Raw genomic sequence first — 111,285 nt, 5'->3', positions numbered from 1 at the left:
GTCAACATGATCAGCTACTCCAACAGCTCTTCGCGTCTAGAGCAGCTTCGCCCCAAAATTCTGCTCCGGGTCCATATCCGCGACCAGGCGCCCCGTCGGCTTCGCAGCCTCGCCGCCGCTGCGGGCGAGGAACTGGCCGGAGCCGGGCGCGGCCGACAGTCTGCCGTTGTCAATGATGACGCGGCCGCGCGACAGCACGGTCACCGGCCAGCCCTGCACGCTGCGCCCCGCAAACGGCGTGTAGCCGGCGAGGTCGTGCATGGCGGCATCGCTGATCGTGACGTGCTTGTCCGGATCCCACAGCGCGATGTCGGCATCGGCGCCGATCGCGATCGCGCCCTTCCTCGGATGCAGATTGTAGATCTTGGCCGGCGCCGTCGCCGTGAGCTCGACGAACTTGTTGAGGCCGAGCCGGCCCTTCGACACCATCGCATCGAACAGCAGCGGCAGCCGCAACTCCAGGCCCGGCAGGCCGTTGGCGATCTGCTTGAAGTTGGGGGTGGGGCCGGCGCGCAGCTTGCCGGTCTCGTCGAAGCGATACGGCGCGTGATCGGAGGAGATGGTCTGCAAATCGCCGAGCGACAGCGCCTGCCACAGCGCCTCCTGGTCGGGCGCGCGGCGCGGCGGCGGGCTGCACATCCACTTCGCGCCCTCGATGCCGGGCTTGTCGAGATCCTCGGCCGTCATGAACAGGTACTGCGGACAGGTCTCCGCGAACACCTTCAGCCCCTGCCCGCGCGCATCCCGGATCACTTTCGCACCTTCCGCGGTCGAGACGTGGAAGATCATGATCGGCTGATCGACGAGGGCGGCCATGCCGATCAGGCGGTTGAACGCCTCGGCCTCGGAGAAGCGCGCGTGGCTGATGGCGTGGTATTTCGGCGCGGTGTAGCCGCGCGACAGCAGCCGCTTCACCATCCAGGAGATGATGCCATGGTTCTCGGCGTGCGCGCACAGCATGGCGCCGCCCTCGCGCGCGGCGACGAGAATGTCGAGCAGCGGCTCGTCGTCGATCTTGAGCCGGTCGTAGGTCATGAAGATCTTGATCGAGCCGTGGCCCTGACGGATCAGCGCCGGCAGGTCGCGCTCCAGCGTCTCCCTGGTCGGATCGGCGACGATCATGTGGAACGCGTAGTCGATCACGGCCCCCTTGCGCGCCAGCGCGTGATAGTCCTCGACCACCTGGGGCAACTGCATGCCGACATGCTGGGCCGCGAAGGAGATCACGGACGTGGTGCCACCGAAGGCGGCCGACGTGGTGGCGCTCTCGAAGGTGTCGGCATTGACGATCCCTGCCGCCGAGAGCTGCTCGATATGGCAATGGCTGTCGACGCCGCCGGGCAGCACATATTTGCCGCGCGCGTCGATCTCGCGCTTCGCCGTTCCGAGCCCGCGGCCGATCGCCGCGATGGTCTCGCCTGTGATGGCGACATCAGCCTCGAACGTATCGGTGGTGGTGGCGACGCGCCCGCCTCGGATGATCAGGTCATAGGCCGGCTCGGTCATCGCGATCTCCTAGTTCTGCCAGATGGAACGCCGTGGACGCGAGGTGACCGCATCGGCCCCATTGCGTCAGCCGTGGCATAGTGGTTGCCTGTCACGCGCCGTCAACACTGAAGAAGCAGGTAGCTCCCATGTCCCGCCCGCGCATCACCGTGATCAATCCGAACTCCAACCAGGTGGTCACCGACGGCTTGGCGGCGGCGCTGCAGCCGCTGATGTTCGCCGACGGGCCGGAGATCGTCTGCGAGACCTTGAAGGAAGGTCCATACGGCATCGAGAGCCAGAAGGATGCCGACAGCGTCACCCTGCCGCTGCGGCGTTTCGTCGAGGGCGACAACGCATCCAGCGCGTTCGTGATCGCCTGCTACAGCGACCCTGGCCTGCATGTCTGCCGCGAGGCCACGGCACGGCCGGTGCTCGGCATCGCCGAATGCGGCGTGCTCACCGCGCTGACCCGCGCCGATACGTTCGGCGTGCTCGCCATCGCGCAGCGCTCGATCCGCCGCCACATCCGCTATCTCCGCCAGATGGGCTTGATGGATCGGTTGGCCGCGGAGCGCCCGCTGGACATGACCGTGGCGGAGACGGCGTCAGGTGAAGGCACTTTGGCGAAGATGATTGCGGTCGGCCGCGCGCTGAAGGAGGAGGACGGCGCCGGCGCCATCGTCATGGGCTGCGCCGGCATGGCACGGCATCGCAAGAACCTGGAGGACGCGCTGGGGATTCCGGTGATCGATCCGACACAGGCCGCGGTGACCATGGCGCTGGGCGCGGTCGCGTTCGCCGCGTGAGTGGCGCTGAGCCTTGCGCTCTGGATTGACTGATCTGCCCGACTGGTCGCCTCACACTCGGCTGTCGTCCGGGCCTTGAGCCGGGACCCATAACCACCGGCTGCAGTGAGGCAGGCAACTAACAGTCCCGTCCCTCGATGGCTTCCGCGGCATGGGTCCCGGCCGGGACGACACCGTCGTCGTCGCTGGAGTCGAGCACAACAACTGCGATCTGCTTAGCTCCGGTAGCCAAAAACTCTTTGTTCAGTCCGGCGGCACCGCGCCCGTGCGGCTGGTGATCAGCCCGTAATGCTCGATCCGCCGATGCCTTGCGAAATCGAAGATCGTCTGCTTGCCGAACCGCGTCGCATCGAGATCGCAGGGTGCGACCAGCACCTCGTCGCCTTCCGTCACCGCCTCCGCGACGATCTCGCCGTCGGGATTGACGATCAGGCTGCCGCCGATCAGGTGATGACCGTCCTCGACGCCGGCCTTCGCGACCGCGACGACCCAACACGAGTTGTGATAGGCGCCGGCCTGCGCGGAGAGCCGGTTGTGGAACAGGCGCTGCTGCAGTCCCTCGGCCGATTTCAATGAGTTCACCGACGGCGTGTTATAGCCGATCAGCACCAGCTCGACGTCCTGCAGCCCCATGACACGATAGGTCTCCGGCCAACGGCGATCGTTGCAGATCGCCATGCCGATAATGCCATCGAGACTGCGCCAGACGGGAAAGCCGAGATCGCCCGGCTCAAAATAGCGCTTCTCCAGATGCTGGTGGCTGCGCTCCGGCTCGAACTCCTCGTGGCCGGGCAGATGCACCTTGCGATACTTGCCGACGATGTTGCCGGCGCGGTCGGTGAGAACTGCCGTGTTGTAGTGGTGCCCGTCCGGTGTCAGCTCGGCATAGCCGAGATACATGGCCATCTGATGCTGCGCGGCGCGATCGAACAGCGGCTGCACGGCCGCATTGGGCATCTCGCTCTCGAACCAGCTGTCGACTTCGGCCTGATCCTCCATGTACCAGCGTGGAAAAAACGTGGTCAGCGCCAGCTCCGGATAGACGATCAGGTCGGCGTCCTTGCGCTTGGCCTCGTCCATCAGTGCGATCATGCGCGCGACGACCGCCTCGTGGCTGTCAGCGCGCTGAATCGGTCCCATCTGGGCGGCGGCGACGTTGATCACGCGCATTGCAGAACTCCTATCCGGACTCCGACGTCATTGCGAGCGAAGCGAAGCAATCCAGGGCTACACGAGGACGCTGGATTGCTTCGTCGCTTCGCTTCCCGCAATGACGAATGTGGCGACAGCGTCATGCAACACCCCTCATCGTTTCACCCCGGCCGGTGCAACACCGGCCGCATCCGCGAGAACGACGGCCGGCCGCGCTTGAGGCCCCAGAGCGGCTGCGCCAGGGTCGCCACGGCCTCGGTCGGCGTCGCCGCATCGATGCAGACGAGATCGGCCGGCGCGCCGACCTCGATGCCGTAGTCATCGAGCCGCATCAGCCGCGCCGCGTCGTGCGTGACCATGTCGAGACACCCCGCAAGATGATCCGGCCGCGAGACGTGGCAGACGTTGGCGTAGAGGTTCGCCATCCGGATCAGCGAGCCGTCGCCATAGGGCGTGAACGGGTTCAGCACGTTGTTGGTCGAGAGCGAGCAGGTCACCCCTCGCGCGCGCAGCGGCTCCAGCGGGACCACGCCGCGCGGGATCGCATGATCGTGCCGGCGCCCCATCAGATGCAGGTCGGTCGAGGGCAGCACGGTGACTGCGACGCCGGCATTAGCGAGCTGCGTTGCGATCGCGTCGAAACGCTCCGGCGGCAGCAGCGACAGCTGCGTGACGTGGCCGACCGCGACGCGTCCGCCCCAGCTGTATTCCTCCGTCTTGCGGCAGACATATTCGATCTGCATGTGATCGAGCGTCTCGGCAAGATCGAGATGCATGTCGATGTCGACGTCGTGGTCACGCGCGATCGCGAAGATGCGGTCGATCTGCGCCGGCGGGTCGGTGTCGAAATACGGGGCGGCGCCGATGGTGCGTGCGCCGCGGCGCAGGCCCTCGATCAAGAGCTCCTCGGTGCCCGGATAGTTGGTGAGCCCTTCCTGCGGAAACACGCAGATCTCGAGGTCGAGCGCCCAGGCATAGTCGCGCGCGAGCTGCTGGATCGCCTCGAAGCCGATGAAACCGATGCCGGGATCGAGCTCGACATGGGTGCGCATCCGCATCGTGCCGTGGCTGACGCAGCGTTCAACGGTCCGCTTCGCCCTGTCATAGACATCGTCGGCCGTGAAGTTGCGCTTGGCGGCCGCAGTCTCGCGCACCGCCTCTGCCACGGTCCCTTCCCTGATCGTGCAGCGGTCGAGGATGCAGGTCTTGTCGAGATGGATGTGCGTCTCGATGAAGCCGGGCACGACGAGACAGTTCTCGGCATCGCGCTGTTCGCCGTCGGCCTGCAATGACGGCGCGATCGCCACGATGGTGCCGTCGGAAATCCCGATATCGGCCCGGCGCAGCTCACTGTGCTGCGCCAGCACCGCATTGCGAATGATCAGGTCCATGCCGCCGTTGCCGTCGAGAATTCCAGATGCGCGCCAAGCTGGCGGCGTCGCCTGCAAAAGGCAAGCGCCATGCCAGGGCCCGACGCCGCGGGACCGCCGACCGGGATCCGAAACCATTCGTTTACAAATAACCGGCCACCCGGGACCACTTGTTTGGCGGGGAAAAACTGCTATATTGGTGCATGGAAAACGTGAACGCGTTCTGCTCAGGCCCGTCGTCAAGGCGGGCCGTTGCCGTTTTGGGGGTGGCTGTCCGATGACTCGCTCCAACCGTACGGATCACATCCGCCTGACCTCGCACCCAGTGCCAGGCGCCAAGCATAATTTCCCGCTCCACTGGGGCGCCGAAAGCGCACGCGAGCGCGGACCCGTGATCGGCACGGTATCACGTCCGCAGGACCGCAACGTGATCGGCAGCCATGGCGGTTCCTACACGGTCTACCGCGCGCTCGCGGTATCATCTGGTGCGCTCGACCCGATCCGCCGCCCCGATCTCACCAACACCCATCCCGCCGCCACGATCGGCCCGTTCGCGCAGTGGCGAGAGCCGGCGAAGATCGTCGCACTCGATCCCTGGGGTCATCTGGCGGCCGAAAATTTCGGCGGCGAGATCGCGGAAGGAATCGATATCCGGCCGACGATCGCCGTGACCAAGGCGCGGATCGAGCTTCCTGAGTTGCATGCGGCGCTCGCGGCCAAGCGCCTCGTTCATGACGGCGACGTCGTGCATGCCAATGGCAGCGTCTCCGTGGTGAAGATCGCGATCGACCCGGTGTGGTACCTGCCCGGCGTGGCCGCGCGCTTCGGCACCAGCGAGACCAGTCTGCGCCGCGGCCTGTTCGAGCAGACCGGCGGCATGTATCCGGAGCTGGTGACCCGGCCCGACCTGCAGGTATTCCTGCCGCCGATCGGCGGCACCACGGTCTATCTGTTCGGCGACGTCGACAAGCTCAATGACAGCCGGACGAAGATCACATGTCGCGTGCATGACGAGTGCAACGGCTCCGACGTGTTCGGCTCCGACATCTGCACCTGCCGCCCGTATCTGATCCACGGTATCGAAGAATGCGTTGCGGCCGGGCAGAACGGCGGCCTCGGCATCATCGTCTACAACCGCAAGGAAGGCCGCGCGCTCGGCGAGGTGACGAAGTTCCTGGTCTACAATGCGCGCAAGCGCCAGGAGGACGGCGACGCCGCGGCGGCCTATTTCGAGCGCACCGAATGCGTCGCCGGCGTGCAGGATGCGCGCTTCCAGCAGTTGATGCCCGACGTCATCCACTGGCTCGGCGTCAAACGCATCGACCGCTTCATCTCGATGAGCGACATGAAGCATGACGCGCTGGTGGGCCAGGGTGTCGACATCGTCGAGCGCGTGCCGATCCCCGACGAGCTGATCCCGGCGGATGCCCATGTCGAGATCGCGGCCAAGAAGGCGGCCGGCTATTTCTCGCTGGAGCCGCAGAAGCCCGAGGCGCTCGGCGACACCGTCGGCCGACCGCTCGAGAAGTACTGAGCGCAGCAGCCGATCATGACCGACGTTTCATATCTCCTGTCCGCCCGCGCCGTACGCGAGCGGGCGCATCAGCTGCTTGCGCTCGGTCTCGCCGACAAGCTGCCGCACTTCCGCATCGACCTCGCAAAGCTCGATGCGATTGCCGACCTCGTGCTCGACGTGACCCGCAGGGCCTATCCCGGTGGCGAGGTGCCGTTCCACTCGCGCTGGCGGCATTTCGTGGTCGGCGGTGTCGATCGCTGGGCCACGATTGCCGACAATGTGAATTGGCCGGATGCGGCTTCACGGGCGCGCGCCGAGTTCGATCTCGCCATCACCAGCGTGCTGCTCGACGCCGGCGCCGGCGCGGCGTGGCGCTATCAGGATGCCGTGACCGGCGCGCGCATCGGCCGCTCCGAAGGACTGGCACTGGCCAGCCTCGACATGTTCGCACGCGGTGCGTTTTCGGCCGATGCAAGCCATCCGCTGCGGGCCGACGCCGCGAAGCTGCAGCACATCATCGTCGCCGATCTCGAACGCGGCTTCCAGGTGAGCGCCGACAATCCGCTGGTCGGACTCGAAGGCCGCGTTGCGCTGCTGCGCCGGCTAGGCGAGGTCACGGCTGCAAAGCCGGTTATCTTCGGTCGGAAAGATACCCCACGTCCCGGCGGTCTGTTCGATCAGCTCGCCGCCGGGGCGACCGGCGGCCACCTCCAGGCCGCTGACATTCTGCAGCAGGTGCTGCTGCAGCTCGGCCCGATCTGGCCGTCGCGGCTGACGCTGCAAGGCATCGCGCTCGGCGACTGCTGGCGCCATGCTTCCCTGGTCACCGATGACGCGACCAGCGGTCTCGTCCCATTGCACAAGCTGTCGCAATGGCTGAGCTATTCGCTGATCGAACCGCTGCAGCGCGCCGGCCTCGTGGTCGAGAACATCGACGGCCTTACGGGACTCGCCGAATACCGCAATGGCGGCCTGTTCGTCGACGGCGGCGTGCTGGTGCTGCGCGATCTCGCCGATGCCGCGCGGGCGCATGCCGTTGATTCCCCGCTGGTGGTGGAATGGCGCGCGCTGACCGTCGCCCTGCTCGATCGCCTGGCGGCGCTGATCCGCCAGCGCACCGGCCAGACGGCGGAACAGCTGCCCTTGGCGCGCATCCTCGAAGGCGGCAGCTGGGCCGCCGGCCGCAAGCTCGCCTTCGAACGCCGTCCCGACGGCTCGCCGCCGCTGACCATCCTCAGCGACGGCACGGTGTTTTAAGAGGTGTTTGGTAGCCTTGCTTCATAACAGCCGACGTCATTGCGAGCGAAGCGACTTGTCCGCCATAGCCCGAAGGGCGACGGCGGAAGCAATCCAGAGCCCGGAAGAAAGTCTGGATTGCTTCGTCGCTTCGCTCCTCGCAATGACGCAATTCATAAGTTGCGCGTAGGGTGGGCAAAGCGCAGCGTGCCCACCATTCCAAGCTGAGCTAGTATCAGGTGGGCACGGCGCTTCGCGCCATTGCCCACCCTACGCTTCGGAGATGAAAGCCATGGAAGGCGTCACGGTCGTCGATCATCCGCTGGTGCAGCACAAGCTGACCTTGATCCGCGACAAGTCGATCTCGACCAAGTCGTTCCGCGAGCTCTTGAAGGAGATCGGCATGCTCCTGTGCTACGAGGTCACGCGCGACCTGCCGCTCACCGAGGTCGAGATCGAGACGCCGCTGGCGCGAATGCAGTCGGCCAAGATCGCCGGCAAGAAGCTGGTGTTCGTGCCGGTGCTGCGCGCCGGCGTCACCTTCGTCGACGGCATGCTCGATCTGGTGCCGACCGCGCGCGTCGCCCATATCGGCCTGTATCGCGAGCCGCAGACCTTCACCGCGGTCGAGTACTTCTTCAAGGCGCCGTCCGACCTGCAGGAGCGCCTGGCCGTCGTGGTCACGCCGGTGCTCGCGACCGGCAACAGCGCAGTCGCCGCGGTCGACAGGCTCAAGGAGCGCGGCGCCAAGGATATCCGCATGGTCTGCATGATCGCGGCGCCCGAGGGCGTCGAGCGCGTCCGCGGCCTGCATCCCGATGTCGCACTGTGGACCGCCGCGATCGACGACGGCCTCGACGACGACGCCTTCATCGTTCCCGGCCTCGGCGACGCCGGCGACCGCGCCTACGGCACGCGGTAGCAGCATTCAGCCGGCGAATGCGGCCTCCGCCTCCGGCAGCGCCCAGATCCTCTCGATCGCGGCAGTCCCTGCGGCGGTGATGGTAGCCTCGTCACCGTGGAGATAGCGGCCGTCGTGGATCAGCAGCCGGCCGTCGATCATCACCTGGTCGATGTTGGCGCGGTTCGCGAGCGCGATCAGGCCGCGGCGCGGGTCGTGTAGCGGCTGAAGATGTGGATGCGTCATGTCGACGACGGTGAGGTCGGCGGTCGCGCCCGGCGCGATGACGCCGAGATCGTCGCGCTTGATCATGGCGGCGGCCGTCGTGGTGACGGCGTCGATCAGTTCCGGCGCGCTCGCCGTCTCGGCGCTTCCCAGCGCGATCTTCGAGATCATCGACGCCGCGTTGAGCTCGCCGAGCAGATCCATGTTGTAGCCGTCGGTGCCGACCGCGGTGCGGACGCCATGCGCGGCGAAGCGGCCGAAGGCGGCGGTGACTCCGGCGCGCGCGAACACGCGCGGGCAGTTCAGCACGCCGGCACCACGCGCCGCCATCAGCGCAAGGTCCGCATCGGTCGACGCGTGGCAATGCGCCGCCAGCAGATCGGGTCCGAGCAGGCCGAGCCAGTCGAGATATTCGGCCGGGGTGCGGCCGCCATGGCGCTGCGCGATCGTCGCGACCTCGCCCGCGCTCTGCGCCATGTGCGTGGTGATGGGAACGCCGAGCTCGCGCGCCCGGCTGGCAGCCGCGCGCAACAGATCCGGTCCGCAGGTATCGGTCGCGTGCGGGCTCATCGCAAGACGAATGCGGCCGTCGCCCTGGCCGTGCCAGCGCTGATGGAGCGCATTCCAGACCGCCATGTCGGCCTCGCCGTCATCGCCGGCGTAAGTCACGACGCCGGAGGCATCCGCCTTGGCATCGCCGGTCGAGAACAGATAGGGCGCGCCATAGAAGCGCAGGCCCATCTCGAGAGCCGCATCGAACAGCTCCGGGATCGTGTTGCGGAACGGCTCCATCACCGTGGTGGCGCCGCCCTTCAGGAGCTGCAACACCCCCATGCGGCCGATCGCCAGCCGCTCCTCCACCGAAAGGATCTCGGCCCCGCGCTTGGACAGCGGCAGCAGCACGGTGTAGACGATGCTCTTGTTGTTGCGCCGGCCGTTGCCGTCCTCGGTGAGCGTGCGTGCGATCGCCTCGCTGAAGATGTGGTTGTGCAGGTTCAACAGGCCCGGCAGCACGAAGCGACCCGGACGATCGAACACCTCGTCCGCCGCCGGCCGATCACGCGTCACGGCCGCGATGCGCCTGCCCTCGACCAGCACCCAGTGATCGCGCAGGACGTCCTGCGCGCCGTCCTTGCGCGTCAGCACGTAGCTGCCGAAGATCGCCGTCGTACTCATGCGTCCTTCGCTTCCGCCGCCTCATGGCGCTGGTAGTTCGCCGCGATCTCGGCTCCGGTCGTGATCCACACGTCCCGGCACGATTTGGCGTAGGTCAGGAACTCGCGCAGCAGCCGGAAGCGCATCGGCCGGCCCGAGACCTGCGGATGCAGCACGGTCGTCACCATCGCGCCCCAATCGCGGACTTCGTCCAGCTCATCCTTCCACATCGACAGCACGTGCTCTTTCGGAAAGATCGAGCGCGGCGAGAACCGCGCCGACAGGCCGTGCATCCAGTCGTCATAGCTCGCGGTCACCGGGATTTCGATCGTGCCCGGCGAGCCGGAGGCCAAGCGATGGCGATAGGGCCTGACGTCATCGCGGAACGAGGAGGTGTAGACGATGCCCTGGCGCACCAGCGCTGTCAGCAGCTCCTCGCAGAACTCGCCGAACGGCGCGCGGTAGCCGATCGGCCGGATTCCGAGCCGGCGCTGGATCGCCTCGAAGCCGCGCTCGATCTCCTCGACGATGAAGGGATCGCCGGGATCCGGCAGCAGATGGTGATAGCCGTGATGGCCGATCTCGTGGCCCGCCTTCAGCACCGCTTCCGCCATCGCCGGATGCGCATCGACCGCCCATCCCGTGATGAAGAACGTCGCCTTGAGATCGAGCTCGGCGAGCAGCTCGAGAAGCTTCGGCGTGCCGACGCGCGCCTCGAAGCCGCCGAAGCTCATCGTGACCAGACGCGCCGCATGCGCGGGATCCTTCGAGGTCCAGGCGCTCTCGGCGTCGATGTCGAACGAAAGGAACATCGCCGCTCTGTGCGGCGCAGGCCATGGATAGTCCGGCGCCGGCGGCGCGGTGTTGGCGGGAACGACCGGGATTCCCGCGAGCGCCTTACTGTCCAGCATTGATCAGCACCTTCTCGATTCCATTGTCGCTCAGCTTCCACTTCGCCAGCAGCGCCTTGTAGCTGCCGTCGGCAATCAGGCCCTCCAGCGCGGCGCGCAGCGCCTCGCGCAGTTCGTCCGCCTTCACCGGCGTCGCCAGCCCCGTATATTGGTACGCGATGGGCGTGCCGACCGGCACGTAAGTGTTCGGCTCGAGATCCATGATGTAGGGCAAGGTCTCGTTGCCCTGCACGGCGGCGTCGATGCGGCCCTGCTTGAGCTGCGTGCGGGCGTCGGCCGAGCCCTCGGTGCCGACGAACTCGATTCCGCTCGCGCCGCAGTTCTTCTCGCTCCAGGCGGCGATGTCCTTCGGGAACATCGTGCGCCTGGAGGCGCCGACCCTCTTGCCGCACAGCGCCGTCGGCTCCTTGAACTCGCTGGCGCGCGAAGCCTGCACGAAGAATCGCGGACCGCTGCGCAGGTAGTCGATGAAGGTCGCGGTATCCTGCCGGCTCTTGTAGTCGGTCATGCCGGTCAGGATGATGTCGAAACGCTGCGTGGCGAGGCCCGGCATCAGCTGGTCGAAGCTGGTCTCCTGCCACACCGCCTTGACGCCGAGCTTCTTGGCCAGCGCCTCGCCGAGCTCGACGTCGAAGCCGGTCAGGGTCGCGGTGGCCGGATCCTTGAACTCCATCGGCGGATAGTTCGACACCACCGCGATGCGCAGGCCGTTCTGCTTGATCTCGGCCGGCAGCTCGGCGGCGAGAGCCGCGCCCGCCACGGCCGCGCTCATGAGCCCAGCCAACACGATCGACTTCAATTCCATCACCTCACCCCACTTCAGCTGCCAGAAATGCCTTGGTCCTCGCCTCGCGCGGCGCACGCAGCACCTCGCCGGCCGGACCACTCTCCACGATCACGCCCTGGTCCATATAGACAACCCGGTCGGCGACCTCGCGCGCGAAGCCGAGCTCATGCGTGACGACCAGCATGGTCATGCCGGACCTCGCCAGCTCCTTCATCACACCGAGCACCTCGCCGACCAGCTCCGGGTCGAGCGCCGAGGTCGGCTCGTCGAACAGCACCAGCCGCGGCTTCATTGCGAGCGCGCGTGCGATCGCCACGCGCTGCTGCTGACCGCCGGACAGTTGCGCCGGATAGGACTGCGCCTTGTCGGCAAGGCCGACCCGGCGCAGCAGCGACAAGGCCTCGTCCTTCGCCTCGGCAAGCCTGCGCCTCTGCACCTGCACCGGCCCCTCGATCACGTTCTCCAGCGCCGTCATGTGCGGGAACAGGTTGAAGCGCTGGAACACCATGCCGCAGGCGAGGCGTTGCCGCGCGATCTCGCGCTCCGACAGCCGATGCAGCCGACCGGCCGTCTCGCGGAAGCCGAGCAGCGCGCCGTCGAGCCAGATGCCGCCGCTGTCCGCCGTGGCCAGCTGGTTGACGCAACGGAGCAAGGTGGTCTTGCCGGAGCCGGATTGCCCGATCAGGCACACCACCTCGCCCTCGAAGACATCGAGCGAGACTTGCTTGAGCGCCTGGAATTCCCCGAAGCGCTTGCTGACCTGACGGATGGCGACGAGCGGCGTCATCAGCGCCCCCGCGCGATGCCACGGGCAAAACGGTGTTCGAGCAGCATCTGCAGCGGCGTCAGGACCGAGACCACGAGCAGATACCAGAGGCCGGCGACGATCAGGAGCTCGATGACGCGCGAATTGGCGTAGTAGATGTTCTCGGCCGAGTGCAACACCTCCGGATACTGGATCACGCTGGCGAGCGAGGTCGCCTTGACCAGGCCAATGAACTCGTTGCCGAGCGGCGGGATCACCACGCGCATCGCCTGCGGCAGGATGATCCGGCGCAGCGCCTGCAGCCGTCCCATGCCGATCGCCTGCGCCGCCTCGTATTGCCCGATGTCGACCGAGAGCAGCCCGGCCCGCATCACCTCCGAGGTGTAGGCGCCCTGGTTGATGCCGAGCCCGAGCAGCGCGGCCAGGAACGGCGTCATCACGTCGACGGCGCGCGCGCTCCACAGGCCGGGGATGCCGATGGTCGGAAACACCAGCGCGAGGTTGAACCACAACAACAACTGGAGGATCAGCGGCGTACCGCGAAACAGCCAGGTGTAGCCGGCGGCGACCGACCGCAGCACCGGATTGGGCGACAGCCGCATGATCGCGACGACCACGCCGAGCGCGATGCCCAGCGCCATCGCCGCGACCGCCATGACCATGGTGTTGACGATGCCGCGCAGGATCACCGGCGCGGTCACGAAGCGTTCGACGTAAGACCATTCGATCTGGCCTCTGGCGAAGGCGCGGCCGATCGCCAGCAGGATCACGACAATGACGGCAGCCGTAAGCCAGCGGCCCCAATGCGCCTTGCGCGCGATCCTGTGCGCCGACAGGTCGGGAAAGCCATCGGCCAGTACGTCGGCGCGGCTCATTGCGGCGCCGCGTTGAGCATCGGCTCGCGCACCGCATTGGCGCCGAGACCCCATTTGTCGAGAATGGCCTTGTAGCTGCCGTCGGCGATCATCGACTTGAGCTGTTCGGTCACGACCTCGCGAAAGCCTGCATCGTCCTTGCGGAACATGATGCCCTGGTAGCCGAAGGCGATGGGCTCACCGACGATGCGATACTTGCCGGCCTCCTGCGACTGCGCATAGGGCAAGGTCTCGCTGCCCTGCACGGCGGCATCGATGCGGCTCTGCTTGAGCTGATTGCGGACATCGATCGAGTTCTCCCCCGGCACATATTGCGCGGCAGGCTTGCCTGCGGCCTCGCAATTGGCCTTGCTCCATTTCTCGATCTCCTGCGGGAAGCTCGTCGAGCGCGTGGTGCCGATCTTCCGGCCGCACAGATCGGTCGCGACCTTGGCATCGCTCTCCGCCAGCACGAAGAACTGCGGGCCGGTGACGAGATAGTCGACGAAGTCGGCGGTCTCGCGCCGCGAGGCACGGTCGGAGATGCCCGAGATGATGAAGTCGGCGCGCCGGGTCTGCAGCGAGGGAATGAGTTCGGCGAACGCCGTCTCGCTCCACACGATCTTGACGCCGAGCCGCTTCGCCAGTTCGTTGGCGAGATCGATGTCGAGCCCCTTCAGCTCGTTGGTGGCAGGGTCGTGATATTCCATCGGCGCGTAGGTCGAGTTGACCGTGAGCTTGAGCACGCCGGCCTGCTTGATCTCAGCGGGCAGCTCCGCGGCCCCCGCCGGAGCAAGCGAGGCGAGGATGACGAAACCTGCGAACAACGAACGGCGCATCCTGTAACTCCCCACGTGAACGGCTAATCGACCACGACCGGCTCGACGGCGCCGGCGCGCTCGGTGATGAGCCTGTACTGATCCGGCCGGCGATGCGCCGCGAAGTTGAACATCTTGTCCTTGCCCTGGCGGCACAGATCGAGGTCGATGTCGGCGACGACGACCTCGTCGGCGAGCGTCTTCGCCCGCGCCACGATGCAGCCATTGGGATCGACGATGCAGGAGCCGCCGATCAGCCCGCTGCCGTCCTCGTCGCCCGCCTTTGCGACCGCGATCGCCCACGTCGCATTCATGTAGGCGTTGGCCTGCGCCACCAGGGTCGAATGGAAGGTGCGCAGCGAGGCATCCTCGGTGTTGCCGCCATTCGGATCGTAGGCTGCGGAATTGTAGCCGACGCAGACCAGCTCGACGCCCTGCAGCCCGAGCACCCGCCACGATTCCGGCCAGCGCCGGTCGTTGCAGATCATCATGCCCATGATGGCGCCGCCCCACTCGCGGCCGGCGCGCACGGCCGGAAAGCCGAGATCGCCATAGCCGAAATAGCGCTTCTCCAGCTGCTGATACTTGGCACTCGGGCGCGGCTCGACGGAGCCGGGCAGATGCACCTTGCGATATTTGCTGATGATCTCGCCGTCGGGATCGACAAGGATGGAGCTGTTGAAGCGGCGTCCGTCCGGTGTCAGCTCGGCATAGCCGACATAGAAGCCGACGCGAAGCGCCCGCGCCCGGTCGAACAGCGCGGCAACGGACGGGTTCGGCATCGCGCGCTCGAAATAGCTGTCGAGCTCATCGCCTTCGAGGATCCAACGCGGGAAGAAGGTCGTGAATGCGAGTTCCGGAAACACCACCAGCTTGGCGCCCTGGGCGGCCGCCTGTTCCAGGAGCCCGATCATGCGCGACAGCGTGTGCCCGCGGCTGTCGGCGCGCTGGGTCGGCCCCATCTGGGCGGCGGCCGCGCGGAAGATACGGCTCAAAACTCTGCCTCCGATCTGTGCGTCATGCCTTTCCAGCAGGCGGCATCACCGCCCTCTGCGACGCGCAAGAGAAGCATCAATGAAGCGAAACCGGCGCAGGAATTGCAACCAGTCGGGACGACCTCGGTCTATGATATTTTGGCCGAGACCATCACCCGGGCTAATAGGGCGACCATGCCATGAACCTGCGCCAGTTGGAGATCCTGCGGGCGGTCATCCGCCACCACACCACGGTCGCTGCCGCCGAGGAGCTCGCGCTGTCGCAGCCTGCGATCAGCAATGCGCTGAAGGCGATGGAGGCGCAGGCCGGCTTCACGCTGTTCGAGCGCGTCAACAACCGGCTGTTCCCGACACCCGAGGCGATGACGCTCTATGAGGAGAGCGAGGCGATCTTCACCCTGCACGCCCGGCTGGAAAACCGCGTGCGTGACCTGCGCGAGCAGAAGACGGGTCATCTGTCGATCGTCGCCACGCCGCCGCTCGCCTACAGCATCATCCCGCCGACCTTGTCAGGCTTCCTGCGGCGCCGGCCGCAGACGCGGATGTTCTTCGACGTGCGCCGCTACGAAGGCATCATCGAGGGCGTGCTCGGCAACGTCGCCGAGCTCGGCTTCGCGCTCGGACTGTCCGATCATCCCGGGATCGCCCATGAGGTCGTGCATACCGGGGAGATGGTGTGCGTGATGCCGGCCCGGCATCCGCTTGCCGAATGCGACGTGATTTCAGCGCGGGATCTCGCCGGCTTCCCGCTGATCGGCCTTGAACGCGGCACGCGCCTCGGCGAAGCGGTGCGCGAGAGCTTCCGGCAAGCCGATGCCGACTTCCAGCCGACCGTCGAAGTGCGTTACTGCAACACGGCCTGCGTGCTGGCTTCGACCGGCGTCGGCGTCGCCGTGGTCGATCCATTCTCGCCGCGCCAGGGCGGGCATGATCTCGTGGTACGGCCGTTCACGCCGAGCACCAAAGTCTCGGCCTATGTGCTGTGGTCGGAGGCACGGCCGCTGTCGAACCTGGCGAAGACGTTTCGCAGCGAGGTGCGAAACGCGAGCCGCAGTCTTGCGGACGGCCTCGACGCGATCGGAGCTCCGAGCCTCGCCGCTTCCGCGCAGCGCGGCTGAGCTTGCCGATCGGCATGCGTCCATCAACCCCGTGGACGTATCGTTTGCGGCCCATCATCCGAAACGCCCGCCTGCGACGGGCTTCTCGGGATGATGCTCCGCGTCACTGTCGTCTTGCGGCTGGCGGCGGAATTGGTGCAGTGGACCATGGCTCGCCCGCCCGCAATCGCGCCGCCAGCGCCGCCGCGCAGCCGGCGAGCAGCTTCTCGCCCTTTGCAGCAGATGCCTTGCGCGCATCGCCTGCGACGCCGGAGGTGGTGATGTCGGCGAACGATCTGAACATTTTCAGCGACGGGACCAGCGAGCCCATGATGTCGAAGCTCGGCCCAAAGGCAGCGTCGAGCCCCGCCGCGTCGACGAGGCCGGGATGAGCCGCCATCATCATCGAGGTCTCGGCTTCGCAGGCATGCATCACGCCCGCCTGATCCTCGAGGACCTTGGCCATGGTCTCCCGCCCTTCCATGAAATAGGTCGTCGTCGCGATCGGCGCGTTGAGCTCGCGCGTCAGTTCGCCGGTGAGGGTGGCCAGCGCCTGGATGTTGCCGCCATGGCCGTTGACGATCACGATGCGGCGGAAGCCGGCATTCAGAATCGAGCGGCACAGGTCTCTGAGCACGGCGTGGTAGGTGGAGAGACCGAGGGTGAAGGTGCCACCGAACGGAACGTGATGGTCGGCGAGCCCGCACCAAACGGTCGGCGCGACCACGATGGGATGGTCTGGAGTCAGCTCCAGCGCGGTGCGACGGCAGACCTCGCTGCACAGGAAGTCGTCAACTCCCGTCGGCAGATGCGGGCCGTGCTGCTCGGTCGAGGCCACCGGCAACAGCACGATCGCGTCTCGGGCCGCGAGCGCGCGAAGCGCTGCGGCGGAAAGTCTGTTCCAGGCGGTTTCGGTCATGATGGCTGCTCGCATGGTCGGAGATGAGGCAGATTGGCTCATATCACGCAGCCACCGCAACAGCCCATCCCGGCGTATCGGGCGCGCAGGCCGACAGTCGCCTGCGTGCACCTCAGACCGCACGCCCCTGCGCGATACTGCGCCCTCTCCCACAGGGGCGAGGACGCGGCGACCGACACCGCACCCTCGGCTACATCAGGAGCATGCTCTCCATGCACTCAAACATCGACAGCGATTGCGGGCTCGACAAGGTGCAACGGCCTTGCGTCCTCACAACACCACGGCCCGCGCGGCAGGCCGGTCTCACGCCCGCGTCAGTTCGATGTCGTGGGTCTGCTTCGTCTCCGCGTCGTACACCCTGATCTGCAACATCGGAAACCGGCGCTTGAGGTCATGCGCGCCGTTGTGTGCGCCATCCTTGGTCTTGAATTCGGTCTTGATCTGACCATCGACCACGACGGCATAGCCGGTCAGCGGAAGGTCGTTGCCGGATTTGTCTTGAGCAGGCTTGTTGTGAACAGACTTCTCTTGGGCAGACTTGAGCATTGCGAGCCGACGTCGATTCGTGAGTTGAAAGGGGTGTCGAGCGCGCGATCTCTCCGCCTCGGACGACTCCGATGTAAGGTGAGTCTGTCGCGACGAGCAAGCGAAGACGTGTTCTTCACAAGCAGGGCGATTACGGGTTCAACCTGACGGCGCAGCGCCGGCCCGCGATGATCTCGGGATGTTCGGCGCGAACGAGTCGCGCAAGTTCCGGACTTGCAACGCGAACGTTCCGGTCGCTCGCCATCATGCGCGCCACCGCGAACGAGGAGCGCCGTGGTCGCGCGTCTCTCAGCGCCCGCAGCGCCCACCTCGCGCCGCCCCCAAGGCAGCAGCCCGATTCCAACTCGAGATGCGCTCTCCGACTGAGCACGGGTAGACGCAAAATCCCGGGGCCATCGGACGAACGAATCAGCATGACCGCCATGCGCGAATTGCCCGTCGTGCCAGTCTGCCGCAGATAAACAGCTTGCACCGTCGGGCAAATCAGGACGACATTTCCGCGCATCCCGCCTCATGAAGAGGGGCGTGTCGCGAACGTCACGAGACGTGGAGTGCGGGATGCGATGGACGCGACGTGTCGCAGCGGGTGTCATGCCTGCGGACGAACGGCACGGCGCGGACGGCGAAGTCGCATGGTCCTGGCGCCGCGACGCTGGCGTCAAGCTCGTGACGAGGTTTCAGCCTCGCGCGGGTGACGGTGGCAAGACAGCCCGTTCACCGGGGAGAATGCGTATAAGCCGTAACACTATCGCGCAGGGAAGGCCGGGATGTCTCAGCCGAACCTGTGGTTCCTGCCCCGTGCATTCTTTCCGCACGGGGGCCATGGGGGCGGCGAGCTCCCGGCCTTCCCTGCGCCCTCTCACTTGAAGAGGGCTCCGTCAAGCAAGACTCGGGCGCGATAGGCGCCGCGAGATCGCGACGTGCTGATTTGTAGACATTCTGTCGATGGCTGTTTATCAGTGTGAACTGCTGACCACGTGCCGCGCACGGGACCACGACGATCCCCGTAAGATGACGGATGGGCTTGCCGACCGCTGGTGCCGCTGCGGCAGCGAGGGATCGTAAACGACTGCGCGGGACGTTGACCCGCCATTTACCTCACGGTCCAACCACGACATCGTGATTTGATGCAGGTCAACATGACCGGCCCGAACGCACCACCTACTGACAAGGCGTTCAAGCGAATCAGGCCTTGCCGTTACCTTGTTCGGCGTCCCTCGAACGGTCCTGTGCACTTGTCATCATGGAGAACCACATGAGCGAGACCGGCGTGACCGCCCTGGATCACACCGTCCAGGAAACCAACATCTGGCTGAAGGCCATCGAGCAACGCCTCGCGCTGGCGAGCCGGCAGCAGGCCTACAATGCACTGCGTGCCGTGCTGCATGTGCTGCGCGACCGTATGCCGATGGCCGTCGCCGTGAATTTCGGCGCCCAGTTGCCGATGCTCATTCGCGGGATCTACTACGAGGGCTGGCACCACGCGGCAACCCCGACCAAGGACCGCCATCTCGAATATTTCGTCGATGACATCTTCCGCCAACTGCCGCCGCAATTCCCGGTCGATCCGCTCACGGCTGCGCGCGGCATCTTCGAAATTCTCTGGGAGAAGCTCGATCCCGGCGAGTTCGACAAGCTGATGGGCCACCTGCCGGTGCCGCTGCGCAATCTGCGCGAGCCGGCGACCTGAGGGCCGGACCCCTTCGATCAGCTGGCCGGTATCGGTCGTCGGTACGGCGGCAGTGCGCCTCTCGCCTTCAATGCGCGAGCTGCCGGTACAGCGCCGGCAGCGCGGCGGGCAGTCGCCTGATGTTGCCGACGATGGCGTAGCCGCCGCGGCCGAACAGGGTGGGAAAATACGACTGCGCCGACGCATCGATGGTCACGCCGAACACCGCGACGCCGCCGCGCCGCGCTTCCTGCACCGCCTTGCGCGTGTCCTCGATCGCGAACCGTCCCTCATAGTGATCGACGTCGTTCGGCTTGCCGTCGGTCAGCACCAGCAGCAGGCGCTTGCGCTCGGATCGCTCGGCGAGCTGGCTGGCGGCATGACGCACCGCCGTGCCGATACGCGTATAGTAGCCGGGCCTGAGCGCGCCGATGCGGCGCTCGACCCGCCCGCTCATCGGCTCGTCGAATGCCTTCACGGTCTCCAGGCGGACCCATGAGTTGCGCCGCGAGGTGAAGGTGAGAATGCTGTGGCTGTCGCCGCAGGCCGACAGCCCATGCGCCAGCACCAGCAGCGCCTCCTTCTCGACGTCGAGAACGCGCACGCCGTCGATCCACGCATCGGTCGATAGGGACACGTCGACCAGGAGAGTCACCGCGAGATCATGCGCGAGCGGGCGCATCGCCAGATGCACGCGATCAAGTCCGCCATGGCCGGCATTGAGATCGCTGCGCGCGCGCACCAGCGCGTCGATGTCGAGGTCGTGGCCGTCGGCCTGCGCGCGCATCACCTCATGACGCGGCCGCAAGGTCTCGAACCTGCGCCACACGCTGCGGATCCGCCGGCGCATCGCATCGTCCGGAGACCACGCCTCGCCCGCCTCGGCGGCATCGCCGGTCACGACGCGACAATGGTCCGGCAGATAGGCGCCGCTGCGATAATTCCACTCGGGATACAGCCGGCCGCTGTCGAGCCGGGCCGTGTCCACCGCCTCGGGCGGCAGGTCGAGATCGAACTTCAGCTTGCTCGCCGGACGCCCCTTGCGCCTGGCGATCGCGAGCTCATCGAGATCGTCGGCAGCCTTGCGGGCGTCGTCATCGTCGGTATCGTCGGACGGACGATCGACATTGACCATCTCCGCCATCGCCAGGATCTTCTCGAAGCGGTTGAGGATGAATGGATCGCGCTTGGCCGTGTCGTCGCGCTCGCGCCGTGCGAAGCGCTTGCGGGTGTCGGGTGCCCCCTCCTGCTCTGCGGGCGTCTGCGTCTCGTCGTCCTCGCGCGCCGCGGCAACGGCATCGCGGCTCCAGCAATCGCCCCACAGCGGACACGGCAGCATCGGCCGATAGCCGGGCGGGGCGGCCTCCGGCAACGCGCCGCCAGCGATGACCGCATTCCACAGCGCGCCCTTGGGCGGCGCGCCGGCGCCGAGCAGGGCCATGACGATGTGCTCGACCTGCTGCTCGAGCCGAGGCAGCGGCCGCCGCGGCCGCGCCGCAGCCAGCGCTTCGGCGAGTTGCGCATGCGGACACGCCAGTCCAGGGAAGCGCGCCAGCACCAGCGAGGTCGTCTCACAGGCCCGGCGCAGCGCCAGCAGATCATGCCGCAGCGGATCGCGCTCCGTGATCGGCTCGACCGCCATGGTCGCGAACCACGCCGCGAGCCAGTGATAGAGCTGCGCATTGAGCGCGCGCCCCGGCAGCAGCGCGATGGTCTCCGGCAGGAACACGGTGGCGCCATCGCGCCCGGCCTGATCGAGGCATTCGTCGCCGAGGCCAATGCGCTGGCGCCAGCCGAGCCGATGGCCCGATTTGCGCGCCTTGGCTCCGGCGACCTGCACGCCGCTCTCGCCGCCCAGCGCGCGGAACATCACGGCGATGCGGCCGCTGATCTCGTTCAGGGCGACGGCCTGATCCGGATGGACCGGATAGCTCGAGGTCGTGCCGACCAGGCGATGCCAGGCGCGGCCGACGGTCTCCTCCAGTTCGAGGAAGTCGAGCATGGCTCACCCGATCACGGCATGCGCGACCTCGCGCAACGCGGCCTTGACGTCGGCGTCGTCGGTGAGCGGCTCGATCATCGCGGCGAGCACGGCGTCCGCGATGGATGCTCCGGCAGCGACGAGCGTCGCGCAATAGACCAGGAGCCGCGTCGAGACGCCCTCCTCCAAGTCATGGCCTTGCAGCGCGCGCAGCCGATGCGCGAGCGCCACCAGCGGCCGAACGCGCTCCGGCGCCAGCCCGCTCTCGGCGGCAACCACCGCGATCTCCTGCTCGGCGGGCAGGAAGCCGAATTCGATGGCGATGAAGCGCTGCCGTGTCGATGGCTTCAGCGCCTTGTGCAGCGACTGATAACCCGGATTGTAGGACACCACCAGCATGAAGCCGTCGGGCGCGAGCAGCTCCTCGCCGGTGCGCTCCAGCGGAAGAATGCGGCGGTCGTCGGTGAGAGGATGCAGCACGACGGTCACATCCTTCCGCGCCTCGACGACCTCGTCGAGATAGCAGATGCCGCCCTCGCGCACCGCGCGGGTCAGCGGGCCGTCGGTCCACACGGTGTCACCGCCCTTGAGCAGATATCGCCCGGTGAGGTCGGCGGCGGTGAGGTCGTCGTGACAGGCGACCGTGTGCAGCGGCAGGCCCAGTCGCGCCGCCATGTGCGCGACGAAGCGGGTCTTGCCGCAGCCGGTCGGCCCCTTCAGCAGCACCGGTAGGCGATGTCGGAACGCATGCTCAAACAGCGCGCATTCATTGCCGGTCGGCGTGTACGAGGGGAACGACAGGACGGTATCGATCGCGTGCAGCGCGGGCTTCATGATCACTCTCCGAATCGGGGGATGCAGGCGGCGGCATCGAAGCCGCCGCCTGCGGGGTTTTACTCCGCCGGCTGCAGGGCGCCGGGGATGATCGCCTGCTTGGCGCGGCCGGGCACCAGCACGGCCCAGACGAACATCAGCGCCGCGATCGCCACGAACACACCGGAGCCGAGCCGAACCCAGTAGAACATCGCGAGCTGGTCCTGCACGTCCATGTAGCTCTGGCCGAGCACGCGCTGCAGATGCACCTGGATGATGCCGGCGAAGGTCAGCGCAAAGGTCATCGTCATCATCGCCGTGCACATGATCCAGAAGCTCGCCATCGAGAGCCACTGATTATACGGCGCACGCTGGCGCAGCTGCGGCACCGCATAGGCCATGACCGCGAGGTTGAGCATCACATAGGCGCCGAAGAAGGCGAGATGGCCGTGCGCGGCGGTCACCTGGGTGCCGTGGGTGTAGTAGTTCACGCTGGACAGCGTGTGCAGGAAGCCCCACACGCCGGCGCCGAGGAACGCCATGACGGAGCAGCCGACCGACCACAGCAGCGCGGCGCGATTCGGATGCTTGCGTCCCGCCTTGAGCGTCATCTGCACCGTGAAGATCACCATGGTGAAGAACGGCGCGACCTCGAGCGTTGAGAACAGCGAGCCGATCCACTGCCAATAGCCGGGCGCGCCGATCCAGTAGAAATGATGGCCGGTGCCGAGGATGCCAGAGAACAGCGCCAGGCCAATGATGACGTAGAGCCACTTCTCCACCACCTCGCGGTCGATGCCGTTGAGCTTGATCATCAGGAAGGCCAGGATCGAGGCCATGATCAACTCCCAGACGCCCTCCACCCAGAGATGGACGATGTACCACCAGTACATCTTGTCGACGGCGAGATTTGCCGGATTGTAGAACGCGAACAGGAAGAAGATCGCGACGCCCCACAGACCGAACAGCAGGATGTTGGTCACCGTCGTCTTGCGACCCTTCAGGGCGGTCATCGTGACGTTGAACAGGAACATCAGGCAGACGACGACGATGCCGACCTTGATGATGAAGGGCTGCTCGAGGAACTCACGGCCCTCATGGTAGTGGAAGAGATAGCCGACGACGGCCGCACCCGCGGCGCCGAAGAACATCCAGAACTGGATCTTGGCGAGCAGCGGGCTGTAGAGCTCGGTCTCGGTCTCCTCGGGCAGCAGGAAGTAGGTGGCGCCCATGAAGCCGATCAGCGACCACACGATCAGCGCGTTGGTGTGGATCATGCGGACGATGTTGAAGGGAAGCAGGACCGACAGCGTGTTCGGCAGCACGTAGATGGTGCCGGCGAGCAGGCCGAAGATGACCTGGGCGAGGAAGAGCGTCAGCGCGCCGTAGAAATACAGCATCGCGACCTTCTGGGTCTCATATCTCATCGCGGATCTCTCTCATGACGGGGACGGGAGCCGGCTCAGCCGGCCTTGTTCGGCGGCCAGTCCTGGCGCTTGATCGTGTCGGTCCATTGCAGGAAGTCGGCGAGGTCGTTGAGCTCCTGGTCGGACAGATTGAACTGCGGCATCTGCCTGCGGCCGGGCGCACCGGAGGGTTGCGACTGCATCCAGGATTTCAGCATCTCGCGCGCGGCGGCCGGGTCCTGCCTCCCGCCCCAGCGGTCCCAGACATTGCCGACCTCTGGCGCGAAATAGGCGCCCTCGCCGAGCAGGGTATGGCAGTTGATGCAGGAGTTTCTCTCCCAGACGTGCTTGCCGCGAGCGACTCCGTCGGACAGCGTCGACGCATTGGTCGAGGTCGTGACCATGTAGTAGTGGCTGTGCGCTGTGAGCCCGAGGAAGATCGCAAAGAAGAAGGCCGAACCGCCGTAGAAGACGTTCCGTGCGGCCGACTTGGTCAGGCGTTCCGCCATGACACGTCCTTTCCGTTTTGGTGAAGGTCGATGGTGAAGGCAATCTACCGGCACTGCCGGGAGTCTCTTTGTCGCGGCGCAAGCAGCACGGCGATGGCCCGTCAGACCAGCGCGCGGAGCGCCACCGCGAGCCCGGCGAGCGCAACCAGGCCTAGGAGCCACGATGCGAGCAGGCCGCGCCACAGCGCGGGCGCATGGCGGAGGCCGAGAAAATCCAGCACGATCACCCTGCCCTTTGCCAATGCGAGCGCGAGCACGAGGGCATCGGCGAGCCAGCGATTCGGCAGCAGCAGCGAGGCCGCGAGCGTGGCGACGGCGAAGCTCAGCAATTGAAGCCAGGCGAGCGTGAGGCGATCGCGGACCATGACTCATCCCACCAGATAGAGGATCGGGAACATCACGATCCAGACCAGGTCGACCATGTGCCAGAACGCCGTCCCGGTCTCGACGCTGTTGGGCGCGGCATGACGACCGACGATTCCGAGGATGACCATCCCGAGTACGACGTGAAGCAGATGGAAGCCCGTGAGCAGAAAATAGAGCGTGAAGAACGGCGACGTCTCCAGGCCTGCGCCGGCGGCAATCTCCCTGCCATACTCGGTCAGCTTGACGGCAATGAAGGCCGCGCCGAGCAGGATCGCCAGCATGATCCAACGCCGTGCGGTGGCCGGCGATGCGCCTCTCGCCGCCGCCGCCCCGCGCGCCGCAGCCCACCCGCTCGTCACAAGCACGATCGTGTTCAATGCGGCGAGAGGTCCGTCCAGCATGGCCTGCCCGGCTGCGAACACGACTGGATTGACTGCGCGCGCCACGACGAAGGCGCCGAGCAGCAGGCCGAAAGCGACAAGCTCGCTGAGGATCAGGACCCACATCATGGGGTCGCCCGGCAACCCGTCGAGCACGCCCCAGCGCTCCGTTGGTTCCGGTTCGTATGTGAGTGCCGACACCGCCATCTCCGATCAGATGTCGCAAAGCTAATCGGGGCGGCAGACATGCTCTTTGTCGGCGCACAAACAGCACGGCGCCCGGATGCGCTACCGGATCGACATCAGGAGCATGTCCATGACCGAAGCGCAGCTCGGCCTCGTCACCGCCACCCCGATCATCATCGTGTTTGCAGCGGCGCTGCGGCGCATGGGCGTGCTGTCGACCACGGGGACCGTGTCCGCGATCGCGCTCTCCGTTGCGATTGCGGTTGTCCTGTTCACCACGCAATAACCTCGCCTGGAACCTTTGCCGTCCTCGGGCGTCAGATCGTCCGGAGGTGCCGCATGGACGACAACCGGTTCGCAGAGCTGCTCGGCAACGCCGCCATCGGCGTCTGGGGCGACATGCCGCGCGACATCCAGGAAGCGCTGTTCGAGACGGCGATGCGCGGTCACGACGATCTGAGGCACGAACTCGCCAAGCTGCTTCACGACCGGCATCCGCGGACACAGCATCCGCCGCATCCGGCTTGAGCGGTCTCAGTCGCGATGATCATCAGCTCCGAACTGTGATGGCTCGTCGTAGCCCTTGCGGCTGCTGTAGAACAACAGCACCATCAGCCCGATCCCCACGATGAGCGAAAACACCACGCCGAGCGTGAGCGCGATCCAGCCCTCGGTCGGCATCGGATCGCCGGGCAGGGTCATGCCCTGATAGGCGAAGACGACGGCGGCCGCGAGAATCAGCAGCAATGCGACGATGATGGTGATGGGTCCTGCACGCATGGCGGCGCACTCCTGACACGAGAACAGGACGCGACCACGATCGTTCCTGGACGGGTGCGGTAACGGCGCACGGCGGCAGTTCCGAAATTTGAGGACGGCGTCCCCACCCTTCTCGCTGCGCCGCCGAAAGCATCGCGCTGCATCCAATCGCGGCATCATCTGCTCAAAGGATGACGCGCGCTCCACCGCGCCTTGCCGCGCGCCGCATGGCTGCTCTCGCGGCGGATCGCTAGGCGTCTGGGAACTTAGCTGATAACCATACCGGCTCCCTATCGGCAGCAGAGGACAAGGACCGGAGATGGACAATCGCAGCGAGATCTGGCGCGGCGTCGACGCGATCAAGACCCGTTTCATCGAGCTCAGCGACCGGGTGTGGAGCACGCCCGAGGTCTGCTACACCGAGGCCCGCTCGTCCGCCGAACACCTCGCCGAGTTGAAGCACCAGGGTTTTCGGATCATCGAAAAGGTCGCGGGCATCCCGACCGCGCTGATGGGCGAATGGGGCGAAGGTGGTCCGGTCATCGCGTTCATGGGCGAATACGACGCCCTGCCCGGCCTCAGCCAGGAGGCCGGCGTCGCCGAACATCGTCCGATCGAGACCGGCGGCCATGGCCATGGCTGCGGCCACAATCTCCTGGGCTCGGCGGCGCTGCTCGCGGCAACCGCCGTGAAGGACTGGCTCGCCGCCAACAAGGTTCCGGGACGCGTGCGCTACTACGGCTGCCCTGCCGAGGAAGGCGGCGCCGCAAAGGCCTTCATGGTGCGCTCAGGCGCGTTCGAGGATGCCGACATCGCAATCACCTGGCATCCGTCGAGCTTCTGGGAAGTGGTGATGACGCCCTCTCTCGCCAACACGCGCGCGGACTTCATCTTCACCGGACGCACCTCGCATGCGGCCGCCTCGCCGCATCTCGGCCGCAGCGCGCTCGACGCGGTGGAGCTGATGAATGTCGGCGTCAACTACATGCGCGAGCACATGCCGAGCGACGCCCGCGTGCATTACGCGCTGCTCGACACCGGCGGCATTGCGCCCAACGTCGTGCAGGCGCATGCGCGCGTCCGCTACTCGATCCGCGCGCGCGACCTGCCCGGCATGAACGAGCTGGTCGGGCGCGTGCACAAGATCGCGCAAGGTGCCGCGATGATGACCGAGACCAGGGTCGAGATGAAGATCATCTCGGCGGTCTCCAACATCCTGCCCAACACGCCGCTCGAAGAGGCGCTGCACGGGATCATGGAGGAGCTCGGGCCGCCGCATTTCGACGCGAGCGACAAGGATTTCGCCGGTCAGATCCAGGCGACCCTGACCGACAAGGACATCGAATCCGTCTACTACAGCATCGGCATGGACCCGACCGACAAGCCGCTGGCCGACTTCCTGGTGCCGCTGAACGCCAAGCGCAATCCGCAGATCGGCTCGACCGATGTCGGCGACGTCAGCTGGGTGGTGCCAACGGTGCAGGTGCACGCGCCGACGGTGGCGATCGGCACGCCGTTCCACACCTGGCAGGTCGTTGCGCAAGGCAAGACGCCGGCCGCGCACAAGGCGATGGTGCAGGCCGCCAAGGCGATGGCCGGTCTCGGCATCAAGGCGCTCAATGAGCCGGCGCTGATCGCAGCCGCCAAGGCCGACCTGAAGAAGCGGACGCTGCGCACGCCCTATGTCAGCCCGCTGCCCGCCGAGGTCGAGCCGCCGCTGACCATGTCGGTCGTTTGAGAGATACACTGGGGGGGGGAACACGATGGCGAAAACAGCGACAAGGAAGAAGCCGGCGGCGAAGACCGCCAAGCCGGCTCAGAAGCGCGTGGCCGCGCGCGCCACGGCCAACCGGAAGCCCGCAAAGGCGAAGCCGCAGGCCAGACCACAGGCGAGGGCCACCGCGCCGAAGCCGCGGCTGCCGAGAGGACCGGTTTGGCAGTGGTCGGCGCTCGACACCGCCGCTGCGATCCGCTCGGGCGCGGTCTCCTCGGTCGAGGTGACCGAGGCGCACATCGCGCGCATGCATGAGGTCAATCCGAAGCTGAATGCGGTCGTCGTCGATCTGTCCGAAGAAGCATTGAAAGCTGCGCGCACCGCGGACAAGGCGCGCAACAAGGACGGCCTGCTGCATGGCGTGCCCGTCACCATCAAGGAGAACGTCGACTACCAGGGACGGCCAAACCCCAACGGCGTTCCGGCGCAGATGGGGATCATCGCGCCGTCGGACGCGCCCGTCGTGCGCAACCTCAAGAACGCGGGCGCGATCGTGCTCGGCCTCACCAACACGCCGGAATTCTCATTCCGCGGCTTCACCGACAACCCGCTGCACGGACTGACCTTGAACCCGTGGGATCCCGAGATCACCTGCGGCGGCTCGTCGGGCGGCGCTGGAGCTGCGGTCGCCGCCGGTATCGGCACCATCGCGCATGGCAACGACATCGGCGGCTCGCTGCGCTGGCCGGCGCATTGCAACGGCGTTGTCACGATCAAGCCGACGCAGGGGCGCATCCCGGCCTACAACGAAAGCGCCGCGGCCGAGCGGCCGATGCTGGCGCATCTGATGTCGTCGCAGGGCCCGCTGGCGCGTAGCGTCGCCGACGTCAGGCTGGCGCTGGAGGTGATGAGCCGGCGCGATCCGCGCGATCCCTGGTGGGTGCCGGCCCCGCTCGAGGGCGAGAAGCCCAAGCGGCCGATCAAGGTCGCGCTCGCCAATATCCCCGATGACATGGACGTCGATCCCTCGGTGCAGGCCGCGCTCCGGCAGGCCGCGGATCATCTGGAGCGCTCCGGCTACCGGGTCAGCGAGGTCGAGGTCCCCGACATCTCCGGCGTCTGGCAGACCTGGTGCGACGTCATCACCACCGAGGTCGTCGTGATGCAGGAGGCCAAGATGCTGGCCGTCACCTCGGAAGACTTCCACAAGGCGTGGGGCGGGATGCGGGCCAAGGCCGAGATCCTCGACCTCGCGGGCTGGATGAACGCGACGGCGCAGCGCTCCACCCATATCCGCGCCTGGCAGCTGTTCTTCGAGGATTATCCGGTGGTGCTGACGCCGACGACGGTCAAGCCGACGCCAGGCCCGCGCGAGGACACGGTAAGCCCGGAGCGCGTGCGCGAAATCTTCTTCAACGAGATCCGCTTCATCTCGGCCATCAACGTGCTCGGGCTGCCCGGCGCGGTGGTGCCGGTGGCGGTTCACAATGGCCAGCCGATCGGCGTGCAGCTGATCGCCGGCCGCTATCGCGAGGATCTCGCGCTCGATGCCGCCGCGGCGATCGAGAAGCGTGCGGGCATGCTGGTGCGGCAGCTCTGGGAGCGGATGGCTTAGTCTCGCGACGGCCCGAGAATCCCGGCTCTCGGGCCGTCATGTTTCCGACATCGCTTCAGCCTCGATTGTCGAAAGTCGAACACTGACGCCCATCGCGTTTGCCCGAGGAGCCCCTCGGGTTGACGGGACGTCGCCGACCTGTCTATTTTGATGTATACGAATGAATATAGCACGGCATCGGTACGGGCGCTGCGCCGGAACGGGACTTGCAATTCACCGAAGCGAACCCGTCTCTGCGATATGAACGAGGACAATTGTGATGAGATCGATGCGCTTCGTCGCCGCTGCTCTGTGCGCGGCTGCCGCTCTCCTGACTGGCGCAAATGCGCTCGCCGGGAGCGCCAACATCGCCGTGGCCGCCAACTTCACCGAGCCGGCCAAGGAGATCGCCGGTCTGTTCAAGGCCAAGACGGGACACGAATTGGTGCTGAGCTTCGGCGCGTCCGGACAGTTCTACACCCAGATCAAGGAGAACGCGCCGTTCGCGATCCTGCTCTCCGCCGACGACGAACGGCCGAAGAAGCTGGTCGACGAGGGCCTCGGCGTCGCCGGGAGCCGTTTCACCTACGCGATCGGCAAGCTCGTTCTGTGGAGCAAGGACCCGAACGCGGTGAGAGGCGAGGAAACGCTGAAGGCGAACGCGTTCAACAAGCTGTCGATCGCCAATCCCGCCGCCGCGCCCTATGGCGCGGCTGCAGTGGAGACGCTGAAGGCGCTCAATCTCTATGAGACGATCAAGCCCAAGATCGTGCAGGGCAACACGATCTCGCAGGCATTCCAGTTCGTCGATACCGGCAATGCCGAGGTCGGCTTCGTCGCACTGTCGCAGCTGATGCCGAATGCGGGCGGCTCGCGCTGGCTGGTGCCGCAGAACCTCTACAGCGAGATCCGTCAGGATGCCGTGCTGCTGAAGGCATCCGCCGGCAACGAGGCGGCGACCGCGTTCCTGACCTTCCTCAAGACTCCGGAAGCCCGTGCGGTCATCGAGAAGTTCGGCTATGCTCTGGACCCGAAGTCCGGCAGCTGAGCGCTCACGTCGATGAACTTCCAAGGATGAACTTGCACGTCTCGGCCGATATCTGGCAACCGGTCAGTCTGACCCTCGAATTGGCAGCGATCACGACCGTCATTCTGATGATCGTGGGAACACCGATCGCATGGTGGCTGGCGCGGTCGCAGGCGTGGTGGAAGGAGGCGGTCGCAGCCCTGGTGGCGATTCCGCTCGTGCTGCCGCCGACCGTGCTCGGCTTCTATCTGCTGGTCGCGCTCGGCCCGAGCGGTCCGGGCGGGGCGCTGGCGTCCTTGTGGGGCGCACGCACCCTCGCCTTCACTTTCCCAGGCCTCGTGATCGGCTCGGTGCTGTTCTCGATGCCGTTCGTGGTGCAGCCGATCCGCAACGCCTTCGAGGCCATGGGCGAGAAGCCCCTGGAAGCAGCCGCCACGCTGCGGGCCACGCCCTGGCGCGCGTTCTGGACGATCGCCGTGCCGCTGGCGAGCCCCGGCTTCCTCACCGGCGCGATCCTCGGCTTTGCCCACACCGTCGGCGAGTTCGGCGTCGTGCTGATGATCGGCGGCAACATTCCCGGCAGGACAAAGGTGCTGTCGGTCGCGATCTACGACTACGTCGAGACCTCGCAATGGACCGAAGCCTCCGTGCTGGCGCTCGGCATGGTCGTGTTCTCGTTCGGCGTCATTCTGACGATGATGCTGATCGAGAAGAAGATGACGCGACGCGCGTCATGAGCACCGTCAAGGTCGATTTCCGCGGTACGCTCGGGCGCTTCGAGCTGAACGCGCGGTTCGAGGTGCCGGCGCGCGGCGTCACCGCGATCTTCGGCCCGTCCGGCTGCGGCAAGACCGCCGTCATGCGCAGCATCGCCGGCCTCAACCGCCTGGACGGACGATGCTCCGTCGCCGGCGACGTCTGGCAGGACGAGAAGACCTTCCGCCCGGTGCACCGGCGCCCGATCGGCTACGTCTTTCAGGAAGCCAATCTGTTCCCGCACCTCTCCGTCCGCCGCAACCTGATGTACGGGCATCCCGGCCCGTCCGGCCCCACCGCCATCGGCTTCGATGAGGTCGTGTCGCTGCTCGGCATTGCCAAGCTGCTGGAGCGCTCGCCGCGCCATCTGTCCGGCGGCGAGCGGCAGCGCGTGGCGATCGGCCGCGCGCTGCTCAGCCAGCCGAAGCTGCTGCTGATGGACGAGCCGCTGTCGGCGCTCGACCAGATCACCAAGGACGAGATCCTGCCCTATCTGGAGCGGCTGCATGCCGCGCTCGACCTGCCGATCCTCTACATCAGCCACGATATCGCGGAGGTCGAGCGGCTCGCCGATCAGCTGGTGCTGATGCGCAATGGCAGCGTCCTGGCTTCAGGTCCGCTGTCCGTGCTCCAAGCCGACCTGACACTGCCGCTCGCGCTCTCCCGCGATGCAGCGGTCAGTCTCGACGCCACCGTTCTGAAGCACGACGCCGTCGACGGCATGGTGACGCTTGCGGTGCCGGGCGGGCATTTCGTGCTGCCGGCCGAGCCGCTTGCGTCGGGAACACGCCGCCGCCTGCGCGTGCTGGCCGATGACGTCAGCCTCGCCTTGGAAACGCCGAGCCGCAGCACCATCGTCAACGTGCTACGCGCGAAGATCCTGGAAATCCGCAGCCAATCGGACCACCGCGTCACCGCCCTGCTCGGCCTCGGCGAGGACGGCCAGGGTGCACGATTGCTGTCGCGGGTCACCCAACGCTCGTGGAACGAGCTCGGCCTGCAGGCAGGGCTTGCCGTCTACGCCCAGGTCAAGGGCGTCGCGCTGGTGCGCCGCGAAGAGCCCATCGCCTGATCGGCACGCGCCGACCTGCCCCACCATCACGACATGTTGTATAAGCGACAATATAGCATCCGATGTTATATCCCAAACAATACAGCTTTGCATCAGACGAACCGAGGCCGGCCTGCTTTTCCTCAATGCAATGAACATGTTGATCGGCGCGCAACGATCTGGCCCGCGGCTTGCTCATTCGATCTCGCAACACGAGGTCATCAGCATGAAAGCCGCCGCCGTCACTTGGCATCCGAACGCGCCCAAGCCGCTCGCGCTGGTGCTGGGCACCAACGAGATCGCCTCCGCGATCGCGGCCAAGCTCAACCATGAGCGCTTCGCGCTCGTCCTCTGTCACGACGCCTTTCCGCCGGTGATCCGACGCGGCATGGCCTTCCACGACGTCCTGTATGGCGAGGCCTGCGACATCGACGGCGTGGTCGGCTGCCGGGCCGAGGGCATCGCGGACGTCGTGCGCATTCATCGCGAGCCCAGCCAGGTCGCCGTCACCGGGATGCATCTCACCGACATCATCGCGTTCCGCTATCCCGCGGTCATCGTCGACGCACGGATGCAGAAGCATCTGGCCACGCCGGATCTGCGCGGCGTTGCCGGCATCGCCGTCGGCATCGGACCGCGCTTTGCGGTCGGGCACAATTGCGACATCGCGATCGAGACGCATCCTTGCGACACCGGCGCGATCGTGGCGCACGGCACCACGCGCGACGCGGACGGCAAGGCGCGTGCGCTCGGCGGCGCCGGCCGCGAGCGCTTCGTCTATTCCAATCAGGACGCCGTCTGGCATACGCCGCTCGACATCGGCACCCGCGTCTACAAGGGACTGCAGCTCGGCTCGCTCGGCGGCACACCTGTGCTGGCGCCGCTCGATGGCGCACTGCGCGGCATCGCCCGCGACGGATTGCGCGTGCCGGCCAACGTCAAGCTGCTGGAGATCGATCCGCGCGGCCGCCACGCGGCATGGACCGGCATGGACGACCGCGGGCGATCGATCGCCGCGAGCGTCGTCTCGGCGGTCCACGCGATCGTGCAAACCGGTCGGAAGGCGGGCCGCGTCTCCGCCAACGTGTGAGGAGGACTGCCATGGGTGTCGCGGAGGTCGGGACGTGTCAGATCGTGGCGCTGCAGGGCGCTGCGTCCACCGTCATCCAGGAGCTGCTCGATGAGCTCGCCACGCGGCTCGCAGGCATCGGGCTGCGCGTCTCCGGCGTGATCGAGAGCAGCGCCGACAAGACCAGGCCGTGCAAGGCCATGATGCTGCGCAGCCTCGACGACGACCGCGTGTTCTCGATCTCGCAGGATCTCGGCCCGGGATCGCAGGCCTGCAATCTCGATCCCGAAGGATTGGTGCTGGCCTGCGCCGCCGTGCAGCAGTCGATCGCGCGCGGCACGGATGTCGTGATCCTCAGCAAGTTCGGCAAGCAGGAGGCGGCGGGAGGAGGCCTCGCCGACGCCTTCGGCTCGGCGATGTCAGCCGGGCTTCCGATCATCACGGCGGTATCGCCCGCGATGATGGAGGCGTGGACGCGCTTCGCCGGCGTGTTCGCCGAATGCGTCCCGGTCGATGTCGCGCGCCGTCCCGGCTGGATCGAGGCGTGGTCCGGCCGCATGGTGACAGCGCGAAGCCCGCGTGACATGATCGGCTCACAACGCGAGCGGATCGGAATAGGATGAAGCGCGAAGCTCAGATCGCATTGACCATCACTTTCGGCAACGGCGGAAGTCTGTCGCCCGAAGATCTGCTGCTGATCGACTTCATCCGCCGGGAGCGCTCGATCCTCGGCGCCGCGCGCGCGAGCGGCATCTCCTACCGCAAATGCTGGCTGATGGTCGATGCGCTCAACCGCACCTTCGAGACGCCGGTGTTCGAGACTCATCCGGGGCGACGGGGCGGCGGCGCCGAGATCACGCCGTTCGGCGAGCGGCTGATCGCGCTGTATCGCTCGATGGAGCGGCGCACCCGCACGGCCACCGCCGCGGCGCTCGCTGAGCTGCAGAAGGCTACCGATCCCCGCTATCAGAAGCGGGCCAGCGGCGCGGCCGAGGCAGCTCCGAAGGCCGAACCGCGCCGGGTCCGATCGCGACGCTCTTGATCATCGCCCAGGCCGACAGATCCGGCTCCAACGCCAGCCGCTCGACGGACTCCAGCGTGACCAAGGCGTGCAGCTTCGTCGCACCGAGATCGAACGTCACGCGCACATAGGGCGGATCGAGCGGCAGGATCTCCTCGATCCGGCCGGGTAGCCGGTTGGTGATCGAAACATCCATCGGCCGCGACAGCGCGATCGACACGTCGCGGGCCTCGATGGTCACGGAGACGCCGGCGTCGATCGCGGCGTCGACCATCGGCACGCGCAACTCGCCGTCGGCGAAGAACAACGTCGACATGCCATATTGCGGATCATGGCGCAGCACGCGCGCCGGCACCGTCGTGCTGAGAACGACGGTCGAGGCTGAGGACGATGCAGACGAGCCGGTCATCGCGCGGCAGCCTCCACAGCCTCAGGGCCGGTCGTGATCGTACAGGACGCGAACGCGGATCGTGCCCTCCACCGCGCGCAGCTCCGACAGCAGCGCCTCGCCCTCACCGCCGACCACGTCGGTCTCGAGCACGACATAGCCGACCTCGGGATCGGTTTGCAGATATTGCGCGAGGATGTTGATGTTGTGCCGCGAGACCGCCTCGTTGACCTGGCGCAGCACGCCGGGCACGTTGCGATGAACGTGGATGAAGCGCGTGCCCGTCGGGCGCGCCGGCAGTTGCACCTGCGGGAAGTTCACGGCGCCGAAGGTCGAGCCGACATCGGAATAGTCGATCAGCTTGCGCGCGACCTCGCCACCAATTCGGTCCTGCGCCTCCTCGGTGGAGCCGCCGACATGCGGGGTCAGGATCACGTTGGGCAGGCCCTGCAGCGGCGAGACGAACGGATCGGCGTTCGATGCCGGTTCGACCGGAAACACGTCGACGGCAGCACCTGAGAGCTTGCCCTCGCGCAATGCGCTGGCCAGCGCCTCGATGTCGACCACCGTGCCGCGCGAATTGTTGATCAGATAGGCCCCATCCTTCATGTGACGGATCTGGCGCTCGCCGATCATGTTGGCGGTTGCCGGCGTCTCCGGGACATGCAGCGACACGACGTCGCTCATCGCCAGGAGCTCGTCGAGGCTCTCGACCGGCTCGGTGTTGCCGTGACGGAGCTTGTCGGTGAGATCGAAGAAGATCACCCGCATGCCCATGGCCTCGGCGAGGTTCGACAGCTGCGAGCCGATGTTGCCATAGCCGATGATGCCGAGCGTCTTGCCGCGCACCTCTCGGCTGCCATTGGCCGACTTGTCCCAGCCGCCGGCATGCGCCGACACCGAGCGCGGGAAGATGCGGCGCATCAGCATCACGACCTCGGCGATCGTCAGCTCGGCGACACTGCGGGTGTTCGAATAGGGCGCATTGAACACGGGGATGCCGAGCCGCTTCGCGGCATCGAGATCGACCTGGTTGGTGCCGACGGAGAAGCAGCCGACCACCATCAGCCGGTCGGCGGCCTGCAGCACATCGGCGGTGAGATGCGTCCGCGAGCGAATGCCAAGCATGTGCACGCCCGACAGCATACGCTTCAACTCCGCCGAACCGAGCGCCTTCGGCAACCGCTCGATTTCCGTATAGCCGTTGGCCTCGAACATGCGGACGGCCGAGTCGTTCACGCCCTCGAGGAGCAGAACGCGGATCTTTTGCTTGGGAAGCGATAACGGCATGGGCCTGGCCTGATCAGTCGTGGATGTGGCGTAGTGTAGCGGTTGTTACAGTCGCGATGCGTTGAAACTTGGTGAATGCGACGCGGCAGGGTCGCTTTCTGTCGCTTTCTCAGGGTCTTGTCCACTCCGTCGCGGCCTTTTGACCGGCGATGCAAAATCAGCGCCTGGCATACCGGCCGCACCGCACGGCCCGCACTGCAACAACCGCAGATCGCTGTTTTGGCTGCTGACAAACCATGCGAGCAGAGCTAGCCTTTCTTCCAATCACAAAATCATCGGGAGGTCAGCATGTCAGACGGGGTTGTCGAGACACGCGCGTCGGAGGTGTCGGGCGGTGAAACGCAGACGGTCGATGTCGCCGTCGTGGGTGCCGGATTTGCGGGACTTTACCTGCTGCACCGCCTGCGCAAGGCGGGCTTCTCGACCGTGGCTCTGGATACGGCCAACGATGTCGGCGGCACCTGGTACTGGAACCGCTATCCCGGCGCGCGCTGCGACATCCAGACCGTCGACTACAGCTACACCTTCGATCCCGAGCTCGAGAAGGCCTGGCAATGGTCGGAGAAATACGCCACCCAGCCGGAGATCCTGCGCTATCTCGGCTTTGTCGCCGATCGCTACGATCTGCGCCGCGACATCCGCTTCGGCACCCGCGTGCTCGGCGCCTCCTGGGATGACGCCAAGGAGCGCTGGCTGCTGACGACCGACAAGGGCCCCGCCGTCTCCTGCCGCCACTACATCATGGCGACCGGCTGCCTGTCGCAGCCGAAGCCGCCGGAGATCGACGGCGTGCACGACTTCAAGGGCGAGATCTACTTCACCAGCCGCTGGCCGCATGACGGTGTCGACCTCCGCGGCAAGCGCGTCGCGGTGATCGGCACCGGCTCGTCCGGCATCCAGTCGATCCCGATCATCGCCGAGCAGGCAGCACAGCTCACGGTTTTCCAGCGCACGCCGAACTTCGCACTGCCGGCGCATAACGGCCCGCTCCCGGCCGATCGCGCCGCGCAGCTCGCAGAAGATCGCAACGGGCTGCGCGAGCAGGCGCGCTGGTCGATGGCTGGCGTGCCGATCCCGCCGGCCACCGACTTCAGCTGGGCGTTGAGCGAGGCCGAGCGCCGCGAACGCTTCGAGAAGCTGTGGGCGTCGGGCGACCTCGTCGGCATGCTGACGCAGCTCTGGGCCGACCAGGGTGTCGACCCCGACGGCAATGCGCTGCTCGCCGACCTCATCCGCGAGAAGATTCACGAGATCGTCAAGGATCCCGAGACCGCCGCCGCGCTCACGCCTCACGACCATCCGTTCGGCGCCAAGCGCCCGTGCCTGGACACCAACTACTATCAGACGTTCAACCGCCCCAATGTCACGCTGGTCAATCTGCGCCAGGAGCCGATCACATCCATCACCGCTGATGGCATCAAGACCGACAGGCGCAGCTTCGACATCGACGTCATCGTGTTCGCGACCGGCTTCGATGCCATGACCGGTGCGATCCGCGCCGTGCATCCGATCACCGGGCGCGGCGGCAAATCGCTGGAGGATGTCTGGGCCAACGGACCGCAAACCTATCTCGGGCTCACGGTCGCAGACTTTCCCAATCTGTTCCTGATCACGGGTCCCGGCAGCCCATCGGTGCTGTCGAACATGGCGGTCTCGATCGAGCAGCATGTCGACTGGGTCGTCGATCGTCTCGTCGCCCTGCGCGAAGCCGGGTTCACGACCATCGAGGCCACGGAGACTGCGCAGGCCGGCTGGGCACGCCACATGGCGGACTGCGCGACCGTGACGCTGCATCGGCTCGCCAACACCTGGTACACTGGTGCCAACGTGCCGGGCAAGCCGCAGACCCTGATGCCCTATACTGGCGGCGTCGGCCCCTATCGCGGCATCTGCAACGAAATCGTCAGCCGCGGCATGCTCGGCTTCAAGCTGTCAGGTCCGAACGGCGCGTCCCAATGCAATGACGGCGAGATCGTGCGGCTGCAGCCGGATGTCAGGCTGGTGCTGAACATGCTGGCCGAGATGAACTTGCCGCCGATCGAATCGATGGGCGCCGCTGGCGCCCGCGAATTCGTTGCGCAGTTCAACGCGACGAGGCCGCCTGGACGTCCCGTTGGCGAAGTCAAGGATGGCACATTGCAGGGCGCCGACGGTCCCCTGCCCTATCGGCTTTATCGGCCGGCGACGCCCGGGCCGCATCCGATCGTCGTCTACTTCCATGGCGGCGGCTGGGTGCTCGGCGACGAGCAGTCGGACGATCCATTCTGCCGCGACATGTGCCGCCGCTCCAACATGATCTTCGTCAGCGTCGGCTATCGCCATGCGCCCGAGCACCGCTTCCCGGCGGCGGCCGAGGACGGCTATGCGGCGACGCGCTGGGTGGCCGAGCACGCCGCCGAGCTCGGCGGACGCGACGGACCGGTGCTGGTGGCCGGCTGGAGCGCCGGCGGAAACATCGCTGCGGTCACTTGCCAGCTCGCGCGGGATCGCGGCGGGCCTCTCGTCGGCGGACAGTTGCTGGTCTGCCCGGTGACCGATTGCAGCTTCGATCGGCCGTCCTACACCGACAACGCGGCCGGCTACTTCCTGACGCGCGGCCTGATGTACTGGTTCTGGGACATCTACTGCTCGCCGGCGGATCGCACCGATCCGCGCGCGTCGCCGTTGCGGGGCAAGCTGCAGGGCCTGCCGCCGGCCTACATCGTCACCTGCGAGTTCGATCCGCTGCGCGACGAGGGCGTCGCCTATGCGGAGGCGCTCGCCGCCAACGGCGTGCCGGTCGGGCAGCTCAAGGCCCACGGCCACTTCCACTCGTCGTTCACGATGGTCGACGTCGTCATCACCGGCGTCGGCGGCCGCATGCAGATGGCGGAGGCGCTGCAGGCATTCACGCAGTCTGCGGAAGAAGGCGAATCGCCGGAGATCAACGCCGCCGCCAGCTGACCAGCGGAGGCTGCGGCCGAGACGTATCGCGACGGCCCGCAACTTTGCGGGTCGTTGCCGCAACACGCAGCTTGCGCCGGATCGCCCACGCTGTCACCGAGACGACGAGCCACGCCGTCGTTGCGGCGACGAAGGCGGCCGCGACGCTTGACTGAACCAGCGTGGAGAATACGGCCGCGAACGCCAGCATGCCGAGACTGCCGAGCACTGCACCTGCGGTGTCGAGTGCAGCCGCTTCGCGTCCGCGCCGCTCGCCGGAGAGTCCCTGACGGCGCTTGCGCCTGATCTCGTGCGCCTCGATCAGGGTGACGCTGGCACAGAAGATCGCCGGCAATGCCAGGAAGAGGCCGCCGATCGCAGGACCGAAGGCTTTGGCAATGAGCCCGGTCGCGACTGTGGCGGCGCCGCCCAGCGCAAAGCGGATGACGTATTCGTGCCACTTGCCGTCCTTCAGCGCCGAGGGCGAGATGCAGATCAGCATCACGCCCCTCCGGAGAAGACCGCCTGCAGTCCCAGCGCTGCGACCAGCCACACGGCCGTTGCGAGCAGGCTCGCGCTCAATGCGCGCATATGCTGCCGCATCAGCAGCCGGCACACGGTCATGCTATAGAGACAGAGCGCGGCTGCGCCGAACATCATCGAATGGCTCTGGACCGCCGCATAAGCGGCATCATGCGTGACAACCGCAACGCCCAACGTCGCCAGCGCGACCGAGGGCGCGGCTCCGAACAGGCCGGCAAAGCTCTTCGGACGCAACACATCGCCAATGATCGCGAATGTCGAAACGATGACGCCGCCGATCAGGAAGCGGATGACGGATTCGGTCATGTCCGGCTTGCTCCCGGTTGTTCGTAGCCGGTCCATGCGCGCAAGCTGCGTTCAAGGGCCGCCCGTTCCGGAGGCGCGGACCAAGACTCTTGCGAGCACGAACAATTGGTTCCCTTCCAACGCCGAGCTCTGACGACAGTTTCAAGACAGCGTCACGAAGCCGTCATGGAGCGTGATCTGCTCAGCCCGTGGCTGCGATGGCATCGTCATAGGCACGCACGGAAGCGACCGCGGTGTCTCGCACATCGCTCGCGCTCATCCCCGGCTTGTACAGGCTGGAGCCGAGTCCGAAGGCTCGCACACCGGCTACGGCATAGGAGGCGAGATTCTTGTCCGACACACCGCCGACGGCACCGACCACGACGCCTTTCGGCAGGACGGCAAGTTGCGCTGCAATCCCCGACGGACCGAGCACCGACGCCGGAAAGTATTTCAGGGCCGAGGCGCCGCAACGCAAAGCAAGAAAGGCCTCCGTCGGCGTGAAGACCCCGGGCAAGGTGACCATGTCGTAGGCCTGCGCCGTCGCCAGCACTTCGACATCGACGTTGGGGCTGACCATCAGACGCCCGCCGGCCTCCGCGACACGCACGCAATCTGCGGCATTGACGACCGTCCCTGCACCGATCAGGCAGTCCTTGCCGAACCGGGCGGCGAGACGCTCGATCGAGACGAACGGTTCCGGCGAGTTGAGAGGAACCTCGATCAGCTCGAAACCGGCTTCGATCAGGACATCGACGATGGCCTCGGACTCGTCGGGTTTGATACCGCGCAGGATCGCAACCAGCGACCGCTTGACATGCGGCCAGGCAACGGACTTTGTCATGGTCGGAAACGCGCTCCCCAGATCTGCCGCGCGGCCTTGACCAGGCCGCGCCGGGACGCCTGCTCGGCATCACATTCGTTCACGTCGAAACCAGCAGCGGCCAGCGCCGCGCGATAGAGCCGGCCGAGCCGGCCCGCTCCGATCAACCGGAGTGGAAGCTCGGCGCGAAACCGCGCCCGAGCGTCGGCGATCTCACTGCCGATCAGAAGCCCGGAGAGCCTCGCAGCCCCATCGGACCGCTGCTCAAAACCGAGGAGCTGGGCTGCGCGCAGCCGGAACAGCGCATTGGTCAGTGCCGTCGGCGCGGCAAGCGACGCTGCGAAGCTCTCGCGGAACGCCGCGTCGTGCTCGACGGCCGAGGCCTCCGGTTCGACGGCGTGCATCAAAATGCTATGTTGAGAGACGACCGCGAACAGCTCGCCGGTCATGTAGGTGGCAAAGTCGATCACAGCGCCGGCATCGATCCGGATCCATTTGCTGTGGGTGCCCGGAATGCAGACGATCCCGGTGAAGTCCGGCTCGGTGACGCCGAGCAGCTGGGTTTCCTCGCCGCGCATCACGTCCGGCTGATCCGCCCGCGCCTGCGCCAGTCCCGGCAGAATCCTGACGTCGCCATCCGTGTCGACGCCAATCGCGCCGGCATGCAGCGCCTCCAGCCGGGTGGGCGTGTGCAGATAAGGCGCCTCGACCCAGCCTTGCCGCGCGCCGGCCATGCCGCAGATCAGCACCGGAACATCGGCCGGCGCGCCGAGCTTCGCCAGATGGTCGCGCAGCACCGGCGCGAAGCCAGATGTCGCGCAATGCAGCATGCCCTCGCTACCGCGGCTCCCGGCCAGCTCCGTCCCGTCTCCAGCCATCAGCCAGGCGCGGAAGCTGGATGTCCCCCAGTCGACGGCGACAAGGGCCGGCGTTGCTGACGAATAGACGGCGGTCACACCTTGCTCCCGATCACTTCGACATCTGGCAATGCCATGCCGCGCGGGCCGCGCAAACAACAAATTGCGCAATGCACGATTATGCACGTTGTTATTCTTGTTTATGCCTGATATGAAGAGGGCATGTCAGACCTTCCACTGGCGCGCCGCGACCAGATCGCCGGCCGCCTCTCGGCGGGGCACGCGGTCGTCGCGGCCGCCCTGGCCCACGAATTCGGCGTCTCCGAGGATGCCATCCGGCGCGATCTTCGTGCGCTTGCCGCCGAAGGACGCTGCCGCCGGGTGTATGGCGGCGCATTGCCGATCGCCGGCGGCATGACACCGATGGCGGCGCGGATCGGGCAAGATCGCGACCGCAAGCTGGCGCTCGCCCGGGCGGCCGCCCGCGGCATCGCGCGTGGCGAATTTCTCTTCCTCGATAGTGGCAGCACCAATCTCGCCCTCGCTGAAGTCCTGCCCGATGATTTCGATCTCACCGTCGCAACCAACGCCATCGACATTGCCGCAACCGTGCTGCACCGGCAGGACCTGCAGCTGATCATGATCGGCGGCTCCGTTCACCCCGCAGTCGGCGGCAGTGTCGACGCCGACGCCCTCATGCAGGTGCAGCGCTTGAACATCGACCGCTGCTTCATCGGCGTCTGCGCTGTATCGGCGCAAGGCGGCATCAGCGCGGTTGATCCGACTGACGCAGCATTCAAGCGGACGCTGCTGTCGCTGAGCCGCGTAAGCGTCGCAATGGTCACCAACGAGAAGCTCGAGACCCGAGCCCCCCACCGTATCGCCGGCGCCAAGACCATCAGCCAGCTCACCGTCGAGCATGATGCGCCGGCGGCCCGCCTCGCCCTGCTCAAACGGGCGGGAGCCACCATCATGACGGCCGCCCCGCCGGTGTGACGGCGCCCTTCAGAAAGTCAGGAATCTTCCAAATGAGTTCTGATCACAGCGCGGCGCGGCTCGCGACCCGCCTGGCCTTCTTCGTCGCCGGCTTCGGCATCGCCTGCTGGGCACCGCTGGTGCCGTTTGCCAAACAGCGGCTCGGCGTCGATGATGCGACGCTCGGGCTGCTACTGCTCTCGCTCGGCGTGGGCTCGGTCGCATCGATGCTGGCCGCCGGACTGCTGACCGCCCATTATGGCAGCAAGCCGGTCGTCATCGTCAGCGGCATCGCTCTCGCGCTGTTCCTGCCGCTGCTGGCGATCGCAGCAACGCCAGCGACTCTCGCACTCGCATTGTTCGCCTTCGGTGCGGCGCTGGGCTCGCTCGACGTCGCGGTGAACATCCAGGCGATCGACGTCGAGCGGCTGAGTGAACGTCCGCTGATGTCAGGTTTCCATGCCCAGTTCAGCATCGGCGGCTTCGCGGGCTCCGGCGTCATGACCGCGCTGCTCGCGTTCGACGTCGCGCCGCTGCTCGGCACGCTCGCCTGCTGTGCCCTCGCCCTGGCCGCGATGATCGTGGCTGCCCCGCGACTGATGGCGAGCAAACCCGCGCAATCGGGGCCTCTGCTCGTGCTTCCGCACGGCGCGGTGCTGCTGCTGGCGGCACTCGCCGCAATCATGTTCCTGGTCGAGGGCGCGATGCTCGACTGGAGCGCGCTGCTGCTCGCCGGTTCCGGCCGCCTGCCGGCCGCGCAGGCCGGATTGGGCTACATCATGTTCTCGATCGCAATGACCGCAGGGCGCCTCGTCGGTGACGCGGTGGTTGCACGGATCGGTGATCGCGCAACGTTGCTCGGGGGCAGCGCCATCGCCATCGCGGGCTTCGTCCTGCTGCTCACGGCTCCGTGGGTTGCTGCTGCCATGGCGGGCTTTGCGCTGATCGGCCTCGGCGCGTCGAACCTGGTCCCGGTGCTGTTCCGCCGAGCCGGGGCGCAGACCGCCATGCCGGTCGGGCTGGCCGTCGCGGCCGTCACCACCGCAGGCTACTCAGGCGTGCTGCTGGGCCCCGCAGGCATCGGCTTCATCGCCGCAGCCACCAGCCTGCCGGCCGCATTCTGGATGTTGGCCGCACTGCTCGTCATCGTGCTGCTGAGCGCGCCGTTGGCCGCGCGGACGCCGCGCTAGGAACGCCGTGCGCGGCTCCGGTTCCGGCATCTCATGCCTCGGCCGTTCGTCTGCACGAAGCGACGTCGTCTATCGCTGAGCTGCCGATCTCACGCCTGAGTCGAGCCATCTTGGAGCACGCTCTCGCGCATTTCCTGATAGCGCACACCGGTCTGCGGCTTGACGAACAGCGCCACGACGATCGGATGCCGCGCCCTCAGCTCGCTCTCGATCGCAACCACGGCGCGCTCAATGTCGTCGGCGCGCTGATCGTCCGCAAACTCGATGCTCAGCGCGACAACGACATGCTGCGGTGACAGCTGCACCGTGAGCAGGCCATTGGCTGACTTGACGCCCTTCCTCTTGCGCGCGATGTCGAGGATCGAACGCGCCAGCTCCGGGTCCGCCGGCTCGCCGATCAGGAGACTCTTGCTCTCCCGCGCGAGCACCATCGAGGTCGCCGCAAGCAGCACACCGATCAGGATCGATCCGATGCCGTCCCATGCCGGCTCATCGAAGGCGACGGCAGCAGCCATAGCGGCAGCAGCAATCACGATGCCGATCAGTGCCGCGCTGCCTCGAACACGACCATGAAGGCCGGCGGGTCCTTGCTGCGCCTGAACGCCTCGAGATAGGAGAGACCCGGCGCAGCCGCGCGAAACCGCCGCACCGCCACCCACCAGGAACCTGCCTCGAACACGAAGGAGAGCCCGAGCACGACGTAGTTCACCGTCGGGTCTTCGATCGGCCGCGGATGCATCAGGTGCGTCACGCCCTCATACAGCGAGACGCCGGCGCCCAGCGCGAACAAGAGCAGCGCAACGATGAAGCTCCAGAAATAGAGCTCACGGCCATGGCCGAGCGGATGCCGCTGGTCGGGCGGACGGCTTGCGCGATGAAAGCCGTAGAGCAGCAGCAGTTCGTTCGAGGTGTCGACGGCGGAGTGGATCGCCTCGCTCATCATGGCCGAGCTGCCGGTCCACACCGCCGCGGCGGTCTTGGTGCAGGCCACGAGCAGATTGCCGGCAAGCGCGGCATAGACGGCAACCTTGGAATCCGCGTTTGCCGCCATGTCGTCTGCCTGTTCCCTGCGCTCGTGCGCCGGGCAACGCGAGCTGCGGAGCATCGGTTCCCTTGGCGCGCTTGCGGACGTCGCCGCGCCGGAGCAGGATCGCCCGATCCGCAACGGAGCAGAGTGACGATGGCGCCGAGAGATGAGGCGAGAGACGGACAGAGGCAAGCCGGCGCCCAAGACCGGGACACACACTTCCTGCGCCACAGCTTCGCCATCGCCCGCCGCGCGACATCCAACGGCAATCATCCATTCGGAGCGGTGCTGATCGCTGCCGACGGCCGCGTTCTGATCGAGGCCGAGAACGGCTACATGCCAGCTCATGACGCCACGGCCCATGCCGAGCGGCTGGTTGCGACCCAGGCCTGCGTTTCGCTAGCGCCCGAGATCAGGGCGGCGGCCACGCTGTATTCGTCGGCAGAGCCGTGCGCGATGTGCGCGGGCGCCATCTACTGGGCCGGCATCGGACGCGTGGTCTATGGCCTCAGTGAGCGGCGGCTGCGCGGCATTACCGGCAATCATCCGGAGAACCCGACCCTCGACCTGCCGTGCCGCGACGTGTTCGCGAGCGGCCAGCGTGCGACCGAAGTCGTCGGCCCCCTGCTGGAGGAGGAAGCCGCGACGCTGCATGAGGGAGCCTGGGACAAATGAGGCAGGCGCCGCGACCGGAGGCGCGGCGCCTGCTTGCGTGGCTCGATCGATATCAGAACTTCACGGTCACGCCCGAATACAGCGACGACTCGGTGCAGGCGCCCGTGGCGACACGGGTGCCGCCGACACCGGCGACGGAACAGCCGACCGCGTTGTTGTGGTCGAGGCCGAACTTGTTCTGCCAGTAGCGATAGGCCACCCAGACGTCGATCAGGTGGCTCTGCTTCTCACCCCACATCGCCTTCGACGCATCGAAGGTCAGGCGGATCGGCTCGGAATTGAACTCGATCTTGGTCGGATAGACGCCGTTCGCGACGCTGGCCGGGAGCGGCTCGGTGTCGGTGCCCTTCTTGCCGTACCAGCCGGCGCGGCCCGAGATCGAGAAGAACTGCATGCTCTCCGGCAGGAAGCCGAGATCCATGTAGTAGTTGGTCTCGACGGCCCAGGTCGGCTTGAACGAGGTATTGCCGTCATTGATGCAGGGGTTCGACCAGCCGGCCCCGCACTGCGAGAACGAATTGTGGTTGGCGAACTCCCAATACATCAGGGGAGCGACGTTGAAATAGCCCTTGTAGGGCAGGTTGAACGCGAACTGCAGGCCGGCAACCACGTCGCGTTTGGCGGCGCCGAAATAGCGGTTCTCGGTATTGGCATCCATGCCCACTTCGAACGAAATGTTCTGCAGCGGGCCCATCGTGAAGGCCTTGGTGTTGAAGATCTGGTTCCAGCCGAAGGTCGAGCGGAACAGTCCGTAGATTTCGGTCGCACCGGGACAGCTCGCCGGCGTGAAGGCGAAACCTGCGTTGGGCGACACGATCCCGCCGGTCTGCGTGCACGGCCCAGCCGGGTCGTTGTGGTCCGACTTGAACAGCGAAATCGTGAAGAAGTTGGTGCCGTAACCCCAGACGTCGAAATGGGTGAACGAGTAGACCTGCTTGGCGGTCTTGGCGTTGAATGTGCCGTTGCCGTTGACACTCCATGCACCAGGCTGGCTGGCATCGAAGATATAGGAGTAGCTGACGCGATTGTCGACGACGAGGAAGAACGGCACCTCGGCCGGCGCCTTCTTCGCGATCGCCTTGGCGGGCAGGTCAGCGGCCCCCGCTGCACCGACCGACGTCAGCGCTGCCGCGCCCAGTGCGACGACCGCCGCGATTGTTTGACGTAACGACATTCAGAACACCCCCAGTTGACAAGCGCCGATTCCCGACTTGCATGCACAGTTGCGCCGTTCCACGGGTGGGAGAAGCCTCAACTTTCTCCAGGACTTGCCCGCAGTTTGATCAAGGTTCCGCCGTATTGCAGCGGCGACGACATCGGTCGCGAGCTTGGGCATGGGACGATTGGCCGCGGCCACGATGCTCCCAGACTCCGATCTTGCGGCTTCACATTGCTGAAGTTTTTCCGAAAAGCCCCGCCTGCCCTTCCGCGCGCGTTCGCGGCAACGCGCGAGCGCAAGCGCGCCCCTGGACGCGCATGGGATGACGCTGCTCATCCAACGGGCAACGTGCTGCGGCGGATCGATTTACGGCCGGTGTCTCAAAACTGCCACAGAACTTTATCGTTCGCTCCGCTCGACCGATTGCGGGACGTGATGCTTGCAACCACTGGCGCACGGCATTCGCCGATCGCGGCGCGATGGACGCTTGGACAAGAGTTGGGCAGAGGATGGCGCTTTTCGCCTCTTACGCGCCGCGGCAAATTAGATCACAATTGAGGCAGCTTCATTCCCCTGCCCCATGACGCAGCAAATGCCTGACCTCGCGCCGGCCGATCCGAACCCTACGCCTCCGCTCCTGCAGACGATCGGATTGACCAAGCGCTATGGCGACTTCGTTGCCAACGACAAGATCGACATCGAGATCCGGCCACGCGAGATTCACGCCTTGCTCGGCGAGAACGGCGCCGGGAAGTCGACGCTGGTGAAGACGGTCTACGGACTGGTGCAGCCGAGCGCCGGTGAGCTGCGCTGGCAGGGTGTGCCCATCAGGCTGTCCGGTCCCGCGGAAGCGCGATCCCTCGGCATCGGCATGGTGTTTCAGCATTTCTCCCTGTTCGACAACCTCACCGTGGCTGAGAACGTGGCGCTCGGGCTCGATGGCAAGGAGCCATTCAAGGCCATGTCGGCGCGGCTCGCGGACGTCGCGCGTGACTACGGACTGCCGCTCGATCCGAAGCGCGAAGTCTGGCAACTGTCGGTGGGCGAGCGGCAGCGCATCGAGATCGTGCGCGCGCTGATGCAGAATCCGAAATTCCTCATCCTGGACGAGCCCACCGCCGTGCTGACGCCGCAGGAGGCCGACCAGTTGTTCGTCGTGCTGGAGCGACTGAAAGCGGAAGGCCGCGCCATCCTCTACATCAGCCACAAGCTCGAGGAGGTGAAGCGGCTGTGCGACACCGCCACCATCCTGCGCGGCGGCAGGAAGGTCGCGACCTGCAATCCGAAGCTGGAGACGGCTGCCTCGCTGGCCCGCATGATGGTGGGGACCGAGATCAAGGACGTGAAGCCGCCGGCCGAGCGGCACACCACCGTGCCGCGTCTGGTCGTCAATGATCTCACCCTCGCCCCCAGCGAGCTGCATGGCGTGGGCCTCAAGAACATTTCCCTCGAGCTGAAGGGCGGCGAGATCCTCGGCATCGCCGGTGTCGCCGGCAACGGCCAGGACGAGCTGTTTGCTGCGTTGTCCGGCGAACGCCTCGTCAAAGAGCCCGGCGCGATCATCATCGACGGCCTCGCCTGCGGCAATCTCTCGATCACCGAGCGCCGCAAGATGGGCGCGGCGTTCGTGCCGGAGGAGCGGCTGGGGCATGGCACCGCGCCGCGGATGAGGTTGTCCGAGAATGCGCTGCTGACCGGACACGCCGCGGGCGGCATGGTCCGGCACGGCTTCATCAACGCCGCAGCGACATTGCGGACGGTCGATCTGACGACCGAGACGTTCGATGTCCGCAAGGCCAAGCGCGATCCGGAAGCGGCGAGCCTGTCCGGCGGGAATTTGCAGAAGTTCGTCGTCGGCCGCGAGATCCTGCGCACGCCGGCGGTGCTGGTCGTCAACCAGCCGACCTGGGGCGTCGACGCAGGCGCCGCCGCGATCATCCGCCAGGCGCTGATCGATCTCGCCAGCGCGGGCGCTGCCGTCCTCGTCACCAGCCAGGACCTCGACGAACTGATCGAGATCGCCGACCGCATCGCGGTGATGTTTCACGGACACTTGTCGGAGGCGCTGCCACGCGCGGAGGCGACCCGGGAAAGGCTAGGCCTGTTGATGGGCGGCGCCAGCCTCGAGAAGGAGGCGGCGCATGCAGCTCGTGCTTGAGAAGCGCGCCGAGCGTTCGCGCACCATCGCGCTGGTTTCGCCGCTGATCGCGATCGGACTGACGCTGGTGACCATGAGCGTGCTGTTCGCCGTGCTCGGCAAGAACCCGATCACCGCGCTCGGCGTCTACTTCATCGCGCCGCTCACCGACGGCTATTCGCTACAGGAGATCGCCGTGAAGGCCACGCCGCTGGTCATGATCGCGATCGGCTTGTCGCTGTGCTACCTCGCCAACGCCTGGAACATCGGTGCCGAGGGCCAGTTCCTGATCGGGGCCGTTGCCGGCAGCTGGATCGCGGTGAAGACGCAAGGCACCGAAGCGGGACACTGGGTGCTGCCGGCGATGCTGGTCGCGGGCGCCGCAGCCGGCGCGCTCTATGCGCTGATCCCGGCGCTGTGCCGCGTCAAGTTCGGCGCCAGCGAGATTCTCATCAGCCTGATGCTGGTCTATGTCGCCGATCTCCTGCTCGACTATCTCGTTCGCGGCCCCTGGCGCGATCCCGCCGGCTTCAACTTCCCCACCACGGCGGAGTTCGATCCGGTCGCCACCGTGCCGGTGCTGATCGAGGGCGGACGCCTGCATCTCGGCAGCATCATCGCGCTGATTGTCGTTGCCGGCGCCTTCGTGCTGCTCGAGCGCACCATCAAGGGGTTCGAGATCCGAGTCGTGGGCGTGGCGCCGCGTGCGGCGCGGTTCGGCGGCTTCAATGCGAACCAGCTCATCCTTCTGACGTTCGCCGCGTCGGGCGCATTGGCCGGTCTCGCAGGGATCATCGAGGTGGCGGGACCCATCGGACATCTGCAGCCTGGCATCTCGCCGGGCTATGGCTTCACCGCGATCATCGTGGCCTTCCTCGGACGGCTCAATCCGGTTGGAATATTCATTGCAGGGCTTTTTCTCGCATTGACGTTCATTGGCGGCGAGCAGGCCCAGATCACGATGAAGATTCCGCTCGATGTGACCAAGGTGTTCCAGGGCATCCTGCTGTTCTACGTGCTCGCCTGCGATTCGCTCATCCTCTACCGTTTCAAGCTCGTCTTCGCCGCGCGGCAGGTGCAAAGTGGTGCTGATTGAAGCAATCATCCTGTCGGTGCTCGCAGCATCGACGCCGCTGCTGCTGGCGGCCACCGGCGAGCTGGTCACCGAGCGCTCGGGCGTCCTCAACCTCGGCGTCGAGGGCATGATGATCGTCGGCGCGGCCTGCGGCTTCGGCGGGGCCTGGCTGTCCGGCTCGATCATCGTCGGCGCGCTGTGCGGCATCGTCGCCGGCATGCTGATGTCGCTGATCTTCGCGTTCATGACCCTCGGCCTCGCCGTGAACCAGGTGGCGACGGGCCTCGCGCTGACCATTCTCGGCACCGGTCTGTCCGGCCTGATCGGCGCGCGCTTTGTCGGCGAACGCATCAGCACCGCGCCGCACCTTTCCATTCCCGGCCTCAGCGACATCCCGCTGGTCGGCCGTATCGCGTTCGGCGAGGATGCGTTCGTCTATCTGTCGCTCGCCTTGATCATCGCCGTCTGGTGGTTTCTGTACCGCACCCGTGCCGGCCTGGTGCTGCGCGCCTGCGGCGACAACCATGTCTCCGCCCACGCGCTCGGCTATCCCGTGCTGCGCATCCGTTTGCTCGCGGTGCTGTTCGGCGGCGGCTGCGCCGGGCTCGCCGGCGCCTATCTGCCGCTGGCTTATACGCCGTTCTTCATTCCCGGCATGACCGCGGGGCGCGGCTGGATCGCGCTGGCGCTGGTCGTGTTCGCATCCTGGCGACCGGGCCGCCTTGTCGTCGGCGCCTACCTGTTCGGCGCGGTGACGATTCTGCAGCTGCATGCGCAGGGCGCCGGCGTCGGCATCCCCTCGCAGTTCATGTCGGCGCTGCCGTACCTCGCCACCGTGATCGTCCTGGTGCTGCTGTCGCGCGCCCGCACCGGCGGCTCCACCGCGCCGGCAGCGCTGGGGACGGTGTTCGTTCCGGATCGCTGAACCAATCATCCGGAGCGCCAGCGATGGGGCGCGGTGCTCTGGCTCACGAGGTTTTCCCCGGATTGTTTGGAGGCATGGACGATGATGAAAAGGCTTCTGGGGGCTGCCGCCGCGCTGGTGCTGGCGGGAAGCATTGCCGGCGTGGCGCACGCCGCCGACAAGCTGAAGGTCGGCTTCATCTACCTCGGGCCGATCGGCGACCTCGGCTGGACCTATCAGCATGAGCTCGCGCGCCAGGCGCTGGTGAAGGAGCTCGGTGACAAGATCGAGACGACCTATCTGGAGAACGTACCGGAAGGCCCGGACGCCGAGCGCGCCATCGAGCAGTTGGTCCGCGCCGGCAACAAGCTGATCTTCACGACCTCGTTCGGCTACATGGATCCGACCCTGAAGGTCGCCAAGAAGTATCCCAACGTGCATTTCGAGCACGCCACGGGCTACAAGCGCGACAAGAACATGTCGACCTATTCGGCGCGCTGGTATCAGGGCCGCTACATCCAGGGCATCATCGCCGGCAAGATGTCGAAGGCCGGCGTGCTCGGCTATATCGGCTCGTTCCCGATCCCGGAGGTCATTTCGGGCATCAACGCCACCATCATCGGCGCGCAGACGGTCAACCCGAACATCAAGGTCAAGATCATCTGGGCCAACACCTGGTTCGACCCAGGCAAGGAAGCCGACGCCGCCAAGGCACTGATCGACCAGGGCGCCGACATCATCATGCAGCACACCGACAGCCCGGCTGCCATGCAGATCGCAGCCGAGCGCGGCAAGCTCGCCTTCGGCCAGGACTCCGAAATGATCAAGTTCGGCCCCAAGGCGCAGCTCACCTCGATCCTCGACACCTGGGGCCCCTACTACATCGCGCGCGTCAAGGCCGAGCTCGACGGCACCTGGAAGTCGGAGGACAGCTGGGGCGGCCTCGATTCCAAGATGTTCGAAATGGCGCCCTATACCAACATGCCCGATGACGTGAAGAAGCTGGCCGAGGAGACCCAGGCCGCGATCACCGCCGGCAAGCTGCACCCGTTCAAGTGCCCCGTGCTCGGCCAGGACGGCAAGGAGATCGAGTGCAAGGGCGGCGACCATCTCGCCGACGGCCAGATTCTCGGCATGAACTTCTATGTCAAGGGCGTCGACGACAAGGTGCCGGGCAAGTAGACGCAGCACCCGGCAAGAACTCCCCCCACACGTCGGGGGGAGTTCTCGAGCGGATATTTTCCAACGCTGCGCGCTTCACCCTCCCCGCATGGCCTTGGCGGCCGCGCTGTGCCGATCGATCAGCCCGCCGACGTCCAGCCCCGGAATGGCGCCGTCGATCACGGTCCAGCGGCCGCCGACCATCACGCGATCGGCGCGATGCGCGCCGCACAGCACCAGCGCCGCGATCGGATCCCCTGAGCCCGAGAAGCGCAGCTCGTCGAGTTTGAACAGTGCGAGGTCGGCGGCCTTGCCCACCGCGATCTCGCCGAGCTCCGGCCGGCCGACGCAGGCGGCCGAGCCCTTGGTTGCCCAGCGCAGCGCATCCTTGTGGCTGATCCGGCCAACGCCGTAGCGCGCCCGCTGCAGCAGGAACGCGGCACGCACCTCCTGCATCAGGTTTGAGCCGTCGTTCGACGCCGAGCCGTCGACGCCGAGGCCGATCCCGACGCCCGCCTCCTCCATCTCGCACACCGGACAGCAGCCGGATGCGAGCAACTGGTTCGAGCAGGCGCAGTGAGTGATCGCGGTCTTGGCCTTGCCGAGCCGTTTCATCTCCTCGGCATTGAAGAAGATGCCGTGCGCCAGCCAGGTTCGCGGCCCGAGCCAGCCATGCGTCTCCAGATAGTCGAGCGGACGGCAGCCGAACATCGCCTCGCAGAAGCGGTTCTCGTCCTCGGTCTCCGCGAGATGGGTATGCAGCCGCACGTCGAGCTTGTCGGCGAGATCGGCCGTCTTCTGCATCAGCGATCCCGTGACCGAAAACGGCGAGCACGGCGCCAGCGCGATCTGCACCATCGCATCCGGCCCGCGCTCGTGATAGGTCGCGACCACGCGCTCGCTGTCGGCGAGGATCGTATCCTCGTCCTGCACCACACTGTCCGGCGGCAGTCCGCCGTCGCGCTCGGACAAATTCATCGAGCCGCGGGTCAATAGCACTCGAATGCCCAGCCGCTTCGCAGCCGCCACCTCGATGCCGACCGCGTCCTCGAGGCCGGCCGGAAACACGTAGTGATGATCGGTCGTCGTCGTGCAGCCGGACAGCATCAGCTCGGCCATCGCAACCGTGACCGCCGCATCCAGTGCCTCCGGCGTCAGCTTCGCCCAGATCGGATAGAGCGCCTTCAGCCAGGGGAACAGCTCGCGGTCCATCGCAGCCGGCAGCGCGCGCGTCAGCGTCTGGTAGAAGTGATGATGGGTGTTGATCAGCCCGGGGATCACGACATGCCCGCTGGCATCATAGATCGCCGCATCAGCGGTGGCCGGCTCGGCCTCGGCAGGCACCAGCTCGGCGATGCGGCCGTCCTTGACGACGACACCGCGCGCAGCACCCTCGGCGAGAATGGCGAGCGGGTCCTTGATCCAGATCGGCGTCGTGCTCATGGCTGCCTCGTCTCGGTGATTGGGCGTTTGCATGTGCCGGTAACTTGCAAGCGGAAGGCCAGCGTCATCCTATTGCCAGTTGGCGCTGGTCTTGCAAGGATTCCACCCGCGATAGGCTGCGCCCACGAGCTGGCTTCACCATGGATCTGAACACCATCACGGAGGTCGTGCGCCCGAGGACGCGGGCCGAGCTGCCCAGCTGGCAGGCAGGCGATGCCTGGCTGGCCGGCGGCACGTGGCTGTTCTCGGAACCGCAGCCGCGCCTGTCGCGGCTGATCGATCTCAGCGATCTCGCCTGGCCGTCTCTCAGCATCAGCGATCAGGGCCTGTGCATCGCCGCGACCTGCAGCGTCGCCGATCTGGACGCGCTGCCCTGCCCGGCCGAGTGGATCGCGGCGCCGCTGATCGATCGATGCTGCCGCGCGTTCCTCGCTTCGTTCAAGATCTGGAAGACGGCGACCGTGGGCGGCAATCTCTGCATGTCGCTGCCGGCCGGGCCGATGATCTCGCTGCTCGCCGCGCTCGAGGGCGTCTGCACGATCTGGAAGAACGACGGCAGCGAGCAGCGCATCCGGGTCGCCGACTTCATCACCGGCAACAACAGCAACGTGCTCGCGCCTGGAGATCTGCTGCGCCAGATCGACATTCCGCTGGCCGCGCTCAAGCGCCGCACTGCCTTCCGCCAGATCGCACTCACCCCGGTCGGACGCTCCGGCGCGCTGCTGATCGGCACCTCGGGCCGCAGCGGCGACCTGCTGCTCACGGTAACCGGATCGACTATCAAGCCGCAGCAGCTGCGCTTCGCCACGATGCCCGACCCAACCGAATTGCGCGCCGGCATTCTCGGCAGCATCCCAGACGCGTCGTATCATGATGATGTTCATGGCAAGCCCGCCTGGCGCAAGGCGATGACTCTGCGCCTCGCCGAGGAGATCCGCGCCGAGCTCGCGGGCTTCAGGCCATGACCGTGATCGTCGATGGCAAGGAGGTCGATGCTGCCCCGCGCCCCGGGCAATGCCTGCGGACCTTTCTGCGCGACACCGGCCATTTCGGCGTCAAGAAGGGCTGCGACGCCGGCGATTGCGGTGCCTGCACTGTGCTGCTCGACGGCGAACCGGTGCATAGCTGCCTGATCCCTGCCTTTCGTGCCGATGGCAAGGCGGTCACGACTGTCGAAGGCCTCGCGACCGATGACGGCCTGCATCCGATGCAGCAGGCCTTCCTCGATGCGCAGGCGTTCCAATGCGGCTTCTGCACCGCCGGCATGATCGTCACCTGCGCCTCGTTGAACCAGGCGCAGAAGAAGGATCTCGGCGCGGCGCTGAAGGGCAATCTGTGCCGCTGCACCGGCTATCGCGCCATCGAGGACGCGCTGCTCGGCCACGTTCATGTCGAGCAGGTCACAGCCGGCGAAGCCTTCGGACGCAGCCTGCCCGCCCCCGCCGGTCCCGACGTCGTACGCGGCCGGGCGCGCTACACCTTCGACATGACGGTCGAAGGCCTGCTGCACGTCAAGCTCGCGCGCTCGCCGCACGCGCATGCGCGCATCGCCGGCATCGACAAGAGGGCTGCGCTGGCGGTGCCGGGCGTGCACGCGGTGCTGACGCATGAGGATGCGCCGGCGACGCTGTTCTCCACCGCGCGCCATGAGCAGGCCTGGATGGATCCGGCGGACACCCGCGTGCTCGACGACGTCGTCCGCTTCATCGGCCAGAAGGTCGCGGCCGTCGTCGCCGAGACCGAGGCTGCGGCCGAAGAGGCCTGTCGGCGTCTCGTCGTCGACTACGAGATCCTGCCTGCCGTGGTCGATCCCGCTGACGCGATCGTGCCCGGGGCGCCGATCATTCACGCCGGCCGTGGCAGCGCGCATCGCATCGCGGACGTCGGCCGCAACATCGTCGCCGAGACCCATGGCGAGTTCGGCGACGTCGCCGCCGCGCTCGCGTCGGCCGCCGCGACCTATGAAGGCACCTTCACCACCCAGCGGGTGCAGCATGCGGCGCTGGAAACGCACGGCGGTCTCGCCTGGCTCGACGAGAACGGCGCGCTTACCGTCCGTTCCAGCACGCAGGTGCCGTTCCTGACGAAACGGGCGCTGTGCGAGATCTTCGACCTCGCGCCCGATAATGTCCGCGTGTTCTGCGAGCGCGTCGGCGGCGGCTTCGGCGGCAAGCAGGAGATGTTCGTCGAGGATATCCTCGCGCTCGCCGCGCTGAAGACAAAGCGCCCCGTGAAGCTCGAATTCACCAGAGAGGAGCAGTTCATCGCGACCTCGACGCGGCATCCGATGCGCGTCACGGTCAAGGCCGGCGCCGACAAGGATGGCAAGCTGACCGCGCTGCAGCTCGATGTTCTTTCCAACACCGGTGCCTACGGCAATCACGCCGGGCCCGTGCTGTTCCATGCCTGCGCCGAGTCGATCTCGGTCTACAATTGTCCCAACAAGAAGGTCGACGGCCTCGCCGTCTACACCAACACGGTGCCGGCCGGCGCCTATCGGGGCTACGGCCTGCCGCAAACCACCTTCGCGGTCGAAGCCGCGATCGACGAGCTCGCGCGGCAGCTCGGCATCGACGCTTTCGAGATGCGACGCCGCAACATCGTCAGGCCGGGCGATGCCATGCTGGCGCCGCCGGCATCCGGGCACAGCGACGTGCTGTACGGCTCCTACGGGCTCGACCAGTGCCTCGATCTGGTCGAGCGCGCGATGGCCGAGGCCACGCCGACGCCGGAGCTGGCGGCCGAGTGGCTGAAGGGCGATGGCATCGCGCTGACGATGATCGACACCGTGCCGCCCGATGGCCATATCGCCGATGCCACCGTCAGCCTGCGCGAAGACGGCGGCTTCGTGCTCACCGTCGGCACCGCCGAATTCGGCAACGGCACCAGCACCGTCCATCGCCAGATCGCCGCGACCGTGCTCGGCACCACGGTCGGTCGCATCAGCCTCAGACAGTCCGACACGGCGCATGGCGGCCACGACACCGGCGCCTATGGCTCGACAGGCACCTTCGTCGCGGGACGCGCGACCCAGGCTGCGGCCGAGGCGCTGGCCGAGACGATCAAGCGGTTCGCGGCCGACAGGTGGAACGTCGCTCCCGGCGCCTGCGTGATCGCCGATGATGCAATCACCTGCGGCGCACACCGTCTCGCTTTCGCCGAGCTCGCGAACGCCAGCGGATCGCCGCTCACCGCGAGCGGCAGTTCGCATGGCACGCCGCGCTCGGTCGCGTTCAACGTCCAGGGTTTTCGCGTCGCTGTGAACAAGGGGACCGGCGAGGTCAGGATCCTCAAGAGCGTGCAGGCCGCGGATGCCGGCCGGGTCGCCAATCCGGTGCAGTGCCGCGGCCAGGTCGAGGGCGGCGTGGCCCAAGCGCTCGGTGCCGCGCTGTACGAGGAGATCGTGATCGACGACACGGGCCGCGTGATCAATCCGCGCTTCCGCGACTATCACCTGCCGTCCTATGCCGACGTGCCGCGCACCGAGGTGCTGTTTGCCGACACCCACGACACGATCGGCCCATTGGGGGCGAAGTCGATGAGCGAGAGCCCCTATAATCCGGTCGCCGCCGCGCTCGGCAACGCGCTGCGCGCTGCCACCGGCATCCGCTTCACGGCCGTGCCGTTCAAGCCGGACCGGCTGCTTCCGCAGTTGCAGGAGAAATTCGGTGAATGAGGCGGTCTGGGGAAACGGCTGCGCTATGGCTTGGGTCGGCGATCGTACGACCAACCGAACAGGCCGCTCCGCTGGGTCTCGGGCTCCGGTTCCGCAGCCGGCTCCGACGGCTGGGCGGCCGCCTGTGGCGGGGCGACGGGAGCGACCGGCTTGGGGATGCTCTCGCATTTCATCGCATAGACCAGCTTGCCGTCCTCGGTTCGTCCGATCGGCGCGCAGGCATCGGCGCGCTTGGCCGTGCTCTGCTTGGGTGCGGTCTGCGCCGCCGCCAGAGGCACACCAGCGAACTGTCCCAACACCAGCATGATCAGAACCAGTCTCGTCATTCCGCCCGTCCCGCTTGTCAGACCGCCACATTGAACGCAATCGCGCCGCCGGAGTCCACCGCATCACGCGCGCATGACAGCTAATCTGTTGTGCACTGACTGCCACAGCGACGCGCTGGAAATCAGATGCGATCGATGCCACAGATGAGACGCAGGCACTCGGCTCTGGACTTGCCCTGTCGAAGGAGATGAGCGCGCGATGTGGGCTTCGATCATATCGGAATGGCTGAGCCTGATCTTCCGCTGGCTGCACGTGATCGCCGCGGTCGCCTGGATCGGCAGCTCGTTCTACTTCATCGCGCTCGACCTCAGCCTGAGGCCGCGCGAGGGCCTGCCGACCGGCGTGATGGGCGAGGCCTGGCAGGTGCATGGCGGCGGCTTCTACCACATCGTCAAATATCTGGTGGCGCCGGCGCAGATGCCGAGCGAGCTGACCTGGTTCAAATGGGAGGCCTACACCACCTGGCTGTCCGGCTTCGTGCTGATGATCGTGGTGTACTATCTCAACGCCGACCTGTTCCTGGTGGACAAGTCGATCCTCGATCTCACGCCCCTTCAGGCCGGCCTGTTCAGCTTCGGCTCGCTGGCGCTGGCGTGGCTGCTCTACGAGGCCGCCTGCCGCAGCGGCCTTGCCCGGCACGAACTGCCATTCGCGATCGGCGGCTACATCTTCCTCGTCGCGCTCACCTACGCCTTCACCCACGTGCTGAGCGGCCGCGGCGCCTTCAACCAGATCGGCGCCATCATCGGCACCATCATGGTCGCCAACGTGTTCGCGGTGATCATCCCCAACCAGAAGAAGATCGTCGCCGCGCTGCTCGCCGGCGAGGCGCCGGATCCCAAGCTTGGCAAGGCCGGCAAGGAGCGCTCGGTCCACAACAACTATCTGACCCTGCCGGTGGTGGTGCTGATGATCAGCAATCACTATCCGCTCTTGTTCGGCACCCGCTACAATTGGGTGATCGTCGCCATCGTGCTCGCGCTCGGGCCGGTCATCCGCCACTTCTTCAACGAGCGTCACAAGGGCAATCCATCGCCATGGTGGGTGTGGGGCGTCGCAGCCGCGGGCATGATCGGCATCCTGCTGCTGTCCGCAGCGGGTCCTCGCGACGCCAAGACGGCCCTGAGCGCCCCGCCGAGCTTCGCGCAGGTCGAGGAGATCGTGACCTCCCGCTGCAGCATGTGCCATGCCGCCGAGCCGGTGTGGGACGGCATCGTCAGCGCGCCCCGGGGCGTGCGGCTCGACACCGCCGAGCACATCCAGCGCAACGCGCGGCTGATCGCACGCAACGCGGCCTGGTCCAACGCGATGCCGCCCGGCAACATCACCGAGATCACCGGCGAGGAGCGCGCCGTGCTCGCGGCGTGGGCCAGCGCGCAGTAGCAGCACGTCTGCCGATCGTCTTGCTGGCCATCTCAAACAGCCGGTCTCGTCGGGTCCCTGATGCGCAGAAGCGCATTTGATCCGTTACTCGGAGAGATGACGCGGCTTCGCGTTGCCGCGACGCGATGCGCCCGGATCGTGCGATATCTCGGCCCTCATCGTAACGAGAGGGCGCAGGGAAGGCCGGACCTCGGCGACGATGGATGCTCGCTTCGGTTCCCCACGACGAATGCGCGAAGCCGGCACAAGGACAACCGGATCTTCGCAACGCGGAGTTGAACTGCGACGCGTGCGACGACGATTGAGCTGGAGCACATCCGATTGTCGTCATGACCTTGCGGCAAAATTTACCACCCATTGGGACGCGGCTTGGCGGCAGAAAACATGGCGCTAGAGTGGCGCCCACAATCAGCTACCAGCGAAACGCCCCATCATGTCGATCTCCGTCAAAGGCCGGCTGGCCATTGTCGCGCTCATCGCGCTTGCCTGCTTCGCAAGCTCGGTGCTGAAGCTCTATCTGGGGCTGCTGTGCATCTCGCTGCTCTTGAGCTTTGCCGTGGTCGGCGTCGTGGCCCGGCTGGTCGAAGGGATCGCCATCAGGCGCGACCGGAGCAGCGAGCGGCGTCTGGCACGTCGTCGCGATCGCTCCGCTCTCATCGACGAGCCGCAGCCGGTGTCGATGACGACGATGGATCATGTCGACACGCCGTCGCCGGCGGGCCCCGTGCGATGAGCGGTATGCGTACGTCCGCGCCGGCCTCGTCGTTCCGCCTGATCGTCAGCATCGTCGCCAGCGCCGAACGACGTCTACGGTCATCGATCCACCGTCTCGCGATCGCGCGCTGAAGGACTGCGATTATCGCACATCGGAGAATGGCAAATGGCGCTACGAGCTCGACCGTTGGAACGTCGACGACCAGATCGTCCTTCCGGCCCAGCCGATCGCGGACACGGCGACGCCGCGCACAGTGGCGATGCATCGGAAGAGCAGCGCGTGGCCGTTCAGATAGCCGCCCTGATCGCATCGATACGCCGCCTGTACCTCATGCCTTCGTCCGCTTCCGCTTCGCCTCGAGAGCGTTCAGATAGGTAGCCATCATCTCCGGCAACGCGGCGACCACGACGTCGCGACTGCGCGGATCCTGCTCGCGCGTGAACAGCAGGGTGCCGAGCACGACGGCATCGAGCGTAGTGGCCGCCTGTTTGCCCAGTTCGTCGCCAAGCCTGGCGCGCATGACGCGGTCGATGACGGCCCTGAACTCGGCATGCACGGTCTGGTCGTGCAGATCGAGCGTCGCCAGCGCATCGGGATTGCGGACGAAGTAGCGGATCGCCCAGCCGATCAGTTGCTCGATGACCTCTGCGGGCGCCAACGCTGCCCATTCCGCATCGCTCCGCTGCAGCACGCGATCGAATGCCGGCTGCAGCTCGGCATCGTGACGTTCGGCGAGCGCATCCAGCATCTGATCCTTGTCACGGAAGAAATGATAGACCGAGCCGATCGAGGCGCCGGCGCGCTGGGCCGCGGCATGCATGCTGACGGCACCAATCCCGGACTCGGCGATGATGGCGGCTGCGGCGTCGAGCAGCTGCTCGCGCCGCTCACGGCCCCGCGCCTGGCGCGGCGCACGTGATGTCGTGCGCGCGGGGTCATTCAGGTCAGTCGCAGCTTTGCGTCGCACGTTCGCGTCATGCCTTGGCTCACCGCGGCGGCAGCGATGGCCGATGTCCCAACGGGAGCGCCCGGCAACCCACACAGGGGGAATTCGAAACCGCCACGAGAATGTTACTAGACGAATTATTCTAGATTTGATTGTCTAATTCACGCACTGTCAAGAGGATGGTGTTCAACTTTCGCGTGAACCTTGCCTGCAACGGCGGGCGGCTGCGCGGATTCTGCGCGCTGCTGACGATCAACAGGCGCTTTCCGGTCCTTGCGTGCTTGCGCGGCAGGACGGGAATGATCGCCACCACCCAACCGGGCCGAAGATACGACCATGTCTCCAATCACAGGATTCCCCTTCCTTCGGGCGCCGGGCTCACGCCTGCTGGCCGCGGCCGGCTGTGCTGCCGTCGGCCTGCTGCTGGCCGGCTGCGAGCAGAAAACGGCCGCAACCGCACCGCCGTCCCGGCTGGTGCGAACCGAGGTGGTCAAGCTGTCCGAGCGCCGGCAATCGATCACGCTGACCGGCGACGTCCAGGCGCGCGTGCTCGCCGACCTGTCGTTCAGGGTCAGCGGCCGCGTCACGGAGCGGCTCGTCGAGGTCGGCGCGCACGTCAAGGCCGGACAGTTGCTCGCCAGGATCGATCCGGCCGAGCAGCAGGCCGACCTGGATTCCGCCGAGGCCGCCGTGACCGCCGCGGAGTCGCAGGTGAAGGTCGCGACCTCCAACTTCAATCGGCAGCAGACGCTGCTCTCCAGCGGCTTCACGACGCGCGCGACCTTCGACCAGGCCCAGGAGACGCTGCGGACGGCGGAAGGCTCGCTGGAATCCGCCAAGGCCCAGCGCGACACCGCCAAGGACGCGCTGACCTTCACCGAGTTGCGCGCCGACGCCGACGGCACGATCACCGCGCGCAATATCGAGGTCGGCCAGGTGGCGCAGGCGGCGCAGTCCGTGTTCACGCTCGCGCGTGACGGCGATCGCGATGCCGTGGTCGACGTCTACGAGGCGGCGCTGTCGCTGAAGTTCGACGGCACCAAGGCCGCGATTGCGCTGCTCTCGGATCCCTCGGTGACGGCCAAGGGTCAAGTGCGCGAAGTCTCGCCGACCATCGATCCCAAATCCGGGACCGTCCGTGTCAAGATGGCAATCGAAAATCCGCCGCCCGAGATGATCCTCGGCAGCGCCGTCAGCGTCACCGGCTTCATCAAGCCGGAGCAACGCATCGTGCTGCCCTGGAGCGCGCTCACCGCGGCCGGCAAGACGCCGGCGGTGTGGCTGGTCGATGCCGCCGACAAGACCGTGTCGCTGAAGCCGATCACGATCGAGGACTACGAGACCGGCGCGATCGTGGTGTCGGCCGGGCTGCAACCGGGTGACCGCGTCGTGACCGATGGCGGCAAGCTGCTCAGCGTCGGCCAACAGATCGTATTCAACGAGGAGAAGCGGTCGTGATGACGCCCATGCGTTGTGTTCTTCCGCTCGGCGCGCTCGCTCTGCTCGCCGGCTGCAACGAAAAGGCCGCCGCTCCCGAGCCGGTCCGGCCGGTGCTGTCGATGAAGATCGAGCCGCAGGCGGCCAACGGCTCGGCCGTCACCGGCACGATCGAGCCGCGCTACAAGGCCGATCTCAGTTTCCGCGTGCTCGGACGGCTGATCGCACGGCCCGTCTATATCGGCGACATGGTCAAGCAGGACCAGGTCGTCGCGGCGATCGATCCCGCCGCGCTCGAGCTCGCCGTGCGTGCCTCGGCCGCCGAGGTCTCGCGCAGCCAGGCGCAACTGACCAATGCGACCGGCACCGAGGGCCGGCAGCGGACCTTGCTGGAAACCGACGCCACCACCAAGGCGACCTTGGAGAGCGCGGAGCAGTCGCGCGCAGCCGCCCAGGCCTCCGTCGTCAAGGCGCAGTCCAATCTCGCCAAGGCGCGCGAGCAGCTCGGCTACGCCCAGCTCAAGGCGGATTTCGCCGGCATCGTCACCGCGGTCGGCGCGGAAGTCGGACAGGTCGTCTCGCCGGGCGTGAGCGTCGTCACCGTCGCGCGGCCCGACATCCGCGAAGCCGTCATCGATGTCGGCGACGACATCGCCGGGGCCTTGCAGGCCGGCACGCCGTTCACCGTGCGGCTACAGGTCGATCCCAGCGTCAGCGCCGCCGGCAAGGTGCGCGAGATCGCACCGCGCGCCGACGCCACCACGCGCACGCGCCGCATCCGCATCACGCTCGACAATCCGCCCGAGATCATGCGGCTCGGCACCACGGTGACCGCCTCGCTCGATATCGAGCAGAAGACCGTCATCCGGCTGCCGCGCTCGGCTGTGCTCGAGCAGAACGACAAGAGCTTCGTCTGGCTGGTCGACGCTACCAGCAAGACGGTGAAGCGACAGGAAATCACGATCGCCCGCAACGAGGACGGCAGCGTCCGCGTCACCGGCGGCCTCGAAGCCGGGCAGCGCGTCGTCACCGCCGGCGTGCACAGTCTCAAGGATGGCCAGTCCGTCCGCATCGATCAGGAATCTCAGCCGTGAAGTCCTTCAACCTCTCCGACTGGGCGCTCGAGCACCGCTCGCTCGTCTGGTATTTCATGATCGCCTTCATGGCTGCGGGCCTCTTCTCCTACGTGCATCTCGGCCGCGAGGAGGATCCGTCCTTCACGATCAAGACGATGCTGATCCAGGCCAAATGGCCCGGCGCCTCCGCCGAGGAGATGACGCGCCAGGTCACCGACCGCATCGAGAAGAAGCTGGAGGAGCTGCCGGCGCTCGACTACACCAAGAGCCTGACAGTGCCCGGCCAGACCACCGTGTTCGTCAATCTGCGCGACACCACCAAGGCACGCGACGTCGTCCCGACCTGGTTGCAGGTGCGTAACCTGATCAACGACATCAGGGGCGACTTCCCGTCCGGCGTCGTCGGGCCGGGATTCAACGACCGCTTCGGTGACGTGTTCGGCAACATCTACGCCTTCACCAGCGACGGCCTCAGCCAGCGTCAGCTGCGCGACCGCGTCGAGGAGGTCCGCGCCAAGGTGCTGACCGTGCCCAATGTCGGCCGCGTCGACATCGTCGGCGCGCAGAACGAGGTGATCTATCTCGAATTCTCGCCGCGCAAGGTGGCCGCGCTCGGCATCGACCAGCGCACCATCCTGACGGCGCTCCAGGCGCAGAATGCGGTGTCGCCGTCCGGCGTGCTGCAGGCCGGCCCCGAGCGCGTCGCCGTACGCGTCTCCGGCCAGTTCACCTCCGAGGAGAGCCTCAAGGCGATCAACCTGCGCATCAACGACCGCTTCTTCCCGCTCACCGACGTCGCCACCATCACCCGCGGCTATGAGGACCCGCCGACGTCGCTGTTCCGCTTCAACGGCCAGCCGGCGATCGGACTTGCCATCGGCATGAAGGCCGGCGCCAATCTGCTCGACTTCGGCGAGGCGCTGAAGGAGGAGATGGCGAAGGTCGTCGCCGACCTGCCGGTCGGCGTCGGCGTGCATCTCGTCTCGGACCAGCCCAAGATCGTCGAGGAAGCCGTCGGCGGCTTCACCAAGGCGCTGTATGAGGCCGTGATCATCGTGCTCGCGATCAGCTTCGTCAGCCTCGGCGTCCGCGCCGGCCTCGTGGTCGCGATCTCTATCCCGCTGGTGCTCGCCATCACCTTCCTGTTCATGGCCTACACCGGCATCTCGCTGCAGCGCATCTCGCTGGGCGCGCTGATCATCGCGCTCGGCCTCTTGGTCGACGACGCCATGATCGCGGTCGAGATGATGGTGGCGCGGCTCGAGGTCGGCGACTCCTTGCGCAAGGCCGCAACCTACGTCTACACCTCGACCGCCTTCCCGATGCTGACGGGCACGCTGGTCACGGTCGCCGGCTTCATCCCGATCGGCCTCAACAACAGCGCCGCCGGCGAGTTCACCTTCACGCTGTTCGTCGTGATCGCGGTGTCGCTGGTCGTGTCCTGGATCGTGGCCGTGCTGTTCGCGCCGCTGCTCGGCGTCACCATCCTGCCCGCGACCTTGCCGAGTCACCATGCCGAGGGCGGCCGGCTGACCCGGATCTTCCGCGCCATGCTCAATGCCTGCATGCGGAACCGCTGGACCACGATCGTCGCCACGGTCCTGATCTTCGGGCTGTCGGTGTTCGGCATGCGCTTCGTGCAACAGCAGTTCTTCCCCTCCTCTGACCGCAATGAGCTCGTCATCGACTTCAACCTGCCGCAGAACTCCTCGATCGCCGAGACCAACACGCAGATGGCGCAGTTCGAGAAGGAGGCGCTGAAGGGCGATCCCGACATCGACCATTGGTCGACCTATGTCGGCTCCGGCGCCCAGCGCTTCGTGCTGTCGTTCGACGTGCAGCCGGCCGACGTGTCGTTCGGCCAGATCATCATCGTGACCAAGAGCCTCGAGGCGCGCGACCGTGCCCGCGCCAAGCTGCAGGCCTATCTGACCAAGACGTTCCCCGGCACCGACGCCTATGTGCATCTGCTCGACATCGGCCCGCCGGTCGGCCGCCCGGTGCAGTATCGCGTCAGCGGGCCCGATGTGGCCAAGGTGCGCGAGATCGCGCAGGAATTGGCCGGCGTCCTGCGCGGCAACAGCCATCTCGGGGCGGTCATCTTCGACTGGATGGAGCCGGCGCGCGTCGTGAAGGTCGACGTGCTGCAGGACAAGGCGCGCCAGCTCGGCGTCACCTCGGAGGACATCGCGAATGCGCTGAACAGCGTGCTCGACGGCACCTCGATCACCCAGGTGCGCGACGACATCTATCTGATCGACGTACGCGGCCGCGCCCAGGCCAAGGAACGGCAGTCGCTGGAGACCTTGCGCGACCTGCAGCTCTCCGGATCCAACGGCCAGTCGATCCCGCTCGCGGCGCTCGCGACCCTGCGCTACCAGATCGAGCAGCCGGAGATCTGGCGCCGCTCGCGCCAGCCGACGCTGACCTTGAAGGCCAGCGTGATCGATCAGGTGCAGCCGAACACGGTGGTCGATCAGCTCAAGCCGGCGATCACGGCCTTCGACGCCAAGCTTCCGGCCGGCTACAAGGTCGTCACCGGCGGCAGCGTCGAGGAGAGCGCCAAGAGCCAGGCGCCGATCATCGCGGTCGTCCCGATCATGCTGTTCACCATGGCCACCATCCTGATGCTGCAACTGCAGAGCTTCCAGCGGCTGTTCCTGGTGTTCGCGGTGGCCCCGCTGGCCTTGATCGGCGTCGTCGCGGCACTGCTGCCGAGCGGCGCGCCGCTCGGCTTCGTCGCCATCCTCGGCGTGCTCGCGCTGATCGGCATCCTGATCAGAAACTCGGTGATCCTGATCGTGCAGATCGAGCATCTGCGCGAAGAAGGACGGCCGCCGTGGGAGGCCGTGATGGAGGCGACCGAGCACCGCATGCGGCCGATCATGCTGACGGCGGCCGCGGCCTCGCTGGCGCTGATCCCGATCGCGCGCGAAGTGTTCTGGGGTCCGATGGCCTATGCGATGATGGGCGGCATCATCGTCGGCACCGTGCTGACCTTGCTGTTCCTGCCGGCGCTCTACGTCGCCTGGTTCCGCATCAAGGCGCCGGACGCGACAGCGACGTCCGCGGCCACGCCGCACGGGGCGTGAATCGCGGATAATTGCGTGGGATAAGCCGTTCGCGTGGGTTAAACGCCACGCGGCGGCCGGTTAGATTCGGCTTTCATGGAAGGAAGCGAATCATGACCGATCCTCAGATCGTCTGCCCCTCCTGCCGCACCGAGATCAAGCTGACCGAGCAGCTCGCAGCGCCCCTGATCGCGGAGACGCGCCGGCAGTTCGAGAGGCAGCTCCAGGCGAAAGAAGCCGATTTCGGCCGCCGCGAGGCGCAGCTCAAGGCCGCGCAGGAGCAGATCGCGCAGGCCAAGGCTGCGATCGACCAGCAGGTCGCCACCAAGCTGAAGGCCGAACGCGCTGCGATCGCGCAGGCCGAGGCCGAGAAGGCACGACAGGCGGTGGCCGACGAGATGGGCAACCGCGATCGCCAGCTCGCCGAGCTGCACGAGGCCATCGTCAGCAAGGACGCCAAGCTGGCGGATGCGCAGAAGGCGCAGGCGGAGATGATGCGCAAGCAGCGTGAGCTCGACGAGGCCCGCCGCGAGCTCGATCTCACCATCGAGACCAAGGTGCAGGAAAATCTCGTCGCGGTGCGCGACAAGGCGCGGCTCGAGGCGGAGGAGTCTCTGAAGGCCAAGGTCGCCGAGAAGGAGACCCAGATCGCAGGCATGCAGCGCCAGATCGAGGAGCTTCGCCGCAAGGCCGAGCAGGGCTCGCAGCAGCTGCAGGGCGAGGCACTGGAGATCGAGCTGGAGTCACAACTGCGCGCGCGCTTTCCCCGCGACCTGGTCGAGCCGGTTCCGAAGGGCGAGTTCGGCGGCGACGTGATCCATCGCGTGGTCGGCCCCGGTGGCCAGGCCTGCGGCGCGATCCTGTGGGAATCCAAGCGCACCAAGAACTGGAGCGATGGCTGGCTGGTGAAGCTGCGCGACGACCTGCGCGCCGCCAAGGCCGACATCGCGCTGATCGTCTCGAGCGCGCTGCCCAAGGGGGTCGACGGCTTCGACCTGATCGACGGCGTCTGGGTCGCCGAGCCGCGCTTCGCGCTGCCACTGTCGCTGGCACTGCGGCAGTCGCTGATCGACGTCGCCTGCAGCAAGCTCGCGCAGGAGGGCCAGCAGACCAAGATGGAGATGGTCTACGCCTATCTCACGGGGCCCCGCTTCCGCCACCGCATCGACGCCATCGTCGAGCGCTTCACCGAGATGCAGTCGGATCTCGACCGCGAGCGCAAGACCATGATGCGGCTGTGGGCCAAGCGCGAGGAGCAACTGCGCAGCGTGCTGGATTCGACGGCGGGCCTGTATGGCGACCTGCAGGGCATCGCCGGCCGCGCGATGCAGGAGATCGAGAGCCTCGACGTGCTGCTGATCGAGGGCAAGAGCGAGGCGGCGGAGTAGCGCACACCGGCCGCCGCCCCGATCCGAGGTGTGCCAGCACCAGCTGCGCGTTTATGCTTTCCGACGCGGCCGCGTCTCGCATTCCCACGGCGGCATGCGGATGCAGATGACCGCTACTGCTTCGCGATCTGCGTGCTCGCCTGTGCGTCCCTTGGCACAGCGCCCTTGTCGACCCATTCCGGCGGTGCGCCCAGACGGTTGGCGACCATGCCGATGACCCCGGGATCCCTGCCGAACGCCTCGCACGCCGCGTTCTTCGGCTTGCCGCCGAGCGCCGCGCCGATCCGTTCGATCGACGGCAGCTTCGGCACCTTTCCGAACGGGGTCTCGCCGGTCACCAGCATCTGGCCGAAATCGGCGCTGAACGAACCTGCCAAATCATAGGCATCGCCGGCCTGCGACAGCACCGGCGAGTTGGTGAACGAATTGGCGCCGCGCGCCCATACCATTGCGGCCTGCTGCCGGCCCTTGCGGTCGAGCGCCTCAGCCTCGATCGTGAGACTGCCGAGCCCGATCGGCAGCCGCGGCACCGGAACGGGAACGCCGAGCGCGCCCGGCACGGCCGACACGACCTTCGACGCACCGGCGGCGACCGGATCGGTCGGCGTCGCCTGGGTGATGAAGGTGCGCGTCGTCAGATCGGCCCTCTGATTGGGCGCCACGACCGTGAAGCGTTCGCTCAGGTTGAGACACAGCGCGCGGTCGACGGCATTGGCGACGAGCTGCCGCTGCTGGTCCGTCAGCACCGCGCCGGCCTGGCCCGAGAAGGATGTCGGCATGATACGCACGGTCTGGGCCGCGAGCACATTGTCCTTGTCGACGTTGAGCTGCGACTTGGCGAGCAGGCCGTTCGATTCCGCCAGAGACTGATAGGATGCGAGCGCGCCGCTCTGCGTCATCTGCGCCGTGGCGCAGCCCGACAGGCCGAGCGCCGCGCACAGCATCATCAGGCGGATGGTGGCGGGGGTACAGGATCTCACGAAAGCCGCGACGTCGATCTCGACCATGCTTCTCCCGCCTCACGCCCACGATGATCGCCCTCTCGCGGGCGGCGCATCCTTCTCCGAGATTTCGGACGGCGTGGGGCGGAAGCATGGAGAGATGTTTCGAAACGGCACCAACAAGGGAGACGGTGTGGCGAGCGCCGCTCGCTCCGGGGCCATTATGGCCGAGAGAAGACGGTTCACCCCACCAGCTTGTCCAACGTGATCGGCAAATCCCGTATGCGCCTTCCGGTGGCGTGATAGACCGCGTTGGCGATCGCCGCGGCGACGCCGACGATGCCGATCTCGCCGACGCCCTTGATGCCCATCTTGTTGATGATGCGATCCTCCTCGTCGACGAAGATCACCTTGATATCGTGAACGTCGGCATTCACCGGCATGTGATACTCGGCGATGTTGGCGTTCATGATGCGCCCGAACCGCTGGTCGATTTGGGCTTCTTCGTGCAACGCCATGCCGATGCCCATGACGACCCCGCCCATGATCTGGCTCGAAGCCGTCTTGGTGTTGAGGATGCGCCCGGCGGCGACGGCATTGACGATACGCGTCACCCTGATCACACCGAGCTCCTCGTCGACCTTCACTTCGGCGAAAACCGCCGAGTGGGTGTTGTGGGCGTGCTTGTCGTCATCCTCGAAATCCGAGCCGCGCTCCTTCTCGATGCGGTCCTTGCCACCGTGACGCATCACGTCCGACATCGCCAACGACCGGCTGCGATCGGAAATGGCGACGATGGCGCCATCGGCGAGCGTCACTTCGTCGGCGGTGAGCCCCTGCAACGGCGAGCCCGGGATGGTGCGCGCGATCTTCAGCAGCTCCGCCCGGATATCATCGGCCGCGTTGACGATCGCATGCGAGATCGAGGCTGCGGTCCACGAACCTCCCTCCACCGGCGCCTTGGGCAGCGTGGAGTCGCCCAGCTTCACATTGATGCTGTCGAGCGGCACGCCGAGCATGTCGGCGGCGACCTGCGCCATGATCGTGTAGGTGCCGGTGCCGATATCGGAGGTCGCGCTCGCCACCTCGACATGTCCATTCGCCGTCATCACGATCCGCGTCGCGAACGGCATCTGCAGTGCCTCCCAGGCGCCGCTCGCCATGCCCCAGCCGACGAGTTCTCGGCCGTCACGCATCGACCGCGGCTCGGGATTGCGCTTCGACCAGCCGAACGCCTCGGCGCCCTGCTGATAGCACTCCTTCAGCCGCTTGCTGGAGAACGGCAGATCCTTGTCCTGATCCCGATCGGAATAGCAGCGCAGGCGCAATTCGAGAGGATCCATCTTCAGCGCGACGGCGAGCTCGTCCATCGCGCATTCCAGCCCGTAGACGCCACTGGCGGCGCCGGGCGCGCGCATGTCGCCGGGCGTCGGCACGTCGAGCTTGGCGAGGCGGTGCGTCGCGCGCGAAGTAGCGGAGGTGTAGAGCACATCGCCCCAGCCGATGTCGTTGCGCGAGAACGCCTCGTGCTGCGAGGTCATCGCCACGGCCTCGTGCGTCAGCGCCGCCAGCGTGCCGTCCTCACGGGCGCCGAGCGCCAGCCGCTCGATCGTCGCAGGGCGATAGCACAGGCCATACATCTGGGCGCGGCTGAGCACGACGCGCACCGCGCGCTTCAGCTTCAGCGCGGCCATGGCGGCGAGCACCACTTGGTATTGCGGCCGCAGCCCGGAGCCGAACGCGCCGCCGACGAACGGCGACATCACCTGGACGTCGTCGTCCGTCAGCTGGAACACGCTGCAGACGTAGCGCTGCACATTCTGCACGCCCTGGGTCTTGTCGTAGACCACGAGCTTGCCGCCGTCGCGCCAGAGCACCGTCGACGCGTAGAGCTCCATCGGGTTGTGATATTCGATCGGGACGCCATAGTCGGCATCGTGACGCACGGCTGCGCCGGCAAGCGCCTTTGTCGCGTCGCCGCGCGGCTTGAGCGGCTTGTCGACCTTGAAAGCCTGCTCGCGCCGCGCATGCAGGTCGGTCGCGAAGCTCTCGGCCAGATACTCTACCGCGACCAGCGTCGCCGCGAAACGCGCGGTGTCCTCGTCCTCGGCGACGACCAGCGCCACCGGCTGGTAGTTGAAATGCACCCGGTCGTCATAAAGCGGACGATAGGGCGAGCCGTCCTCCGGCGCGACCTCGTCGCGATAGGCGTCATCCTTGTCCGCCATCCTGACCCGGTTGGCGTGGGTCAGCACGTCGAGGACGCCGTCGACAGCCTGGGCGCGGCTGGTATCGATGCGCACGATCCGCCCCTTCGGAATGGTGGAATTGACCACGACGCCGAAGGCGAGATCGGGCGCGGTGAACTCGGCGGCATATTTGGCGACACCGGTGACCTTGGCGCGGCCGTCGATGCGGGAGGTGGCTGTGCCGATGCGAGCTGTCATGACATCACCGGATGGTCTTGATGGCTTGAATCTGGGGCGTTGCGTTCGCGGCCTGGGTCAGGGTGCGCACAATGGCGCGGCGCGCCAGCGGGATCTTGAAGGCGTTGTGCGTGGCGGCTTTCGCATCGCTCAGCAGGATGTTCGCAGCGCGGCCGAACGCCTGGGGATCCGGCGCCTGCCCGCGCAGCGCGGCTTCGGCCGCCTCATTGCGCCACGGCTTGTGGGCGACGCCGCCGAGCGCCAGGCGCGCCTCGCCGATGCGGCCGCCGTCGAGCTCGAGCGCAGCGGCGACCGAGACCAGCGCGAATGCGTAGGACAGGCGATCGCGGATCTTCAGATAGCTGTGATTCGCGGCGAAGCCCTGCGGGGGCAGCTCGATCGCGGTGATGATCTCGTCGACGCGCAGCGTGTTGTCGAGATCCGGCCGGTCGCCGGGCAGCCGATGGAAGTCCGCAAGGGCGATGACGCGCTCGCCCGAGGAGCCCGCGACCTGCACCTTGGCGTCGAGCGCGGCGAGCGCCACGCACATGTCGGAGGGGTGGGTCGCGATGCAATCGGCGCTGGCGCCGAGGATGGCATGGCCGCGGTTGAGACCGTCGACCGCCGAGCAGCCGGCGCCGGGCGTGCGCTTGTTGCAGGGCGTGGCGACGTCATAGAAGTAGGCGCAGCGCGTCCGCTGCAGCAGATTGCCGCCGGTCGAGGCCATGTTGCGCAGCTGCGCCGATGCGCCGGCGAGGATCGCGCTCGCCAGCAGCGGATAGCGGCTCTCGATGAGGGGGTGATAGGCGAGCGTGCTGTTCGGCACCAGCGCACCGATCCTGACGCCGCCGGCGCTCGTCTCCTCCACATTCGTCAGCGGCAGGTAGCTGATGTCGATCAGCTGACGCGGCTGCTCGACGTGATACTTCATCAGGTCGATCAGGTTGGTGCCGCCGGCGATAAACTTGGCCTCCGGCGTCGCCGCCTTGAGCCTGACGGCCTCGGCGACATCGCTGGCGCGCGCGTAGTCGAAATTGTTCATCTGCGGCCTCCCATCGCCTGTTCGATGGCGCCGACGATGTTCGGATAGGCGCCGCAACGGCAGATGTTGCCGCTCATCAGCTCGCGGATCTCGTCCTTCGTTTTCGCCCTGCCCTCGGCGATCAGGCCGGCGGCCGAGCAGATCTGGCCCGGCGTGCAATAGCCGCATTGGAAGGCGTCGTGATCGATGAAGGCCTGCTGCAGCGGGTGCAGCTCATCACCCTTGGCGAGTCCCTCGATGGTCGTGATCTCGGCGCCGTCTTTCATGACCGCGAGCGTCAGGCAGGAGAGCACGCGGCGGCCGTCGATCAGCACGGTGCAGGCGCCGCATTGGCCGTGATCGCAGCCCTTCTTGGTGCCGGTGAGGTCGAGATGATTGCGCAGGAGATCGAGCAGCGTGGTCCAGGGTGCCACCGACAGCGTGTGCGACTGGCCATTGATCTGAAGCGTGACGGACAGAGGGGCAGGCTTTGCGGTGGACGCGGCGCTCTGGCGCGGTGGCGGCGGGCTCATGCGGGGTCTCCGTTGACGGACCCGCGTCAACCCGCGATGGCGCGAATGGTTCTTGGCAATTTTCGAACAGCGGACAGCAGGAATTGCTCAGCCGGCACGCGCAGAATGTGCACGGCAGAACCGCTTGCCGATCAATCGTTTCGTCAACCAGACTCAGGCGGCGCGGCCGAGCCACGCCCGCATCTTCTGCGCCAGGCTGCGGCGTGGCGCACCATCCAGCGCCTCCGCATCCGCGGCGGCCACGTCTTCGCGCGGCGCGGCGGCTTCTGCGCCGGCATTCGGCACGTCCGACGGCCTGTCCTTATTCGGGCTGCTTTCGGCATCCGGCGCGGCCTTGCTCGGCACGAGCGACTTGATCGCTGCGGCCACGGCCTCGATACGCTCGAGGTCCGCCGGCTCACGCTCGCTTGCAGCGGGTTCGGCCGCCATCGGGACCGGGTGGGCCTCCACCGGCACTGCCGCCGGATCCGAAGCAGTCGGTTCGGATTGACCGAGGTCGGGCGCCGCAGCCGCGAGCACGGCTTCGGCGGGCTGCTCGCCCGGCACGGCGATCGCGAGGTCGGCGATCTCCGGAGCCGGCGCTGGGGCGGGCTGCTCCACGACCCGGCTGCGGCGCTTCCTGGCGGTTGCAGGCTTTGCCGCGACCGCCGCCGTCTCCGCTGCGACCTTCTCGACCGGCTTCTTGTCAGCGGCGGTCTTCGCCGCCACCTCGGGCGCTGACTTCGCCTTGGTCTTGCGGATCAGGCCTGCGAGCGCGTACGGCCCGACGGTCTCCAGGAACGTCTTCTCATGATCGCGCGACAGCCGCCCCACCGCCGCATCGAGCGGCAGCCAGTCGACGGCGCGGACATCGTCCATGAGCGGCTGCGACGGCTCGCCGGCCGCTTCCATGCGCCAGTAGTGCACGACCTTGGCACGCGTGCCGGTATCGTAAACCAGGGTGCCGAGGAATTCATGCACGGTGACCTTGTGGCCGGTCTCCTCCAGCACCTCGCGCCTGGCGGCGTCGCGCGGCGTCTCGCCGTCGTCGAGCTTGCCCTTCGGCAGCACCCATTCGTCGCGCTTGCGCAGGCGCACGACCGCGATGCGCGGCGGCTGTTCCCGCCGCAGCACGATGCCCCCTGCCGCCATGATCGGCGCTCTCGCCATCGCCTCTCCCGAGCCGCAACGACCGCAACTCCCGCGGTCTGATTCGTCAGTTGAACGCTCCGATATAGGACTGCGCAACGCCGAAATCGAGATTCCGCAAGCGTGGACCTGACATTCATCCGGCGGCGACGCGCCTGCGCCACAGTGGCTGTCCGGCCCGGATGCGGGCGCCTTCCGCCACATCGCGGCAGAATGTGAAGTCGCCGGGCGCGAGCAGGATGATGGTCGAGCCGTGCTCGAACCAGCCGAGCTCGTCCCCCTTGCGCACATTGTTGTTACAGGCATAGGCGAGTGGTCGCTCGGTCTGCGCGTTCAATACGCGGTCGAGCGCATGCAGGCGGATACTCGCCACCAGGATCGCCGCCACCGGCACGATCGTGAACGGCTCGCCGGAGGCAAGATGCGTGCGGATCACCGCGCGCTCGTTCTTGCAGAACAGCCGCTCGACGCGCTTCAGCGCGATCGGATTGACGTTCCAGACATCGCCATGGATCAGGCTGACATGCTCGATCGTCATGTCGGCCGGCGCGTGGAAGCGGTGATACATGCTCGAGGTCAGACGCAAGGTGACGAAGCTGCCGTTGCGATGGGTCTCGACCATGGCCGGATCGGCGACGAGCTCGCGCAGCGAATAGGGCGCGCCCTTGATCTGGTAGAGCTCGCCGTCGCGGATCCGGCCGTGGGCGCCGATGATGCCGTCGGACGGGCTGGTGACGATGGCGGGATCGGGATCGAACGGCCGCAGGCCGGGCTTCAGCTCGCGCGTGAAGCACGCGTGCAGGCTCTTGAAGCGGCTCTCCTTGGCCTCGGAGAGATCGAGGTCGGAGAACAGCTTCCACAGCGCGATCGACGCGTCCCGGACGAGCGGGTTCTCGATCTTGGAGAACCAGCCCATGAAGCGGGTCAGCGCGGCGCGCGGCACGCGGTTGGTGAGCAGGAAGTTGAGGTCTTCCTGTTGGGTGACGGAGGCGATCAGGCTTTTGACTGTCATGAATCTGTCAGCAGGAGGGGTTAGCGCTTTTGGACATGATGGAAAACTCGATTCCTTATGTATCGCTCGCCGTTGGCGCTGCCGTGACGGCCGCCATGGCCCCGAAGGTCAAGGCCCGCATCGAACTGTCGCGCGCCAAGCACCGCTCGCTGGCGGGCCATTCCAAGATGTCGCGCCGGATCTCCAGGCTGATCCCGCGCTATGAGTTCGAGATCGACGACTTCTTCCGGTCCGACGGCGCACCGCGGGCGATCGCCACGAAGCGCCAGGACGGCTTCTTCCGGCTCGGCGCGCTGTTCCAGGAGAAGTTCGCCAAGAGCCGCGCGCTGACGGCGGAAGCCGCAAGCCGCATCTCCGACCTGCAGTTCACCCAGAGCTACCGGGTCCCGTTCCAGTACAGCCGTCTGGTCAAGGAGCAGCTCGGCGCCGGCTCGTTCATGCAGGCTTCCTCCGGCGTGACCCTGACCGATCTCGACGGCAACCGGTTCTACGATCTCACCGGCTCCTACGGCGTCAACATCTTCGGCTATGACTTCTACAAGGAGTGCATCGCGGCTGCCGAGCGGCGCGCGAGCGCGCTCGGCCCGGTGCTCGGGCTCTATCACCCGGTCGTCGCTGACAACGTGAAGCGCCTGACCGAGCTGTCCGGCATGGACGAGGTCTCGTTCCACATGTCCGGCACCGAGGCGGTGATGCAGGCGGTGCGGCTCGCCCGCTACCACACCGGCCGCACGCATCTGGTCCGCTTCGCCGGCGCCTATCACGGCTGGTGGGGCGACGTACAGCCCGGCGTCGGCAACCCGATCGCGCCGCACGAGACCTACACCTTGGCCGAGATGTCCGAGCGCACGCTGCACGTCCTGCGCACGCGGCGCGACATCGCCTGCGTGCTGGTCAATCCGCTGCAGGCGCTGCATCCAAACGGCAATGCGCCCGGCGACTCGGCGCTGGTCGATTCCTCGCGCAAGGGTCGCTACGACCGCGAAGCCTACACCGCCTGGCTGAAGCAGCTGCGCGAGGTCTGCACGGAACGCGGCATCGTGCTGCTGTTCGACGAGGTGTTCCTCGGCTTCCGGCTCGCGCCGGGCGGCGCCCAGGAGTATTTCGGCGTCAAGGCCGACATGGTGACCTACGGCAAGAGCCTCGGCGGCGGCCTGCCGATCGGCGTCGTCTGCGGCAAGCGCGAGCTGATGCGCCGCTTCCGCGACGACCGCCCGGCCGACATCTGCTTCGCCCGCGGCACCTTCAACTCGCATCCTTATGTGATGGCGGCGATGGACGAGTTCCTGAGCCGGCTCGACAGCCCGAACCTCCGCGCCATCTACGACGGCCTGGATGAAACCTGGAATGGCCGCGCCGCGCAGCTCAACGCCGCGCTGGCCGAGCACGACCTGCCGGTGCGCGTCTCCAATATGCATTCGATCTGGCTGGTCGAATACACCGTGCCGTCGCGCTACAATTGGATGCTGCAATACTACCTGCGTGCCGAGGGCCTGGCGCTGAGCTGGGTCGGCACCGGCCGCTTGATCTTCAGCCTGAACTACACCGACGCCGATTTTGCCGAGGTGACGAAGCGCTTCGTCTCGGCGGCCGAGAAGATGAAGCAGGACGGCTGGTGGTGGAACGACGGCACGCTCACCAACAAGGCGATCAAGCGCCAGATTCTGAAAGAGATGCTCGGCGCCGCATTCGGGCGCTGACGGCACAACCACCCTCCCCTGAAGGGGGAGGGTCGGCTCGCATGAGCGAAGCGAAATGCGCGCCGGGGTGGGGTGACGGCCTGTCCGCACATGAGGTGCGGGTGAGCAAGTGGAGAGATCACCCCACCCCGACGCGCGCTTCGCACGCGTCGACCCTCCCCCTCCCCCTCCAGGGGAAGGTGGCACGTGCCGCATGGCTGCAAGCTCGCTCGATTTCACCTCACAGCCCCCCACAAACACCGATGCCCGGGACCGGCCCGGGCATCGCTTTACTCTGGGCTTCAAGCCGGCTCAGGCGTGCTGCTCTTCGAGGCCTTCGTTCATCAGGTGCAGGCCGGGGTCGATCAGCTCGCCACGCAGCAGCGCCAGCGGAGCCGCGCGGTACTGCATGAAATCGTTGAACGGGTCGGTGATGATCTTGGTCATCCAGACCAGCCCGGTCTCGACGTCACGGATGAAGAACAAATGAATGGTGCGGAACAGCAGGCCGCCGATACCGATCACGAGCCACAGCTTGGCGGTCTCGCGCACGAATTCCATCGCCGAGGTCCAGGGCGGCAGCAGGCCGAACAGGGTCGGCTGCAGATAGAGCACCACGGGGGCCGCGGCCCAGATCGACATCAGCACGACCTTGCGCTGCAGATTGTAGCCGACCTTGATCTCTTCCTTGTGCTCGTGGGTCGCCTGGTTGACGTGGTCGTAGCCCTTCGGCTCGAAGAAGAAATGGCCCGCCTGGCGCGAGGTCATCGACACCAGCCAGCCGATCAGCGCCGAGACCAGCGGGTCGAACACCATCATCACATAGGCGATCATGAAGCTGAGCGCGCTGACGAAGTGGAGGCTCTGGTTGATACGGCTGTGATGATAGTAGCGATGGTCGTCCCAGCGCTGGATCCGCAGCTGCTCCAGGAAATGCTTGATCATGGTTGCTCCGAAGAATGAGTTGCAGGTCTTGTACAGGGATTCGGTGTAGATCGCATGACATCATCAAGATGTCATGCGATCGGACGCAGCGAAACGTTTCGGACTACGTAGAACGTCGCGGAGGCGGTAGAGGGCGGCCGCGGCTTCAGGCCGCGGCGGCACGCTCCAGCTTGCGGAAGCGGACCAGCGAGAAATGGCCGAGCGGCGGGATCAGGCGGCGCTCGACCAGCTCCATGCGCTCGGCGCCGGCGAGCCAGCGCAGGTAGCGCGACCAGCCGAACTCGGCGGTACGGAAACCGAGCCGGCGCACCACCGGCTGCAGCGCCTGCTCGATCACCCGGCGCAGGCCGTCATCGGCGCTGACGCGGGTCAGGATGATCAGTTCGCCGCCCGGGCGCAGCACGCGCGCGAACTCGTCCAGCGCGACCTCCGGGTTCGGCACCGCGGTGACGACATATTGCGCCATAACGACGTCGAACGAATCGTCGGGAAAGTCGAGCTGCTCGGCGTCCATCACCGCGAGACCCTCGACGTTCTTCAGCCGCTGGTCGGCGACGCGCCGCATCGCCTTGCCGAGCATCGCCTCGGAGATGTCGGTGCCGAAGACGCGGACATGCGGCGCATAGAGCGGCAGCGAGATGCCGGTGCCGACGCCGACCTCGAGCACGCGCCCGCCGAGCTTGTTCGTGGCTGATATCGCGGCCTTGCGGCCCTTCTCGAACACGCCGCCGAACACGAGGTCGTAGATCGGTGCCCAGCGGTCATAGGCCTGCTCGACCTGTTCGCGATCGAAGTCGAGCTCCCGCGCGCCGCCGAGCTTCATGGTTTCTGCCATCGTTACATCTCACTTGGGTTTGGAATTGATGGAGTGACGCAAAGTTCGCCGTCAGCCGCGCACGGCGCTCTGACCGGCCACCACCGGTGTCGGACGCACGACGCGGGACGGCTGCAGCACGGCGAGATTGCCGATGAACTGGCGCGCGCTGTTCTCCCAGGAGCGGTCGAGCGCAAATGCCCGACAGGTCTCGCGCGACATCGTCAGCGCCTTCAGGCAGGCGGCGCGCAGGTCCCTGTCGATCGCCCCGATCGGATGATCGGCGATGACGTCGAGCGGACCGGTGACGGGGAAGGCCGCGACCGGCGTGCCGCAGGCCAGCGACTCCAGCTGCACGACGCCGAATGTATCGGTCAGGCTCGGAAACACGAAGACGTCGGCGGCCGCCATGTGCGCGGTCAGATCGTTGCCGGTCTTCTCGCCGAGGAAATGCGCCGCCGGGAAGCGACGCTCCAGCTCCGCCTTTTGCGGGCCGTTACCGATCACCACCTTCGAGCCCGGCAGGTCGAGCGCAAGGAAGGCTTCCAGGTTCTTCTCGACCGCGACGCGGCCGACGGTCATGAACACCGGACGCGGCAGATCCAGCGCGACCGGCGCGTCCGGATTGAACAGCTTCGTATCGACGCCCCGGGTCCAGAAGCCGAGCCGCTTGAAGCCGCGCGACGCGAGGTCCTGCTTCAGCGAATTGGTCGCGACCATGGTCATCGCGGCGGCGTCGTGGAAGCGGCGCATCACCCAATAGCCGACGGCATCGGGAATGCCGGTGCGCACAGCGACGTACTCCGGAAAGCGCGTCGTGTAGGACGTCGTGAACGGCAGGCCATGGCGCAGGCAGTAGCGGCGCACCGCCCAGCCGATCGTGCCTTCGGTGGCGATGTGGATCGCATCCGGCGCCGCCGCCTCGATGCGCCGGGCGATCTCGCGGCCGTTGGTCACGGCGAGCCGCAGGCCCGGATAGGTCGGCACGCCGAACGACGGAAAGCCTTCCGGCGTGAGGAAGGTGATGTCGGCGCCGAGGCCGGCGGCCGCGCGAGCCAGCGAGGTGAGCGTGCGCACCACGCCGTTGACCTGCGGGTGCCAGGCGTCGGTTGCGATTAAGATCCGCATAAGGCGATCCGGAAAGTTGCAGCGATTCTGAACAGCCGCAAATTCCGACATTGTTATTTCAGGCGTGTGACGTCATCGAACTGTCGAAGGGTCTTTTTGCCCGCCAACTGCTGTTTTCCCCGCGATCTGTGGCTGTCCCGCGCGGCTGCTGTCGTGAAACCGTCATGAAACAAACGGTTAAGCCGACGAAACCTTTTTGCGCGCAGCGCGCAAACGCAACGAAACTTTTCTCCCCTATGAGTTGCAGCATCGGGCGCGGGTCAATGCGCCGCAGAGAATGATGACAGGCAACTGATTTTGACGACGCCGGTCGAGACAAGCACGGCGCGCACCAAGCGATCAAACGAGGGGACGTCCATGTTCACGTCAGGCACAGTCGGTTCGCGATCCCGCATCCTGTTCGCTGCGCTGATCGTCGGTACGTTCGCTGCGGCAACGCCGACGCAAGCCGCGCCTCCGGCCCCGCTCCCGTTCCCTTTCCTGCTGCCGCCGCCGATGGCGACCTACGAGCCGCCGGCAACGACGCCGCAACTGATCACGCCGCGCGAGGACGAGGCGACCGCTTATGAGATGCCCGCGCGCCTGCGCCGCCAGGTCGTGAGCTACGCCACCCGCGAGGCACCCGGCACGATCATCATCGACACACCAAACAAGTATTTGTACTACGTGCTCGGCAGCGGCCAGGCGATGCGCTACGGCATCGGCGTGGGCCGCGACGGCTTTACCTGGTCCGGCGTGCAGTCGGTGACCAGGAAGGCGGAATGGCCGGACTGGACGCCGCCGCCGGAGATGATCGCGCGCCAGCCTTATCTGCCGCGTCATATGGCCGGCGGTCCCGGCAATCCGCTCGGCGCCCGCGCGATGTATCTCGGCGGCACCGTCTACCGCATTCACGGCACCAACGCGCCCGAGACGATCGGCACGCATGTGTCGTCGGGCTGCATCCGCCTGACCAATCAGGACGTGATCGACCTCTATGCCCGCGTCAGCGTCGGCGCCAAGGTGATCGTGCTGCCGATGGAGCGCCGCGCCGATCTCGGCCGCATGACCCGCTGACCTGCGCGGGCCGCACCGCTCGTTCCTTCTCCCGGATCCTCCCTGACTGGACCGCCGAGGCCCGAAAGCCGCGGCGGTCATTTCTTTGCGCGCATGCCGCCGTTCACCATCACGGCCGATTGATGATGGTCCGCGTCACGGGCTGCCCTGGCGCGCCTCCGTCCGGCCCTGTAAGCTCGGCAATCTTGTATTAACCGCGATCTCGCCGCTTCCGGCATGGGCCGGCGCGGCAGTTGGAGTCCGTGGATCCGACATGAACCTTCCGACACCGCGACCGGATTGGCAGAGCAGGCCGCATCCGCTCGCCCCGAAAACGCAGCGGCCGCCGCGGCGCTCGCCGCCTCGGCTGCGGCTGATCCTGATCGGCGCCGCCGGCCTTGCCGCCGTCGTGCTGATCGGCATCATCATCGTGGAGGTGTTTCTGTTCTCGGGCAGCACGCCGGCGCCGCAGCTGACCCAACTGCCGCCGCTGCCGCCGGCCACGCGCAACTCGATCATCATGACGCCGGTCTCGATCTCGCTCGGCGCGATTCGTGACGCCGCCGAAAAGGCCACGCCGCGCAATTTCTCCGGCAAGGCCGACAACCCCGTCAACCAGATCCTGCAGAATGCCGACATCGGCTGGACGGTCACCCGCGGCGCCATCGCCGCCACCGGCACCCAGGACACTTTGTCGCTGGCGACGCCACTCTCGGGCCGGCTGAACGTCACCGGATCGCTGTCCGCCAAAGCGACCGGCGCGCTCGGCGACGCCATCGGCGGCCTGCTCGGTGCGGATGCCGCCAAGCAGATTGGCGGCATCAACATCAAGAACCTGAACGCCACCGCCGACATCAAGGGCAACGTCCTGATCGCGATGCGGCCACGGCTGGCCGCCTCCTGGTATGTCGAGCCGAACTTCACCGCCCAGGTCAATCTCGGCGACACCGCGCTGACCGTCGCCGGCGCCCGCGTCAACGTGCCCGCGCAGATGAAGCCGGTCATCGACAAGACCGTCAACGACCAGCTCAGCGCGCTCAGCGACAGGCTGCGCAAGGACCCGACCATGCGGCGCGTGGCGCAGGCGCAGTGGGCCCGCGCCTGCCGCTCGGTGCCGCTTCAGGGCACCACGCCGGGACTGCCCGCCGTCTGGCTCGAGATCAAGCCGACACGGGCGCTGGCCGCGCAGCCCGCGATCGATGCGAACGTCGTCAGCGTCACCATGGGGATCGAGGCGGAGACCCGGGTCACGGCAGCCGAGACCAAGCCGGAGTGCCCGTTCCCGGACAAGATCACGATCGTTCCGCCCACCGCGGGCACCGTCAACGTCGCGGTTCCGATCGATGTCCCATTCACCGAGCTCAGCAAGCTCGTCGACTCGCAGCTCGCCGGGCGGACGTTCCCCGAGGACGGCTCCGGCCCGGTCGCGGTCACGGTGAAGCATGCGACCGTCGTGCCCTCCGGCAACCGGCTGCTGATCTCGCTGCAGGTGAAGGGAAAAGAGAAGGAGAGCTTCTTCGGCCTCGGCGCCGACGCGACGGTGCACATCTGGGGACGGCCGATGGTCGATCAGGCGCAGCAGATCCTGCGGCTGTCCGACCTGCAGCTCGCCGTCGAATCCGACGCGGCGTTCGGCCTGCTCGGCGCCGCCGCGCGCGCCGTGGTGCCACATCTGCAACGCGCGCTGCTGGAGCGGTCGGTGGTCGATCTCAAGCCGTTCGCCGACAATGTCCGCGACAAGATCGCGACCGCGGTCGCCGAACTGCAGAAGAACGAGAACGGCATCCGCGTCGACACCGACATCAACAACCTCGCTTTGACCGACATCGCCTTCGACGCCACCGTGCTGCGCGTGATCGCCTCGGCGGAGGGCACGATGTCGGTTCGAGTCAATACATTGCCAGGACTGTGACGGGCCGTTTCGGAACGTCGCATCCCGTCGCTGCACGCGTTTGCGGACCGTGCAACGACCGGCAATGATTCAATCGGGCCTGACCTGGTCTGGCGACACTCACGAATGTCCGCGCCGTTTCCGGTAGCCGGATGCAGCCGCATCGCGCGAGCGTGCGGCGGCCCCGAGGCCATACGTTTCGCGAGGCTTGACGCGCCCTCACGAATTCCGCAACACGGCGCAGAGAGACGTTGTCGGGCCCTTTCCGCGCGCCCGTCGCAGGAAACATTCCGTAACAAAATTCTTCGCAAAACGCCGCGATTCTAGGTCACTTGTCGGTATGGCCCAGACACAACCACACATTCTTGTCGTCGAGGACGACCGCGAGACGCGGACGCTGATCGCGAAATATCTGCGCAACAATGCCTGCAACGTGACCACCGCGACCGACGGCCGCGAGATGACCCGCATCATGGGCGACCACCGTGTCGATCTCCTGATCCTCGACGTCATGCTGCCCGGCGAGGACGGCCTGACCTTGTGCCGCAAGCTGCGCGCGGAATCGCAGGTGCCGATCATCATGCTCACGGCGCGCGGCGAGGACGTCGACCGCATCCTCGGACTGGAGATGGGCGCCGACGACTATCTGCCAAAGCCGTTCAATCCGCGCGAGCTGCTCGCCCGCATCAACGCGGTGCTGCGCCGGCAGGCGGCCGCGATGACGGCGAGCGCAACCGAAGGCGCGACGGCGCTGAGCTTCCTCGGCTGGACGATCGACTTCCGGCTGCGCGAACTACGCAATCCCGAAGGCGCACGCGTCGCGATGACGAGCGCGGAGTTCGATCTGCTCCGCACCTTCTGCGAGCGGCCGGGCCGCGTGCTGTCGCGCGACAGCCTGCTCGACCTGACGCAGGGCCGCAGCGCCGGCTCGTTCGAGCGCTCGATCGACGTGCTGGTCAGCCGCATCCGCCGCAAGATCGAGCCGGACCCGCAGGAGGCCACCATGATCAAGACCGTGCGCTCCGGCGGCTACATGTTCACACCCGTCGTCGAGGTGGTGACTGGCCCGCAAAGCCATTGACCGGCCCGATCGAATGGCGATGTCATGATGTCGTTCGGCTTGCTCAACCTCAAGGGAATCCGCGGCCAGATCACGGCGCTGGTCGCCATTTCGATCGTGGCGCTCCATGCCATCATCACGGCGACGTTCCTGATCTATCGCGCCGAGCAGCCCGACCCCGAAAACGAAGTCGGGCCACTTCAGCTCGCGACCGCCATCCGCATTCTTGGACGCGCGCCCGCTGCCGAACGGCCTCGACTGATCTCCGACATTGCCCGCGCCTATCCTGAGTTCGAGCTCAAGCCTCACGTGGGGCCTCTGCCGGGTGATTCCGGCCGCCGGCGCGAGCCGGCCGGCCCCGACGTCGAGGCCGGGACCGGTGGCGACGAGCGCCGCCCGGCCCCTCCGGAGCTCGCCGACGGACGGCCTCACGGTCCAGGCGGCTTTCGTGGCCTTGGCCCAGGCTATCGCGTCTTCATGCCGCCGCCCGGCTCCCAGACGCGCACCGTCATCTTCGCTCTGCCCGATGGCAACATGGTTTCGGCTCGAATGGCCGACCGGCCGCACCGGCCACCGTTCTGGGGCGCCCCATGGCTGACGACGATCATGTTCGCGCTGATCAGCACGACACTGCTCGGCCTGTGGGCGGCCCGCGCGCTGACCTCACCGCTGTCGAGCTTCGCCAAGGCTGCCGAGAGCTTCAGCCTCGACGGCGATGCCACTGCCCTGCCCGAGCGCGGACCGGAAGAGATCCGGTCGCTCGCGCGCGCCCTGAACCGTATGCGCCAACGCATCACGGCGCTGATGAACGACCGGACCAAGATGCTGGCGGCCATCAGCCACGATCTGCGGACACCGCTGACCCGCATGCGGCTGCGCTGTGAGTTCGTCGAGGACGAGCTGCAGCGCAATCGCATGCTGGCCGATCTCGATCAGATGCATGCGATGCTGGGCTCGGTGCTGTCATTCCTGCGCAACGGCCGCAAGCTCGAACCGATGACGCTGGTCGATATCGCGAGCATCCTGCAGCTCGTCGCCGACCAATTCGCCGATGTCGGCCACAGCGTCACCTATATCGGCCCGGCGCACGCGATGGCGACGGTGCGTCCCGACGACCTGATGCGTTCGGTCACCAACCTGGTCGAGAACGCCGTGAAGTACGGCAAGGAAACCGTCATCAGACTGGTGGCGTCGGGGAAGTGCCTGACGATCGACGTGGAGGATGATGGACCCGGGATCGCCGATGCGCGCAAGCCCGACATGCTGGAGCCCTTCGTGCGCGGCGACGATGCCCGCAACATGGACCAGGCCACCGGGTTCGGCCTGGGCCTCTCGATCGCGAAGGCGATCGTCCAGGCGCATGGCGGCGAGCTGTCATTGCACGATCGCAAGCCACGCGGACTGATCGCCCGCATCGAGCTGCCGCTCGGCCAGACCACCTTGCGCCCCGCAGCATGACGCGCGAACGCGCCCGGACGGATCCGGGCGCGCCGCTTGGGCAGTCAGCTAGACGTCAGTGACGCCGTTTACTCCGAGTACTTGAACTCGGGCATCGACTTCAGCTGGTCCTTGGTGGCGTTGATCATCGCATGGTCGGGATACCAGCGATTCTTCGAGGAGCTCATCGACGAGGATGACGAAGTGCCGGTGGCGGCGCCGGTCGTCGTGGCCGGCGGCGTGGTCGCCTTGCCCGAGGCCGGAGCGTTGGAGGCGGTGTTGGCCTGAACCGGCTGGTCGGAGAACTTGACCTGATCGAACGAGACAGCGACGAGGTGCTCACCCATGCCGAGGAAGCCGCCGACGCCGATCACGACGCCCTTGACTGCGCCGCTCTTGTCGATCAGCAGATCGTCGATCGAGCCGACATTCTCGTTGTTGTTGTTGTAGACCTTCACGCCGACGAGCTTGGAGCTGCGCCAGTCGCCCTGATAGGACGCGACGGTGGTGTCGCTCTTGATCGTGGTGTTGGTTGTGGTGGTGGTGCTCTCCGCAGCAAAGGCGGCGGTCGCGAGCAGCAGGGAACCGGCGAGGCCGGCCGCAACAGTCTTCATCATCATGTGGTGTCTCCTCTAGGTGGATGGTGACGAGAGAACGGCAATGGACAGTCGGCGTTCCGCGGGAACCACGATTTCGTCATGCTGCGCGACAAGCAGCCTCAGTGCGCCGCGGCAGTGTCACTTTGTGACGTTCGGGGGATCCGGTGACGTCGCTCACATCGCCAAGCCGCACCGCCGCGCCTAGCACGGGAGCCCGACTAACAGGTCTACATTGGCTGGAGCTGGTGTAAGCCTATTGCTGCTAGCTCGGTTTCATCTCTCCCCCGCCTGCGGGGTGAGGTCGGATTGCATCGTCAGATGCAATCCGGGTGAGGGGGTACAGATCTCCCCATCGGCGCTTCCCGTGCGTCTGCCCCTCCCCCCCTCTCAGCGCGAGCGAAGCTCGTCGCGCCCCCGTAAGAACAGGGAGAGGGAGTCGACCGTCAGCGCTGCAACGGCTGGCAGCGATCAGTCCAACCCACCTACGCTGCCATCGCGCCGTTCTCGTCGACGGACTCGGCATAGAAGGCGATGGTTTCGTAGCGGTAGTCGCAGAGGCGGCAGTGCCAGAGATAGGCGGTGCGGCGGCCATCCTTTTCGACCCAGGACGGCAATGCGATCGCCTCGCCACATTGGGCGCAGGGATTGTTGCGCGGCAGATCCACGACGCGAACCGTGGATGGCATCGCGTCGATATCGAATGAACGGTCGGTGCTGGGTGAATGATCGTCGGCTGCCTTCACGGCCATGACGCGCTCCCTCTCTGTTCAGTCTTCTTGAATGAGTCAGGCATGCTGTCGAACTGACGGCCCTGATCTTAGCCGCGCGGCGGTTGTTTTGCACGCGCCGGGATGCCGCGCGACATCCGACCTCACGGAGATGGGATCAACGCGTTTGATTCAATTGCCGCCGGAGAGACCGCCGGTTCCGCGACATGACGGGCATCCGCCTTGCGCAGATGGATGGTGGCGATGTCGTCGGCATAAACCTTCTGCCAGCCGTCGACGTGATCGAGCAGCTTGGTCGCGGCACTCTGCGTGCGCAGCAGGGTCGCCTCGATGTCGTAGTCCTTGAGCAGGCGGAACAGATTGTCCGGCTCCATCAGGCCGGACGCGGCGTTGTGATCGACGAAGAACTTTTCGCCATAGAGCTCGGTGCGGCCGTCGATGAACGGCGCGACACCGGCTGAGATCAGGTAGCCGCCGAAATCATAGTCATTGAGAACCCGCGTGAGGTTGAGCTTCTTCAGCTCGGTCACGGCCGCGACCGGGGTGCCGCGCATATTTGGCGTGTAGTTCAGGATCGAAGCCGAGGCGACCGTGCCGGCGCCGAGCGCGAGCATCACTGCCGCCGTCAGCGCCGCTCCCGACGCGCGCCCCCGCGGCAGCACGGGCAACGCGCCCGCCTGCCGCGCCAGCGGTGCGGCGAGCACCAGCGGGCCGACCAACGCCAGGATTTCCGCCGCGCGCGCCTGCGCCAGCGCCATGTGCAGCAGGCCGAGCAGCATCAGGATCCGCACCGGAGGCAGCCTCAGACCATGGAACAGCGCGAACCCGATGGCGATCAGCAGGCAGATCTCGAACGGACCGAGCCCCTGGAAATCGGTCGCCTTCCATTCCACGATCAGCGGCAGCGCCTGGCCCAGCGAGAGGATCTTCTGCGACGCCAGCAGCGCATTCCAGCCATAGGGCGTGCAGCAGCTCGCCGCCAGCGCGAGCGCGGCAAACCCGGCCCAGCGCAGCGCCAGGCCGGCGCGGACCGAGCGATCGGCATTCACCAGCGCGTCGAGCGCGGCGGGCGCGATGAAGAACAGGCCGAACACGAATCCGCCATGCAGATTGGCCCACAGCGCGATCAGCGGCACCAGCTGCCATGGCGGCGCGGCCCTGCGATCGGCCGCATCGACAAGTCCGGCGATCCAGGCGACCAGGATCGGAAACGCCAGCACATGCGGCCGCGCCAGCAGATGCGGCAGGCAGAGCAGGAACGCCGCGACCACGAACACCAATGTCGTGGCGTCGCGCAGATGCCGGCCGAGGGCGCGCGCGAACAGCGCGAAGGACAGCGCGGTCGCCGAGGCCGCCAGCACCACCGGCCCGGCCCAGCCGGCGAACGTGTAAGCGGCCGCATAGGCGACCTGCGCCAGCCACTGCGTGGAGATCCAAGGCGCGCCGCGCATGGTGAAGGAATAGACGTCGACCTCGGGGACCGCACGGTGGTCGATGATCCACTGCCCCACCGTGATCTGCCACAGCGTGTCGGGATCGTTGAGCAGCCGGTTGCCGGAGATCAGCAGCAGCGCATAGACGCCGGCGCCGACCCATAGTGGCAGCAGCGCCTGCGCGCGCCCGGCGGTCGCTTCGGTGTGGGTGACGGACAGCGTCATCGCGGCATGGCCCCGTTGGCGGAATTGCTCCGCCCAGCCAAGCATGCACGGCATAATTCGCGGTAAACCGCCGGCGCATCCGGACCCGGCCCGGCGTCTTCGCCCCATTGTTGCCACATTATCGCCCGGCGTTCGCGCCAATTACGGTGTGCAAAGTGTAAAGCGCGTGCTGGGGGGCTACTCGGCATGCGTGTGGTTCCCGGGGGATCCTGACACATGAGACGTCTTGTGCTGACGGCCTGCATCGCAGGCTTCGCAATGGCTGGTCCCGTGCCGTTCGCAATGGCTGCCGATGATGCGAGCACCGCATCGGACAGTGCAGCCAAACCGAAGGCCGGCAAGGTCAAGCTCGCCCATGTCCGCTCTGACGGAACCAGGGAGCTGGCGGCACGCAGCGCGGTGACCAAGGCCGCGCGCGAGGTCGAGGCGATCGAGGCCGTCAGCAGCGCCGACACCTCGCCGCCGATGGACGCCAATGCCTCAGCCCCCGCCGACACCGATGCCATCCCGGCCGCTGCGGCCGAGCCCCGCGAGGCCGAGCGCAAGGCGGCCGAGGCCAAGCCGCGCCACATCGACACCGGCCATCCGCACATCGACGCGCTGGTGGCGGTGCACGCCGCCGCCAACAACATTCCGGAATCGCTGATCCACCGCGTCATCGTGCGCGAGAGCAAATACCAGAAGGACCTGGTCGGCCGCTGCGGCTGCATCGGCCTGATGCAGATCAAGCTCGGCACCGCGCGCGGCCTGGGCTACACCGGCGACGCACAGGGCCTGCACGATCCGAACACCAATCTCACCTATGGCGTGCGCTATCTCGCCGGCGCCTACCGTGCCGCCCGCGGCGATCACGACCGCGCCGTGCTCTACTTCGCCAGGGGCTACTACGAGGAGGCCAAGCGGCAGCGCCTGGCGGACGCGCGGCCCGCCGGCCGCTCCGAGCGGACGAGCGGCCCGCTCGACATCACCCCGAAGATTGCAACCGGCCGCCACGCGCGGGCGCACTGATCGCCATTGGTTCCAAGGGCCACCGGCTTTGTCTTTCCGTGACACTCCGTTGACACGGGGGGATATCGGTCTATTTTAAGTGCGTTCCGAGGGGAGCTCCGAGGGGAGCTGAGATACCGCAGCGTGATGCGGTGACCCTTTGAACCTGATCCGGGTCATGCCGGCGAAGGGACAGGGATGCAGCAGACAACCACGCGCGGGGATGTCCCCGTTTCCATCATCGGTGCGGGCATCGCGGGTGCCTGGCAAGCCTTGCTGCTCGCGCGCGCGGGCCGCGAGGTCACGCTGCACGAGCGCAGCGACGCCGATCTGATGCTCTCCACCAGCCATTGGGCCGGCGGCATGCTGGCGCCTTATTGCGAGAGCGAGGTCGCCGAGCCGATCATCAGTCGGCTCGGGCTCGCCTCGCTCGACATCTGGCGGCGCGAGCTGCCGGACACGCCGTTCAACGGTTCGCTGGTGATCGCGCATGCCCGCGACCGCGCCGACTACGACCGCTTCGCCCGCCGCACCTCCGGCTATCAGCGGCTCGACGCGCAGCAGCTTGCGGCGTTGGAGCCGTCGCTGGAGGGCCGCTTCCGCGAGGGCCTGTTCTATCCGACCGAGGGCCATGTCGAGCCACGCCGCGTGCTGCCGAAGCTGCATCAGCGCATCGTCGAGGCTGGCGGCCGCGTGCTGTTCAACAGCGACGTCACGGCTGACGATCTCGACGGCCTCGTGATCGACTGCCGCGGGCTGGAGGCGCGCGACGCCGAGCCCGAGCTGCGCGGCGTCAAGGGCGAGATGATCCTGATCGAGATCGCCGAGGTGCAGCTCGCGCGGCCCGTGCGGCTGATGCATCCGCGCTTCCCGCTCTATCTGATCCCGCGCGAGGACAACCTGTTCATGCTCGGGGCGACCTCGCTCGAGGCCGAGGACACCGGCGTCAGCCTGCGCTCGGCGCTGGAATTGCTCGGTGCCGCCTACTCGGTGCATCCGGCGTTCGGCGAGGCGCGCATCCTCGAATTCGGCTCGGGGCTCAGGCCGGCCTATCCCGACAATCTGCCGCGCATCACCATCAAGGGCGAGCGCGAGATCCGCGTCAACGGCCTCTACCGCCACGGCTTCCTGATCGCGCCGGCGCTGGCGCAGGCGACCTTGAACTATCTCGCGCACGGCCAGATCGACAACGAGGTGATGCGATGCGCGTGACCGTTAATGGCGAGGCCCGCGACATCAGCGCGACCAGCGTCGCCGCGCTGCTCTCCGAGCTCGACTACGAAGGCACCCATTTCGCGATCGCGCTGAACTACGACGTGGTGCCGAAGAGTCGCTGGGCCGAGACGCAGCTCAAGACCGGCGACGAGATCGAGATCATCACCCCCCGGCAGGGAGGGTGATGCTCATGGAGCTCGCGCCACAACCACCACTGTCATCGCCGGCTTTCGCGGGGATGACAGGCTTCGTTGCGGCGACCACCGTCCGACATGACGGAGACCATTGATGCCCACCTTCTACGACAAGACTTTCGCCTCCCGCCTGCTGATCGGCACCGCGCTCTACCCCTCGCCTGCGATCATGCAGGACGCGATCCGCGCCTCGGGCGCGCAGATCGTCACCGTGTCGCTGCGGCGCGAGGCCGCCGGCGGAAAGACCGGCGATGCGTTCTGGAAGCTGATCAACGCGCTCGATGTCACCGTGCTGCCGAACACCGCCGGCTGCCGCAGCGTGCGCGAGGCGGTGACGACGGCGAAGCTCGCGCGCGAATTGTTCGGCACGAGCTGGATCAAGCTCGAAGTGATCGGCGACAACGACACCCTGCAGCCCGACGTGGTTGGTCTCGTCGAAGCCGCTGATATCCTGATCAAGGACGGTTTCGAGGTGTTCCCCTACTGCACCGAGGATCTCACGGTCGCGATGCGGCTGGTCGATGCCGGCTGCAAGGTCGTGATGCCCTGGGCGGCGCCGATCGGCTCGGCCAAGGGCATCATCAACCGCGACGCGCTGAAGCTGCTGCGCGACCGCCTGCCCGATATCACCCTGGTGGTCGACGCCGGCCTGGGCGCGCCGAGCCACGCGGCGGAAGCACTTGAGCTCGGCTACGACGCCGTGCTGCTCAACACGGCGATTGCCAAGGCTGCCGACCCGGTGGCGATGGCCCGCGCCTTCCGGCTCGGGGTCGAAGCCGGCCGCACCGCCTACGAGGCCGGGCTGATGGACGCCCGCGATTTCGCCTCGCCCTCCACCCCTGTCGTTGGGACACCGTTCTGGCATGCCGTATCCTGATCGCTTCTATCCCGTCGTCGACAGCCTCGCCTGGGTCGAGCGCCTGACCAGGCTCGGCGTCGGCACCGTGCAGCTGCGCGCGAAGGACCTCAACGACGGCGAGGCGCTGCAGATCGTCACCGACGCGCTGGCGATCACCAAGGGCACGGCGACGAAGCTGATCGTCAACGACTACTGGCGCGCCGCGATCGTTGCCGGCGCGCAGCACCTCCATCTCGGCCAGGAGGACCTCGCCGACGCCGACGTCGCCGCGATCAAGGAGGCCGGCCTGACGCTCGGCCTCTCGACGCATGACGATGCCGAGCTGGAGACCGCGCTCGCCGCCAAGCCCGACTATGTCGCGTTGGGGCCGATCTTCCCGACGACGCTGAAGGCGATGCGCTTCGCCCCGCAGGGCATCGCGAAGATCGGCGAGTGGAAGAAGCGTGTCGGCACCATCCCGCTGGTCGCGATCGGCGGCATCAAGCTGGAGCAGGCCGCGGAGATCTTCGCCGCCGGCGCCGACTCCATCGCCGTCGTCAGCGACGTGACGCAGAACCCCGACCCCGACGCCCGCGTCCGCGCGTGGCTCGATGCGACCAAGGAGCCGGCATGATGCGCGCGGATTTTGCGAATGCGTCTGAGAATTGTTGCAGGAGATCACCTCCGCGAACGCGGTGTGCCCCCCTCCCCCTTGCGGGGAGGGGTCGGGGGTGGGGGTCCACGCGCACAGCTCTCCATGTGACGTCACGTCCGGCACGCTGCAGCTCTAAGGAATCGCCCACTCATCAGCATCGCATTCCGGGCACCCCCACCCCCAACCCCTCCCCGCAAGGGGGAGGGGGGCGCACTGCACTCGCCGCAAGACCTCCCGCCAACACATCGCCTCTGAACGCCGGGCGCTTTGGCCGGAATAACAACAATTGAGAAGGAGGATCCCATGAACATCCGCTCCAATCCCGACACCACCCTGCCCGCCGTCACCACCGGCCCGCTGCCGTCCTCGCGCAAGATCTACGCAACGCCGGACTCCGCGCCCGACCTGCGCGTGCCGCTGCGCGAGATCATCCTCTCGGAAGCGGCCTCCGAGCCGAACCTGCCGGTCTACGACACCTCCGGTCCCTACACCGATCCGACTGTGACGATCGACGTCAACGCCGGCCTGTCGCGCGCCCGCACCGCCTGGGTGCGCGAGCGTGGCGGCGTCGAGGAGTACGAAGGCCGCGACATCAAGCCCGAGGACAACGGCAATGTCGGCGCCGACAAGGCCGCAAAGTCGTTCACCGCGCATCACAAGCCGCTGCGCGGCCTCGACGGCCACAAGATCACCCAGCTCGAATTCGCCCGCGCCGGCATCGTCACCAAGGAGATGATCTACGTCGCCGCGCGCGAGAATCTCGGCCGCAAGACCCAGCTCGAGCGCGCCGAAGCTGCGCTTGCCGACGGCGAGAGTTTTGGCGCATCCGTGCCCGCCTTCATCACCCCGGAGTTCGTGCGCGACGAGATCGCGCGTGGCCGCGCCATCATTCCCTGCAACATCAACCATGCCGAGTTGGAGCCGATGATCATCGGCCGCAACTTCCTCACCAAGATCAACGCCAATATCGGCAACTCGGCGGTGACATCTTCCGTTGAAGAGGAAGTGGACAAGATGGTGTGGGCGATCCGCTGGGGCGCCGACACCGTGATGGACCTCTCGACGGGCCGCAACATCCACACCACCCGCGAATGGATCCTGCGCAACTCGCCGGTGCCGATCGGCACCGTGCCGATCTACCAGGCGCTGGAGAAGTGCAACGGCGATCCGGTCGCGCTGACCTGGGAGCTCTACAAGGACACCCTGATCGAGCAGTGCGAGCAGGGCGTCGACTACTTCACCATCCACGCCGGCGTGCGTCTCGCCTACATCCACCTCACCGCGAGCCGCGTCACCGGCATCGTCTCGCGCGGCGGCTCGATCATGGCGAAGTGGTGCCTCGCGCATCACAAGGAAAGCTTCCTCTATACGCATTTCGAGGAGATCTGCGACATCATGCGCAAGTATGACGTCTCGTTCTCGCTCGGCGACGGCCTGCGTCCCGGCTCGATCGCGGATGCCAACGACCGCGCCCAGTTCGCCGAATTGGAAACCCTCGGCGAGCTGACTAAGATCGCCTGGGACAAGGGCTGCCAGGTCATGATCGAGGGCCCCGGCCACGTGCCGATGCACAAGATCAAGATCAACATGGACAAGCAGCTCAAGGAGTGCGGCGAGGCGCCGTTCTATACGCTGGGGCCGCTGACCACCGACATCGCGCCGGGCTACGACCACATCACGTCAGGCATCGGTGCAGCCATGATCGGCTGGTTCGGCTGCGCCATGCTGTGCTACGTGACGCCGAAGGAGCATCTCGGCCTGCCCGATCGCAACGACGTCAAGACCGGCGTCATCACCTACAAGATCGCCGCCCACGCCGCCGATCTCGCCAAGGGCCATCCCGCAGCGCAACTGCGCGACGACGCCCTCTCCCGCGCCCGCTTCGAGTTCCGCTGGACCGACCAGTTCAACCTCGGCCTCGACCCGGACACGGCCAAGAGCTTCCACGACGAGACCTTGCCGAAGGAAGCCCACAAGGTCGCGCATTTCTGCTCGATGTGCGGCCCGAAATTCTGCTCGATGAAGATCACCCAGGACGTCCGCGACTACGCCGCGACGCTGAATGATCCAGCCACCGTCGGCATGACCATCAGCGGCACCATCGAGGACGGCATGGCCCAGATGAGCGCCAAGTTCAAGGAAATGGGCGGCAGCGTGTATCTGGATGCGGAGAAGGTGAAGGAGAGCAACAAGGCGTTGTCCTGAAGCCCGCTCAGTTCCACTCTCTCCGTCGTCATGGCCGGGCTTGACCCGGCCACCCATCGAAGCCGGGCGCAAGCCCGGCTTTCTTGTTTGAGATCTGCTCGGTCCTTCGATTTCGCAATTGATGCGTTGGTTGCCGCTTGTTGCGACAATGACGGAAGCTCGCTGATGTCCGCCTTCTCAATTTCAGCGACAAGGAACGGTCGACGAATGCAGAAACAGCCTCCTTCACGTTCCCAATCCACAACTATCCGCAAGGAACGCGAGTAAGTAAATCCAAGGGATTAAGTCAATTTCGGTTTAGTGGCCCGTTAAACCGACCGCCAACTAAGTTATTTCATCATTGTACTTTGTAGGAAAGGACATCACCTTCGCGGCGAAAGAAGCAGGAGAATCTGATGTCCGGACGGTCTTCCCGCGAGCCAAAGCAGCACTGGTTGTTCGGTCTAGCCGCCTGCCTGTGGCCGGTCGCCTTTGCACTAGTAGGAATTTTCGGTAGCCTGCCGAAATCCACTGCCCAGGTCCTAGCGCGTGCTTTGCGCCTCTTGTGAATAGTTACGAGATCGAAATGGACGTCCCATGCCCATCCACCACATCCCCGCCCCACCCCACATCAAAGCCCCGCCGCTGTCGTTTGGCACCCGGATCGGCGACCTCCTCTTCATCTCCGGCATTCCCGGCTTCGACGCCCATGGCAACCTGCCCGACGACTTCGACGCGCAGTTCGCCAATGTCGTGACCAACTTCACTCGCGTCCTGATCGAAGGCGGCGCGACCATCCGCCAGTTGGTCAAGGTCAACGTGCTGCTGACGCGAGCCGCTGATGTCGCGACCATGAACCGACTCTATGCCGCGGCGTTCGGGCCGGCACCCTACCCCGCGCGCACCACCTGCGTGGTCGCAGCGCTGCCTGATCCGAAGATGTTGATCGAGATCGAGGGTGTCGCGGCGGTCGCGAAACGGTAGGGTGGGTTAGCGGACGGCAACCGACGATCTCTCCACGCTCGCACATGGCTGAACGCCGTTCGCGTAACCCACCATTCCAGGCGGCGGGTTACGCGCCCTGGCAAACATTCCCTCCGCGGTGAAATCGTCCCGCGGGCGCTAACCCGCCCTACGTTCTGCCCGATCCGAAGATGCTGATCGAGATCGAGGGTGTCGCGGCGCTCGTCGTAACGTGAGCTGGTCAGGCCGAGGGCGTTGCGCGATCCGCTTCGGCGCGCGCGAATGCCCCCCACCCGACCGTCGACCGACCTACGGCACGTTGATCTGCTTCCTGCTCGTGGCGCCGATCACTTCGATCCCCTTCTTGCCGCGCACGTGTGTGATGTCGAGGACAACGTGATACGGCGCGGTCTGCGGCAAGCCGATGCCGCTTTGGCAGCCGACCACCTCGATGCCCCAATATTCGGGTTGCCGGATATAGATCAGCGGATGCAATTCGACCTTCATCGTGACCCAGGGCTTGGTGCCGGTGACGATCAGGAAGTAGGTGTTCGGAACGATGCCAGGCACCACGGTCGCGCTGTCGAACGTGATGATCCTGCATGAGGTGGACTGAGGCAGAGCCTCGAAAGCCTTGATATGCGCTTCTTCCATGACAAGCTCCGTTGAAATGAAACTCAAAAATTGGCCGCGCTCAAACAATCGCGGATTTTAGACTTCAATTCCGCGATTTACAACCAATGATTGTCACTCCGTGTTGGTGACACCGACACCGTCGTGGACGCGCATTCACCCGTCTAGCGCCCCCACTCCAGAAGATGCTGATCGAGGGCGTCGCGGCGGCCGCGACACCGCAGGGTGGGCAAAGCCGCCGTCGGCGCTCGCAGAGCGGCGGCGGAGGCGCGCCCACCGCGGAGGGCATGGTGGGCACGCGTCAGCCGACGCGCGGCGATGCAGCGAGACGTCGCTTCGCCCACCCTACGGTTTTGCCGATGAGGCGACGGTCAATGACTATGATCGTCGTCCAGCGATCGTGCTGCCGATCAGCGGACGCCGCTCTGCCGTTCACGCGACCTCGAGGAGCGGAAGATGCCGGTCGAGCAACACGCCGTTGCGCTCCGCAGCAGCACCGCGAGTTTCCCTTCGCATCAGCTGCACTGACGCCGCCGTTTGCCGCCACCGCGGCGGCCTGCCTCATTCCGCCGCAACCCTGCGTCGTGATGGCCCCCGTCCTGCTATTTCGTCTCTTGCGGTCGATTTAAATTTTAAATAAGATTTAATAGTCCGAAACATTATCTCCGAAAATTTCACGATAGATGTTTTATTCATTGCCGATCCATGCCCTGTTGCGCCTCGCAGGCACCGCCACGGCGCCGTTGCGGGAGGCGATCCGGGAGGCCTTCCAGGCCCAGGTCTATCCGCTCGGCTACGTTCCCTCGCATGACGGCATGCGCGGGCTGATGACGCTGGGCGTCGTCACGGCGCATGTCTCCCACAGCCTCGTGCCGGGCGCGGTGCTCTATATCGACCTGTTCTTCGTCGCCAGCGCCTATTACATCACCGGCCTGCTGCTGCGGGACATCGACAAGCACGGCCACATCAGGTTCCGTCAGTTCTACGCCCGGCGCTTCGCCCGGATCGTGCCGCCGCTGCTCCTGATGCTCGCGGCCTATCTGCTGTTCACCTGGCTGCTGCGGCCGCCATTGCTGCCGGCGGTCGAGCGTGCCGCGATCGCGCTCTCCTACATTGCCAACTACTGGTACGTGCTCGATCCGAAGACGATCGAGGACATCGGCCACACCTGGACCCTGTCGACCGAGGAGCAGTTCTATCTGCTGTGGCCGCTGACCTTCGCCCTCCTGGTGAAGCGGTTCGGCGTGACCTGGCGGCTGGTCGGGGCCATCTGCGCCATTGCGGCCGCAATCTGGGCCTGGCGCGTGGCGCTGGTGATCGAGGGGACGGAGTGGCGTCGGCTCTACACCGCGTTCGATACCCGCGCCGATGCGCTGATGGCAGGCTGCGCCATGGCCGTCGTGCTCAGGCTGGTGCCGCAAGGCGCCCATCCCGCGCTCGATCGTCTGTGGCCTAAGCTCGCATGGCCGCTGTTGATCTACTGGATCATGGTCACCTTCCTGTTCTGGCCGGCGGACGGGCCGAGCATGAACTACTATCTGTTCGGCAGCATGGTGTGCGGCGTGCTTCCGGGCACCCTCGCGCTGACCATGCTGGGGCGGAGCCACGGCACGATCTGCCATCGCATCTTCGAATGGCCGGTGGCGATCTTCCTCGGCCGGATCTTCTACGGCATCTATCTCTGGCATCTGCCGATCCTGAACTTCCTCGACAGCTACGGCGTGTGGTGGCCGCTGCGGCTCGCGATCGGGCTGCCGCTGTCGATCGTGGCGGCGACGCTGTCCTACGCCTATCTCGAGCGCCACTTCCTGCGCCGGCGCGCGCAGCCGGTCACCTCGCCGCCGATCGTCACGGGCGCGTCTCCGGTGCTGGTTCCGGCAGCGAGCTTCGGCGCGGATCTCCGCTTCTCGTCGCATGCGAGCACCGAAGGCTTCCGCCCCTGAGCCGTGCGCCGAGGTCGCCGAAACGACCGCGCCAGCCCCGCAATCAAGTCGACGCGCCGAGCCTGCAGACCCGCCTCCCCTTCCGCCGGGATCATCAGGAGTGATCAGGTGACCACGATCGCGCGCTTTTGACGCACACGTTCTGCAGACTTGCCTTCAAAATGAACGAGACCGCTCCGACATAGGGCCACCCGCTGGCCGGGCCAGTTCGTTGCCGGAGTTGACGATGCCTCGTTTCACCACAATCTTTTTTGCTGCATCTCTCGCGGCCGCGCTGCTCGCCGCCGCGCCCGCCCAGGCCGGCTACTACATCATCCGCTGGGACAACACCGGCATCTGCCAGGTCTGGAGCGAGGCCTTCGCCTTCAAGCCGGTCGCATGGCCGTCGAGCTATCAGGTCATCAGCCGGCCGGTGCCGACGTTCAACGACGCCGTGACCCGGCAGATCAGGCTGCGCCAGCAGGGCCGCTGCACGCTGTGAGCCCGCGCGCGCCTTATGGCATCACGTGACGGCGGCAAGTCGTCGTTTCACATCCCGGACATCGCTGTGAATGACGGCACGCGCGGCTTGCGTTGCGCGCGCTTTTGTCGCACCACTTTGGCCTTGGTCCGGCCGCAAGGCCGGTGGCCCGCGCGGGCGGGCGATTGTCGTTGTTTTGTTTGAGGAGATTGATGATGCGTCGCCTGACCACGCTCGCCGCCGCCGCGGCCATTGCAGCCGCCTCGATCGTGCCCACCGCCTTCGCCGCGCCTGCGCCCAAGTCCGGCTACTACGTGATCCGCTGGGACAACACCGGCATCTGCCAGATCTGGAACACCGAGCTGCAGTCGAAGCCGGTGGAGTGGCCGTCGACCTACAAGATCGTGTCCAAGCCGGTGCCGACCTTCGTCGAGGCGACCAACATCCAGCTCAAGCTGCGCGACGAGCGCCGCTGCTTCCTGTAAGCGGCGTTCGCACGCAGTCGTACATGGCGGCGGTCAAGCTGCGCTGACTGCGCTCGCCTGCATCGGCACGAAGCCGGGCAGGTCGGCGATCCGCGCCAGCCATGCCTGCACGTTGGGGTACGGCGTCAGCGATACGCCGCCTTCGGGCGCATGCGCGGTGTAACTATAGAGCGCGACGTCGGCGATGGTCGGCGTCGCGCCGGTCAGATAGGGTCGCGCGGCAAGTTCGCATTCCATCACCCCGAACAGGCTGTTGGCGAGCTGGTGCGCCCGCGCCATGTCCAGCGGCACGCCGAACAAGGTCGCAACCCGCGCCGCCGCCGGGCCGAACGCGAGCGGACCGGCCGCGGCCGACAGCCAGCGCTGGACCTGGGCCTGGCCGAGCGGATCGCGCGGCAGCCACGTGCCGGAGCCGTCATAGCGGCCGGCGAGATAGACCAGGATCGCATTGGAATCGGGGATCACGGCATCGCCGTCGACCAGCACCGGCACCTGGCCGAACGGATTGAGCGCGAGGAAGTCCGGCCGCTTGTGCGCGCCGCCCTTGAGGTCGACCTCGACGAGCTCGCAAGGCAGGCCGAGCAGGCTCAGCATCAGCCGCGCGCGATGCGCGTGGCCGGAGAGGGCGAAATAGTACAGACGACGTTGCGACATCAGGTGCTCCCGTGGCTCCGCGTCACCTAGACCAGGGACGCCGCAGCAACAATGCGGCCTCCCTGCAACAGGCTGTTGCAGCGGCTGCAACAATGCGACAACGCCAGCCATGAACCGCCTGCCCGACCAGCTCCAGCCCGGCCTGCGCCTCGTCTTCGTCGGCACCGCCGCGAGCGAACGCTCGGCGGCGACCGGGCACTACTACGCCCATCCCGGCAACCGTTTCTGGCGCACGCTGTTCGCGGTCGGCCTGACACCGCGGCTGTACCAGCCGCAGGAATTTCCGGCGCTGCTGTCGCTCGGCATCGGCTTCACCGATCTGTGCAAGCTGGGCGCGGGCATGGACCATGTCGCGCTGAAGGCCGGCGTCGACGCCGCCGGTTTCGCCGCAAAGATCCGACACCATCGCCCGGCAACCGTCGCCTTCACCAGCAAGAAGGCCGCGAGCCTGTTTTATGGCAAGCCGACCGGCACGATTGCGCTGGGGCGGCAGCCGGAGCGGGATGGCTTTCCGACAACGTTCGTGCTCGCCTCTCCGTCCGGTGCGGCGTCTGGCGCGTGGACGTTGCAGCCGTGGCAGGAGCTGGCAGCGCATGTGGCTTGCGCTTCCGGAACTCTGGTCATCCGAGATCGTCTCGATTGAGGCGGAAGGCCGCGGAGGACTGGATGCCCCGCCGACGCGGGACATGACGGTCCAAGGTGCCGCGCTCTGGCTCGCGCTCGCAAGTGCAGCGGATCGAGCTCCGCCGCAGCTCAACATGCAGGCGTCATCGTCCGCGAAGGCGGACGATCCAGTACGCGAAGGCGGCGCGATCGCATGAAATGCCGCGGCGTCGCCATGCCTCGCGCGATCAACAACCGGTTTGCCCGACAGGCAATCACCGCATGCGCACCATGCACTAACTGCCCGTCGTGTTAGTTTGTCGCACGTCCGCGCGCTTGCCATGTCGGGCAAATCAGGACGATGTTTCCGCTCAACCCGCCTCATGCAGAGGGACGTACGCGTCGTCACGATACGTGGAGGTGGGCCGCGGTGGACGTGATCGCTGCGCCCGACGAGCGCGGCTGTCACGTACGGTGAAGTCGTGATGTCCTGATACCCCGAAGCTGGTATCACGTGCGTGCTCATGCGGAAGCGTGACGCGTGCAATGGCGGCCAACAAGCCGGCGCGCCAGGGAGACCACGTATAAGCCGTCAGACCATGCGCGCAGGGAAGGCCGGGATGTCTCCGCCGAACCTGTGGTTCTGCCGCGTGCTTATCTGTTGCACGCGGACCATGGGAGCGGCGAGCTCCCGGCCTTCCCCGCCCCTCTCAATTTTCGATGGGGCTCGTACGATGCATCCCTCGCGCACGCGATGCGGCGAGAACGCGGACTTATGAGCAGGAGTGAGGGAGAGAGATGGTGTTGGCAGTGCTCAGCACGCAACGACGGTCCTCGCCCGCGCAGGCGGGCGATGACACCTGTTGTGAGTTGCTACGCAGCCACGATGACGACGACGATGACGCAACTACCTGATCGTGATCGCGAGCCCGGACAGATCGACGTTCGCCAAGAGGCCGATCTGTTCACCCGAGAGTTCCAGCACCGCGCCCTTCTGGTTGGTCAGCACGATGCCGCGCACGCCGCGGCCGACGGCGAGGCCCGCGCCGGCGGCGCCGTAGACGCCCTCGACGTCGGACGGACGCCAGATGTTGCTGACGCGGCCGCGCAGCACCGTGCGCGAGCCGCCGAACACCAGGCCCCAGTCGAGGCCGCCGGTCGACAGCGGATAGGCGCGGCCGTGGAAGTTCAACACGCCGCTGCCGCCGGAGCCGCCGATGATCCACCCCGCCTTGTAGATGGTCAGCGTAATGAAGCCGCCATCCGCGTGCGCCGTGGCCGGAATGACGGCGCCGCAAGCAGCCGTCAGTGCCACCAGCAGACCGCGAAGCGAGGATGCAATTGTCATGGATGAAGTCTCCAGCGAAGTGAATTTGGGCTTGAGGTCATTCGATGGCCGTGTGTGACGATCGTGCCCCACCAAGCGAATCGATCGGGCCGAATTTAGCCCTTTGCGCGGCACCGCGCATGCGCCGCCGCCGGTGTGTTCGAAATGACGCGCTCTCACCGCAGGAATTTGGCAATGCAAACGGCCCGCCGCCGACATTGACGATGGCTGTCGGAGGGCATGCCGACCGGGCGGGCCGTGATGTGCCGCCGGCCGCCGGCCGCCGGCGAAATGGGTCGAGACCCGCGCAGAACCAAGGCGATTTCAGGGTATTTGGCGCGTGCAAGGCGGCCGGACGCCGCCGTTAAGGCCCCATTAACCTTGTCCGACCACGGTGATTTACGGGCTGGATGTTTAGTTGGTCTCGATGTTTACGCGTCGTCTCTCGTGCGGCGCGGGCGTTGATCGGGAGGAGTTATGTCGCAAGAGTTGTCATCCGAAGCCGCAAGTCCGTCACTCGTGCCGCTTGCCATGCCACCGTCGCGCTCCGCGGCGGAGGTCCTACCGCTGTTGATCGGCACGCCCTTGTCCGAGATCGAGCGCGAGCTGATCGTGCAGACCCTGGCGCGCTGCAACGGCAATCGTACCCACGCCGCAAGGCTGCTCGGCATGCCCGTGCGTACCTTGCGCAACAAGATCCGCATCTACACGGCCGACGGCATCGCGGTGCCGGCCTATTCGGCCTGATCCGACGGCGGCCACGCGATATCCCATCGCGTGGAACTCATCAGGATGCGGCGCCGATTGATGTTGATCAATCGGCCTCGCAGCCCTGCTGCAATTGCTGCCGTCGTCGCGGCTCTGTTAGGCTTCGCTGCGAATCAAAGACGTGTAGCGGAGTTGCGGTAGTGGCAAGGAATCCGGCCGGACGCGGCCTGCAGGGCCCGGTGGGTCCACGTGGCCCGCAAGGGCAGCCCGGGCGGCGCGGACCGGATGGTCAGCGCGGCAAGCCCGGTCCCGACGGCAAGGCGGGTCCGCAAGGCAGGCCCGGTCCGCAGGGGCCCCGCGGCGAGGCCGGTCCGCCAGGCAAGCCGGGACCTGCCGGACCGCAAGGTCCGCAGGGCGAGCCGGGAGCGCCAGGCACGCTGCCGACCATCGATCAGCTGATGCCCTGGCTGGAGCAGATCTTCGCCGCCTATGACGACTACAAGCGCAACCGCGATCGCGAGGCGCATGAGCGTGAGGCCGAGCTGGTGGCGGTGCGCGACATCTTCGCCGCCACCACGCATGACGATGCACTGGACGAGGCCTTCGAGGACGACGATCCGCACGACATCGACCTCCCGAAGAAGAAGAAAAAGAAGAAGGGCAAGAAAAAGAAGAAGCACGACAAGCACGCCCAGGGGCGCGGCGACCACGACGACGAGGGTTTCTGAGCTTCGCCCTCCGTCAGGGCACGATAGGCCTCAGCGCGGGCCGAACCGGGCCGCCGAGCGTTCCCGCGCCTTGGCCGCCTCGATCTCGCGGTCGCGCGGCGGCGCCTGGGTCTGCAGCGAGGTCAGGAGCCGCCGCGCGGCGTCGGCCACCTCCTCGACCGCGCGGGCGAAGGCGGCCTCGTTGGCCTGGGAGGGCGCGTTGAAGCCGGACAGCTTGCGCACGAATTGCAGGGCCGAGGCCTGAATTTCAGCCTCCGTCGCCGGCGGCTCGAAATTGAACAGCGTCTTGATGTTGCGGCACATGATGAGTCCCATCAATACGGTACTGAACCAGGTCGCAGACCGTGCTATCATGCCTCCGACGCGGCCGGAAGAGTCGCGCATGATCAGGGGGAGTCCATGTTTCGACCGCTTGCCGCCGTTCTTGCCGCCGTCGTCGTTGTTTGCGCGCCGGCCCGCGCCGCCGACTATCCCGCCCCGAAGCAGGGCGACTTCGTCGTCAAGGATTTCAAGTTCCACACCGGCGAGACGCTGCCGGAGCTGAGGCTGCACTATACGACCGTCGGCGAGCCGACCGGGCAGCCGGTGCTGGTGCTGCATGGCACCGGCGGCTCAGGCGGAAGCATGCTGGTGCCGACCTTCGCCGGCGAATTGTTCGGAAAGGACCAGCCGCTCGACGCAACCAAGTACTACATCATCATCCCCGACAGCATCGGCCACGGCAAATCGTCAAAACCCTCCGACGGGCTGAAGACGAAATTTCCCGCCTATGACTATGCCGACATGGTCGACGCGCAGCACCGCCTGCTGACCGAGGGGCTCGGCATCAAGCACCTGCGGCTTGTGATCGGCAATTCGATGGGCGGCATGCATAGCTGGGTGTGGGCCACGCGCTATCCGGACTTCATGGACGTCGCGGTGCCGATGGCCTCGCAGCCGACCGAAATGGCGGCCCGCAACTGGATGCTGCGCCGGCTGATGCTGGAGACGATCCGCAACGATCCCGACTACAACGGCGGCAACTACACCGCGCAGCCGCGCATGATGAAATACGCCGTCACGGCCTACGCCACCGCCTCGGCCGGCGGCACCATCGCCTACCAGCTCGCGGCACCGACCGCCGCCAAGGCCGACAAGCTGGTCGAGGAGCGCCTCGCCACGCCGATCCCCGCCGACGCCAACGACTTCATCTATCAGTGGGACTCCTCGCACGACTACAATCCGTCCGTCGATCTCGACAAGATCAAGGCGACCGTGATGCTGATCAACTCGGCCGACGACGAGCGCAATCCGCCGGAGACGGGCGTCACGGTCGACGCGATGAAGCGCGTCGCCAACGGCAAGCTCTTCCTCATCCCGACCTCGGCCGAGACGCGCGGCCACCTGACCACCGGAAATGCGAAGTTCTACGCCGAGCCGCTGCGCGAATTGCTGGCGACGGCGCCGCAGCGCGGCATGTAGATCGGCAGAGGGAGCGAACGAATGCGCAGGACGATGCTGGCCGCTGTCACGATCGGCTCGTTCGCCTGCGCGACCGTCGCGGCCGCCTTCGACAACGGGCAGTTCGACAACGTCCCGTCCGATATCCGCGCGTGGTTCAAGAGCGTGATCGCCCCGAACGGCGTGCCATGCTGCGATGTCTCCGACGGCCACCGCACCACCTATGACGTCCGTGACGGCACCTATTGGGTACCGATCGAAGGCCGGCGGATGCCGGTGCCGGAACGCGCCATCATCCGCGACCGCGGCAACCCGATCGGCGAAGCCGTGGTGTGGTACGTCCATCACCGCGGCGACATCATCATCAGCTGTTTCGTTCCCGCGGATGCGGTATGACGCGCATGTGCGCCATCTGACTGTGACTGCTGCGAGTCGTTGGCGACAAGACAGGTCTCAAGCGAGATTTTCAGCTCGGCTCGCGGGCTCGTGACCGGACCCTGTTGACGCAGCTCAACAAATACGGAAATTGGCCGAAATAGTGTGCAGAATGCGTCATGCATGAACGCGAAGATTCCTGATCGAAATGCCCAAGCGATTGTTTTTCCGGTCCGCAGGCCGTCTGGCCCGCGCGTCTCTCGCGCTGGCTCTCGTCGTCGCGCCCTGCGCTGCGTTGGCCGATGATGAGCTGAAGCTCACGCCAAGCCAGGCGCAGAACCTCGGCGTGCGCGTGACGCATCCGATCTCCAGCCGGATGGACCGGACGCTGCCTTATCCCGCGCAGATCGTCATTCCCACGCCTCAACTATGGGTCGTCAGCGCGCCGGTTGCGGGGATGATCACCAACCTCGCCGTTGCCCGCGGCGATCGCGTGACCGTCGGACAGCCGCTGCTCACGCTGGAGAGTCCGAGCTTCGTCTCGCTCCAGCGCGATTACCTGCACGCGCTGGCCCAGGAGGGACTCGCGGCTCAGCAGTTGAAGCGCAACGCCGACCTGTTCGAAGGCAAGGCCATCCCGCAACGCGTGCTGGAGTCGAGCCAGGCCGAAGCGCGCCAGGCCAGCATCGTCGTCGCCGAACGACGGCAGATGCTGCACATCAGCGGGCTGTCGGACGAAGCGATCGCCCGGCTCAGCAATGAGGCGGCGATCAGCGCGACACTCACCGTGACGGCGCCACGCGCCGCGTCCGTGGTCGAGATCGCGGTATCGCCGGGCCAGCGCCTTGAGCAGGCCGCGTCCCTGGTAAAGCTTGCACGGCTGTCGCCGCTATGGGCCGAGATCGCGATCCCCGCGACCAACATCGGCGCCATCAAGACCGGCGCCAAGGTCGACATCGAAGGCTATGCGACACCGGGCCAGGTCATCCTGGTGTCCGAGACGACAGATGCCGCCACGCAGACCATTCTCGTCCGCGCCGAGATTCCAAACAACGGTGAGCTGCATTCCGGACAGATGGCGGCCGCTCGCATCGGCTTCATCTCGGCAGGCGAAAGCGCATGGGAGATTCCCTATAGCGGCCTCGTCCGTCGCGGCGAGCAGACCTCGGTGTTCGTCGCCACGGAAGGCGGTTTCCGGCTCGTCCCCGTGACGCTGCTCGCGGAGGATCAGGATCACGTCGTCATCGCCGGCCCCCTCACGGACAAGGACGAGATCGCCGTCGGCGGCATCTCGGCGCTGCGCGGCATCCTCTCGCGACTGGGGCAGTAGATGCTGCAGCGGCTTGTCGCATTCGCGCTGTCGCAGCGGCTCTTCGTCATCCTGAGCACGCTGCTGGTGATCGGCGCTGGCGCCGTCGTCCTGCCGAGCCTGCCGATCGATGCCTTTCCGGACGTCTCGCCGGTCCAGGTGAAGATCATCATGAAGGCCCCCGGTCTGACGCCGGAAGAGGTCGAGCAGCGCATCACGGTCCCGATCGAGCTGGAGCTGCTCGGATTGCCGAACAAGAAGATCCTGCGCTCGGCGACGAAATATGCGCTGGCCGACATCACCGTCGACTTCGAGGACGGCACCGACATCTACTGGGCCCGCAATCAGGTCTCGGAGCGGCTCTCCAACATTTCGCGCGACTTCCCCGAGGGCGTGAGCGGCGGCCTTGCGCCGATCACGAGTCCGCTCGGCGAGATGTTCATGTTCACGATCGACAGTCCCGATCTGTCGCTGGCCGAGCGCCGGACCTTGCTTGACTGGGTCATCCGCCCGGCCCTGCGCACCGTGCCCGGGGTTGCCGACGTCAACGCGCTCGGCGGCTATGTTCGCGCCTTCGAAATCGTGCCGCGGAACGATGCGCTGGCGGCGCGCGGCATCTCGTCCGAGCTGTTTCGCAAAGCCATCGAGGCCAACAGCCGCAACGACGGTGCCGGGCGGGTCAACCAGGGCGAGGACAGCGCGCTGGTCCGCATCGAGGGCAGCATCCGCGGCATCGACGACATCCGCGCGATCATCGTCGACACCCGCGACGGAATCCCGATCCGGGTCAGCGACGTCGCGCGGGTCAAGATCGGCGCCCTCACCCGCTATGGCGCCGTCACGAAAGACGGCAAGGGCGAGACCGTCGAGGGGCTCGTGCTCGGCTTGCGCGGCGCCAACGCCGGACAATTGGTGCGCGACGTTCGGGCGCGGCTGGATGAGCTGAAGCCGTCGCTACCGAGCAGCGTCACCATCAACGTGTTCTACGACCGCAGCCGGCTGGTCAACCGCGCCGTCGGCACGGTGGTGCGGGCGCTGGGCGAAGCCACGGTGCTCGTCGTCGTGCTGCTGCTGCTGTTCCTCGGCAATTGGCGCGCCTCGCTGGTGATTGCGCTCAGCCTGCCGCTCGCGATCGTGATGGCGCTGATCGTGATGCGGGCTGTCGGCATGTCCGCCAACCTGATGAGTCTCGGCGGCCTTGCGATCGCCATCGGCATGCTGATCGACGCGCTGGTCGTGGTGGTCGAGAACATCGTCGGCAATCTCGCAAAGCACGATCACGCAAGCACCACGCCGCTGATCCACATCGTCTACCGCTCGGTCTGCGAGGTTCTGCAGCCGGTCGCCTCGGGCGTCCTGATCATCATCATCGTGTTCGTTCCGCTGCTGACCTTGCAGGGGCTGGAGGGCAAACTCTTCATTCCGGTCGCGCTGGCGATCATCTTCGCCCTGGCCGCGTCGCTGCTGCTGGCGCTGACGGTGCTTCCGGTCGCAACATCCTTCGTGCTCACATCCGCGTCGCATGACGATCCATTGCTGATCCGCGCAGCGCAGCGCGTCTATGCGCCCGCGCTCGACTGGGCGCTCGGCAACGAGCGCAAGGTGATCATAGCGGCGCTGGTCAGCCTCGTTGCCGCGGGATATGGCTACACCCGGCTGGGCAAGACCTTCATGCCGACGATGGACGAAGGCGACGTCATCGTCAGCGTGGAGACGCTGCCATCCGTCAATCTCGACGAGTCCCTCGCCATCAATGCCCGGCTGCAGACGGCCCTGATGAAGGTGCCCGACGTCGCCGGCATCATCGCGCGCACCGGCTCCGACGAGCTCGGGCTCGATCCGATGGGCCCCAATCAGACCGACACGTTCCTGGTGCTCAAGCCGGCAGACCAGCGGCAGACCAGCGACCGGGATGTCCTGCTCGAGACGCTTCGCGAGGTCCTGACCGGCTTCCCCGGCGTCTCGCTCAGCTTCACGCAGCCCATCGACATGCGCGTGCAGGAGATGATCAGCGGCGTCCGCGGCGATGTCGCGGTCAAGATCTTCGGCCCGGACATCACCAAGCTCAACGAGATCGCAGCGAAGCTGTCGGCGATTCTATCCGATATCGATGGAGCCCAGGACGTCTACACGACCCTCAACGAAGGCGCGCAGTACTACACGATCGTCGTCAACCGGATGGAGGCGGGCCGGCTCGGGCTCACGGTGGACTCGATCTCGGCCTCCCTGCGCACGCAGATCGAAGGCCGAACGATCGGCACCGCGCTCGAGGAGGGACGCCGGACGCCGATCCTGGTCCGCGGCGGCGAGGCCACCCGGCAGGCGCCGACGATGCTGGCGGCGCTGCCGCTGACGCTTGCGTCCGGCCAGCATGTTGCGCTCTCGCAGGTCGCACGCATCCAGCGGGTCGATGGCCCGGTGAAGATCGATCGTGAGGACGGCAACCGCATGAGCGTGGTTCGCAGCAATGTTCGCGGCCGCGACATGGTCGGTTTCGTCCAGGCGGCTCAGCAAAGGGTCGCAGCCGAGCTGCCGCTGCCGTCCGGCTATCGGCTGACATGGGGCGGGCAGTTCGAGAACCAGCAACGTGCGGCCGCGCGTCTGTCGGTCGTGGTGCCGGTCGCGATCGGCTTGATCTTCGTGCTGCTCTTCACCACGTTCGGCTCGGTGCGCCAGGCCCTGCTCGTCCTCGTCAACATTCCGTTTGCGCTGATCGGCGGCGTGTTCGCGCTGGTCTCGAGCGGTGAATACCTCTCCGTTCCAGCCTCCGTCGGCTTCATCGCACTGCTCGGAATCGCCGTGCTCAATGGTGTCGTGCTGGTGTCTTATTTCAACCAGTTGCGCGCTCACGGGGTCCCCGAGCAGCGCATCGTGGTCGAAGGCGCCAAGCGCAGGCTGCGGCCTGTGCTGATGACGGCGAGCATCACGGCGCTGGGTTTGATCCCGCTGCTGTTTGCATCGGGGCCAGGATCGGAGGTCCAGCGTCCGCTCGCGATCGTCGTGATCGGCGGCCTGCTGTCGTCCACGCTGCTGACGCTGATCCTGTTGCCGATCCTGTATCGCCGCTACGGCGCCGCTGCGAAGGAAGCCACATGAGCAGCCAAGCCGTCTGCCTGACCCTGATCGTGCCGGATGCGCTTCACAGCGAGGTGCTCGACCATCTGAGCGAGCAGACCGATCTCGTGACGGGCTTCACCGCCTCGGAAGCAGCCGGACACGGTGCGCGCGTCCGGCTGCGGAGCGCTGCAGAGCGGGTGAAAGGACATGCCGACGAGGTCGTCGTGCGGATCGTGTTGGCGGAAGAGGATCTCGAGCGGCTTCTCGAGCGGCTCAGAAGCGCGTTTGCGGGAACGCAACTCGTCTATTGGGTCGTACCCGTCACTGCCTTCGGCATCATCGCGTGAGCGGGTTCGACGTCAGGGGCGGTCGATTCAAGGCTTGAAACACCAGCCCTGAATCGCCTCCCGTTCCGAAGCGGACTGCCGCCTCGCCGACGCCGTCAGTGCTCGCTCTCGAGGCCGCCGACGTGCTTCTGTGTGTAGAGTTCGAGACCGATGCGGTTGATGAGGTCGAGCTGGGTCTCGAGGAAATCGATGTGATGCTCCTCGTCCTTCATCAGCTGCTCGAACAGGTCGCGCGACACGTAGTCCTTGACGCCGTGACAATAGGTTGCGGCTTCCTGATACAGCGTCCGCGCACCGATCTCGGCGGCGAGATCGCATTCGATGATCTCCTTGACGTTCTGGCCGATGCGCAGGGGATCGAGCACCTGCATGTTGGGGAAGCCGTCGAGGAAGAGAATGCGGTCGGTGAACTTGTCGGCGTGCTCCATCTCCTCGATGGATTCCTTGCGCCAGACCTTCGCCATGTCGAGAAGGCCCCAATTGTTCAACAGACGATAGTGCAGCCAATATTGGTTGATGGCAGTCAGCTCGCTGCGCAATCCCTTGTTGAGATATTCGATGACCTTGGGGTCGCCCTGCATGGATAAGCTCCGAAAAAGTTAGAGGCCGCAGGCGCTCAATAACAGGTTCGAAGTGCGGAGACGACCCCCGTTCATGTGCATTTTTCGGGCGGAGAACGACGCGACTGAGGGCAATGCCTGTCAGCAGGCAGCGAGCGCGAAACGGCTCTGAAGGTCGTCATCGATCGCCTTCACCGGTGTCGTCCCATGGTGGTGGCCGTGCTGACAGCCGGCTTGGCAGGCGCGGGCACAGGGACCAAGCGCCTCGTCGATGATCGTCTTGATCGTGCGCGCACAGCGGCCGCATTCCGCGCTGCACCCCAGGCAACCGTAGACCTGCTTGGGGTTCCGCGGCAGTTCGTCCGCGGACTTCACCGCGTTGCGGATATCGTGATCGCTGATGACGTTGCAGGAACAAACAATCATGAGAAACCGGCCAATCGTCCTTGGTCAGGTATCGATAGTCATCCGCAGCTACCCGCGCAAAGGGAAAACGGCGCTTTTGAAGCTATTCCAATTTCCCGATCAATCTAGAATGCCTCCAACTGTACGAGCTTGCCGCAGATCAAAGTTACCGCCGAATAATAATGGTGGGCGGCGATCGAGCAGGCGCAACTCAGTCGCCACCACCACCGTCCCCTCCACCACCGTCGCCACTGTCACCTCCGCCGTCGATCGGGTTTCCCATGACGTCCGACGAGGTATTGGAAAACCAACTTGCGAGACCGCCCCCCTGACTGGAGCTGGACCCCCCGTGGGAGTCGACGCTGGTGCTGTCCGCGGACGAACGGCGGCGGTTGGGCCTGCGGTCGGCACGAACCAACAGCGCGTAGCAGACGGCCGAGGTCAATCCGATCGCCACGACCATCGCCATCGTGGGGGTCATGCCGGCTCCAATGCGGCAGTGAATTTTGTGCAATGCAGCATTGAACGTATCCTGGACTTGGGTCGTCCAATGGGACGCCCCCGTTCATTGATCATTCAAGCGGGATGTGTGAACCTGCCGTATCGCTTGATACGCGATCCGCCGACCTGGAGTGAGAGAGGTTAAGGTCATGAAGAAGACTCTTGCGGCCCTGGCCGCCGTCGCAACGCTGTCGACCGCAGCGCTGGCCCCTGCTCCTGCTGAAGCGCGCAATGGTCGTGTCGCCGCCGGTGTCGCTGCCGGCCTGCTCGGGGGTGCCCTCATCGGTGGCGCCATCGCTGCGGGCAGCAATCCCTATTATTATGGGCCCGGATATTCTTACGAACCGGGCTACTCCTATTACGGTGGGCCTGCCTACGTCGCCGATCCTGGCTACGCCTGCTATTGGCAGCGCCAGCGCTTCTGGGACGGCTACGGCTGGCGGATTCGCCGCGTCCGGGTTTGCGAGTGACCGTTCACCTTCATTAATTCCATGACCTTGCACCGGAATTTCGAGAACGGCGGCCGGCACGGCCAGAAAAAACCGTTTTTCCGTCGCATCAGGTCGAACAGAGTTTACGAAGGGTTGACGGATTGTCGTGTTTTCTCACGATGCTGACGGCCCAGATCGTGCGTGAATCACCAACCCGGCGCCTGCGAGGGCGCCTTCCAGGAGATCTCGGAACATGAAGAAGATCCTGACCGCAGTGCTTGCGGTTGCGACCATCGCCGGTTCGCTGAGCGTGACGGCACCGGCCGCCAAGGCTGGCGACGTGGGTGCCGGCGTGGCTGCCGGCCTGATCGGCGGCGCCCTGCTCGGCGGCGCGATCGCGTCCAGCCGTCCGGCCTATGGCGGTCCGGTCTACGTCGAAGCCCCTCCGCCGGGCCCGCCGCCGTGCGTGTGGCGCCGTGAGCGCTATTGGGACGGCTATGGCTGGGTGTCCCGCCCGGTTCGCGTCTGCTACTGATCCTGACGATACATCTCGATGCGAAAAGCCCGGCCTTGCGGCCGGGCTTTTTACTACCGGCTCCGGCCTTCGCACCGAATTCGGCCGCTTAGCGCGCGGCGTTGATCGCCTGCAGCACCGATTCGCTCGGCCAGCAGTCGACCTTCAGGCCGGCCTTTTTCTGAAATGCGCCGAGCGCGGCGCGGGTCTGCATGCCGGCCTTGCCGTCGAGCTTGTCGCCGTAGAGGCCGAGCCGCGTCAGGCCCTTCTGCATCGCCTCGACGTCCTTGCTCCGAAGCTGCTTTGACGCCGACCATGGTGTCGCGAACGGAGCCGGGCTCGTCATGCGATCCGCGAGGTGACCGACGAACAGCACATAGAGATCGGAAAAATTGTATTCCTTGATGACGAAGTAGTTCGCCGTCGTCAGGAACGCCGGACCATAGATGCCCTCTGGCTGCAGCAGCGACGCGGGCTGCTGCTGCTCGGCTGCGCTGAGCCGCTGGCCGCGTACCGGGACAAAGCCGGCGCGCAGCCATTCGCCGATCGGCTTCTTCACCTCCGGCACGCCGATCGCGCAGTCGACAGTCGCCGGCGGCTTGACCTCGTAGGCCCAGCGCAGGCCGCGCTGCCACCCCTTGTTGGCAAGCTGCAGCGCCGCCGAGCCGAGCGCGTCCGGCACCGAATGCCAGAGATCGACCTTGCCGTCGCCATCGAGATCGACACCGTGCTTGTAGTACTCCGACGGCAGGAACTGGGTGAGCCCGACCGCCCCGCCCCATGACGCCCTGAGATCGCGGCGCGACACCACGCCGTCGCTCAGCATCTTCAGCGCCATGATGAACTCGGTGCGGTACTGGTCCTTGCGGCGGCCGACATAGGCCTGCGTCGCCAGCACGCGCAGCGCATCGTAGGGCAGCGCATAGCGGCCGAAATCGGTCTCCCGGCCCCAGATCGCAAGCACGACCGGCCCCGGCACGCCGAAGCGGCGCTCGATCTCGGCGAGCGCCGGACGATA

105 protein-coding genes, 1 pseudogene and 1 riboswitch (1 of these 107 only partly in view) are annotated in these 111,285 nt (G+C 66.4%); of the genes and pseudogenes, 57 read left to right on the top strand and 49 right to left on the bottom strand.

Going from position 1 to position 111,285, the window contains the following annotated elements; all coding sequences use genetic code 11:
- Nucleotides 1-36: 36 nt before the first annotated feature.
- Nucleotides 37-1,506 carry a dihydropyrimidinase gene (hydA, locus tag ACQR0W_RS06420; RefSeq protein WP_316171554.1) on the bottom strand — a complete coding sequence of 490 codons (1,470 nt, stop codon included), beginning with the start codon at nucleotides 1,504-1,506 and terminating at the stop codon, nucleotides 37-39.
- A 128-nt stretch (nucleotides 1,507-1,634) separates the two neighbouring features.
- Between hydA and ACQR0W_RS06415 the strand changes: the two genes are divergently transcribed.
- Entirely contained in the window at nucleotides 1,635-2,294 is a 660-nt protein-coding gene (locus ACQR0W_RS06415; RefSeq protein WP_316187219.1) for an aspartate/glutamate racemase family protein, read from the top strand.
- A 243-nt stretch (nucleotides 2,295-2,537) separates the two neighbouring features.
- Here the strand turns inward: ACQR0W_RS06415 and ACQR0W_RS06410 are convergent, their stop codons facing one another.
- Entirely contained in the window at nucleotides 2,538-3,464 is a 927-nt protein-coding gene (locus tag ACQR0W_RS06410; RefSeq protein ID WP_316171551.1) for an N-carbamoyl-D-amino-acid hydrolase, read from the bottom strand.
- A gap of 143 nt (nucleotides 3,465-3,607) precedes the next feature.
- On the bottom strand, nucleotides 3,608-4,837 hold the full coding sequence (locus ACQR0W_RS06405) for an amidohydrolase family protein (protein ID WP_316171732.1): 1,230 nt from the start codon (nucleotides 4,835-4,837) through the stop codon (nucleotides 3,608-3,610).
- 256 nt (nucleotides 4,838-5,093) lie between these two features.
- On the opposite strand from ACQR0W_RS06405, the gene ACQR0W_RS06400 reads away from it, so the two are divergent.
- From ACQR0W_RS06400 to upp, 3 genes are all read left to right on the top strand, one after another.
- Complete coding sequence (locus ACQR0W_RS06400; RefSeq protein ID WP_316171731.1) at nucleotides 5,094-6,350, top strand: GTP cyclohydrolase II; 1,257 nt, start codon at nucleotides 5,094-5,096, stop codon at nucleotides 6,348-6,350.
- A 15-nt stretch (nucleotides 6,351-6,365) separates the two neighbouring features.
- Nucleotides 6,366-7,589, top strand: a complete 1,224-nt coding sequence (locus tag ACQR0W_RS06395; RefSeq protein ID WP_316171729.1) for a URC4/urg3 family protein — start codon at nucleotides 6,366-6,368, stop codon at nucleotides 7,587-7,589.
- A 271-nt stretch (nucleotides 7,590-7,860) separates the two neighbouring features.
- Entirely contained in the window at nucleotides 7,861-8,490 is a 630-nt protein-coding gene (gene upp, locus ACQR0W_RS06390; protein WP_315827065.1) for a uracil phosphoribosyltransferase, read from the top strand.
- A gap of 6 nt (nucleotides 8,491-8,496) precedes the next feature.
- Here upp and ACQR0W_RS06385 read toward each other — a convergent pair whose 3' ends face one another.
- From ACQR0W_RS06385 to ACQR0W_RS06355, 7 genes are read right to left on the bottom strand one after another with little or no spacing between them, the layout of a single operon-like run.
- Complete coding sequence (locus tag ACQR0W_RS06385; protein WP_316171728.1) at nucleotides 8,497-9,870, bottom strand: amidohydrolase family protein; 1,374 nt, start codon at nucleotides 9,868-9,870, stop codon at nucleotides 8,497-8,499.
- Nucleotides 9,867-10,760, bottom strand: a complete 894-nt coding sequence (locus tag ACQR0W_RS06380) for a polysaccharide deacetylase family protein (protein WP_315750305.1) — start codon at nucleotides 10,758-10,760, stop codon at nucleotides 9,867-9,869. The genes ACQR0W_RS06385 and ACQR0W_RS06380 overlap by 4 nt, the downstream gene beginning before the upstream one ends.
- Entirely contained in the window at nucleotides 10,747-11,565 is an 819-nt protein-coding gene (locus ACQR0W_RS06375) for an ABC transporter substrate-binding protein (RefSeq protein WP_316171727.1), read from the bottom strand. The genes ACQR0W_RS06380 and ACQR0W_RS06375 overlap by 14 nt, the downstream gene beginning before the upstream one ends.
- Nucleotides 11,566-11,569: 4 nt before the next feature.
- Nucleotides 11,570-12,337 carry an amino acid ABC transporter ATP-binding protein gene (locus tag ACQR0W_RS06370; protein WP_315750447.1) on the bottom strand — a complete coding sequence of 256 codons (768 nt, stop codon included), beginning with the start codon at nucleotides 12,335-12,337 and terminating at the stop codon, nucleotides 11,570-11,572.
- Entirely contained in the window at nucleotides 12,334-13,188 is an 855-nt protein-coding gene (locus ACQR0W_RS06365; protein WP_315717751.1) for an amino acid ABC transporter permease, read from the bottom strand. Before ACQR0W_RS06365 ends, ACQR0W_RS06370 begins: the two co-directional genes overlap by 4 nt.
- Complete coding sequence (locus ACQR0W_RS06360; protein WP_316171726.1) at nucleotides 13,185-14,006, bottom strand: ABC transporter substrate-binding protein; 822 nt, start codon at nucleotides 14,004-14,006, stop codon at nucleotides 13,185-13,187. Before ACQR0W_RS06360 ends, ACQR0W_RS06365 begins: the two co-directional genes overlap by 4 nt.
- 23 nt (nucleotides 14,007-14,029) lie before the next feature.
- Complete coding sequence (locus ACQR0W_RS06355) at nucleotides 14,030-14,980, bottom strand: N-carbamoyl-D-amino-acid hydrolase (protein WP_315717753.1); 951 nt, start codon at nucleotides 14,978-14,980, stop codon at nucleotides 14,030-14,032.
- Between the two features lie 179 nt (nucleotides 14,981-15,159).
- Here ACQR0W_RS06355 and ACQR0W_RS06350 point away from each other — a divergent pair, with 179 nt between their 5' ends.
- Nucleotides 15,160-16,098 carry a LysR family transcriptional regulator gene (locus tag ACQR0W_RS06350; RefSeq protein WP_316171725.1) on the top strand — a complete coding sequence of 313 codons (939 nt, stop codon included), beginning with the start codon at nucleotides 15,160-15,162 and terminating at the stop codon, nucleotides 16,096-16,098.
- Nucleotides 16,099-16,201: 103 nt separating this feature from the next.
- Here the strand turns inward: ACQR0W_RS06350 and ACQR0W_RS06345 are convergent, their stop codons facing one another.
- Nucleotides 16,202-16,996, bottom strand: a complete 795-nt coding sequence (locus ACQR0W_RS06345) for a creatininase family protein (protein WP_316171724.1) — start codon at nucleotides 16,994-16,996, stop codon at nucleotides 16,202-16,204.
- 303 nt (nucleotides 16,997-17,299) lie between these two features.
- Nucleotides 17,300-17,542 carry a hypothetical protein gene (locus ACQR0W_RS06340; RefSeq protein ID WP_315717756.1) on the bottom strand — a complete coding sequence of 81 codons (243 nt, stop codon included), beginning with the start codon at nucleotides 17,540-17,542 and terminating at the stop codon, nucleotides 17,300-17,302.
- Between the two features lie 1,255 nt (nucleotides 17,543-18,797).
- Between ACQR0W_RS06340 and ACQR0W_RS06335 the strand changes: the two genes are divergently transcribed.
- The gene (locus tag ACQR0W_RS06335) at nucleotides 18,798-19,232 is read left to right on the top strand and encodes a DUF2267 domain-containing protein (protein ID WP_315750299.1); all 435 of its coding nucleotides are present in this window, start codon (nucleotides 18,798-18,800) and stop codon (nucleotides 19,230-19,232) included.
- A 67-nt stretch (nucleotides 19,233-19,299) separates the two neighbouring features.
- Here ACQR0W_RS06335 and ACQR0W_RS06330 read toward each other — a convergent pair whose 3' ends face one another.
- The 6 genes from ACQR0W_RS06330 to ACQR0W_RS06305 form a co-directional block, all read right to left on the bottom strand.
- Complete coding sequence (locus tag ACQR0W_RS06330) at nucleotides 19,300-21,213, bottom strand: nitric oxide reductase activation protein NorD (RefSeq protein WP_316171723.1); 1,914 nt, start codon at nucleotides 21,211-21,213, stop codon at nucleotides 19,300-19,302.
- A 3-nt stretch (nucleotides 21,214-21,216) separates the two neighbouring features.
- Entirely contained in the window at nucleotides 21,217-22,026 is an 810-nt protein-coding gene (locus ACQR0W_RS06325) for a CbbQ/NirQ/NorQ/GpvN family protein (protein WP_315717759.1), read from the bottom strand.
- Nucleotides 22,027-22,085: 59 nt separating this feature from the next.
- Nucleotides 22,086-23,432: a cbb3-type cytochrome c oxidase subunit I gene (locus ACQR0W_RS06320; protein WP_315717760.1), complete on the bottom strand. Its 1,347-nt coding sequence runs from the start codon at nucleotides 23,430-23,432 to the stop codon at nucleotides 22,086-22,088.
- Nucleotides 23,433-23,467: 35 nt separating this feature from the next.
- A complete protein-coding gene (locus ACQR0W_RS06315; RefSeq protein ID WP_315717761.1) occupies nucleotides 23,468-23,920 on the bottom strand; it encodes a c-type cytochrome in 453 nt (150 codons plus the stop codon).
- A 101-nt stretch (nucleotides 23,921-24,021) separates the two neighbouring features.
- Nucleotides 24,022-24,285 (bottom strand): cytochrome C oxidase subunit IV family protein, encoded by a 264-nt coding sequence (locus ACQR0W_RS06310; RefSeq protein WP_315717762.1) that lies wholly within the window; start codon nucleotides 24,283-24,285, stop codon nucleotides 24,022-24,024.
- A gap of 3 nt (nucleotides 24,286-24,288) precedes the next feature.
- Nucleotides 24,289-24,867, bottom strand: a complete 579-nt coding sequence (locus ACQR0W_RS06305) for a cytochrome c oxidase subunit 3 family protein (protein WP_316171722.1) — start codon at nucleotides 24,865-24,867, stop codon at nucleotides 24,289-24,291.
- A 115-nt stretch (nucleotides 24,868-24,982) separates the two neighbouring features.
- On the opposite strand from ACQR0W_RS06305, the gene ACQR0W_RS06300 reads away from it, so the two are divergent.
- Both ACQR0W_RS06300 and ACQR0W_RS06295 read left to right on the top strand, forming a co-directional pair.
- Nucleotides 24,983-25,138 (top strand): hypothetical protein, encoded by a 156-nt coding sequence (locus ACQR0W_RS06300; protein ID WP_315717764.1) that lies wholly within the window; start codon nucleotides 24,983-24,985, stop codon nucleotides 25,136-25,138.
- Between the two features lie 53 nt (nucleotides 25,139-25,191).
- Nucleotides 25,192-25,380, top strand: a complete 189-nt coding sequence (locus ACQR0W_RS06295; protein WP_172112235.1) for a hypothetical protein — start codon at nucleotides 25,192-25,194, stop codon at nucleotides 25,378-25,380.
- A 6-nt stretch (nucleotides 25,381-25,386) separates the two neighbouring features.
- Here the strand turns inward: ACQR0W_RS06295 and ACQR0W_RS06290 are convergent, their stop codons facing one another.
- The gene (locus ACQR0W_RS06290; RefSeq protein ID WP_315717765.1) at nucleotides 25,387-25,632 is read right to left on the bottom strand and encodes a hypothetical protein; all 246 of its coding nucleotides are present in this window, start codon (nucleotides 25,630-25,632) and stop codon (nucleotides 25,387-25,389) included.
- 298 nt (nucleotides 25,633-25,930) lie between these two features.
- Between ACQR0W_RS06290 and ACQR0W_RS06285 the strand changes: the two genes are divergently transcribed.
- The 8 genes from ACQR0W_RS06285 (at nucleotide 25,931) to ACQR0W_RS06250 (ending at nucleotide 33,864) form a co-directional block, all read left to right on the top strand.
- Nucleotides 25,931-27,349: a M20 family metallopeptidase gene (locus ACQR0W_RS06285; RefSeq protein WP_316171721.1), complete on the top strand. Its 1,419-nt coding sequence runs from the start codon at nucleotides 25,931-25,933 to the stop codon at nucleotides 27,347-27,349.
- A gap of 25 nt (nucleotides 27,350-27,374) precedes the next feature.
- A complete protein-coding gene (locus tag ACQR0W_RS06280) occupies nucleotides 27,375-28,940 on the top strand; it encodes an amidase family protein (RefSeq protein ID WP_316171720.1) in 1,566 nt (521 codons plus the stop codon).
- A 259-nt stretch (nucleotides 28,941-29,199) separates the two neighbouring features.
- Nucleotides 29,200-29,967, top strand: a complete 768-nt coding sequence (gene modA, locus ACQR0W_RS06275) for a molybdate ABC transporter substrate-binding protein (protein WP_316171719.1) — start codon at nucleotides 29,200-29,202, stop codon at nucleotides 29,965-29,967.
- Between the two features lie 26 nt (nucleotides 29,968-29,993).
- The gene (gene modB / locus ACQR0W_RS06270) at nucleotides 29,994-30,683 is read left to right on the top strand and encodes a molybdate ABC transporter permease subunit (RefSeq protein ID WP_316171718.1); all 690 of its coding nucleotides are present in this window, start codon (nucleotides 29,994-29,996) and stop codon (nucleotides 30,681-30,683) included.
- Nucleotides 30,680-31,774: a molybdenum ABC transporter ATP-binding protein gene (modC, locus tag ACQR0W_RS06265; protein ID WP_316171717.1), complete on the top strand. Its 1,095-nt coding sequence runs from the start codon at nucleotides 30,680-30,682 to the stop codon at nucleotides 31,772-31,774. The genes modB and modC overlap by 4 nt, the downstream gene beginning before the upstream one ends.
- 205 nt (nucleotides 31,775-31,979) lie before the next feature.
- On the top strand, nucleotides 31,980-32,843 hold the full coding sequence (locus ACQR0W_RS06260) for a xanthine dehydrogenase (RefSeq protein WP_315827076.1): 864 nt from the start codon (nucleotides 31,980-31,982) through the stop codon (nucleotides 32,841-32,843).
- 11 nt (nucleotides 32,844-32,854) lie between these two features.
- On the top strand, nucleotides 32,855-33,445 hold the full coding sequence (locus ACQR0W_RS06255) for a DUF2478 domain-containing protein (protein ID WP_315750289.1): 591 nt from the start codon (nucleotides 32,855-32,857) through the stop codon (nucleotides 33,443-33,445).
- A complete protein-coding gene (locus ACQR0W_RS06250) occupies nucleotides 33,442-33,864 on the top strand; it encodes a winged helix-turn-helix domain-containing protein (protein WP_316171716.1) in 423 nt (140 codons plus the stop codon). The genes ACQR0W_RS06255 and ACQR0W_RS06250 overlap by 4 nt, the downstream gene beginning before the upstream one ends.
- Here the strand turns inward: ACQR0W_RS06250 and ACQR0W_RS06245 are convergent.
- On the bottom strand, nucleotides 33,773-34,252 hold the full coding sequence (locus tag ACQR0W_RS06245; RefSeq protein ID WP_315750288.1) for a TOBE domain-containing protein: 480 nt from the start codon (nucleotides 34,250-34,252) through the stop codon (nucleotides 33,773-33,775). The two genes, ACQR0W_RS06250 and ACQR0W_RS06245, sit on opposite strands and share 92 nt — an antisense overlap.
- Before the next feature lie 21 nt (nucleotides 34,253-34,273).
- The gene (gene serA / locus ACQR0W_RS06240) at nucleotides 34,274-35,521 is read right to left on the bottom strand and encodes a phosphoglycerate dehydrogenase (protein ID WP_315750287.1); all 1,248 of its coding nucleotides are present in this window, start codon (nucleotides 35,519-35,521) and stop codon (nucleotides 34,274-34,276) included.
- A gap of 288 nt (nucleotides 35,522-35,809) precedes the next feature.
- On the opposite strand from serA, the gene ACQR0W_RS06235 reads away from it, so the two are divergent.
- On the top strand, nucleotides 35,810-38,464 hold the full coding sequence (locus tag ACQR0W_RS06235) for a flavin-containing monooxygenase (protein ID WP_315827078.1): 2,655 nt from the start codon (nucleotides 35,810-35,812) through the stop codon (nucleotides 38,462-38,464).
- Here the strand turns inward: ACQR0W_RS06235 and ACQR0W_RS06230 are convergent.
- The 4 genes from ACQR0W_RS06230 to ACQR0W_RS06215 all read right to left on the bottom strand — a co-directional run bounded on the left by ACQR0W_RS06230 (nucleotide 38,445) and on the right by ACQR0W_RS06215 (nucleotide 41,050).
- A complete protein-coding gene (locus ACQR0W_RS06230; protein WP_316167619.1) occupies nucleotides 38,445-38,945 on the bottom strand; it encodes a DUF3147 family protein in 501 nt (166 codons plus the stop codon). The genes ACQR0W_RS06235 and ACQR0W_RS06230 overlap by 20 nt on opposite strands.
- Nucleotides 38,945-39,292: a DUF3147 family protein gene (locus ACQR0W_RS06225; protein WP_315717779.1), complete on the bottom strand. Its 348-nt coding sequence runs from the start codon at nucleotides 39,290-39,292 to the stop codon at nucleotides 38,945-38,947. The genes ACQR0W_RS06230 and ACQR0W_RS06225 overlap by 1 nt, the downstream gene beginning before the upstream one ends.
- Nucleotides 39,293-39,473: 181 nt before the next feature.
- Nucleotides 39,474-40,115, bottom strand: a complete 642-nt coding sequence (locus tag ACQR0W_RS06220) for a 2-dehydro-3-deoxy-6-phosphogalactonate aldolase (protein WP_316171715.1) — start codon at nucleotides 40,113-40,115, stop codon at nucleotides 39,474-39,476.
- Nucleotides 40,112-41,050 (bottom strand): 2-dehydro-3-deoxygalactonokinase, encoded by a 939-nt coding sequence (locus ACQR0W_RS06215; protein WP_316171714.1) that lies wholly within the window; start codon nucleotides 41,048-41,050, stop codon nucleotides 40,112-40,114. Before ACQR0W_RS06215 ends, ACQR0W_RS06220 begins: the two co-directional genes overlap by 4 nt.
- A 123-nt stretch (nucleotides 41,051-41,173) precedes the next feature.
- Between ACQR0W_RS06215 and ACQR0W_RS06210 the strand changes: the two genes are divergently transcribed.
- A complete protein-coding gene (locus tag ACQR0W_RS06210; RefSeq protein WP_434840611.1) occupies nucleotides 41,174-41,947 on the top strand; it encodes a DeoR/GlpR family DNA-binding transcription regulator in 774 nt (257 codons plus the stop codon).
- 32 nt (nucleotides 41,948-41,979) lie between these two features.
- Nucleotides 41,980-43,116, top strand: a complete 1,137-nt coding sequence (locus ACQR0W_RS06205) for an MFS transporter (protein WP_434840610.1) — start codon at nucleotides 41,980-41,982, stop codon at nucleotides 43,114-43,116.
- An 89-nt stretch (nucleotides 43,117-43,205) separates the two neighbouring features.
- Here the strand turns inward: ACQR0W_RS06205 and ACQR0W_RS06200 are convergent.
- A pseudogene (locus ACQR0W_RS06200) lies at nucleotides 43,206-44,167 on the bottom strand (cation diffusion facilitator family transporter).
- A 129-nt stretch (nucleotides 44,168-44,296) separates the two neighbouring features.
- On the opposite strand from ACQR0W_RS06200, the gene ACQR0W_RS06195 reads away from it, so the two are divergent.
- A complete protein-coding gene (locus ACQR0W_RS06195; protein WP_434840609.1) occupies nucleotides 44,297-44,818 on the top strand; it encodes a nucleoside deaminase in 522 nt (173 codons plus the stop codon).
- Between the two features lie 52 nt (nucleotides 44,819-44,870).
- On the opposite strand, the gene ACQR0W_RS06190 is transcribed toward ACQR0W_RS06195, so the two are convergent.
- Nucleotides 44,871-45,992 (bottom strand): hypothetical protein, encoded by a 1,122-nt coding sequence (locus ACQR0W_RS06190; protein ID WP_434840608.1) that lies wholly within the window; start codon nucleotides 45,990-45,992, stop codon nucleotides 44,871-44,873.
- A gap of 577 nt (nucleotides 45,993-46,569) precedes the next feature.
- Here ACQR0W_RS06190 and ACQR0W_RS06185 point away from each other — a divergent pair.
- From ACQR0W_RS06185 to ACQR0W_RS06170, 4 genes are all read left to right on the top strand, one after another.
- Nucleotides 46,570-48,135, top strand: a complete 1,566-nt coding sequence (locus ACQR0W_RS06185; protein WP_434840607.1) for an ABC transporter ATP-binding protein — start codon at nucleotides 46,570-46,572, stop codon at nucleotides 48,133-48,135.
- Nucleotides 48,119-49,210: an ABC transporter permease gene (locus ACQR0W_RS06180; protein ID WP_434840606.1), complete on the top strand. Its 1,092-nt coding sequence runs from the start codon at nucleotides 48,119-48,121 to the stop codon at nucleotides 49,208-49,210. Before ACQR0W_RS06185 ends, ACQR0W_RS06180 begins: the two co-directional genes overlap by 17 nt.
- On the top strand, nucleotides 49,197-50,114 hold the full coding sequence (locus ACQR0W_RS06175; protein ID WP_434840605.1) for an ABC transporter permease: 918 nt from the start codon (nucleotides 49,197-49,199) through the stop codon (nucleotides 50,112-50,114). The genes ACQR0W_RS06180 and ACQR0W_RS06175 overlap by 14 nt, the downstream gene beginning before the upstream one ends.
- Before the next feature lie 81 nt (nucleotides 50,115-50,195).
- On the top strand, nucleotides 50,196-51,275 hold the full coding sequence (locus tag ACQR0W_RS06170) for a BMP family ABC transporter substrate-binding protein (RefSeq protein ID WP_316191895.1): 1,080 nt from the start codon (nucleotides 50,196-50,198) through the stop codon (nucleotides 51,273-51,275).
- Nucleotides 51,276-51,350: 75 nt separating this feature from the next.
- On the opposite strand, the gene ACQR0W_RS06165 is transcribed toward ACQR0W_RS06170, so the two are convergent.
- Nucleotides 51,351-52,697, bottom strand: coding sequence for an 8-oxoguanine deaminase (locus ACQR0W_RS06165; protein ID WP_434840604.1), 1,347 nt, complete (start codon nucleotides 52,695-52,697; stop codon nucleotides 51,351-51,353).
- Between the two features lie 140 nt (nucleotides 52,698-52,837).
- Between ACQR0W_RS06165 and ACQR0W_RS06160 the strand changes: the two genes are divergently transcribed.
- Nucleotides 52,838-53,662, top strand: coding sequence for an FAD binding domain-containing protein (locus tag ACQR0W_RS06160; RefSeq protein WP_316226409.1), 825 nt, complete (start codon nucleotides 52,838-52,840; stop codon nucleotides 53,660-53,662).
- A complete protein-coding gene (locus tag ACQR0W_RS06155) occupies nucleotides 53,659-56,373 on the top strand; it encodes a molybdopterin-dependent oxidoreductase (RefSeq protein WP_434840603.1) in 2,715 nt (904 codons plus the stop codon). Before ACQR0W_RS06160 ends, ACQR0W_RS06155 begins: the two co-directional genes overlap by 4 nt.
- 23 nt (nucleotides 56,374-56,396) lie before the next feature.
- On the opposite strand, the gene ACQR0W_RS06150 is transcribed toward ACQR0W_RS06155, so the two are convergent.
- Nucleotides 56,397-56,699 (bottom strand): hypothetical protein, encoded by a 303-nt coding sequence (locus ACQR0W_RS06150; protein ID WP_316171704.1) that lies wholly within the window; start codon nucleotides 56,697-56,699, stop codon nucleotides 56,397-56,399.
- Between the two features lie 199 nt (nucleotides 56,700-56,898).
- Here ACQR0W_RS06150 and ACQR0W_RS06145 point away from each other — a divergent pair, with 199 nt between their 5' ends.
- Nucleotides 56,899-58,083, top strand: a complete 1,185-nt coding sequence (locus ACQR0W_RS06145) for a urate hydroxylase PuuD (protein WP_316171703.1) — start codon at nucleotides 56,899-56,901, stop codon at nucleotides 58,081-58,083.
- Between the two features lie 433 nt (nucleotides 58,084-58,516).
- Nucleotides 58,517-58,816 carry a hypothetical protein gene (locus ACQR0W_RS06140; RefSeq protein ID WP_315717796.1) on the top strand — a complete coding sequence of 100 codons (300 nt, stop codon included), beginning with the start codon at nucleotides 58,517-58,519 and terminating at the stop codon, nucleotides 58,814-58,816.
- A 310-nt stretch (nucleotides 58,817-59,126) separates the two neighbouring features.
- Here the strand turns inward: ACQR0W_RS06140 and ACQR0W_RS06135 are convergent, their stop codons facing one another.
- Nucleotides 59,127-59,765, bottom strand: a complete 639-nt coding sequence (locus ACQR0W_RS06135) for a TetR/AcrR family transcriptional regulator (RefSeq protein ID WP_315717797.1) — start codon at nucleotides 59,763-59,765, stop codon at nucleotides 59,127-59,129.
- A gap of 315 nt (nucleotides 59,766-60,080) precedes the next feature.
- Between ACQR0W_RS06135 and ACQR0W_RS06130 the strand changes: the two genes are divergently transcribed.
- From ACQR0W_RS06130 to ACQR0W_RS06115, 4 genes are all read left to right on the top strand, one after another.
- Nucleotides 60,081-61,202: an efflux RND transporter periplasmic adaptor subunit gene (locus ACQR0W_RS06130; protein ID WP_316173038.1), complete on the top strand. Its 1,122-nt coding sequence runs from the start codon at nucleotides 60,081-60,083 to the stop codon at nucleotides 61,200-61,202.
- Nucleotides 61,202-62,275 (top strand): efflux RND transporter periplasmic adaptor subunit, encoded by a 1,074-nt coding sequence (locus tag ACQR0W_RS06125; RefSeq protein WP_316226412.1) that lies wholly within the window; start codon nucleotides 61,202-61,204, stop codon nucleotides 62,273-62,275. Before ACQR0W_RS06130 ends, ACQR0W_RS06125 begins: the two co-directional genes overlap by 1 nt.
- Nucleotides 62,272-65,349 (top strand): efflux RND transporter permease subunit, encoded by a 3,078-nt coding sequence (locus ACQR0W_RS06120; RefSeq protein ID WP_316187226.1) that lies wholly within the window; start codon nucleotides 62,272-62,274, stop codon nucleotides 65,347-65,349. Before ACQR0W_RS06125 ends, ACQR0W_RS06120 begins: the two co-directional genes overlap by 4 nt.
- Nucleotides 65,350-65,441: 92 nt before the next feature.
- Nucleotides 65,442-66,716, top strand: coding sequence for a DUF2130 domain-containing protein (locus ACQR0W_RS06115; protein WP_315717800.1), 1,275 nt, complete (start codon nucleotides 65,442-65,444; stop codon nucleotides 66,714-66,716).
- 113 nt (nucleotides 66,717-66,829) lie between these two features.
- Here the strand turns inward: ACQR0W_RS06115 and ACQR0W_RS06110 are convergent, their stop codons facing one another.
- From ACQR0W_RS06110 to asd, 6 genes are all read right to left on the bottom strand, one after another.
- Nucleotides 66,830-67,723: a DUF3313 domain-containing protein gene (locus ACQR0W_RS06110; RefSeq protein WP_409977982.1), complete on the bottom strand. Its 894-nt coding sequence runs from the start codon at nucleotides 67,721-67,723 to the stop codon at nucleotides 66,830-66,832.
- 176 nt (nucleotides 67,724-67,899) lie between these two features.
- The gene (locus ACQR0W_RS06105; protein WP_434840602.1) at nucleotides 67,900-70,104 is read right to left on the bottom strand and encodes a xanthine dehydrogenase family protein molybdopterin-binding subunit; all 2,205 of its coding nucleotides are present in this window, start codon (nucleotides 70,102-70,104) and stop codon (nucleotides 67,900-67,902) included.
- Nucleotides 70,105-70,108: 4 nt separating this feature from the next.
- Nucleotides 70,109-71,125, bottom strand: a complete 1,017-nt coding sequence (locus tag ACQR0W_RS06100; protein ID WP_316171695.1) for an FAD binding domain-containing protein — start codon at nucleotides 71,123-71,125, stop codon at nucleotides 70,109-70,111.
- A complete protein-coding gene (locus ACQR0W_RS06095) occupies nucleotides 71,122-71,637 on the bottom strand; it encodes a (2Fe-2S)-binding protein (RefSeq protein ID WP_316171694.1) in 516 nt (171 codons plus the stop codon). Before ACQR0W_RS06095 ends, ACQR0W_RS06100 begins: the two co-directional genes overlap by 4 nt.
- Before the next feature lie 153 nt (nucleotides 71,638-71,790).
- Complete coding sequence (locus tag ACQR0W_RS06090) at nucleotides 71,791-72,786, bottom strand: NUDIX domain-containing protein (protein WP_315827100.1); 996 nt, start codon at nucleotides 72,784-72,786, stop codon at nucleotides 71,791-71,793.
- Between the two features lie 115 nt (nucleotides 72,787-72,901).
- A complete protein-coding gene (gene asd / locus ACQR0W_RS06085; protein WP_316171693.1) occupies nucleotides 72,902-73,777 on the bottom strand; it encodes an archaetidylserine decarboxylase in 876 nt (291 codons plus the stop codon).
- 35 nt (nucleotides 73,778-73,812) lie between these two features.
- On the opposite strand from asd, the gene ACQR0W_RS06080 reads away from it, so the two are divergent.
- Nucleotides 73,813-75,477 (top strand): aminotransferase class III-fold pyridoxal phosphate-dependent enzyme, encoded by a 1,665-nt coding sequence (locus tag ACQR0W_RS06080; protein ID WP_409998622.1) that lies wholly within the window; start codon nucleotides 73,813-73,815, stop codon nucleotides 75,475-75,477.
- A 291-nt stretch (nucleotides 75,478-75,768) separates the two neighbouring features.
- Here the strand turns inward: ACQR0W_RS06080 and ACQR0W_RS06075 are convergent, their stop codons facing one another.
- The 3 genes from ACQR0W_RS06075 to ACQR0W_RS06065 form a co-directional block, all read right to left on the bottom strand.
- A complete protein-coding gene (locus ACQR0W_RS06075) occupies nucleotides 75,769-76,401 on the bottom strand; it encodes a hypothetical protein (protein ID WP_315717806.1) in 633 nt (210 codons plus the stop codon).
- Between the two features lie 145 nt (nucleotides 76,402-76,546).
- Complete coding sequence (locus tag ACQR0W_RS06070) at nucleotides 76,547-77,236, bottom strand: class I SAM-dependent methyltransferase (RefSeq protein ID WP_315717807.1); 690 nt, start codon at nucleotides 77,234-77,236, stop codon at nucleotides 76,547-76,549.
- 51 nt (nucleotides 77,237-77,287) lie between these two features.
- Nucleotides 77,288-78,343: a glycosyltransferase family 4 protein gene (locus ACQR0W_RS06065; protein ID WP_316171692.1), complete on the bottom strand. Its 1,056-nt coding sequence runs from the start codon at nucleotides 78,341-78,343 to the stop codon at nucleotides 77,288-77,290.
- Between the two features lie 357 nt (nucleotides 78,344-78,700).
- On the opposite strand from ACQR0W_RS06065, the gene ACQR0W_RS06060 reads away from it, so the two are divergent.
- The 4 genes from ACQR0W_RS06060 to ACQR0W_RS06045 all read left to right on the top strand — a co-directional run bounded on the left by ACQR0W_RS06060 (nucleotide 78,701) and on the right by ACQR0W_RS06045 (nucleotide 83,787).
- On the top strand, nucleotides 78,701-79,399 hold the full coding sequence (locus tag ACQR0W_RS06060) for a L,D-transpeptidase (protein ID WP_315717809.1): 699 nt from the start codon (nucleotides 78,701-78,703) through the stop codon (nucleotides 79,397-79,399).
- A gap of 253 nt (nucleotides 79,400-79,652) precedes the next feature.
- The gene (locus tag ACQR0W_RS06055; protein WP_316171691.1) at nucleotides 79,653-81,290 is read left to right on the top strand and encodes a DUF4403 family protein; all 1,638 of its coding nucleotides are present in this window, start codon (nucleotides 79,653-79,655) and stop codon (nucleotides 81,288-81,290) included.
- Nucleotides 81,291-81,609: 319 nt separating this feature from the next.
- Nucleotides 81,610-82,350, top strand: coding sequence for a response regulator (locus ACQR0W_RS06050; protein ID WP_315717811.1), 741 nt, complete (start codon nucleotides 81,610-81,612; stop codon nucleotides 82,348-82,350).
- Between the two features lie 24 nt (nucleotides 82,351-82,374).
- Nucleotides 82,375-83,787 carry an ATP-binding protein gene (locus ACQR0W_RS06045; protein ID WP_316167587.1) on the top strand — a complete coding sequence of 471 codons (1,413 nt, stop codon included), beginning with the start codon at nucleotides 82,375-82,377 and terminating at the stop codon, nucleotides 83,785-83,787.
- Between the two features lie 68 nt (nucleotides 83,788-83,855).
- Here the strand turns inward: ACQR0W_RS06045 and ACQR0W_RS06040 are convergent, their stop codons facing one another.
- The 3 genes from ACQR0W_RS06040 to ACQR0W_RS06030 form a co-directional block, all read right to left on the bottom strand.
- A complete protein-coding gene (locus ACQR0W_RS06040; protein WP_315750256.1) occupies nucleotides 83,856-84,386 on the bottom strand; it encodes a PRC-barrel domain-containing protein in 531 nt (176 codons plus the stop codon).
- A 461-nt stretch (nucleotides 84,387-84,847) separates the two neighbouring features.
- On the bottom strand, nucleotides 84,848-85,114 hold the full coding sequence (locus ACQR0W_RS06035; protein ID WP_410051260.1) for a hypothetical protein: 267 nt from the start codon (nucleotides 85,112-85,114) through the stop codon (nucleotides 84,848-84,850).
- A 122-nt stretch (nucleotides 85,115-85,236) separates the two neighbouring features.
- On the bottom strand, nucleotides 85,237-86,751 hold the full coding sequence (locus ACQR0W_RS06030; protein WP_316171690.1) for a hypothetical protein: 1,515 nt from the start codon (nucleotides 86,749-86,751) through the stop codon (nucleotides 85,237-85,239).
- A 216-nt stretch (nucleotides 86,752-86,967) separates the two neighbouring features.
- Here ACQR0W_RS06030 and ACQR0W_RS06025 point away from each other — a divergent pair, with 216 nt between their 5' ends.
- The 7 genes from ACQR0W_RS06025 to ACQR0W_RS05995 all read left to right on the top strand — a co-directional run bounded on the left by ACQR0W_RS06025 (nucleotide 86,968) and on the right by ACQR0W_RS05995 (nucleotide 93,808).
- The gene (locus tag ACQR0W_RS06025) at nucleotides 86,968-87,759 is read left to right on the top strand and encodes a lytic transglycosylase domain-containing protein (RefSeq protein ID WP_316171689.1); all 792 of its coding nucleotides are present in this window, start codon (nucleotides 86,968-86,970) and stop codon (nucleotides 87,757-87,759) included.
- A 79-nt stretch (nucleotides 87,760-87,838) separates the two neighbouring features.
- A riboswitch (TPP riboswitch) is annotated at nucleotides 87,839-87,949 on the top strand.
- The gene (locus tag ACQR0W_RS06020) at nucleotides 87,937-88,950 is read left to right on the top strand and encodes an FAD-dependent oxidoreductase (RefSeq protein WP_316171688.1); all 1,014 of its coding nucleotides are present in this window, start codon (nucleotides 87,937-87,939) and stop codon (nucleotides 88,948-88,950) included. Its footprint overlaps the riboswitch before it by 13 nt.
- Nucleotides 88,941-89,138 carry a sulfur carrier protein ThiS gene (gene thiS / locus ACQR0W_RS06015; protein WP_315750253.1) on the top strand — a complete coding sequence of 66 codons (198 nt, stop codon included), beginning with the start codon at nucleotides 88,941-88,943 and terminating at the stop codon, nucleotides 89,136-89,138. Before ACQR0W_RS06020 ends, thiS begins: the two co-directional genes overlap by 10 nt.
- Before the next feature lie 103 nt (nucleotides 89,139-89,241).
- A complete protein-coding gene (locus ACQR0W_RS06010; protein WP_315717819.1) occupies nucleotides 89,242-90,024 on the top strand; it encodes a thiazole synthase in 783 nt (260 codons plus the stop codon).
- Nucleotides 90,011-90,619 (top strand): thiamine phosphate synthase, encoded by a 609-nt coding sequence (locus tag ACQR0W_RS06005; RefSeq protein WP_315717820.1) that lies wholly within the window; start codon nucleotides 90,011-90,013, stop codon nucleotides 90,617-90,619. The genes ACQR0W_RS06010 and ACQR0W_RS06005 overlap by 14 nt, the downstream gene beginning before the upstream one ends.
- A 324-nt stretch (nucleotides 90,620-90,943) precedes the next feature.
- A complete protein-coding gene (gene thiC, locus ACQR0W_RS06000) occupies nucleotides 90,944-92,845 on the top strand; it encodes a phosphomethylpyrimidine synthase ThiC (protein ID WP_316171687.1) in 1,902 nt (633 codons plus the stop codon).
- 576 nt (nucleotides 92,846-93,421) lie between these two features.
- Nucleotides 93,422-93,808 carry a RidA family protein gene (locus ACQR0W_RS05995; protein ID WP_316171686.1) on the top strand — a complete coding sequence of 129 codons (387 nt, stop codon included), beginning with the start codon at nucleotides 93,422-93,424 and terminating at the stop codon, nucleotides 93,806-93,808.
- A 288-nt stretch (nucleotides 93,809-94,096) separates the two neighbouring features.
- Here the strand turns inward: ACQR0W_RS05995 and ACQR0W_RS05990 are convergent, their stop codons facing one another.
- Entirely contained in the window at nucleotides 94,097-94,441 is a 345-nt protein-coding gene (locus tag ACQR0W_RS05990) for a hypothetical protein (RefSeq protein ID WP_316171685.1), read from the bottom strand.
- Between the two features lie 662 nt (nucleotides 94,442-95,103).
- On the opposite strand from ACQR0W_RS05990, the gene ACQR0W_RS05985 reads away from it, so the two are divergent.
- From ACQR0W_RS05985 to ACQR0W_RS05975, 3 genes are all read left to right on the top strand, one after another.
- On the top strand, nucleotides 95,104-96,363 hold the full coding sequence (locus ACQR0W_RS05985; RefSeq protein WP_316171684.1) for an acyltransferase family protein: 1,260 nt from the start codon (nucleotides 95,104-95,106) through the stop codon (nucleotides 96,361-96,363).
- A gap of 226 nt (nucleotides 96,364-96,589) precedes the next feature.
- Entirely contained in the window at nucleotides 96,590-96,844 is a 255-nt protein-coding gene (locus tag ACQR0W_RS05980) for a hypothetical protein (protein ID WP_315717825.1), read from the top strand.
- A gap of 194 nt (nucleotides 96,845-97,038) precedes the next feature.
- Complete coding sequence (locus ACQR0W_RS05975; protein ID WP_315827115.1) at nucleotides 97,039-97,308, top strand: hypothetical protein; 270 nt, start codon at nucleotides 97,039-97,041, stop codon at nucleotides 97,306-97,308.
- A 33-nt stretch (nucleotides 97,309-97,341) separates the two neighbouring features.
- Here the strand turns inward: ACQR0W_RS05975 and ACQR0W_RS05970 are convergent, their stop codons facing one another.
- Nucleotides 97,342-97,962 (bottom strand): glutathione S-transferase family protein, encoded by a 621-nt coding sequence (locus ACQR0W_RS05970; RefSeq protein ID WP_315717828.1) that lies wholly within the window; start codon nucleotides 97,960-97,962, stop codon nucleotides 97,342-97,344.
- Between the two features lie 109 nt (nucleotides 97,963-98,071).
- On the opposite strand from ACQR0W_RS05970, the gene ACQR0W_RS05965 reads away from it, so the two are divergent.
- Complete coding sequence (locus ACQR0W_RS05965) at nucleotides 98,072-98,605, top strand: mismatch-specific DNA-glycosylase (RefSeq protein WP_316171683.1); 534 nt, start codon at nucleotides 98,072-98,074, stop codon at nucleotides 98,603-98,605.
- Between the two features lie 867 nt (nucleotides 98,606-99,472).
- Here the strand turns inward: ACQR0W_RS05965 and ACQR0W_RS05960 are convergent.
- Complete coding sequence (locus ACQR0W_RS05960; RefSeq protein ID WP_315717830.1) at nucleotides 99,473-99,913, bottom strand: hypothetical protein; 441 nt, start codon at nucleotides 99,911-99,913, stop codon at nucleotides 99,473-99,475.
- A gap of 456 nt (nucleotides 99,914-100,369) precedes the next feature.
- Here ACQR0W_RS05960 and ACQR0W_RS05955 point away from each other — a divergent pair, with 456 nt between their 5' ends.
- The gene (locus ACQR0W_RS05955; RefSeq protein ID WP_315717831.1) at nucleotides 100,370-100,639 is read left to right on the top strand and encodes a helix-turn-helix domain-containing protein; all 270 of its coding nucleotides are present in this window, start codon (nucleotides 100,370-100,372) and stop codon (nucleotides 100,637-100,639) included.
- Nucleotides 100,640-100,800: 161 nt separating this feature from the next.
- Nucleotides 100,801-101,328, top strand: a complete 528-nt coding sequence (locus ACQR0W_RS05950; protein WP_315827118.1) for a collagen-like protein — start codon at nucleotides 100,801-100,803, stop codon at nucleotides 101,326-101,328.
- Nucleotides 101,329-101,358: 30 nt separating this feature from the next.
- On the opposite strand, the gene ACQR0W_RS05945 is transcribed toward ACQR0W_RS05950, so the two are convergent.
- On the bottom strand, nucleotides 101,359-101,631 hold the full coding sequence (locus ACQR0W_RS05945) for a DUF2277 domain-containing protein (RefSeq protein ID WP_315717862.1): 273 nt from the start codon (nucleotides 101,629-101,631) through the stop codon (nucleotides 101,359-101,361).
- 96 nt (nucleotides 101,632-101,727) lie between these two features.
- Here ACQR0W_RS05945 and ACQR0W_RS05940 point away from each other — a divergent pair, with 96 nt between their 5' ends.
- The 5 genes from ACQR0W_RS05940 (at nucleotide 101,728) to ACQR0W_RS05920 (ending at nucleotide 107,856) form a co-directional block, all read left to right on the top strand.
- Nucleotides 101,728-102,789: an alpha/beta fold hydrolase gene (locus ACQR0W_RS05940; RefSeq protein WP_434840601.1), complete on the top strand. Its 1,062-nt coding sequence runs from the start codon at nucleotides 101,728-101,730 to the stop codon at nucleotides 102,787-102,789.
- A gap of 21 nt (nucleotides 102,790-102,810) precedes the next feature.
- Nucleotides 102,811-103,164, top strand: a complete 354-nt coding sequence (locus ACQR0W_RS05935) for a hypothetical protein (RefSeq protein ID WP_434840600.1) — start codon at nucleotides 102,811-102,813, stop codon at nucleotides 103,162-103,164.
- A gap of 187 nt (nucleotides 103,165-103,351) precedes the next feature.
- Nucleotides 103,352-104,473 (top strand): efflux RND transporter periplasmic adaptor subunit, encoded by a 1,122-nt coding sequence (locus ACQR0W_RS05930; RefSeq protein WP_434840599.1) that lies wholly within the window; start codon nucleotides 103,352-103,354, stop codon nucleotides 104,471-104,473.
- Nucleotides 104,474-107,548 carry an efflux RND transporter permease subunit gene (locus ACQR0W_RS05925; RefSeq protein ID WP_316191919.1) on the top strand — a complete coding sequence of 1,025 codons (3,075 nt, stop codon included), beginning with the start codon at nucleotides 104,474-104,476 and terminating at the stop codon, nucleotides 107,546-107,548.
- Nucleotides 107,545-107,856, top strand: a complete 312-nt coding sequence (locus ACQR0W_RS05920; protein WP_316173032.1) for a DUF3240 family protein — start codon at nucleotides 107,545-107,547, stop codon at nucleotides 107,854-107,856. Before ACQR0W_RS05925 ends, ACQR0W_RS05920 begins: the two co-directional genes overlap by 4 nt.
- A gap of 95 nt (nucleotides 107,857-107,951) precedes the next feature.
- On the opposite strand, the gene bfr is transcribed toward ACQR0W_RS05920, so the two are convergent.
- Both bfr and ACQR0W_RS05910 read right to left on the bottom strand, forming a co-directional pair.
- On the bottom strand, nucleotides 107,952-108,437 hold the full coding sequence (bfr, locus tag ACQR0W_RS05915; protein ID WP_315717837.1) for a bacterioferritin: 486 nt from the start codon (nucleotides 108,435-108,437) through the stop codon (nucleotides 107,952-107,954).
- Between the two features lie 120 nt (nucleotides 108,438-108,557).
- Entirely contained in the window at nucleotides 108,558-108,842 is a 285-nt protein-coding gene (locus tag ACQR0W_RS05910; protein ID WP_315717838.1) for a (2Fe-2S)-binding protein, read from the bottom strand.
- 629 nt (nucleotides 108,843-109,471) lie between these two features.
- On the opposite strand from ACQR0W_RS05910, the gene ACQR0W_RS05905 reads away from it, so the two are divergent.
- Nucleotides 109,472-109,792 carry a hypothetical protein gene (locus ACQR0W_RS05905; protein WP_315717840.1) on the top strand — a complete coding sequence of 107 codons (321 nt, stop codon included), beginning with the start codon at nucleotides 109,472-109,474 and terminating at the stop codon, nucleotides 109,790-109,792.
- Between the two features lie 214 nt (nucleotides 109,793-110,006).
- On the top strand, nucleotides 110,007-110,288 hold the full coding sequence (locus ACQR0W_RS05900) for a hypothetical protein (protein WP_257169446.1): 282 nt from the start codon (nucleotides 110,007-110,009) through the stop codon (nucleotides 110,286-110,288).
- An 88-nt stretch (nucleotides 110,289-110,376) separates the two neighbouring features.
- Here the strand turns inward: ACQR0W_RS05900 and ACQR0W_RS05895 are convergent, their stop codons facing one another.
- Nucleotides 110,377-111,285: the 3' portion of a lytic murein transglycosylase gene (locus ACQR0W_RS05895; protein WP_315717841.1), read on the bottom strand. Its footprint extends 279 nt past the window's final position; 909 of the gene's 1,188 nt are visible here — the last part of the coding sequence; the start codon falls outside the window, past its right edge — the gene reads right to left on this strand; it ends in the stop codon at nucleotides 110,377-110,379.

The organism is Bradyrhizobium sp. HKCCYLRH1034 (assembly GCF_051168375.1).
In the GTDB taxonomy this organism is placed as follows: domain Bacteria; phylum Pseudomonadota; class Alphaproteobacteria; order Rhizobiales; family Xanthobacteraceae; genus Bradyrhizobium.
This window is presented reverse-complemented; position numbering and strand designations above follow the sequence as displayed.

Bases quoted from the DNA above. Each gene is read 5' to 3' on its own strand.
- hydA (WP_316171554.1), bottom strand. From the start codon at position 1,506: ATGACCGAGCCGGCCTATGACCTGATCATCCGAGGCGGGCGCGTCGCC.
- ACQR0W_RS06415 (WP_316187219.1), top strand. From the start codon at position 1,635: ATGTCCCGCCCGCGCATCACCGTGATCAATCCGAACTCCAACCAGGTG.
- ACQR0W_RS06410 (WP_316171551.1), bottom strand. From the start codon at position 3,464: ATGCGCGTGATCAACGTCGCCGCCGCCCAGATGGGACCGATTCAGCGC.
- ACQR0W_RS06405 (WP_316171732.1), bottom strand. From the start codon at position 4,837: ATGGACCTGATCATTCGCAATGCGGTGCTGGCGCAGCACAGTGAGCTG.
- ACQR0W_RS06400 (WP_316171731.1), top strand. From the start codon at position 5,094: ATGACTCGCTCCAACCGTACGGATCACATCCGCCTGACCTCGCACCCA.
- ACQR0W_RS06395 (WP_316171729.1), top strand. From the start codon at position 6,366: ATGACCGACGTTTCATATCTCCTGTCCGCCCGCGCCGTACGCGAGCGG.
- upp (WP_315827065.1), top strand. From the start codon at position 7,861: ATGGAAGGCGTCACGGTCGTCGATCATCCGCTGGTGCAGCACAAGCTG.
- ACQR0W_RS06385 (WP_316171728.1), bottom strand. From the start codon at position 9,870: ATGAGTACGACGGCGATCTTCGGCAGCTACGTGCTGACGCGCAAGGAC.
- ACQR0W_RS06380 (WP_315750305.1), bottom strand. From the start codon at position 10,760: ATGCTGGACAGTAAGGCGCTCGCGGGAATCCCGGTCGTTCCCGCCAAC.
- ACQR0W_RS06375 (WP_316171727.1), bottom strand. From the start codon at position 11,565: ATGGAATTGAAGTCGATCGTGTTGGCTGGGCTCATGAGCGCGGCCGTG.
- ACQR0W_RS06365 (WP_315717751.1), bottom strand. From the start codon at position 13,188: ATGAGCCGCGCCGACGTACTGGCCGATGGCTTTCCCGACCTGTCGGCG.
- ACQR0W_RS06360 (WP_316171726.1), bottom strand. From the start codon at position 14,006: ATGCGCCGTTCGTTGTTCGCAGGTTTCGTCATCCTCGCCTCGCTTGCT.
- ACQR0W_RS06350 (WP_316171725.1), top strand. From the start codon at position 15,160: ATGAACCTGCGCCAGTTGGAGATCCTGCGGGCGGTCATCCGCCACCAC.
- ACQR0W_RS06345 (WP_316171724.1), bottom strand. From the start codon at position 16,996: ATGACCGAAACCGCCTGGAACAGACTTTCCGCCGCAGCGCTTCGCGCG.
- ACQR0W_RS06340 (WP_315717756.1), bottom strand. From the start codon at position 17,542: ATGCTCAAGTCTGCCCAAGAGAAGTCTGTTCACAACAAGCCTGCTCAA.
- ACQR0W_RS06335 (WP_315750299.1), top strand. From the start codon at position 18,798: ATGAGCGAGACCGGCGTGACCGCCCTGGATCACACCGTCCAGGAAACC.
- ACQR0W_RS06330 (WP_316171723.1), bottom strand. From the start codon at position 21,213: ATGCTCGACTTCCTCGAACTGGAGGAGACCGTCGGCCGCGCCTGGCAT.
- ACQR0W_RS06325 (WP_315717759.1), bottom strand. From the start codon at position 22,026: ATGAAGCCCGCGCTGCACGCGATCGATACCGTCCTGTCGTTCCCCTCG.
- ACQR0W_RS06320 (WP_315717760.1), bottom strand. From the start codon at position 23,432: ATGAGATATGAGACCCAGAAGGTCGCGATGCTGTATTTCTACGGCGCG.
- ACQR0W_RS06315 (WP_315717761.1), bottom strand. From the start codon at position 23,920: ATGGCGGAACGCCTGACCAAGTCGGCCGCACGGAACGTCTTCTACGGC.
- ACQR0W_RS06310 (WP_315717762.1), bottom strand. From the start codon at position 24,285: ATGGTCCGCGATCGCCTCACGCTCGCCTGGCTTCAATTGCTGAGCTTC.
- ACQR0W_RS06300 (WP_315717764.1), top strand. From the start codon at position 24,983: ATGACCGAAGCGCAGCTCGGCCTCGTCACCGCCACCCCGATCATCATC.
- ACQR0W_RS06295 (WP_172112235.1), top strand. From the start codon at position 25,192: ATGGACGACAACCGGTTCGCAGAGCTGCTCGGCAACGCCGCCATCGGC.
- ACQR0W_RS06290 (WP_315717765.1), bottom strand. From the start codon at position 25,632: ATGCGTGCAGGACCCATCACCATCATCGTCGCATTGCTGCTGATTCTC.
- ACQR0W_RS06285 (WP_316171721.1), top strand. From the start codon at position 25,931: ATGGACAATCGCAGCGAGATCTGGCGCGGCGTCGACGCGATCAAGACC.
- ACQR0W_RS06280 (WP_316171720.1), top strand. From the start codon at position 27,375: ATGGCGAAAACAGCGACAAGGAAGAAGCCGGCGGCGAAGACCGCCAAG.
- modA (WP_316171719.1), top strand. From the start codon at position 29,200: ATGAGATCGATGCGCTTCGTCGCCGCTGCTCTGTGCGCGGCTGCCGCT.
- modB (WP_316171718.1), top strand. From the start codon at position 29,994: ATGAACTTGCACGTCTCGGCCGATATCTGGCAACCGGTCAGTCTGACC.
- modC (WP_316171717.1), top strand. From the start codon at position 30,680: ATGAGCACCGTCAAGGTCGATTTCCGCGGTACGCTCGGGCGCTTCGAG.
- ACQR0W_RS06260 (WP_315827076.1), top strand. From the start codon at position 31,980: ATGAAAGCCGCCGCCGTCACTTGGCATCCGAACGCGCCCAAGCCGCTC.
- ACQR0W_RS06255 (WP_315750289.1), top strand. From the start codon at position 32,855: ATGGGTGTCGCGGAGGTCGGGACGTGTCAGATCGTGGCGCTGCAGGGC.
- ACQR0W_RS06250 (WP_316171716.1), top strand. From the start codon at position 33,442: ATGAAGCGCGAAGCTCAGATCGCATTGACCATCACTTTCGGCAACGGC.
- ACQR0W_RS06245 (WP_315750288.1), bottom strand. From the start codon at position 34,252: ATGACCGGCTCGTCTGCATCGTCCTCAGCCTCGACCGTCGTTCTCAGC.
- serA (WP_315750287.1), bottom strand. From the start codon at position 35,521: ATGCCGTTATCGCTTCCCAAGCAAAAGATCCGCGTTCTGCTCCTCGAG.
- ACQR0W_RS06235 (WP_315827078.1), top strand. From the start codon at position 35,810: ATGTCAGACGGGGTTGTCGAGACACGCGCGTCGGAGGTGTCGGGCGGT.
- ACQR0W_RS06230 (WP_316167619.1), bottom strand. From the start codon at position 38,945: ATGCTGATCTGCATCTCGCCCTCGGCGCTGAAGGACGGCAAGTGGCAC.
- ACQR0W_RS06225 (WP_315717779.1), bottom strand. From the start codon at position 39,292: ATGACCGAATCCGTCATCCGCTTCCTGATCGGCGGCGTCATCGTTTCG.
- ACQR0W_RS06220 (WP_316171715.1), bottom strand. From the start codon at position 40,115: ATGACAAAGTCCGTTGCCTGGCCGCATGTCAAGCGGTCGCTGGTTGCG.
- ACQR0W_RS06210 (WP_434840611.1), top strand. From the start codon at position 41,174: ATGTCAGACCTTCCACTGGCGCGCCGCGACCAGATCGCCGGCCGCCTC.
- ACQR0W_RS06205 (WP_434840610.1), top strand. From the start codon at position 41,980: ATGAGTTCTGATCACAGCGCGGCGCGGCTCGCGACCCGCCTGGCCTTC.
- ACQR0W_RS06195 (WP_434840609.1), top strand. From the start codon at position 44,297: ATGGCGCCGAGAGATGAGGCGAGAGACGGACAGAGGCAAGCCGGCGCC.
- ACQR0W_RS06190 (WP_434840608.1), bottom strand. From the start codon at position 45,992: ATGTCGTTACGTCAAACAATCGCGGCGGTCGTCGCACTGGGCGCGGCA.
- ACQR0W_RS06185 (WP_434840607.1), top strand. From the start codon at position 46,570: ATGCCTGACCTCGCGCCGGCCGATCCGAACCCTACGCCTCCGCTCCTG.
- ACQR0W_RS06180 (WP_434840606.1), top strand. From the start codon at position 48,119: ATGCAGCTCGTGCTTGAGAAGCGCGCCGAGCGTTCGCGCACCATCGCG.
- ACQR0W_RS06170 (WP_316191895.1), top strand. From the start codon at position 50,196: ATGATGAAAAGGCTTCTGGGGGCTGCCGCCGCGCTGGTGCTGGCGGGA.
- ACQR0W_RS06165 (WP_434840604.1), bottom strand. From the start codon at position 52,697: ATGAGCACGACGCCGATCTGGATCAAGGACCCGCTCGCCATTCTCGCC.
- ACQR0W_RS06160 (WP_316226409.1), top strand. From the start codon at position 52,838: ATGGATCTGAACACCATCACGGAGGTCGTGCGCCCGAGGACGCGGGCC.
- ACQR0W_RS06155 (WP_434840603.1), top strand. From the start codon at position 53,659: ATGACCGTGATCGTCGATGGCAAGGAGGTCGATGCTGCCCCGCGCCCC.
- ACQR0W_RS06150 (WP_316171704.1), bottom strand. From the start codon at position 56,699: ATGACGAGACTGGTTCTGATCATGCTGGTGTTGGGACAGTTCGCTGGT.
- ACQR0W_RS06145 (WP_316171703.1), top strand. From the start codon at position 56,899: ATGTGGGCTTCGATCATATCGGAATGGCTGAGCCTGATCTTCCGCTGG.
- ACQR0W_RS06140 (WP_315717796.1), top strand. From the start codon at position 58,517: ATGTCGATCTCCGTCAAAGGCCGGCTGGCCATTGTCGCGCTCATCGCG.
- ACQR0W_RS06130 (WP_316173038.1), top strand. From the start codon at position 60,081: ATGTCTCCAATCACAGGATTCCCCTTCCTTCGGGCGCCGGGCTCACGC.
- ACQR0W_RS06125 (WP_316226412.1), top strand. From the start codon at position 61,202: ATGACGCCCATGCGTTGTGTTCTTCCGCTCGGCGCGCTCGCTCTGCTC.
- ACQR0W_RS06115 (WP_315717800.1), top strand. From the start codon at position 65,442: ATGACCGATCCTCAGATCGTCTGCCCCTCCTGCCGCACCGAGATCAAG.
- ACQR0W_RS06110 (WP_409977982.1), bottom strand. From the start codon at position 67,723: ATGGTCGAGATCGACGTCGCGGCTTTCGTGAGATCCTGTACCCCCGCC.
- ACQR0W_RS06105 (WP_434840602.1), bottom strand. From the start codon at position 70,104: ATGACAGCTCGCATCGGCACAGCCACCTCCCGCATCGACGGCCGCGCC.
- ACQR0W_RS06100 (WP_316171695.1), bottom strand. From the start codon at position 71,125: ATGAACAATTTCGACTACGCGCGCGCCAGCGATGTCGCCGAGGCCGTC.
- ACQR0W_RS06095 (WP_316171694.1), bottom strand. From the start codon at position 71,637: ATGAGCCCGCCGCCACCGCGCCAGAGCGCCGCGTCCACCGCAAAGCCT.
- ACQR0W_RS06090 (WP_315827100.1), bottom strand. From the start codon at position 72,786: ATGGCGAGAGCGCCGATCATGGCGGCAGGGGGCATCGTGCTGCGGCGG.
- asd (WP_316171693.1), bottom strand. From the start codon at position 73,777: ATGACAGTCAAAAGCCTGATCGCCTCCGTCACCCAACAGGAAGACCTC.
- ACQR0W_RS06080 (WP_409998622.1), top strand. From the start codon at position 73,813: ATGATGGAAAACTCGATTCCTTATGTATCGCTCGCCGTTGGCGCTGCC.
- ACQR0W_RS06075 (WP_315717806.1), bottom strand. From the start codon at position 76,401: ATGATCAAGCATTTCCTGGAGCAGCTGCGGATCCAGCGCTGGGACGAC.
- ACQR0W_RS06070 (WP_315717807.1), bottom strand. From the start codon at position 77,236: ATGGCAGAAACCATGAAGCTCGGCGGCGCGCGGGAGCTCGACTTCGAT.
- ACQR0W_RS06065 (WP_316171692.1), bottom strand. From the start codon at position 78,343: ATGCGGATCTTAATCGCAACCGACGCCTGGCACCCGCAGGTCAACGGC.
- ACQR0W_RS06060 (WP_315717809.1), top strand. From the start codon at position 78,701: ATGTTCACGTCAGGCACAGTCGGTTCGCGATCCCGCATCCTGTTCGCT.
- ACQR0W_RS06055 (WP_316171691.1), top strand. From the start codon at position 79,653: ATGAACCTTCCGACACCGCGACCGGATTGGCAGAGCAGGCCGCATCCG.
- ACQR0W_RS06050 (WP_315717811.1), top strand. From the start codon at position 81,610: ATGGCCCAGACACAACCACACATTCTTGTCGTCGAGGACGACCGCGAG.
- ACQR0W_RS06045 (WP_316167587.1), top strand. From the start codon at position 82,375: ATGATGTCGTTCGGCTTGCTCAACCTCAAGGGAATCCGCGGCCAGATC.
- ACQR0W_RS06040 (WP_315750256.1), bottom strand. From the start codon at position 84,386: ATGATGATGAAGACTGTTGCGGCCGGCCTCGCCGGTTCCCTGCTGCTC.
- ACQR0W_RS06035 (WP_410051260.1), bottom strand. From the start codon at position 85,114: ATGGCCGTGAAGGCAGCCGACGATCATTCACCCAGCACCGACCGTTCA.
- ACQR0W_RS06030 (WP_316171690.1), bottom strand. From the start codon at position 86,751: ATGACGCTGTCCGTCACCCACACCGAAGCGACCGCCGGGCGCGCGCAG.
- ACQR0W_RS06025 (WP_316171689.1), top strand. From the start codon at position 86,968: ATGAGACGTCTTGTGCTGACGGCCTGCATCGCAGGCTTCGCAATGGCT.
- ACQR0W_RS06020 (WP_316171688.1), top strand. From the start codon at position 87,937: ATGCAGCAGACAACCACGCGCGGGGATGTCCCCGTTTCCATCATCGGT.
- thiS (WP_315750253.1), top strand. From the start codon at position 88,941: ATGCGCGTGACCGTTAATGGCGAGGCCCGCGACATCAGCGCGACCAGC.
- ACQR0W_RS06010 (WP_315717819.1), top strand. From the start codon at position 89,242: ATGCCCACCTTCTACGACAAGACTTTCGCCTCCCGCCTGCTGATCGGC.
- ACQR0W_RS06005 (WP_315717820.1), top strand. From the start codon at position 90,011: ATGCCGTATCCTGATCGCTTCTATCCCGTCGTCGACAGCCTCGCCTGG.
- thiC (WP_316171687.1), top strand. From the start codon at position 90,944: ATGAACATCCGCTCCAATCCCGACACCACCCTGCCCGCCGTCACCACC.
- ACQR0W_RS05995 (WP_316171686.1), top strand. From the start codon at position 93,422: ATGCCCATCCACCACATCCCCGCCCCACCCCACATCAAAGCCCCGCCG.
- ACQR0W_RS05990 (WP_316171685.1), bottom strand. From the start codon at position 94,441: ATGGAAGAAGCGCATATCAAGGCTTTCGAGGCTCTGCCTCAGTCCACC.
- ACQR0W_RS05985 (WP_316171684.1), top strand. From the start codon at position 95,104: ATGTTTTATTCATTGCCGATCCATGCCCTGTTGCGCCTCGCAGGCACC.
- ACQR0W_RS05980 (WP_315717825.1), top strand. From the start codon at position 96,590: ATGCCTCGTTTCACCACAATCTTTTTTGCTGCATCTCTCGCGGCCGCG.
- ACQR0W_RS05975 (WP_315827115.1), top strand. From the start codon at position 97,039: ATGCGTCGCCTGACCACGCTCGCCGCCGCCGCGGCCATTGCAGCCGCC.
- ACQR0W_RS05970 (WP_315717828.1), bottom strand. From the start codon at position 97,962: ATGTCGCAACGTCGTCTGTACTATTTCGCCCTCTCCGGCCACGCGCAT.
- ACQR0W_RS05965 (WP_316171683.1), top strand. From the start codon at position 98,072: ATGAACCGCCTGCCCGACCAGCTCCAGCCCGGCCTGCGCCTCGTCTTC.
- ACQR0W_RS05960 (WP_315717830.1), bottom strand. From the start codon at position 99,913: ATGACAATTGCATCCTCGCTTCGCGGTCTGCTGGTGGCACTGACGGCT.
- ACQR0W_RS05955 (WP_315717831.1), top strand. From the start codon at position 100,370: ATGTCGCAAGAGTTGTCATCCGAAGCCGCAAGTCCGTCACTCGTGCCG.
- ACQR0W_RS05945 (WP_315717862.1), bottom strand. From the start codon at position 101,631: ATGTGCCGCAACATCAAGACGCTGTTCAATTTCGAGCCGCCGGCGACG.
- ACQR0W_RS05940 (WP_434840601.1), top strand. From the start codon at position 101,728: ATGTTTCGACCGCTTGCCGCCGTTCTTGCCGCCGTCGTCGTTGTTTGC.
- ACQR0W_RS05935 (WP_434840600.1), top strand. From the start codon at position 102,811: ATGCGCAGGACGATGCTGGCCGCTGTCACGATCGGCTCGTTCGCCTGC.
- ACQR0W_RS05930 (WP_434840599.1), top strand. From the start codon at position 103,352: ATGCCCAAGCGATTGTTTTTCCGGTCCGCAGGCCGTCTGGCCCGCGCG.
- ACQR0W_RS05925 (WP_316191919.1), top strand. From the start codon at position 104,474: ATGCTGCAGCGGCTTGTCGCATTCGCGCTGTCGCAGCGGCTCTTCGTC.
- ACQR0W_RS05920 (WP_316173032.1), top strand. From the start codon at position 107,545: ATGAGCAGCCAAGCCGTCTGCCTGACCCTGATCGTGCCGGATGCGCTT.
- bfr (WP_315717837.1), bottom strand. From the start codon at position 108,437: ATGCAGGGCGACCCCAAGGTCATCGAATATCTCAACAAGGGATTGCGC.
- ACQR0W_RS05910 (WP_315717838.1), bottom strand. From the start codon at position 108,842: ATGATTGTTTGTTCCTGCAACGTCATCAGCGATCACGATATCCGCAAC.
- ACQR0W_RS05905 (WP_315717840.1), top strand. From the start codon at position 109,472: ATGAAGAAGACTCTTGCGGCCCTGGCCGCCGTCGCAACGCTGTCGACC.
- ACQR0W_RS05900 (WP_257169446.1), top strand. From the start codon at position 110,007: ATGAAGAAGATCCTGACCGCAGTGCTTGCGGTTGCGACCATCGCCGGT.